This window comes from Lyngbya aestuarii BL J, from assembly GCF_000478195.2.
In the GTDB taxonomy this organism is placed as follows: Bacteria; Cyanobacteriota; Cyanobacteriia; order Cyanobacteriales; family Microcoleaceae; genus Capilliphycus; species Capilliphycus aestuarii.
The window spans coordinates 1-115343 of record NZ_AUZM01000001.1 but is presented as its reverse complement, the minus strand read 5'-3'; the positions used below and the strand labels follow the sequence as shown (position 1 = coordinate 115343).

Here is a 115343-nt window from a genome sequence, read left to right as displayed (position 1 = left end):
TCCATTTACCTGTGCTAGTTTCTACAACAAATTCAGGCGGATTCGTGAGGTCATTGGACTTATAAACTTTGACTTTAAAAGCTAGATTTGTCCCTAGCACAGTCCTAATTTTACCAACTTTTTGCGCTTGAATTAAGTAAATACCATCAGCTTCTGTTCCTTCAACTTTGTATTGCTTATCTTTAAACCAAAGTAAAAGATTTTTGTAGACAAATTCTAGAGAATCTTTATTGTTTTCTAAGTAATAGTTAATCGCCATTTATTTCTCCTTTAAGCTGATTGATTGAGAAGTAGAGAGATGAATATTTCCGAGAAATATAAGCTTGGTTGTGCCAGTGATAATCTCAAAGTTTCTATCTCTATCTTTAATGTTAAAGTTGTATTCTTAAATATGCCAGCGTAGAATCACTGAACTTTCAAATTTTGTATGTACTAAAAATCTCAGGGATCTCAGTAATTTTACGAGTTGATTGATTCAGCAAGTCTGTACCCCTTTCAAATACACCTCACCAGTTTCGTAGGGGCAGGTAGGTTCCACCTAGCTAGATCGAGGGAGCGAGGTCTCTAACAAATAACCTCAGCAAACCCCCCCCACTAAATTGTCTATCAGATACCTAAATCTCTCGGAGGCGTAGCCGTACCCAGTTTTTTTCTTATCCCTGTTCCCTCTCTTCGTCAGCATTGTAAGCGCCCCTTTGGAGAGAAGGTTTGAGCGATCCGATCCGCTATTGGCTGTCCCCTGTTCTCTGTAAGGGCGTAACGCCCTGACTTCGAGGACTATGCCACTCCTAAAATTGGCTACTGACGGAGAATATCTTTCCTGAGTTAACAAGCGTTTAAACAACCACTCAGAGCATGATGATTAGAATGAATAACATCAAAAAGTCATCACCTTCTGCATGACACCTGAAAGAGTGGCTCAGGAACGCATATAACCGTTAGATAAGTTGATTAAAATAAAGGTAATGTATCTATACTAAAATGATCAACTTGGGGAAAGATCTCATGGAGAACTTAACTGTTAATCATCCTGTGAGTGAGTGGGCTAAATTTTATATTTTAAATGAAAATAAAACCCTCAAAGAACTTGAAGATTCTGATCTAACTTCCGGGCGTCCTACTTATGTGATTACTCATGGCTTTCGCGATAATCCCGGAATACCTAATGAGGTTGAATCAGATAATTGGATGCGAAAAATAGCAACCGAAATCTCTAAACAAGAAGAAGATGCTAACGTTATTTTAGTCAGTTGGGATGCAGGTCAAAAAGTCACAGATTTTTTCAACTATCCTCAACAGGCTCAAAAGACAGAATTTGTCGGAAAAGCGGTTCAAGAAATGCTTTATCGATATGTTAGTTCTGATGTTATTCAACCCGAAACAATTACATTAATTGGTCATAGTTTAGGCGCTCAAGTTGCTGGATTTGCTGGACAATATTCACCGGATGATCAGAAGATTGGAACAATTATTGGTTTAGATCCCGCCGGGCCAGGGTTTGAAAATGCAAATTTTAATCAGAAAACATTAGCAACTTTTCAATCTATTCCAGAACGCTTGGATAAAGGAGATGCAACGCGAGTCATTGCAATTCATACAACGAGTAATCTCGGATATGAAAATCCTCTACCTGTACTGAATTTTGATAATGAAAATACCCTCGATCTTTATCTTAATCAAGGTGAGGCATGGAATCAACCCGATTCTAATCGATTTAATGACTGGTTTGGAGCAAAAGCACATGGTTATGCTCATCGTTTTTTTACTCAATTACTTGCAGGTGAAGGGTTTAATTTACCCTCTGATCCATCTGTTAGTGGTTCCAAAAATTTAGACCAACTTGATAATCCCTTCGTTGAAAATAAATCTGAATTGACTTATCCTTTAATTTCTCTCAATACCCTCAGACAAGGAATTGTAACCGAAGATGAACGTGCTAATCGAGGGATTGTTGATCTCAATACTAAAGATAAAAAACAGGGAGTTTTCTTTAATACAGACTTAAGTTTTCAAGGAACAAATAACAGAGATAATCTTGCTGGAACCAATCAAGGAGATGAATTAATCGGATATGCAGAAGATGACTTAATAAGCGGTTTATCGGGGAATGATGTAATCTGGGGAGGTGAGGGAAATGACACGAGTTATGGAGGGATTGGTGATGATTTGATTAACGGAGATGCAGGTCGTGATATCTTGATTGGCGGTTCAGAAAATGATCAGTTATTTGGGGGTTTTGATGATGATATCTTAAGAGGAGGTACGGGTTTTGATACTTTACAGGGAGGTCAAGGAATAGATGTTTTTATTTTAGAAATGAATGAAGATACTGATCAAATTAAAGATTTTGAAATCGGTATTGATTTTATTGGTTTAACAGATAATCTAACGTTTGAACAGTTAAGCATCGAACCTATATTGCAAGGGACTCAAATTAGTTTTGGCGAACAGATACTTGCTGTTTTTAATCCCGTTGTATTGACACAAGAGGTTTTTATTGTAGTCTAGATTAACTCTTTTTAAATAACTTCAAGGATACAAAAGCGTAGATTAAATAACTCCTCTACGCTTCAATTCTTCCTTTAAACGATCTGTTGAAACTTTATCCCAATCAATCAAATCTTCATAGGATAAACGGTTTTCATTCACAATTTCAGCAATAGGATCACGTACTGATAAAGCCCAAGAGCGGTTCCAATTTCGGTTAGCGGTTTTTCCACTCCAAGTAAATCTTTCTTCTAAAGGAGATTCGAGATCGGCTCGAACTTGATATAAGCAAACGTGAGGATACCAACGTTTTATAGAACCTATTTCATCGTAGGTGAGTAAAAAATTACCAATTTCTAATTCAATTAATTGATCTGCTTCTACTCGATATCCTTGAAAAGCATATCCGTTTGTCTGATTGAGATCGACAAAATCAATTACGCGCCGCCAATATTTTTTTCGTTGACCTGCTTTAGAGGGAACATGAATAATCATTCTAAATTTTTTAGTCTAGATTATTCTCTTACTATTATAACATGAACTCACATTTCTTTAAACAGACTTCAGAGTGGAGATCTGTTTTCTTCAGATTTTAATTTTTGAGTCGAGATCCCAAAAAAAAGTAAACTAGCCCAACAAGAAAACAACCAATCATAATGACTGTAAATCTTTCAGTATTAGCAATTAACTTGATGAACATCCAGAGTAACCCTACAATGAAGAAGATAGAAGATGCTAAATAATAAGTTTTTTTCTGCATTTTATTTAAGGTTTATTTAGAGCATATTCAGCCATTTTCAAAGATTTAGAATTAAGTGTGATTTCAGAATTTTCGTCAGCCTAATACTCACACTCAATGTATTTTAATGCGGTTTATCTAACTTTATTCTCAAGTCAATCCATTAGCTATTAGGTGCTGTTTCTACTCCCGTTGCACCCTCTACTCCTTTTGCAATTTGCTCTGCTTTTGCTAAAACCTCCTTCGCGTCTTCATTATATTTCAAGACAACAGTGCTACCTTTTTGCGCGACCCAAAGACCCACATTATCTGAAATATTTGCATCATCTAATGCTTGAGCAACACGTTTGGCTAAACCACTTTCATCAAAGTTACCATCAATCCCTACTTTTTCGGGTGCAATAGATTTTTCGGTTGCTGCTTTTGAAACGGCTACTTTGGGTGTTGAGGCAGCTTTCTCCTCTTCTTTTTTCCCAAATAGTTTTCCTAAAAAGCCCATAAATTTATCTCCTATTTTCTGTGTTTTTCTTAACAAAAATAAACACAATACAGTGTCTAACACTGCAATTATAAATGTATCTCTCTAGAATGATCTAAATTTATGAAAAATTTAATATTTTTCACAGGGGCCACCACAGAGATCACCGATACTTAATGGATTCTAAACATTTTGGAGAAAAATGCGATCCACCCCCCGGAATCGATCCAGAACAATTTTCCTCATTTCTCTTTACCCATAAATACAGGTTATTGGTAAAGGGACAATATTGAACTCAAATAAAGTTCGGACTCCTTGGGCCAGGAAGGTGTGATCCGTTTTAAGAAAAATTAAGATTATTTCCCTGAAGTTTTTGGTGGAATTAAACTACTGAGAACTGTAACTTTGCTGTTTTCGGGGAGACGCAGTTTGTAATACTGAATGAATCTCAACTTCGTGAGGTAGAATCTCATAGTCACAAGCTAAAGAGGATTTAAGTTTTTCTGGAGAAAGATAATTTTTAGAGAGAATAGTAACGGTTTGAGGACGGCTATTGATAGCAAACAGCGAGAATTGGATTTGAAATTGGTAGATCATAATGCACTCCTAAAGATGGCAGTTTTGTACACTTAGACTCTAAACTGCTATTTGGTGAAAAAAGAGTCTCTAGCATAGCAAACCCACATCAGAAGTGACAAGTTTTGAGCAATTCCGCTCCTTTGCTAAATGAGTAAAGTTGTAACAATCGTTAATATTTAACGTTTAAATTATAAGATTAAGTGACAAAAAAACAAGTTTTAGAGACGCTCAAAGAGAACGTCTCTGTGCTGATTTTAAGGAAATCAAGTGAGTTAAAGTTCACCTGTTGCTAACATTTGAATGAGTCGCGGCGTTCCTGGATCAAATCCTGCAATATCCCAAGAATTTCCATCTTCTGGATCAACTAATGTGATATTGTAGGGTGCAAGCGAAACATAAACCGCCTTGATGTTTGGATTGATTTTTTGACGGTATTCTGCTAACGCTCGACTCGTGTGTTTAATCCCCGCCCAAGTTTCGTTATCCGTCCAAAAACAAATCATATCCGCTTTGAATTTATGACGAATCATCCAATTATAAGCCACGCTTGCATCCGTCCCTCCAAAGTTACTATTATTTGCTTTTGTCATTGCCGTTTTTAAGGAATCTTTTGCTGTAATTCCTAAATCGATGAACTCGGTAGAAAATCCGCGAATCACATAGTTTTTTTCCGCTTTTGCGGTCACTAAAGCCATAACTGTGGCAATTTCACAGCAGGTTAAACCGATGGAATAAACGGTATTCCAAGACATCGAACCGGAGATATCAACGGCGTGTAAAAACACTTTATTTGTGGGTTCAATCACATCAAATGATAACTCAACAGCCTTTTCCAAAATATGAACAATTTGAGGAACAACCGTCCATGTTTTTTGGCTTTTTCCTAAACTTCCCCCAGATTGATAAGTTTTTAGAGCTTTTAACACATCTATCGGGTGAATTCGTCCTTTTTTCAAGTGTTCACGGTTATTTAAAACTTGAGCAACTCGTTTGATATTTTTACGTTCCTTAGAGGTTAAAATTCTTAATTCTGTTAAAGAACCCAAGTTTCTCAACATTGCCCCTATCGGCATTTCATAGAATAGTAACTGCCAAGCTCGTTTATCCATTTTTCCCACAGGAGCAGCCATTTCATGGGTTAAATGACCTTGAGAAATTGCTTTGTGAGTTTGATCGGGATGACGTTTTAACCACTCATACCACCAAATTTGTTTTAACGCTTCAGACGGAATTTGTGAAGGCAATTCATCCCAACCATTGATCACCCAATTAAACAGCAAATTATGGTCTTCTGTGGTTGGTTTTACATGAAATAAACGCAACGCATCACGGTGAGAAAATCCTTGACGTTGTTGATACTTTAACAGTTGATATGCGAGTCCTTTTACATCCTCATTAGTCAGCCAAGCTTTCCCCGCTTCTCGGACAATTTTTCCAAATCCTCGCAGGGCTTTCGTATAGCTTAACCATTCGTAGAAATGGCTTCCAGTACGCACAACTTGCGGAAATATTTCTGTAAAGGCAAGTTTTGCTTCAGGGGTTTCTCCTATTGATAACAAAACCAACGCTAAAATCGGAGCGCTATTATTAATAGAACGTCCATCAGAAGCATAAAGAATTTCATCGGCAACTCGACGAGGATCGGCTTCAATTGCAAGTTGAATTGTATCCACAAATTCTTGAGTTAATTCATGTTTTCCGGCATAATAAGCACCATTGGCAGTTCCAATTAATAAGCAACGCCGTAAGATTTGCCAGATATCCGCTTTGAACATCCATCCGCCCGAACGTCCTTGAGTCATTTCGGCTTTACGACCCGGAAGCGGTTGATTTTGAGGGGTTTTGTTTTGAGAGACAAAAAAGTTATATTTCATGGTTTTCTTTCCTTGCTTTTTGAAAAATTATTCGTTATAATTACACTCATAAAAACGCGAACCACCATCATTAAAAACCGGAGGCTGACGTTTAGATAAATGAGATTGACGATGATTGACAGAAGCCCAGACTTGATCGAGATTAAGAGTGAAGGCGATCAAGCTGACTTCAAATATTATTCGCCAAAAAATAGTATGATTAAACATTTTTTCCTCCGGCCCCTAAAGGCAAATTGGTTTGAAAAAACTTCTGTTTTGGGATGAATCCCAATTGGCAGGGCGGGATTTGTTGGCGAAGCCTTCTCGCAGAGTACCCACATCTCTCGCGGGAAAGCGATAACCCTCATTCTTCGGTCTTTTCAGACAAGGAGTGAATAAGGAATTGTTAGTGTTCTACCGTTAAACTACCTGCCAAAAATTGTTGAAATTTTGATTTTAATTTCCGAATTTTATTTGGTGTAGCGGAGCGGGATTTGAACCCGCATCACTCGTCCATCAGACGATAACCCTCAATTCTTCGGCCTTTTCAGACAAGGAATGAACAAGGAATTGTTAGTGCTTTTTCCTTTTAAGCTACCCGCCACATGAATTATCAGAAATTAAGCTTGATTTTCGGACAGAAACTATTGAACTTTATTTGGTGTAGCGGAGCGGGATTTGAACCCGCATCTCGGCGATTAAGGGGGGATTCGTAGTATAGACGATAACCCTCAATCTGCGTCCCAAAGGGCAAAATTGCGCTTTACCAATTAAGCGACCCGCCACATAAATGACTAGCAATTAATCGGATGAAAACCTGCATTATTTCTAACTTTTGGTTTGCTTCCCGTTTGCTATGTTTATAAGATAAAGTGACAACATTCCCCTAATCGAATTTTGATCTTGACACCGCAAAGCTAGATGTAGACTACACTTGAGAGATAGGGGAAGTTGTTGAGATGGGGGATTCCCCCAACTTTGTGGAAAAAATGCCGCGAATCAGTTATGGCCCACAAGCCAAAAACCGTACTAAACAGTTACTTACCGCTTTGTTGGACTATGCAAACGACGAGTTAGATTGTGATGAAATCGCTTTAGAACGCTTGCAACGAGAGATTAAAACCGATTGGAAGGATGAACGGCAATTAATCGTACAAACAAAGCTGCGGTTTCTAGAAGCGTTGATCAAACTGACTGGAAATGCGCTAACAGTTCCTCAAATTAAAGAAGCGTTAAACCGTCTTACAGATTTTTTGGAAATTTTAGAAGATCATCGTCCCGTACGGCGAGGATCAGAAACATGGCATTTTACGTTAAAGTTTTGGCATAAACGAAGGGATCGCACAGCGATTTTACACCAGTTTAATCAGGAATGGGAACAACGCCGTCCGCAAAAATCTAAACAAGTTGCTGGCGATCAAAAACTTTTTAAAAAGCTCGAAAATTCTCAGGATTATTGTGTTCAAGAAGATGTTAATAATGAAGACTGTAATTCTTGGTTAAAATATTGTCGAGAGAGTTTACAGACCCAACAAATTGAACGTTTAACTACAAATCCTTTAACAGTAAGTGATGGTGTGAAGTTTGAACTTCAGGAAGTTTATATTCCTTTGGGTTTGGTCAAATGGCGATCGCAAAATAAACTACAAAGTGATCAAAGTTGTGAATTTAATGATGCTGAGGATATTGAAACTCAAGATATTATCAATCCTGAGTTATTTCTACAACAGCTACTTACCTCTAAAGACCCTCAACGCCTTGCCATTATCGGAGAACCTGGATCTGGAAAAACGACAGTATTACAACGAATTGCTAATGAATTACTCGAACATAATTTTTTTCCAATTTGGATTTCTTTAGCGGATTTACAGGGAGAGACACTCGAACAGTATTTACTCAAAGATTGGTTAAAAGCTGCCACGCGCAAAGTCATTATTTCACCTGAAAGGCAACAGGAATTTGCCGAATTATTTCAACAAAAACGGGTTTGGTTGCTGTTAGATGCTATTGATGAAATGGGGATTGAATCCAGTGTAGCGTTAAGTTCAGTTGCGCGTCAACTGCGGGGGTGGATAGCAGATGCAAATATAATTCTTACCTGTCGAATTAACCTTTGGGAAATGGGTAAAAATCCCTTAGAAGATTTTGTTACCTATCGTAATTTAAGTTTTTGTGATCATGATTCTAAGTCCTTAAATCAAATTGAACAGTTTATTAAAAAATGGTTTCAACATCAGCCACAACTCGGTGCTCATCTTTTTACTGAACTTGAAAAACCCGAACGTCAGCGAATTCAAGATACTGTTAAAAATCCTCTCTGTTTAGCCCTTCTCTGTCGGATTTGGACAGTCATGCAAGGAAGCTTTCCGAGTACAAAAACCGCCCTTTATAATCAATTTGTTAAAACGCTCTACGAATGGAAACAAGATAGATTTCCGACCACTTTAGCCCAGCGACAACGACTAAATCAAGTTCTCGGAAAGTTAGCCTTAAATGCTTTTTCTCAAGTCGAGATGAAGTTTCGTTTTAGTCAATCTTTTATTGAAACCGTTCTTGATACTGATGAAATTAACTTATTTTCTTTCGCTTTACAACTGGGTTGGCTGCATCCTGTGGGAATTTCAGCGACAACTGGTGAGCGAATTTATGGCTTTTATCACTCAACTTTTCAAGAATATTTTGCAGCACAAGCGATTACAAACTGGAAATTTTTTCTCGATAAAGTAGATTCTCATTATCACATTTTTGCAAATCAATGGCAAGAAATTATTTTACTCTGGTTAGGTCGGCTTGATCTAGAAAATTCAGAGAAAGAAGAATTTATTCAAGCTTTAGTCAATTTTGACGATGATTGTGGTCAATTTTATCAATATCAAGCTTATTGTTTAGCCGCTTCTGGACTATCAGAATTTTCAGAATTTAGTCAAGCCGATCAAATAATTGGTCAATTAATTCATTGGTGTTATGGTGAATTTAATCCGACTCAGCAAAAATGGTTAACTTTTCCAGCACCTATTTTAGAACGAGCGAGAATTGCTTTATTTTCTACTGATCGACCGCGAGTGATTAAACAGCTTGAAAAGCATATACAATCCTTAAATCATTCCCGAATTTGTTGGCTTATTGCCTATAGTTTAGGAAAAAACTTTGCTCGGGGGAACAAAGTTGCTGAAAACACGTTAATAAAATTATTAGAAACGGCACCTGATGAAATTACTAAAATGGAGATTGCTTGCAGTTTAGGACAAGTGAGTATCAGTCATCCTCTTGCGATCAAGACTTTAACAGAAATTCTGCACTCGGCTTCCCAAGATAGCCTTCGCCGTAAAGCCGCCTATCGACTGGGAAAAATAGATCCCGAAAATACAACTGCAATTAACACTTTAGTTTATCTGATTCAATCACCTTCAACTCCTCAAAAAATTAGATCAAGAGTGATTAAAGATTTGTCACAAATTGAGCCTGAACATTCTCTCTTTAAAACACAGTTTATTCTTAATCCTGGGCAAACTAAATCTACTCACCTTCAGACTCAAAAACCGCAGAAAAATCCAGATAAAGCACTGATTATTTTAAAGCAGAAACTGGCGACAACCCCTAAAATTAAATCTCAACGTAAATATGCAATTTCTTTACTTAAACTACAACCTGGGTATCCAAAAGCAATCTCTGTTTTAATTAAGAGTTTACAGATTCCTGAACAAACTCAGAGAACCTATAGAACCACAATAGAAGCTTTGAAGTTAGGATTGCTTGAAGAACAGCTTCCGTTCATTGTCACGAGTTTAAAAGAGTATGCAATTGCTGTAAATCAAGGTAATCGCTCTCCTCAAGCTCTAGAAATTTATAAGTTGTTGTGGTATGCTGCTCAACAGATGTCTTATGCAGATTTTTATGCTGCTTGGCATCAGGTTTAAACTTAATTTGATCTCTCCTCTAATTAACTTTAAACTAAAAAAATAGAAACTTTACTCATTTACAGAGAATAAAAAATGGCAACTTATCTCGTGACAGGAGCAAATCGAGGAATTGGGTTAGAATATTGTCGCCAACTTCAACGTCGAGGAGATGATGTAATTGCGGTTTGTCGTTCAGCTTCCGATGAACTCAAAAATTTAAACGTGCAAATTGAAACCGATGTAGATATCACGTCTGAAACGTCTATTTCTGAGCTACTTAAACGTTTAAGTGATCGCCCCATTGATGTATTAATTAACAATGCCGGAATCGTCGAAAGAATTAGCCTAGATAATCTTGATTTTGAAAGTATTCGTAAACAATTTGAAGTAAATGCAATCGGGCCTTTGCGCTTCACTCATGCACTTCTTCCAAACTTAAAACCGGGTTCAAAAGTCATTATAATGACCAGTAGAATGGGTTCAATTGAAGATAATACCTCCGGAGGTTCTTACGGTTATCGGATGTCAAAGGTAGCCTTGTCAATGGCGGGAAAATCCTTATCCCTTGATTTGAAACCTCGTCAAATTGCAGTTGCTATCCTGCATCCCGGATTAGTAAAAACTCGGATGACTAACTTTACTGACTCGGGAATTACCCCGGAAGAATCAGTCAAGGGATTATTAGCGCGAATTGATGAATTAAACCTAGAAAATACTGGGAATTTTTGGCATTCTAATGGCGAAGTGTTACCTTGGTAGTTCGTTTTTCATTAATGTTGTAAATTTTAATATTAGGATGGATTATGAGGAGAATAATCAATAAATTCCCAATTAAGGGATTGGGTGAGTTGAGTCTCTAAGCAGTATTTTAGGGTAAAATTCCAGTAGCGTTTTGTTCCTCCTGTTTCCTGAGTTGGATCATCGAGTTCCCACAATATTTCAGGTTCACCTGTGAGTTGTAAAACGCGATTACTCTGAAAATCTAAAAATATTAATCCCGCCCGAGGGTTAACAGCAAAATTTCCGAATGTGTTAAACATACTATTACCCAAATAGTCAGGAATTCGTAAAGTTTTTTCATTTAAAACACGCACAAACCCCGGATTTCCTCCTCGATGAGAGGTGTCAACACCTCGACTCGGATAAGCACTCACGACAAAGAATGTATCTGCTGAACTAATTAATATTTGTTGATCGGGTTCTAATTGATTACCTTGACGTTTGAGCGGAGAATACTTTGAGGGTTTAATCTCCACTAAATGTCGTCGTTGAATATATTTTGAACAGTTAGGATAGGATTCTTCTACCGCAATCTGTAAGTGTTCATTTCCCCGATCAATAATACGTCCATTAATTCGCATTCGGCGACGGTTTTCTAACTCAATAAACAACAAACCTACCTGATAATGATGCTGAATATTAGTCCAAAATGGATCATCAAAATTGGGAAATGTGCGAGTTAAATCAAGTTTAACCGTTTGTGAATTAACGACTTCTGCAAAGCCGGGATCACCCAACAATACCGACGCCCACAAATTTTGTTGATCGTCAATACTCCCAAGTATCACCATTGGTTGTTGTTTAATAAATTGGATGACATTTTGAGCCATTGAATTGGTAATAATTCGACCATTCTTTTGCGCTGACTGGGTTTCCCTAGCCCGTTGTTGTACGTGTAGTTCACCCTCGTGAAATGGAGACTCTGGATTCATCTGTTACCTGTGGTTGGAGTAGCTGAGTATAAATTAGCCTAATCTCAATTCAAAGCTGCTTTCATTGAGAATACACGTTGAATCTGAATAAAGGCTGATAATTTTTTGAATGTCATTCTGAGCAAAATCAAGCATCTCACCGATATGTGCGTTACACTGAAAATCACAAAGAATAATCTATCTTAAGATAGAAGTAAAATTTTACTTAATAATTTATCTTGTTCATATTAATTATTGAACTTTGATTTAACTTCAACTTTAATCAAAATTATCTAAATGAAATATTTTAAGTTATTTTTACTTCAAAAACTTAAGCTTCCCTTTATTCTTTTTATTAGTATAACGATATTTGTTCTCATTACACCCCTGAGTATTGCTCAAACTGAAGATGTTATCGTTCCTACTCCGCAGCAATCTTCAGCGAGTCCAGTCAATCAAAGTCAAGATGGCTTATATTTTTCAGATGTTTTAGTGCGAGGAAGACCAATTTTTCAGATTGGAAGTTTGGCTGAAGTGAGTGCTAGCGATCGCGCTAAAATTATTAACCGTAGAATTGCTAGTTTACTCTCTCAATCGGACTCAATTCCCCCTGTTTCAGTTAATATCAACTCTAATCAAAATATTGCCACATTACAGGTAAAAAACCGTGTTTTAATGACCGTAACTCAGCAAGATGCTCAAGATTTTGGTTTAGAATTAGAAGTCCTGGCGCAAAGGTGGAAAGAGCAACTCAATATAGCCTTTGATAAACGTCCTTTAGCGATTGATGTTGGACAGCGCTTATATGAAACCATTCGCCAATTTTTTAGAGATACGATTAGCAATTTACCTGCATTTATTGGTGCATTAATCGTTGTTTTTTTTACTTGGGGAGTCGCGAGCGCTGTTCGTTATGCAGCATTCAAATGGGCGCAAAAAACAGAAGGCGATTCTAACACCGAAGTCTTAATTGGGCGGTTGAGTTATGGGGGTATTTGGGTATTGGGAAGTGTAGTTGCGTTAGGTGTTTTAGGCTTAGATTTTGCGGCACTTTTGGGTGCTTTTGGACTAACCAGTGTCGCAATTGGTTTTAGTCTCAAAGATGTTTTAAGTAACTATATTTCTGGAGTAATTTTACTCGCGGCTCGTCCATTTAGAATTAACGATCAGGTAGTGATTGAAGATTTTGAAGGCACGATTACTCAAATTCAACTGCGAGGAACAACACTCAGAACTTATGACGGACGTTTGGTTTATATCCCTAATCAAGAAGTCTTCCAAGCCAGCATTATTAATAATACAGCTTCTCCTCGTCGTCGTAGTTCAGTCATTGTAGGAATTGATTATGGTGAGGATCTCAGTACAGCGCAAAAAGTTATTTTAAATGCTCTCCATAATATGCCCGAGGTGGAAACAAATCCGGCTGCTGATATTTTAGTTAAAGAACTAGCGCCCAGTACCGTTAACTTAGAAGTACGGTTTTGGGTAGATTCTCGACGAGCGGGCTATTTAGCCACAACTTCTCACGTCACTCAAGCCATTAAAGAAGCATTAGAACAGGCAAATATTGATATGCCAACGGATATTTATACCTTGGTTTTTCGCAATCTACCCAATCAAGTCAATGGCAATGTTACCGCTCAATTAAATCAAGAATAAAAGATGGGTTACACTACGTTAACCCACCCTACAAATTATGCTGCGGTTAATTCTGTGAGTTCGGTTTCGTTGTTTGTCTCAGAAGGTGCTGCATCTTGAACCAACGATCGCATTTGGCCTTGACGTTCGACAAAGTTACTCACCATCGCTAACAACGCATCGACTTTGCGAGAGCGCCACTCATCGATAATGTTGGCAACCTCAGCAGGAGTCAAACGACGATGTAAGGCTTCTAACAGGTAAGCCGCGTGACGGGTTTCATCTTGGGCGACACTCAGAATACCTTTTTTGGTGCTAGCCGTCACCAGATCATCATCCGGTAAAACGTTCGCCATGCGTACAAAGTCCTTGCTGGCGTCAAGTTCGAGGATATAGGTACTCCCCATAAACACGATCCAGTCGATGTTTTCCGCTTTGAGTTGTTCAGCGCTATAGTCTTTAAAGTACGCATCAAAAAACGGACTGCGCTGACGTTCTTTTTTGTCTTGTTTGTCTTGTTGTTGGGCTTGTTGCTTGAAGTCGATCACTTGTTTATCGTGACGTTTGAGGGCCTGGGCAAAAATTTGACCATGACGTTTTTCGTCGTTGGCATGACGTCCCAACTGTTCAGCAAGCCAAGTGTCTCCTTCAGCGAAGGCGCGATCGCGAAGTTTCTCCAAAAACGGAACTGAACCTGACTCCGCTAGTTGAAAGCCAGCCAGTAAGTTCGGGCGAGTTTGAGTATCCCGCAGGTTACGAGCGGTAATGTAGGCACTCGCGCCACTCCCAACAATGTGAAGAACTTGAGTCAAAAGGTTCATATCAAATCAACTTAATTTGTATTAGCACAACTTATCTTTAAGTATGACAAGTTTTACGAAAATTGGTACAAGAATATACTGCAAAAATTTAGGACTTGTACTAAGATATAGGCAAAATTCTAATACTTAGATAACCATGACTCAGTTTAAATTCTTAATCACCGCTCTTTCAACGGTTTCCATCGCGGGAAGCCTCATTTTGGGTTCCACTTCTGCGGAAGCTTGTTTATACAATAAGTTAAAATCCGGCTCTAGCAGCTTCAACTCAACCGATAAAATTTCTGTCAATTGGAAGAACTTATTGACTTCTCAAGATATCGCTAAAGCAGCCGGAATTGCTGCGGCTACTGGAACTGCGGGTTTTCTCGGACTCGGTTTATTTTATTACCGTCGGCGTCAGGCTGAATTAGCAGCGATGTCTTTTGAGAGTGTTGATGAAGTCAATGATGTGGCGAAAGTGCATCCAGAAGCCCCAGGCGGCGAACTAGAGATGCAAGAGAATACCGCAACTTCAAAAGAAGAATCTGTTCAAAAAGAAGTTGTTTTTAGCAAATAACTCCAAGAATTAAATTCTCTTATTTGTCCAATATCTTTTCGTTAACTTAACGGTAGATCATCAGCTTGAATGTCCTTTTTTACTGTTAAGTTAACTTTATCCTTGATGTAAGTATTTCCCATTTTTTGAAGCTTGATTTTGCCATTAGCTATCTGTTAAGGTAAAGACCTTAACTCCTGATTAAGGGTTTGATGAGTGAATGCTACTCAGGATGAGGGGTGTAGAATTTTTCATAATCATACACCCCTTCTTCTTTTTATTGTTCTTCTGAAGCATCAATCACTTTAACCCGAATATACTTCAAGCCATTAACACCCGGTAGAGGTGCAACAGAACCCATTTCCACGTGAGATTCTACCCAGTTTTCACGGGTTAAATACCGTAAATATTGTTGATATTCATCTGATTCTTCTTCAGTGGAATAGACAATCGTTAATTTTCCCGGTTGGGTAATTCGTTCTTGAGTTTCTAAGTCAACCCCTTTATCAATCCGCTTTTTAACAATTTCATAGCGAATATCTCGAGTTCCTCTAACATCAAACACTCGTTCTGTATTCTCATCGTGAAAAATGTCAATCGTCGTATGCTGAACTAATATTAGATGCGCCAACTCTAAACTAATCTTCCCTTCTGCTTTCAATTTCAACGCCGTTCTCGCACAATCACAAACCGCTCTTAACTGTTCATAACGCAAACTTTTGAGATGAAAAAAACTAAACCGAGTATCAATTGACTTCCCGACATACAGCATATGATCCATTCCATCACTGCACTCAACATCACAGTAATGAGGAATAATCTTTTGCATCTCCTCTTGCCATTTATTCCAGCTTTTTTGCAGACTAACTGTAATTAAATTCAGCATCTCATCATAGCGCGAGCGCTCAGTATAAACACATCGATGCTTATTATCACAAGCCTCACGATAAGCATAAACTGCGGCTTCTACCTCCGCAGAACATTCACAGAAATAGTCAAAATAAATTTCTAAATGAGTCATTAAATAATCAGTCGCTCGCACTTCACCATCAACCGTTATTTTTTCTTCAATCTGAGTAATATATTCAATCAGATCTTGACGCAATTGTTCACCGAGAGCCGTCTGTTGAGCCTGACAAACCGCCTCAATCACCGCTAACCCTAAATGAAACTGGGTGAGTAAATCAGCCTGAATTGCGTGATTTCGTTCCTCCGACGAACCCCGAATATCAGAAATTCCGTAGAGAGGATTAACCTGTTCAAAAACAATGGGTTGAGGTGAAAGTCCCCAACTCCGACGTTCAGCTTCTTGTAAAAACCGCCATTCAACAGAAGGATGAAGATTGCGAATATTACTCAATCGTTGCTGAGTTGAGAAGTGAAAAGCTGTAATTAAAGCTGGAATTAGTTCTTGAGCGAGTTTAATATCATTGGGATGAAAATGATCGCTCTGATGACTTCCCAGTCCAATAATTCCTAAAATTTGTTCCTCTGGAGAAGAACTAAAATGAGATTGAATCACCAACGGAATCAGTAACAAAGAGCGAATATCTTGATTGTAGAGTAGACGTTCACATTCAGTCGGAAAATCCCGTTGCAATTCAGGAATAATCATCACTTGATTACCATGAGCCGCCTCAAATAAATAAGAGTCTTTTAAAGTTTCTAAGTTATAAACAGTCGGAGCTGCGGCGTTAGTATCTAAACTAAAAGATAGCTTGGCTTTGTTTCCTTTAAACCGGAGAAGAATACCATAATTTGCTTGAAACAGCGATCGCAAACTTTGTTCGATTTGTTCCCAACCTTGACGCTGACGAATTAAATTGCGATTAAGCAGTTGATCAATTAATAGACGCTTTTGTTCACTCAAGGTAACATCTACGCCTTCAAGAACGATCATTCCTTCAATGCGGTAGTTATCTAGTTGTAATTGTTGAGCGATCGCAGCGAGTTTACCGGGTTGTTTGAGTTGAGAAAGTTCTAGTTGTTCGCGGATTTGAGCAAACTCATCAAGATTGGGATCAATACGATTAATTTCACAACTTTGGGAGTTTAACCAAAAACGAATAAAACAGTTATTTTTTTTAGGGGAAAAATGAGGAGAAACGAGAACAGATTGATCGATAATCTGTAAAAATTCGAGATTTATATGATAATATTTAGATAAAATTTGTTGCAGGAGATGATAGCGATAAAGTTGTTCTAAGCTAATTTCAGTAACAGATTTAAATTGATTAAAAATGTTCAGTTGATGATCCTCTGAACACAGGTAAGCACTGTCAATTTCGAGTAACTGACAAAAAGAACGATTCCCATAGTGGAGCCTAAAGCTATCCGGTTCTACAACAGCCAGTAGAGTGCGACTACAATGCTGAAGATTAAATGGAAGTTGCCAGGCTTGCAGTTCGGTTTTGGGTTCGGGTTCGGGAGTAATTGGGGATAAGGAAGACAATTCAGTAGACGACTGAGTATTCAAACGCTTAGATTTTTTCGGAGTCAGAGTCGTTTTTTCTAATGGGGATTGGTAGTGTTCAGAATTAGACACAGAGACGCACATGAGCGAGTTTCCCACAGCAATAGCGGATTCAGTTAAAGGGTGGATAACATCAAGGATGTCACTCCCTAATTGTCGCGATCGTAGCACAATTTTTGACTGACCCGTTACCATCAACCACCAGATAGATGCCAGAATGCACCTTTAGAGTTATTTGTGAGTTCGCCAAAAGAAATAACTTCTAGTTGAAGTTTGTCAAAATGCAACCCAAGCGAACCAATTATGAGACAATATTTAACGAGATCGTCTTAAATTTGTCAGTCATCTCTTAAAAAGACTTGACAAGTTGGCATTTTTCTCAATTGCTACGTCTAGCTAAGTTGTAATGCAAATTTCAAACCCATCAACTTCCGCTCAAAGTGATCGCTCGTTACTCGAAAAACGGCTGTGGATCGAACATCTCGTTAGTGAAGCGGCTTCTCTGGAGTCGGAGATTGCTCAAGCAACCGATGTCATTCACGGGTTAACTCAAGCACCTAAAACCCTCTCGCCTAAGTATCTATACGATGATCGCGGTTCGGTGTTGTTTGAGCAAATCTGTGAGGTTCCGGAATATTATCCGACTCGCACAGAAACGACCATCCTCCAAAACTGTACCTCAGAAATTGCTCGTTTAACAGGGCCTTGTGAACTGGTTGAGTTGGGAAGTGGGAGTTCGACAAAAACTCGAATTCTGCTGGATGCTTACCAAAGTTTAGATCATCCTCTACGCTATTTACCGATTGATATTAGCGGGGGAATCTTAGAAAAAAGTGCTTATGAATTGTTAGAAGATTATCCTTCTCTCCAAGTTCACGGTTTGGTGAGTACCTATGAACAAGCACTCGCCCAACTCAATCCTTCTCCTTTACCGACACGGATGATTAGTTTTCTCGGGAGTACCTTGGGAAATCTTTCTCCTGTGGAGTCGGATCAATTTTTTGCTGACATTACCACCGCATTACAACCCGGAGAATATTTTCTTTTGGGGATAGATTTACAAAAACCTCCTCAGATTTTAGAAGCGGCTTATAACGATGCTCAAGGAGTGACTGCGGCGTTTAATTTGAATCTGCTGCAACATCTCAATCGCCGTTTTCAAGGGAATTTCAATTTACAGCAGTTTGAACATTGGGCATTTTACAATCAACAAGAGCATCGGATTGAAATGCACCTACGAAGTCTGCGATCGCAAACGGTTCAGTTACGCAGTCTGGACTTAACGGTTGAGTTTGCAGCCGGAGAAACCCTTCGCACTGAAATTTCTCGGAAGTTTAACTTAGACCAAATGCAGGCTTACCTGAAGTCTCAGGGGTTGACAACCTTAAAAGTTTGGACTGATTCTCATCCCTGGTTTGCGGTGTTACTGTGTCAGGTTGAAGCGAACAGTTAACGGGGTGTCAGGTCAATCAAATTGCCTAATCTTTTCCTGAGCCGGACAGGTCGCAGTCTGTTTAATCGGCCTGATTGTGTGTCGGTGCATTAAGTGATCTCATTTTTCCTTTGACCGGATTGAGAGTAGTTCATTTGATGCACCCTACTTTTAATGATATAAGATTAATAAAAGTCTATCTGTTAAATTGATTACATATTGGAGTTAACTGTGCAAATTCTGTTGCAGATTTCTCGACTGATTGACCAATTTAATGAATTTATTGGTCGGATTGTTTATTGGCTTGCCTTATTAATGATTGGTGTAGGAACTTGGAATGTTGTGGGTCGTTATATTGGGCGATCATTCGGTCAAAACCTCAGTTCTAATGCCCTGATTGAAACGCAATGGTATATTTTTGATGTGATCTTTTTGTTAGGTGCTGCTTATACTTTAAAACATAATGAACACGTTCGGGTTGATGTTATTCAAAGTCGCCTCAATACCAAATACAAAGCCTTAGTTGATTTTTGGGGAAGTGTATTATTTCTGATTCCATTTTCGGTGATGGTCATTATTTATTCTTGGGGAACCATTAGCAATTCCTGGAAAATTTTAGAGACTTCACCCGATCCCGGCGGTTTACCTCGTTATCCGATTAAAAGCTTAATTATTGTTTGTTTTGTGTTATTAATTATTCAAGGCATTTCTGAGGCGATTAAAAACTTCGCAATCTTCAAAGGGATTCTCTCACCGGAAACAGAAGATCCAAGTCGCCGATCCTTAGAATAGAGCATACAATCGAGTTGATCTAGAAATTCTATCACAAAAATTTGCCAACTTAGCCAAAAATTCCTCAAGTTTTTTAACTGAAATCAGATTAAACGTTATCGCATTCTATGAACCCGGATCTATTAAGTCTTGTGATGTTTGGGGCGGTATTAGTCTTCCTAGCCATTGGTTATCCTGTCGCCTTTTCTCTAGGAGGAGTCGCCCTCATTTTCACCTTTGTGGGGATGGCATTAGGAATATTTGACCCAATTTTGTGGTCAGCAATGCCCCAACAAATCTTCGGGACAATGAATAATTTCACCCTACTTGCCATTCCCTATTTTATCTTTTTGGGGTCAATGTTAGAAAAATCTGGCATTGCCGAAGATCTCTTAGAAACCATGGGGATTTTATTCGGACGAGTACGGGGAGGATTAGCCGTTGCGGTGATAATTGTCGGGGCCTTACTTGCTGCTACCACAGGGGTTGTTGCGGCTACAGTGATTGCGATGGGATTAATTTCTTTGCCCACAATGCTGCGATATAGCTACAACAAAAAACTCGCAACCGGAGTAATTGTCGCATCAGGAACCCTCGGACAAATTATTCCGCCCAGTGTGGTTTTAGTCGTCTTAGGCGATCAACTTGGGGTTTCAGTTGGCGACTTATTTATGGGGTCTTTAATTCCAGGTTTGCTAATGACGGGAGTGTTTTTAGTTCATGTTTTAATTGTTGCCTTTTTACGCCCAGATGTTGCCCCCGCTTTACCTCAAGAAGTCTTAGATGCACCTGGACTTGGAGGCCGAATTGTTAAAGTTTTAATTCCGCCAATTTTACTGATTACCTTGATTTTAGGAAGTATCTTTTTTGGGATTGCAACTCCCACAGAAGCAGGTGCCGTAGGTTGTGTTGGGGCGATGATTTTAGCCGCAGCCAATCGCCGACTCAGTTGGGAAAATCTCAGTCAAGTTTGTGATGCCACCTTGCGAACAACCTGCATGGTGATGTTTATTTTAATCGGTTCCAAAGCCTTTAGTTTAGTGTTTCGTGGACTGGGCGGCGAACAATTAGTCCGAGACTCCCTTTCTAATACACCAGGAGGAGAAATCGGATTTTTATTGATTACGATGTTATTGATTTTTATTCTGGGATTTTTTATCGACTTTTTTGAAATTGTTTTTATTGTCGTGCCGTTACTCGTTCCCATCGCCCAAAATTTTGGGATGGATTTAGTTTGGTTTGGAGTCGTCATCGGCGCCAATATTCAAACCTCGTTTCTCACCCCACCGTTTGGATTTGCCCTATTTTACTTGCGAGGCGTTGCACCACCCGAAGTCAAAACCGAAGACATTTATCAAGGGGCAATTCCGTTTATTATCCTGCAATTAATTGTGTTAGCACTGATTGTTTTCTTTCCCCAAATTGTCAGCTTTTTACCCTCGCTGGCAGCAAGTTAAGGGTTGATTTTCACTTGACAGGAAATCAGTAATGTCTAAGTTGTAGCTATAATAAAAGTATAAACAACAGGCAATAAACTATGACCAAAGCAAAACCCTACAAAGTGGCTGAACATCCATTGAAATGTTTAGTTTGTAGTCATGACTTATTCCAAGAAAGATCGGTAAAGTTCCAGAGAGATTTAACGACTCCACCATTTAACATCGATTGGATAGAAGATTCCTCGTTAGCTCTCTGTCTAATCTGTGAGCGGTGCGGATACATTCATTGGTTTTTACGTTAACTAACCTTGATCGACAGAATTGTTTCGCTGATGAACACAATCAACTCAGATTTCCTTAATAAAAATTGAACATACCGAATCTCTCACCCTAGAATCCTATAATAATATCAATCGTTCAGTTAACGTTTTGAGCCAGTGACCACAACACCCATTCGCCCGGATTCTCAACCCACCTCCACCCAACGCCCCGACCACCTCGGACGCTTCGGCCAGTTTGGGGGCAAATACGTTCCCGAAACTTTAATGCCCGCTTTGGCCGAACTGGAAACCGCCTTCAAACAATATCGCAACGACCCCGAATTTCAGCAACAATTACAACAACTGTTGCGGGATTATGTTGGGCGTCCGAGTCCGTTGTACTTTGCCGAACGTTTAACCCAATATTACGCCAAACCCGATGGCAGCGGAGCGCAAATTTACCTCAAACGGGAAGACCTCAACCACACCGGCGCCCATAAGATTAATAATGCCTTGGCTCAAGCGTTATTGGCTGTCAAAATGGGGAAACAGCGGATTATCGCTGAAACCGGGGCAGGTCAACACGGTGTCGCCACAGCTACAGTTTGTGCGCGGTTTGGCTTGAAATGTGTGATTTATATGGGCGTTCACGACATGGACAGACAAGCCCTGAACGTGTTTAGAATGCGGTTGTTGGGCGCGGAAGTTAAACCCGTCGAGGCGGGGACTGGCACCCTCAAAGATGCCACCTCAGAGGCGATTAGAGACTGGGTAACGAACGTAGAAACAACACACTACATCCTGGGTTCCGTTGCCGGGCCTCATCCCTATCCAATGATGGTGCGAGACTTTCATGGAGTGATAGGCGTTGAAACCCGCATCCAATGTCTGGAAAAATGGGACGGTTTACCCGATATTTTAATGGCTTGTGTGGGCGGGGGTTCAAACGCGATGGGACTGTTTCACGAGTTTGTCAACGAACCCTCAGTGCGGTTAATTGGCGTTGAAGCCGCAGGTTCAGGGATTGAAACCGGAAAACACGCTGCTACCTTGACAAAAGGACAAGTTGGGGTGTTGCATGGGGCGATGAGTTATCTGTTGCAGGATGATGACGGACAAGTGATCGAACCCCATTCTATTAGTGCGGGTTTGGACTATCCGGGAGTTGGGCCAGAACATAGCTTTTTAAAAGACAGCCAACGGGCAGAATATTATAGTGTCACCGACCAACAAGCCTTAGATGCGTTTCAACGGTTATCCCAGTTAGAAGGGATCATTCCAGCGCTAGAAACCGCCCATGCGATCGCTTATTTGGAAACCCTTTGTCCGCAGTTAGAAGGCAGTCCCCGGATTATTTTAAACTGTTCAGGACGGGGTGATAAAGATGTTCAAACGGTTGCGAAGTTCCTCAATTCTAAAGATTAAACCCAAAGCCAAAGATTAAAACCCCAATCACCTCCTCCTAAAAGGAGGGCCGTGCGCGTTCTAACCCTAAAACTTGATTTGTGGGGAGGTAGGGAGTTGGGGGGAATTTTGACATCTATTTTTTGAATCGGTTAATGATTGCAACAGTTTAGTTTTTATGCAAAAACTTGATAAACCGCTAGACTTTTTTCTTTACCCTTCAGCTTTACTTTCCCAATAAGTTGTGTAGAAAATTGATGATAAACATATTGATAAGTTTCTTCAGAAATAAGGATGCGACAGATTCCATCTTGCATCGACTTCTCATAACTTTCTAACCGGGCGGCGAGGTTTACAGTATCTCCAATTGTTGTATAATTTTGTCGGCGCAGACCTCCCAAACTCCCTGCTACAACTAAACCTGTTGCAATACCGACTCGCATCGCAACTGTGGGCAGTCCTTTTTGATGCCAATGTTGATTTAGGGTTGCTAGCTGTGTACCCATCTCTAAAGCACAACGAACCGCCGCAGTTGCATCTTGACTAATATCTTCTGATGTGGTTCTCGGAATGGGAATTCCAAAGACTGCCATCACTGCATCACCGATAAATTTATCGACAACGCCATCATGATCAAGTACAATTTGTGAGTCAAGAGGTTCAGGAGGATGCCAGCGAAAAAACAGATCCAGCGCCATCCATTCTAATCCCTGCAATTGTCCTAAGCTGCGGAGGAGTAAAACCAGTCCAACGACTGTCGAAAAGATGACAGCAATATTTCGTCCTTTCCAAAGCGACTGTTTTAGTTTTTTCCGAGTAATGTTAAATTTCAACTGCCTACTGTGGATGTAAAATCCCCATTTAATTGTTCGCCTTGAGTGTGCCACATTCAATCAAGGGTTGAGTCGCAATTAAATCAAGGATAGGTTCAGACTGCAACAGTTGTGTCCAAGTTGCTAGGCTTTGGTTATTTGGGTTAGAGCATTGGAGTGTTGCTAAAGTCGCCACCGCATCATGCCAAATCCCATATTCAGCATACAATTCAGCCCGTTTTAACGGTTCGGCTTGGTCAAGTTGGCTTTTTTGGGTGGGGGAAAGTTCTGTCAGTTTAATAGTTCCCACATCAACAATATCTCGATCTCGACTGTCTGCGTCGCAAATAATCGCAAACATCCACTCATAATCTTTACCCACGTCTAACGGGGTTTGAGAGTCAGGGAGTTCAACTTTGATAATACCGCCAGTTTTCGGTAAGGTATAACGGGCGCGGTATTCATAGTCTCCGTTGGGATCTCTGAGCAAAAATTCTGCTTCTGTAGCTGAGGTGGACGGTACATACACAAAAAATTGAGGACGAGCTGCGATCGTTAGCCCCGACTTATCCCCAGGAAGTAACAAAGTTAAGGGGAGGTTTGGGTTGTTCTTGATCGAGAAAACAGGTGGTTCGAGTTCCTCCTCCAACGGTTGCTTTTGGTTTTCCCTGTCCGGCGGGGGGTCGGTATCGAATCGCTATTTTTTGACTCTCTCGACGGGATGTCGCAGAAGAGGGCTGCGCTTCTACTTTAACAGACAAGTTGCTCAGAAGAAAAACCGCACAGCTAACAGCGAAGATTCCTGTAAAACCGTGTAGAAGGTGTTGACTTGACATCTGAAAATTGCTCCTATTAGATGCAACAAAACATAAGATTGAATGAATTAAGAGCAAATACACCCTAAGTTTGATCAAAACCAGTTACCCACTAAAATAAAGGGCGCCCAGTAAAAGGGCTTTCGATATCCACGTTCTAGAAGGTCAAGTTGAGCCAGACGCAAAGCTTCTGCTTTACTAATATTAGGCTGGGTCAGCTTTTGATAAAACGTTTCCATCAATTGAGCAGTTGATTGATCGTTGACTGACCAGAGAGTAGCTAAGGTACTGCGAGCGCCAGAACGGACTGCGACTCCTGCCAATCCTAGTGTAGCTCGATTATCACCTGATGCAGTCTGACAAGCACTTAGAACTAAGAGTTCAATGGGGTTAATTCCGTTTTCTTCTCGAGTTTTCAGTAAACTTTCAAAATCATTAATCTTAATTTTATCGTTGGCTGTGAGAATAAAGGTATCTTCTCGGTTTGAACTAAACTGACCGTGAGTGGCGAGGTGAATAATGGGTGCATTAAGCCGATTGATTTGGTTTTGTAGGTTCGGTGTTGTAAACTCATCGTTGAGTAGCACTTTTGAGGAGGGAAACTGCTGAGAGATCTTTTCTATTTCCTCTTGAACAGCAGGGAGAGGGGGAAAGTTTTGACTGGCTTCACTGAGTCCACCGATGAGCAGTTTTAAGGCTTTGGAATTGAAGGCGTTAGGGTTACGCAATTTTAATCCTGGTAAGGCGATCGCAATGTTATAGTTTTCGATCAAATACTGTTTACCATCCTGTAAAAATGCCATTGGAATATTTCGCAAAACTCCATCGAGAACAAAAACTAATGTTGTGATGTTACTGTTTTTAAGTTCGGTTCCAATAGGACGAATTAACCAGTTATAGAGGTTTTGAGTCTGAGGTAAAATGTCTTTTTCGTTGAATAATAGTCCTAACTTTCTACGGATTTCGAGATTAATCTGTCTAACTTCATCGGCAGAAACAGGGGTTGAGTAATGACGCAAGGGTTGTCCGGGTAGGGCAATAATAACTTCTAAACGATTTGATAAAATGATTGGATAAAATACCGCAGCAGTCGGATCGGCTTCGTCTATTTGAGTCGCTTCTTCATCGATACAAGCAATTTTAAAAAAGTTGTTCAGTTCCTCAATTTGTAAGGATTCAATTAAATTAATCGATTCTCTCAAATCAGATTGGGTTTCATCCGCACGTTGTAAGCGCAAGTCAATTAAGTCTCGATAAACGGGTTCAACATTTTCTTGAAAGTTAAACCGACTGTCTAAGTCAGTCGCCACAATATCCTGGCGAAGACCTTTGAGTAAATCAACCGCTTGGGTATAATTAGAAATCGCTAGTTCTGTTTTTTCGGTGGCTTTGCGAATGCGTCCGAGTTGCCAGAGAAATTGATAGGCAATATCGGGTTGATTTTGATAGCTATCTAGGGTATTTAGGGCTTGAATTGTTGAGTTTTCTGCGGCGTCGAAATCTTGCTTGAATTCATAGAGTTTTCCCTGTAAACCCCAACTATAAGCCAACCCTCGTTTAGAGTTTATTTGTTGAGATTCTTCGGTAACGCGGGTTAAAATTCCTTGGATGTCGGCTTTTATTTGTTGAAATTGTATAACTTTTTGTTCATTTTCTCCAGGTTTGTAAGCTAATAAATCTAGAAGAATTTAAATTAAACGAATTTGAGTATTAATTCCCGACTGACTCAGAGGAACATCAGTAACTTCTGCGGTTATTTCTGAGATTAAAGACTGTAGATTAGTCCATTGTTGGGTCTGAACTAATAAGTTGACTGTTTCGATTTTAGCTTGAGTTTGTAGTAGGGGTTGAGTCGCACTCTCTATCGCTTGGGTATAAGATTTTAATGCTACATTAAAATCTTGTGCAGCCCTTTCTTGATTGAAAAAATTACTGTTTCCTTGGGCTTGGTTGGTTTTCCCTAAACTTAGATAAACTGCGCCGATTTGTTCAGTCTTCTGCAATACTTTTGCCTGTTCTAATGCAGTTAATAACACTTGAGATGAAGCTGGAAAATCACCCAACACTCTAAACACTTCACCCAGTTGTCTGAACGCTAAAATATTCTGAATATTAACAGGTTTTGCTTCAATTTTTTTCTGAGACTCTGAAGACCATTCACAGGTTGTATTACTGAGTTCTAAAGCATTCATTAAGGCTTGACAAGCTTTTGGATAAAACCCTAACTCTTGCATGGCTTGTGCTTGGTTAATTTGGCTATTAGTTCGGCTATGATGATCACCAATTTTAGTATAATATTCAGTGGCTTCTGTCCAAGTTGAAAGGGCTTTTTCTGGTTGTCCAGTTTCCAGGTAAAAATTACCCTGTATGCTCAAAATTTGAGCCAAAAGACGAAGTTGAGTAGGTGATGAAAATTCGGGATCAACTCCTAAGCGGTTTAGACTTTGAACAATAGCTTCTTCGGCTTGTTTCCATTGTCCTAATTTTTGATAACTCAAAGACAGATTACTCAACGCCATTGCTTGATTTAAAGGCTGATTCTGGGCTGTGAATTCAGCAACAGCTTTTTGCCACATTTCAACCGCTTTCTGATAATCTCCAGCTAAATAAAACGCTCTGGCTTGTTCAACAAAATTGGGTTTAGTTTGTTGAATTTGTTGCTGCTGAACTTCCATTGCGCTTGAATGTCTAATTTCAGCGAGTTCTGGAAATATCACCATTGAGAGGAAAAACAACAGCCCAAAAACTAGAATTCGCCATCGAGTTTTTCTCATTTTTCACGTTCCCCTAAAAGGGAATAATCACAGGTTTTAGACTGTTAATTTGAACGTTGAACCTGAGTGCCAGTCGGATCATAACCGACTAAAATAACATCGCCATTTTCAGTCCGTATCCATCCCCGTGCAGGAACAATATCTAAACTTGAAATCGGTTGTTCTGCTGTTTTTCTTGAAGATTGTTGGCGTTGAATTGGATTAATAGATGTCTGTTCCGTTTCAGGAATTTGCTCGCTTAATCCCACACTCACCGCCGGATTAATTGTTTCTTGAGTCGGGTTAGGGGGTAAACCGCCTCGTCCAGTGATAATAAACTGACTCTCTTGATTTGGACGACAGGGATTTTGAGCTATTATTGCTTCTGGATCTATGACATCTTGAGTAAATTCAACAGCAAATCCCGACGAATCAAACTCACTATTAAAATCAATCGTTCCACTAAACTGAGTTCCCAGTTGAGAGGACGCTGTAATATCACTGGCTGCGGTGGGTTGAGTACGAATTCGAGTTCCTAAAACGGCATCGGCATTAATCGAAATCTTCCGATCTCAAACGCTTGTTCTGCATTCGCCGTAATATCACTATTTTCTATCGCAATTAAACGGTCTGTATCAATCGTAATACTTCCCCCCGTTGCTTCTCCGGTTGCGTTTGTGGTAATGCGACTGTTGCGGCGCAGTAGAATTTCTTCAGAATTGAGGGTAATATTTCCCGAATCTCCTGCGGAAGTTTCCGCGCTGAGGGTGGCTTGGTTATCGAGGAGAATCACCGGAGAACGAATTTCTAAGTTTCCTGCGGCGCCTTTCCCATCGCTATTGACGGTGATTTGAGCTTGATCTCGAACGGTTAACTGTTCAGTGGTGATTTGAACCGTTCCTCCTGCACCACTCCCAGAGGTGGAAGCCGAAATTTGCCCTTGATTTTCGACGGTTAACGCTCCAGTTTTTAGGGTTAAATTTCCCGCCGAACCCGTTGAGTTGGTGCTGGTAGAGGTTAAGATACCGCTAGCTGCTAAATTATTGGGAGAGCGGAGAATCACTTGGGCGGCGTTTAGGGTTAAATTTCCTGCATTCCCAGACCCATCGGCATCTGTCGCAATTCCCGCCCCATCTTCGAGTATCACCCGACCGGTGGGTGCATTGACTGTTAGTTCTCCTCCATCGCCCGAAGCACTACTTCCGGAGAGCAAGCCTGCAAAACCCCGCAATTCTAAAGATTCGCTAACGTTAACGGTTAAATCTCCCGCATTTCCCTGGCTGGTGGTGGTGTTGCTCGAAGAGATAGAAACACCATCCTCAACGATAAATTGTCGGGTATTAATTTGTAAATTTCCTCCTTGTCCGATTGCGGTTGTTCCGGTGGTAATCCCCGTTGTAACCAACTGATCGCTGGGTATGTTATCGACGGGAGTGAGAGGGCTAAATACTGTTCTCAGTTGAAAGGGTACTGAACGATTGGTTTGATTGCCGATCACTTCTATAAAATTCGTTGCGTTGATGGTTAAATTCCCTCCATTCCCTCTACTGGTGGGTAGGGTTGATGTTGTAATTCCGGTAATATTTTGACTCTGATTGCGAATCGTTAATGTGTTGGTTGTAATCGTAACATTTCCGCCGTTACCTGTACCGAGTGTACTGCTTGCTAATCCAGTTAAAGGAAACTCTGAGAAAATAATATTAAGGATCTGGTTATTTAGTTCTGAAATACTGCTTAATTTTCCTTGATTTGAGATGGCGACGGTATCAACTGCATCCAAGTTCAGATTTCCTCCTTGTCCTGAAGCGATTGTCAAGTTTAATACTACGCCAAAATCTCTGACAGAAATTGATTGCCCTGAGAGTTCGATATCGCCTCCGATGCCGTCTCCTGCGGTTACACTGATGAGAAATCCATCATTAATTAAAACATCACTTTGACTATTGAGAATAATATTTCCCCCTGAAACTCCCAAAGATTCAATCGTTGAACCGGGGTTGAGAGTAATATTGCCTTGAGCAAGTAAAGTCACATCGCCACCATTGCCCAAAAAGTTAAAAGCAGGCAGAAGTTGAGGTACAAGTTCTAGATTAATATCATCAAGGTTAGATAGATCGTCAATTCCCGGAGGAAGGGCGGATAAATCAATTGAAAAAGGTGCGGAGGTATTGACTGTATTTGTTAGTGAAATTGCACCCCGAGCGTCAACAATTAATGAACCGCCATTGGCATTATTAGAATCGTTACTTTGGTTCAAAAGTAGGGCGGGGCTGGTCGTAATCGTACCCACATTAACTTCGCCGGAAACGGAGGAATTGGGTTGATATTGATTGCTCAGAAAAATGAGTCCGTTGGGTTGATTTAAGGTAATGCTTCCAATATTAATATTTGCTCCCGTTGAGGGATTTTGACTCGGAATTAAATTTCCCGGATGAGTCACTGTTGTTCCCGCGCGAATATCGACGGTGGGTTGAGCGCTACCATTAATCGTAACCGGGGTTATTCCATTTGACAGAATAACGGTTTCTGGGATGGATTCTGAACTTGCGGTTCTGGTAATATTAATTTGATTGATGTTAACGTTTCCTCCGGCTAAAATACGCAGTGAACTTCCGTTATAACGGTCAAAATTGACATCGCCTCCCGAGTTTATTTTTGTCCCGTTTGGACTGGATAAACGTCCGAGATTTCCATCCAATTCTTCAATCTGAAAGTTTCCCCCACTCCAGAATTGAGTATTGCCTCGCACGGCTGCGGGAGAACGCAACAGCATATTTCCCCCAGAAAAAAAGCCACTGTTGGGATGATTTTGGGCAGAGATTTCAACTGAATTTCCTTGTAAGACTAATTGCCCTCCGGCTTCGGCAATAAAAGGATTGTCTACACTATCACTAACCTGCACTGTTTCTTGAGCTTCTAGAGTTAAATTTCGACCTGCTTGGAGTTGACCTTGTAAGTCTAGATTCCCTCCAATTAAAGTTAAATCCTCCCCCGTTAACAAGTTTCCCTGATTGGTAATGGTTGGATTGGGTTGTTCGGGGCGAAGGTTCAATCCAATGGGAATATTAATGGTTAATAATGGTGGTGCTTGGGGATTACTTGCAGAAAATTCAAAGCCATTTTCAAATAAGATTCCATCGGCTGTTGTAGCAAAAAATGAACCTCCAACATCTAACCGTGCGTTTGGCCCGAAGACAATCCCGTTGGGATTGATTCAAAATAAATTTGCATTTCCTAAAACACCTAATACCCCCAAAATATTGGAGGGATTTTCACCTGTTACCCGACTAAGAATATTTTGTATTCCTTCGGGATTGGAAAAATAAGCACCTCGCCCTTCATCAATATTGAATTCTTGAAAGCTATGAAATAGATTGTTTCCTCGAACTGCACCCCCGTCAATGCGTTCGCTTCGTATCCCTCGAATGGTTTGGTTCGGAACAACTGTAGAATTCTCAGTTCCTAGAGTATTATCGGGTAAAATCTGGGCGTTAACTTGCGCGACTTGAACAGTATAAACAACACCGATGAAAACTGCTCTAGTCGTCCTGGATAATGAGGAAAAGTACATGAGAGCAAAACTTTACAATGATTGTGAGGGGTTGATCATACGGATGCTCCCTGGAGAAAAAAAATTAATATCAGTAGAAGTCTAACTTGTCTTCAGGCTTAGTATAGCCTATATTGCCGACTTTTTTGAGATATTGGTTGCGACATCACCGAATACTACTGCGATTCACTGACGAAGGGTAACGTTCGCAAGCCCCGCTTTGTACTGAAAGATCAGCATCGGGACGGGGCATATAAAGACTTGGAGTTTTCCCGATTAATTCGGCTCATTTACATCGTTTGCAACAATTCCCGTGATTCTTGCTTTACTAAACCATCAACGGCTGCATTTTGAAGTTGAATAAAAGCTTCAAAATCTTCTTGACTATATTTAGTCGTTTGTAGCAGTTTCCTTAACTGTTTTTCAGTCTCTAAAGTTAGATATCCTGTATCGAGCGTTTTTTCGACAAGCTCGTGTATAACACCCATTTTGTATCCGATCTCCTGTATGAAAAAGCTTATACCTTGCTCAAGTTTACTTATTAGTATAACTGAATTGTAACAAAGCTTTATCACAAACCATATAACCATTGTTTAGAATATTGGCAACTATACAGAAACTTTACAATATGAACTTAATCTATTAAAAATAAAATTTGTTTTGAAAGCAAGATCAAAAATAAATTAAGGCTTTTGCCAAATTTTTACCTGACCATCCCAGCCCCCACTGACGATTGTTTGTCCATCAGGGCTAATATCAACAGTATTTACATAGCTAGAATGACCTGTTAAATTTCCTTTTAATTCTCCTGTTTGCAGATCCCAAAGTTTAACCGTTCTATCCCAACTTCCACTCACTAAAGTGCGATTATCTGCACTAATTACCACTGACCAAACACCATCCGTATGACCACTCATTCGACGAATAGGTTGAGCGGTTTGCAGATCCCAAAGTGCAATTGTACTATCTGCACTTCCACTGGCTAATACTTTACCATCTGGACTAATTGCTAAAGATAAAATCGGGAGAGTATGACCTGTTAACGTATGAATCAATTCTCCAGTTTCTAGATTCCAAATTTTAATCGTATTATCTTTACTACCACTGGCTAATATTGTACCATCTGGACTGATTGCAATCGCACTGACCATTTGAGAATGTCCGATCAGGGTATTTAATAATTCTCCGGTTTGGGTATCCCAAATCATAATCATATTATCCCAACTTCCACTGGCAAGTTTGCGACCATCGGGACTAAATTCGACGGATAAAACAGCGTTTGAATGTTCTTTTAAAGTGTGTAATAATGGTAATGTATCGGTATTAATTGCTGTTGTTAAATCCCAAAGTTTAATACTACCATCATCACTCGCTGTTGCTAAAATCTGACCGTTTGGACTCACCGCGATCGCATTAATTGAACTGTCATGACCTTTCCACGTTTTTCGGAGTCCACCTGTGGCTAAATTCCAAACGGAAATACTGCCATTACTATTGCCAGTAATCGCATAAGGAGGTACAATTTCTATTGATAGAATCTCTCCTGAACTTTCCTCTAAACTGGTTGCTAAAGCATAAGTTTGATTGCCAGTTACAATGCTACGATTGGCTGGAGTAGCTGGAGGTAAATTGGATGTCATTTGAGGGGGAGAAGAAGACGATTGAGCCGCTAAACGTTCCGGAACGATGGGTAAAGTTGTGGCTTGTCTCCAGGCTAAAAACTGATTAATTTCGATTCCGGCGGAAACAATTTGATCTGGATTAACGCCGAGTTGAACAATACCATTAATTCCGATTACATCTCCGACTTCATTTAAGACGGGGCCGCCACTCATGCCACTTCTAACTAAATTGTTGTAAACTAAAGTGTATCCTTGGCGGGGTTTTTGCCGATATTCTACCGTTCCTTTTGTACTCAAAAATAATCGATGTCCCAAGGTACTGGCTGAACGAGGCCATCCGGCAACATAGACCACACTTCCTTCATCAACACTGTCTGAATTTGTTAATTTAGCGAGGGGATAACGTGATCGAGTTTTAAACGGAACAACGGCGAGATCCAGTCCGGGAATTTGACGAATTAAGCTATAATAAACTGAATGACGTTGACCATCTGGTGTGACGATTTCATAATCCCCAACTTGACTAACCACGTGCCAATTGGTGAGGATATAGTAGGTATTTTCTTGCTTTTCAATAATCACTCCTGATCCGCCTTTTGGCCCCTCAATTCGCACAGTAATATCACTGGCAATTTTGTTAATATCTGTGGGGGTTAATGCAAGCTGTTGGGGAAGATGGGGGAGGTCAGAAAATCGATGATCAGCTTCTTGACTCCAGACGGGAAAACTGAGAACAAGGGTAAAAGTGAGTCCCGTCAAACTCAGGCTTTGAGAGACTATTTGAAACAGGTTTGGGCTTCTCATTTTGAAATCCAATTTTGAAATTCAAAGGTTCAAAAAAATTGCTGTTTTCAGGGAAGCGAACAAATGAAATCTAGGGATTTCTGATCACGGATGAACGTTTCCCTTTGGCATAATCGCCCCCTGAAGTTCTGTTTTACTCAAGTCTACAGAGTTGAGAGTTGCACCTTCTAAGTTCGCATTTTGTAGATTTGCTCCTCTCAGGTTAGCATAACTCAAGTCTACTTTTTCTAAGTTGGCTTGTCTCAAGTCCGCGCCTCGAAAATTTGCCCCTCTAGCATCGGCTTGATAAAGATTGGCTTTACTGAGGTTACTAAATCGAAAATCCGCCCGTATTAAATTAGCTTCGATGAGATTAGCATGAAATAAATAAGCCCCGTTTAAATGAGCATCCATCAAATTTGTTTTGTACAAGTTAGCTCGATAAAGGTAAGCAGCAATTAACTCCGCTTGATGGAGGTTTGCATGATTCAAATTAGCATGACAAACGGTGGCTTGATGTAAACAGGCTTGTCTTAAGTTAGCCCGTTTCAATTGAGCATTACTCAAATCGACTTGTTTGAGGTTGGTATGGCTGAGATTGGTACTAATGAGATTTCCTTGACTCAAATCTGCTTGTTGTAAATCACTGTAGCTTAAGTTTGAACTCATTAAGTTTGCTTCACTGAGATTAACACCAATTAAATTGGCATAGCTGAGATTGGTTCCAGTAAGATTTGCATGGTGAAGATTTGCATTTTGCAGTTGGGCTTGATACAAGTTGGCATGACTGAGATTAGCTTGAGATAAACAAGCATCAATCAGTTGAATTTGAGAGAGATTAGCACCTTTGAGATGAGCGAATTTAAAGTTAATTCCTTTGAGGTTAACCCCTCTGAGGTTGGCTTCGTCTAACTCCGGTTCGATTTCGGGGTGAGTGGTTCTCCAAGCAGTCCAAAGATTTTCACCTCGTTTTAATAGGGCAAGATGTTCGATATTAACCATACATAGCTATTACAATTGACAATCAAAAAAGGAAAATTGTTTCTCAGAGTTGAGAATACTTATTCATTTTTATTAGCGTTATCACGAGAACGACCCGAAACATTTTCTAAGGCGGTTAAAGCGGCTTGAGAACCCGCGAAAATATCTTGTTCTTCTCCTCCGAGATAAAGCCGTCCAAAACTCCCAACGGCTTGAACTTGAAGGATATTAATTAAAGCTGCTTTTTCGGCTTCATTGGCAGCTAAAGCGGCATAGGCTGCGGGTTCAACTTCGAGAACATAAAGGGTTTGACTCGAAAGCAAAAGTTGTCCACGACGATTTCGGTTAATCAGTTGGGCTTGATGGGGATCAATATTACGAATAATTTGACTGGAGATCACTCGAGGTTTGAGACGATCCCGTTCTTCTACCCCTAAAGCCTCTAAAATTGCTCGTCCTGCGGTGACAGTATCGCCTTGACGACTGGAGTGAATTTCTAATAGTCCATAGAGACGTTCAACAAATAGAACACCTGGACGAACGGAGGTTGATTTGAGTGCAACATCGGTAATGCGATTAATTTCAATTCCCGGTGAAATTTCAATCCATAAAGAAGCGTCCCCAGGTAGGGGCAAAAATCCTAGCGCCACTGTTCCGATATAGGCGGCGTGTTGAGATTGTAAATTGTCTAGATAGACATAACTGCGTAATTCTACACCCAAGACTGAACTCTCCGTTTAGGGGGCTGTTAATGATCAAATCACTATAAACTCATTATGCCAGACTAGAAAACGATAATCTACACTCTCAAGAATAAATTGTTTTTTGGTTTTATGTCTGGCCTGTATGGGGAAATAAATTTCCCCGAGAGATCGAAAAATAGATCACAGATTAACACAATTTTTCAGCCTTATAGGTGTGAGGTTAAGACGGTTTCTACTGGGGAAAGTTCGACATCTGTTTTCTCCTCTATTTGGGTATCAAGTTTGGCACTTCTCAGGGCGATATATTCGGCGAGTTGGGCTTCTATTTGTTCTCGAACAGCCTGACGATATTCTAGGAAATGTTCGTTGTGGGCGCAAATGGTGAGATAATGTTCCCAGACACCGGGATTGTGTTTGAGAATGCCGAATAAATGATGCCAAAATTTCCATCGGGTCTGACGTTTAAAGCCCTGTCGCCAAAAGACAATAGCGATGGCTTTTAAATCGGATAATTCGGGAGTTTTAAAAGGGGCTTTGCAAGGAGAAGGAGCGAGTTTCAAGAAACAGCGATAAACCCGATCTAAGTAGCGTTCAGGTTCGTAGAGTGTCCAAAATGTTGTGATAAATTCTTGAGCAATTTCTTCAATGGGACGAGTCGGAATAAAGTTGATTAATGTCGTTTGATTGATATCTTGTTTGGAGTCAATCAGTAAACGATTTTCGGTTTCTAAACGATTCCATAATGCGGTATTGGGTAACGCTTGTAGCATCCCAAACATAGCAGTGGGAATTGCAGCTTGTTCAACAAACTGAATTACGCGCTCACCTGCGCCTTGTTTCTCGCCATCAAACCCGATAATAAATCCAGCCATCGGTCGCAATCCTACCCGCATGACTTTATCGATAGAATCGCTGAGAGAACTGCGAGTATTTTGAAACTTTTTCGTGAGTTTTAAGCTGTCTTCGTCGGGGGTTTCAATTCCCAAAAATACGGCATCAAAGTTACATTGAAGCATCAAATCCATTAATTCTTCATCTGCGGCTAAATCAATAGATGCTTCGGTATTAAATCGGAATGGATATCTATGCTCTGCTTGCCAAACTTTGAGTTCTTTTAACAACAATTTTACATTGCGTTTGTTGCCAATAAAATTATCATCAACCATAAATATTCCCCGACGCCAACCGAGTTTGTAGAGGCAATCTAATTCTTGTAAAAGTTGACTGGGTAATTTGGTTCGGGGTTTACGACCGTAGAGAGTAATAATGTCACAAAACTCACATTGAAACGGACATCCTCGCGAAAACTGCACTGACATCGAATCATAAGCACTGAGGTCTAATAAGTCATAACGAGGAATGGGGGTTAACGTAATATTGGGTTTTTCTTCGGATCGAAATACTCCCGAAGTTTCGCCTCGTTGTAAAGCCTCTAAAAATAGAGGAAGCGTCATTTCTCCCTCATCTAAAATGAGAAAATCAGCCCCAGCATCTAAAGCATCTTGAGGAACAGAGGTGGGATAAGGGCCGCCAACAGCAACTAATTTACCCCGTTGTTTTGCCGCTTTGACTTGATAGATTAAATCACTTTTATGAACGATCATTGCTGAGATAATGACCAGATCTGCGCTTTCCCATTCAGCCTCAGTCACTTCTCGAACATTGCGATCAACCAACGTAAAATTCCAATCTTGAGGTAAGATTGCGGCAACTGTAATCAGTCCCAGAGGAGGCAATAAAACCTTGCGGTTCACTAACTCCAGAATTTTGTCATAAGACCAAAATGTTTTTGGAAATACGGGATAAATTAGTAAAACTTTCATTGATCTTGAAGCCTCCCACAATCCACACTAATATGGAATGATAATCTTAACGTTTGATGATCCAAAAAGGGTTGGGGTCAAACCAGAAATCGAAGTCAATTTAATAAAAACAGGACAGAATATATTCCCTGTCCTGAAATTTAATCAAATTAGGAATTGGGTTAAAATTGAGATTTTAAAGCTCAATAATCATTGGAGTAGCGACCCCGTTGACGATTTCCCCCCCCAAAAGAACCCTTATTTTCTCGGGGTTTGGCTTTATTGACCTTCAGGTCGCGGCCCATCCATTCAGCCCCATCTAAAGCTTCGATAGCAGCATCTTCTTCGGACTCTGCTCCCATTTCCACGAATGCAAAACCCCGAGGGCGTCCTGTTTCCCGGTCAGTAGGAATGCTCACGCGCTGTACAGCACCATATTCGGCAAATACTGATTTCAAGTCTTCCTCTGTAACCTCATAAGCGAGATTACCAACGTAAATAGACATACATGAGCTCCAAAGTCATACTGAAAATGTAGAGAGATTTCGGATGTCAAGCTCTGTTTAATCAAACAGAACAACAGATTTGCACTGAAAGCAGAAGCGAGAACCTATGCCTAATCTCGAAAGCTATTGTAACACGGGCAGTTCAGCGATGGGATAACGGGCAAGTTTGGACAAGATCAGTTTCATCCCAAATTTTGAGGATCAAAATGGATAAAAGAAAGATTAAGATATCACTTCAGTACCCCTATCATCGTGCAGGTCTATGAATTTAACTCAAAAACTACCTCGTTGGTTTTACCTGGCTTTAGCTTTTCCGTTGTTATTTATCAATGCTTGGTTTATTTTACTGTTGTTTAACTATCTACAGCCTGTTCCCAGCATTTTATTAACTGCAAGTCTGATTGCCTTTTTACTCGAATATCCAATTGTTTTTTTAGAACAGCGAGGCGTACCGCGAGGATTTGCAATTACAGGAGTGATTCTGCTGGCTCTTGTATTTTTGGGATTTTTAGTCTTTGTTTTAAGTCCTTTGGTATTTCAACAATTGATTGAATTTGTGAATCGTTTACCCGCTTGGATAGAAGAAGGACGAAAACAGTTGGATACTCTTGATGAACAGACGGTACTTCAATATTTACCGATGGATCTGAGTGATTTGACTGCTCAGATTAGTAGTCAACTTTCTCGAACTTTAAAATCTCTGACGGCTGAAATTATTGACTTAACCTTAAACACGATTAATAGTGCTTTGAATTTGATTGTTACGGTTGTACTCACAATTCTTTTAGTTCTCAATGGTGAGAAACTCTGGGATGGACTAATAAGCTGGCTACCGAGAGAGTGGGGCAATCAAATACAGCTTATAATTCAACAAAGTTTTCGCGGTTATTACTCTGGACAAGCGATTTTAGCGTTGATTCTTAGTATTGCGTTATCCTTCGCGTTCTTGATTTTTAAAATTCCCTTCTGGTTACTATTTGGCTTTGGAATTGGTTCATTAAGTTTAATTCCTTTTGGGGGAACTTTTGCTGTTTTAGTCATTAGTACCTTATTGTCATTACATAATGTTTTTTTGGGGCTGAAGGTTTTAGCCATTGCTTTGATTATTGGTCAAATTAATGAGAATGTGATCGCCCCTCGGTTAATTGGCGGAATTACGGGACTCAATCCGGCTTTAGTGATTGTTTCTCTATTAACCGGTGTCAAAGTTGCCGGGGTTTTGGGTTTACTATTAGCGGTTCCTACTGCGAGTTTAGTGAAGAAAATTGCAGATAATATTCGGGGTTTAGAAGAAATTGAACAATCAAGTTCAGTAGAAAAGGCTGAATCGTTTTAGCCTATTTTTGGGAAATCAAGAATAACTTTACCTTCTTATAGTCGGATCAGAAATGGATCAAATGCTCGAGCTAAATTCTAGTAAAAATCAATGATGTAGAGAAGTTAATCTCTCTAAAGTATAGGAATGAAGTTCACTTTAAACGCGGTTTTATGGCGGGATAACGACTCAAATCGTTGAGATTATCACTGGCAAAAATGGGCGAAAATCAAGGGTAATAGAGATTTTCAGGTTCAACTTGAAGGGGGATCTTGAAGATTATTTGGGTCTGGGATCATTTTTCCCTCAATTTTCTGGGGTGACTCAACCAGTGAACTCGGAGGTGAGTGGGTTGTCAAAACCTTCTCAGCAAGTTGAAAATGCCCATTCAAAAAAGAGAGAATTGACGATAGGATATTCATAATATCTCAATCTTCTTGTCGCCAGATCGGGAGGATGCACTAAGTTGTCGCAAAACGTTGAATCTTTCTACCGTCTGCTAGATAGAGATTGAGATGATGAGTTAGTGCAGTGATCAATTTCCGAAAAGGGCTGATCGGTTCATCACTCACCGGATGACTCAGAGCGGTATAGCGCAGAGGTGTTTCCAAACTGCATCAGCTTCAAAGGCTGACATCTAGAGATTAAATACAGTCTAGAAACCGAGAGGAGGTCAGTGAAGCTCAAAATTTGAACTCGCTTTGTAATTCTTTTGTTGCAGGAAACCTTAAGTTATGCCTGATTTTCAAGGTCGGGGTGTTATAGCATCTTATTCACACCAGAACCGCCAAACATCTACCTCAATGAGTTTAAATAGAAATGCTGTGTTTATGGGTGTCTTGTCGAGATATTGGAAGATGTTCCGAATTCATCCAGCTAGTGAAAAGGTTGGATATCAAACTGATGGGATTACATTAGCACATGAATTTTTGGAACAACTACTGCTCAAATCCGATCATTCACCTTCGTGTAAAGAGTCTTTTGAAACCCTACTTTTGAGTTATTTAAAAGCTCAAAATGCACAAATAGACTTGCAAACTCGTGCTTTAGCTGGGCTTTGCCTACGTTGTGCCGTTTCTGAACCGATTTTGAGAGCTTGTCAAAGAATTGAGCGTTTATTTGGAGGAGGACACAGTTTTAAGTACCGAGATTTATTACCTTTTGTTCTCAATGATGATGGTCAGCATTTGATTATCCTTGATGACAATCAAAAAACTCAATTTATTTTTCAAGAGGATGGGAGTCTTAAGCCTAATACTTTTCCATTTTTTTCGGTGGAAATCTTACAAAGTTTTCAGGCCGATCACCCCACCAAAATGAGTTTGAAAAATTGGGTTTATTTTAAAACGAAACAACATCCAGATATTAAGAAGTTTTTATCTGATTATGGATTTAAAAAAATTAGTGATTGGGCGTTGTTAAATCGAACTCGTTCTAAACAACTTGAACCCCTTTCAACTCGCGATCGCCTGTTAGTAGAAGCTTTTCATCAGGTTTATCGTCGCGATCGCCGTCAACAATCAAAAGGAGCCAAAAAATGTCCTGATCCATCTTCTGAGCAACTGCAAGAAATATTAAGTAGACTCCAAAAACATGAGGTAATAATTAGTAGTGAAGAACAACTGTTTAAAGATCTCAAGCAAGTTGCAAAACAACTCAGACAATATGAAGTTTGGAGTAACCGAGAATGTTTAGAGGTCTATAACAAAGACAAAAATCAGTATGAAATTCGCTCTGATCTTCAACAAGAGTATAAACCCAAAATTGAAATTGAACACCAAGAAATTGTGGAGTTTTTACATCAAAAACTGAGGGCAATTTTAAGCCAAGCTATTCAAAAAGAAGTTCAGCACAAGATTCAACAACTCAAAAAAAGTCGAAAATATGCTGAGAAAGCTTCTCAATTTATTCCGGGCTTACAACTGTATTATAATCAAGGAATGTCCCTTAAAGAAATTGCTCCTGTATTGGGAATGACAAGTTGGGATCAAACCCGAAGAATTTTAAATCCGGGTGAACTTTTAAGTAAAATTCGCACGATGACAGTTCAAAATCTTTTGGAAGAAGTCTTAAAAAAAGCTCAAGAAATGGGTTTGACTTCAATTCCGCCAAAACCGGATTATTTAAACACAATCATACAAGCAATTGAAGCTTTTGCAGATCAGGAGGTTTTTCAGAATGCTTCTGAAGAAATGAGAACTGGAAAAAACCGTTCTTTCAAGAGTATTTACGCTGAATATTTACGTGCTTATCTTAGTCAACTTATCTAGCTAATTGGAGTTTGTCATGTTTACAAATCAAAACCCCACAAAAGATTTAAAATTCACTGTCTCAGAAGTTATCACGCTAGAATGTGAGGATTTTGAACAGGCGATGGTTTTAAGTAATCCGATCATTGAGGAAGAAAAGCAATGGCAAACTTACTTAAATGCTTTAGCATTATTAGGTTTAGAACGATGGTTTACAGAACGCTTGTCTCCTGGAAAAATTCATCATAATCTTGATTCTAGCCAAGAAGAAATTGGTCATTTTCAGTTTGGAAAATTCAAGATTGGTATTATTGCTGTTGAACACGTACTCAATGAATTTATTTCTTTCCCTCAAGAGATTTTTTTGAAACCCAAACACTTGGCTGATTTTTATATTGTTGCTGAAGTGATGGAAGAAGAAGAAGAAATGCTGTTTAGAGGTTCAATTTCTCAGGAAAAACTTTTAAGATTTACTGATAATTATCGCTTCAAATCATCAGAAATAGATTATTTAATTCCGTTAGATGAATTTGATATTGAACCGAATCATTTGTTGTTTTACTGTAACTTTCTACAGCCCAATATCCAGCCTAATATTTTACGGAATAATTGTGCCAAAATTTCTGATTGGTTTCAGAATATTTTTGAGTCGGCTTGGCAACCCCTCGAAGCTTTAGTTTCTCCTGAACTAAATTTGGCTTTGGGAACTCGTTGTGTCTCTGAAGAAATTAGTTGTGTCTCCGAAGAAATTAAACGGGGAAAGCTGATTAACTTGGGGATGCAGTTAAATAGTCGCCGCTTTATAATGTTAGTAACAGTCACTCCAGAACCAGATGAAAAACGACGGATTTTGGTGCAACTTCACCCGACTGGAAAAGATGAATATTTGCCACCTTCTGTGCAATTGACTTTGCAATCAAAAGCAGGTAAAATCTTTCAAGAAGTAACTTCCCGCAGCCACGACAACTATATCCAACTATATCCTTTTAAAGGAAAATCTGGAAAAAAATTTACTATTGAGGTCAGTTGGAATGATACCCGAATTAGAGAAGAATTTGAAATCTGAACTCAGCCAAGTGGTTGTGTTGTCGTTGGGGATGGGTAGTTTACACGTCGGTTTTCCAAGTATTTGTGTACAAATTCGCAATCAAACATCTTCTGTTTTAGCACAATTTGTCGCCAGTTTACCGCCAGAACCCGCCTTAATTGAACTCTATCAAAGCTGGAAAATTGTTTATCAAAGTCTGTGCCAGCGTCATGCTTTACTTTCTCTAAGCGATGAAGAAGACGATGATGATGATGATTTTGAAATTGAACTTGGAGGGGTGACAAATGTTTCCCAAGTCAGTTTTGAAGACTTAAATCATCAATTTCAAGTCCAACTCAATTCTTGGCTGAAATCCGAATCTTTTTCTCACCTCGAAAAACAGCTTCGTTCTCATCTAGACTCTACTCAAGAAATTCGAGTCATTCTTGAAACACCAGACGAAATTTTACGACGCCTTCCGTGGCAAAATTGGGAATTTTTTCAGGATTATCCCCTCGCAGAACTCGCCCTGAGTCAACCGGAATATCGCATTCCTGCATCTTCTCAAGCTAACTCTACAAAAACTGCCGTTAGAATCTTAGCTGTTTTTGGAAATAGTCGAGGAATTGACTTAACAACTGAGCGGAAAATGTTGCAAAATTTAAGCGATGCAGAACCGCAGTTTTTAATCAATCCCACTCGTCAAGAATTTGAAACACATCTCGCAGATAGTCAGGGTTGGGATATTCTATTTTTTGCAGGTCATAGTCAAACCAAAAGCCACAGATTACTCCGCCGTACAACGACGGAGCCTGCTGTGACCGTTGGCCAAACCGGGCGCATTTATCTCAACGACCATCCTACAGATAATAACCTCACTTTAGAAGAACTTTCAACTACTCTCCAGCAAGCCATTTTTAATGGATTAAAACTAGCAATTTTCAATTCCTGCGACGGTTTAGGACTCGCTAAAGCGTTGGAACATTTGCATATTCCGACTGTAATTGTCATGCGCGAACCCGTACCCAATTATGTCGCCCAGGAATTTTTAAGGCATTTTTTAGAAACCTTTGCCATTCAACGACTCTCTTTTTATCGTTCAGTTCAACAAGCCCGTTTTCAACTCCAAACTCTCGAAAATGAATTTCCCGGCGCCTCGGGTTTACCGATTATTTGTCAAAATCCCTCCGTTGAAGCTCCGACTTGGTTACAATTAGGGGGAAGTCCACCTTGTCCTTATCGGGGTTTGTTTGCCTTTAGTGAAGAAGATGCAGACTTATTTTTTGGGCGAGAAACCTTTACTGAAACCTTAGTTTCTGCGGTTAAAAATAATCCTTTAGTTGCTGTAATTGGGGCGAGTGGAAGTGGAAAATCAAGCGTAGTATTTGCAGGATTAGTGCCTCAACTTCGTCAAGATATCACTCAACAATGGCAAATTATTTCTATCCGTCCGGGTCAAAATCCAATTGAAGCTTTAGCCGTTGCATTAGTTCAGGCAATTCACTGGAAACCCCAAGAAAATACAACTCAAAATCAACCCTATCATCATCGTTTACTCGAACTCGAATTAGCCGTTGAACTCAAGCAAGATAAACACGCTTTAGCAGAAATTATCTATCGCTATCTTCAAAACTTTCTGCATCGAAGAATTGCCTTAATTATTGATCAATTTGAAGAACTTTATACGCAAACCAGCGACGCGGAACGTCAAGCTTTTTTAGACGCAATCTTAACCGCCATCAGTCTCGTTCCTCGCTTCTCGCTGATTTTAACATTACGAGCTGATTTTTATAGTTATGCTTTATCTTATCGGCCTTTGAGTGATGCTTTGCAAGGTTCAGTTTATAACCTCGGCCCAATGAGTCGGGAAGAATTACAAACCGTTATCGAAAAGCCTGCTGATAAAATGCAGGTTAAACTCGAAACAGGACTCACCGAAAAACTAATTGCAGCAACCTTAGAACCCGGACGTTTACCCTTATTAGAATTTGCTTTAACAGAACTGTGGCCGAAGCAACAACAAGGCTGGCTAACCCATCAAGCCTATGAAGAAATTGGAGGCGTAGAAAAAGCCCTCGCTCGACACGCAGAAGAAGTCTATAATCAACTCAATTTCAGCGATAAACTCAGAACACAACGAGTCTTTTTACAGTTAGTTCAACCCGGAGAAGGAACCGATTTTAGTCGTCGAATTGCTACGGGTGATGAAATTAATCCCGAAAACTGGGATATTGTTACTCATCTCGCTTCTGCCCGTTTAGTAGTAACAAACCGCAATGAAATTACCGCAGAAGAAACTATCGAAATTGTTCACGAAGCGCTGATTAAAAATTGGAAACGACTGGAACAATGGATAAAATTGGATGGAGACTTTCGCTCCTGGCAAGAACAGTTACGCACCTTATTTCATCAATGGGAAAAAAGCGATTATGATGCAGGTGCTTTGTTACGGGGAAGACTACTAGCCGAGGCTGAACATTGGCAACAGCAACGTCCTCAAGAATTAAGTTCAAGCGATCAATATTTTATTGAAAAAAGTATCGCTTTGCGGAATACGGAAACTCAGCAAAAAAAGCGACGCCGACAATTCACCCTTTCTGGACTGAGTGGAGGTTTGTTTTTAGCGGTGAGTTTAGCAACAGTTGCAGTCGGACAATGGCAAAATTCACTGACGAATGAAATCAGAGCAATTACTCAATATTCTCAATCCTTATTTACTTCAAATCATCAGTTAGATGCGTTAGTTGAAGCCCTACGCGCCCAGCAAAAATTACAACAAGTCACGGGAAAAAATCCCACTCTAAAAAATAGAGTAAAACAAGTTCTAAATCAATCCCTTTATGGTGTAGTAGAATCTAACCGTTTAGTCGGACATCAAGATTGGGTTTGGCAAGTTGCCATCAGTCCAGATGGTCAAACTATTACGTCAGCGAGTTCCGATAAAACGGTGAATTTGTGGAATATTGACGGGAGTTTACACACCACTTTAAAAGATCATCAACTCGAAGTTTATGCGGTTGCTTTTAGCCCCGATGGTCAAACTATTGCTTCAGCCAGTCGAGACAAAACCGTTAAATTGTGGAATATTGATGGCAGTTTACGAACCACAATAAACGCCCATGATGCAGAAGTTTATGCGGTTGCTTTTAGCCCCGATGGTCAAATTATTGCTTCAGCCAGTCGAGACAAAACCGTTAAATTGTGGAATATTGACGGCAGCTTAATTAGTGTTTTAAAAGGTCATCAAGGCCCCGTTCGAGGGGTTGCTTTCAGTCCCGATGGTCAAACTTTAGCATCCGCCAGTGAAGATAACAGCCTCAAACTTTGGACGATTAAGACACTCAAAAACCCAATTTTACAAACGACTCTCAACAGCCATCGGGCGGGAGTCTGTGGAGTTGCCTTCAGCCCCGACGGTCAAACTATTGCCTCCGCGAGTTTTGATGGTACTGTCAAACTCTGGAACCGCGATGGCAGCTTGCAAAATACCCTGATAGGGCATAATGATCAAGTGTATGCCGTGGCGTTCAGTCCCGATGGTCAGACCTTAGCTTCAACCAGTGGCGACCAAACGATTAAACTCTGGAACCGCGACGGCAGCTTGCAAAAAACCCTGATAGGGCATGACAATGAAGTTTGGAAAGTAGCGTTTAGTCCCGATGGTCACACTCTGGTTTCGGCCAGTGGCGACAAAACCGTGAGACTCTGGAGACTTCACAACAGCCTGCTAACGCGGTGGAACGTTTCTGATGATGAGGTTTGGGGCGTTACCTGGAGTCAGGATAGCCGGACAATTGCCACCGCCAGTCGTGACAAAACAGTGAAACTCTGGAACCCAGACGGCAGCTTACGTTCAACCTTGAAAGGTCATACTGCTGAGGTGAGTGGGGTCGCATTGAGTCCCGATGGTCAAACCCTGGCTTCGGCGAGTTGGGATAGAACGATTAAACTCTGGAATGCTGACGGAACGCTACGCACGACTTTAACAGACCATCAAGACTTGGTTTACGCGGTTGCCTTCAGTCCCGATAGTCAAATGATGGTTTCCGCGAGTTCCGATAAAACGGTGAAATTGTGGAAACTGTCCCCAAAGAATCCCCCGATTGTCTTAAAAACTCTCAACGGTTTTGACACAGAGGTTTGGGATGTCGTTTTGAGTCCCGATGGTCAAACGATAGCAGCCTCAAGTCGGGGGGGAATCGTTAAACTTTGGGATGTTAACGGTGTTTTGTTAGCCACGTTGGAGGCCCATCAAGGGGGAATGAAGACTGTGGCGTTTAGTCCCGATGGTCAAATGTTAGCAACAGGGAGTGAAGACCACACGGTTAAACTTTGGACATTGCAGGCCAATCAACCCCCGATGCTAATTCACACCTTGAATAGCCACGATGGTGAAGTTTTGGGTATCGCGTTTAGTCCCGATGGTCAAACCCTAGCGTCCGCGAGTCAAGATGGAACCGTGAAACTTTGGGACAATCAAGGGGTCTTGCTTTCCACTCTCAACGGTCACAATGGCCCGGTTCGGAAAGTGGCGTTTAGTCCTGATGGTCAAACGTTGGCGACCGCCAGTGAAGATCAAAGTGTGATTCTGTGGAATATCCCCCAAGTTTTGGATCAAGATCAACTGTTACATCAAGGATGTACTTGGGTACAAAATTATTTGCAACATTATCCTCAGATGAGTGAAAGCGATCGCTCTATTTGTGATGCTTTTAATTTGACAACCGATTAAGATTTAGACACCAGAACTCGAATTAAAGATTGTTATCACCAGGGGGAAATTTTATTTAAGCAACTTTATCCCAGAGATTGGTTATATGAAATCCGGTTAATCAGTGACTAAGCGTTGAGGTCAAAATAATCATCAAAAATTTTCTTTGGCATAATCATAAAGTTTTAAATCATATTCACAAATGTTTTCTATTTTTTTGATGACTGACGCTTCAATTTCAGGTTGGGAAACTGGATTTTTATTCATGTGCGGAATCTTAACAGTTAAATTGAATTTATCTTGTAAATCATTTCTGAACCGATCTAAATCATCTAAAAAAGAAATCAAAGATAATTTTGATAAGTTTTCTTTAGCCGCCTCTAATCTTGTTGACAAATCAGTGCTATCGTCTCGGGAAAAATTGCCAAAGTAGTTAATATAATTTTGTCCTCTAAACTTTCCCCTTTCGGTGTCAATAAAATCCTCTAAACTCTCGCTAACCCGGGCGTGATCTTCCGGTTTGTACGCATCATAAAAATACTGAGAGATCTATCGTTTTACCGGATTTCTTAAAATAGTAATCCAAGCATATTGATCGCGATAAGCTTCCCAAATATCTTCGTTAAAATGAAAATGACCGGAAATATATTTTGTTCCTTTAGCCATCTCGTAAATCAAAAGGGATTCTCGGAGTTGAAATTTATCAATTTTACCGTGAATTTTCCCGTTTTGAGTCACAGCTTTAACCGCATTACTGGTTAGTATGGGGTGAACTTGGTAACTATTTTTTTTTCCATAAACCATTCTCAGAGAGCGATCAACTGATGTCCCTCCTGTTTTAGGAACGTGCATAAAAATAATCTTGGGCTTGGGAGAACTAAAAATATTTTGGACTTGAACTTTTAAACTTTCAACTCTCATAAATCCATACCTTTTTAGAGATCAAACTGATTAGAGATGGTCGCTTTGTTGGCTTGCGGTATTGACTAAAGTTGTCGGGAAGTCACTGGCTGAAGCTACTTCAGTCTTATGCTTGCTCGGGGAATGAGACTTTGTTATCTCAAGCAAATGTTGACCAAGACGACGGGCGAGAGCTAAAATAGTAAAAGTAGGTGAATAGGAAGGCCCCGTTGGGAAGACGGCAGAACTCGCGACATACAGATTATCCGTGCCAAACACCCGACAATTAACATCAACCACTCCCTCTTCAGGACAGCTACCCATGCGCGTTGTTCCCATTTGGTGGGCGGCGTCGGTCATATTATCGATACAGGGCGAATCATCCCCAAACTCAAAGGTGCCAATACCAACCTCAGCAAAACGTTGGGTCAACAATTCCAAGGTTTTCTTCATGGAACGATGATCATGCTCAGTAAAGCACCAGTCAACCTCTAATTTTCGTTGACCAAGGGCATCCAGTTCAGTACCGAGCTTAAGACGGCTATCTTTTTGGGGAAGTTGCTCCGTCACAAACTTGACTTGATATGCAGCCACCACTCCGTTATTATCCTTGCAAATCGGCCGACGTTGAATGATTCGTTTGAGTCGGTCTGTTAGTTTTTCATAGATTGGCTTAATATATAAAACGTGTTCGAGAAGCTTGTGTTGACGCTGAGTCTCATCATCTAAAGCAAAACAGATACAAAACCGAGGTTTAGGGGCATATTGCAACTCAGGGGCATATTGTCGAGTTAGATGACCAGGCAAGAGGAAGCCAGTATGATGTTTCGGGTGATCGGTGTAGAAACGACCCACAAGATCATGAGCATTACCGATACCATTGGGGATTTGACGGTCAGATGCCAATAACAGACGTGCTGCTTCAAACGCCCCAGTCGCCAGAACAATGGTATCACCCTCAACCAAGATTTCTCGACCTTCGAGAGAGCGACAAACCACCGCAGTCACTCGCTGGCCTGAAGGATCGAGTTTTAACTCCGTTGCTGTCGCACCTTGAATCACTTGTAGATTCGGCGATCGACGCATTTCTTCCCCAAAACGGATTGCTGTGCGGGTGGGGGTTTTCTCCCAATAAAAACTGCTCATTTTCAAGCCATAGGCCGCAATTTTGGCTCGAAGTTCCAAGATTTCAGGGCGTACCGCTTCGGCTTCTAAATCACCAAATCCATAATCTTTGGCAGCAGAACGATAATGTTCTAGGAGATCGGTAAAGTCTATCGGCCAATCACTGTTGGGTATCCAATCTCTTCCGTCGAAGTCAGAAGGCTGTAGATATTTCCATTTCCCGGTCCAGACGTTACTGGTTCCCCCAAACTGACGTACCCGACTGACTCCCCGTAGCTCAGGAGGTAAGTATCGATGATAATATGTATTCGGATTTAACTCGCGGTGGCGTTTCCCCAGAAAGATTACATCGTTTAAGGCTTGAATCTCGGGATCAAAGCGATCGCGTCCACTTTCGAGTAATATTACATCCCGGCCATGACGGGCGAGATGGGTTGACACTTCAGCCCCCGCAATGCCGGAGCCAAGAACAATTACTTGACCTTTTAATGTCGTTTGCTCATCAATTTCTAAAATGTCGCGAATCATGTAAGCTCCTATATAAATATTGTTGACTTGGACAAAAGATAATTAAGAAGAAGTTGAAGCCGTTAAAAATAGCCCTTCTACCTTCTTGATAGTTGAGAAAAAGCAGACCAAGCGCTCATAAAAAAGGTGTGAGCGGGATGAAGTTTCAAAGCCCAGAGGTAATGAGTAAAAGCGGCTTTATTCTGCCCCATTTCAGAGGAGGTGACGGCGTGTTTGTAGACAAACTCAGCAAACATTTTAGGATGCTTTCTAAAGACATCCTGATGTTTTTTAATCAAACGATAAAAGCTTTCTTGTCGTAGCTGTTGATTGCCTGAGACTCGCTCTGTGCTATGAGAGAGGAGATGATAAGTTACGCTCGGTAAACCTATTAGAGTACATTGGGGATTTAGTCGTAAAAAGAATTCCGAATGAACACGGGAGCGAAAGGTTTCATCCCATCCCCCAATTTTCAATACCAGATCCCGCTCCACAACTAGGGTTTGTTTGGTGTGAAAAGAACGCCCGGGTTCTGGGGTTTCTAAAAAGAAATGGCTTCCTTTCGGAGAAAGAGCGGGGGGAATGCGCGTGGCGATCGCTTTACCCGTCTCATCTACTTTTTGAAGTCCTGAAATGACTGCAACAGGGGGATTGGCGGTTGTTTTTTCCAATATTGACAGAGAAATTTCTACCATGTTAGGTAGTAAATAATCATCGTCATCTAAGTAAGTCACCCAGCGTCCTAAAGCGGCTTTAGTTCCCACATTTCGCGCCCCCGCTCCGCCCACGTTCTTTTCTAAAAAAATAACTCGCAATCTGGGATCGTCTGGGAGATATGCACGTTCTTGTGAAGCATCATCGACCACAATCACTTCTAAATTTTGGTAGGTTTGATTCAGCGCACTCTGAACCGCTCTCGGTAATAAATGAGGTCGATTATGGGTTGGAATAATAATACTGATTGGGGGATGACTCATAACTTTACCTCCCATAAATTCGTTGTTAAGCGCATAGTTTTAATGGATTGGCTTTGTATGATTTACCTTGATTTTATAACCCTTTTATTTTATCACCAAAAAACTTTCAATGCAAAGAGATTTGAACTCTGTTCAGACAAAATCAATTGTTTTCAACGGGAAGCGGAGAAGGATGAACTTTTGATTTGGAATTTATGCGTTCCCAGAAAAAACCCAAAACATTGGCAACTTGGGAGACAAAAAACAGCATAGAAAGGATTAATCTCGGTTGATGATGTCCGGGTTGGAAAAAGGGATAACTCAGCAATTTAAAGTAGAAGGATAAGGGTTCAACTTTGATTTCTCCCACCCCTCTTTTAGCCCGTAATTGATGAAAGTGAAAAGCCCCTCGACCGTAGTTAAAATGTTGTCGCCAAAAGCTTTTTAATGTTAAATTGTGAGCATGATAAATTTCGGCATCGGGGACGGCTGCCATTGAATAACCTTGATACAACCAGCGATCGCAAAATTCCCGATCTTCCCCGGCAGCGAGGGGGAATGTTGTATCAAACCGCCCGACTTGATGAAAACTATCTGTAGAAAGGGCAAAGTTATTAGACGCAAAAAAGCTGGCTTGTTCGCGGTCAGCGTTGTAATATTCGTACAGATAATCTATCAGTAATTGACTGGCGGTTGAATACAAATTATCCGTTCCGATCTGTTGAGGGTTTTGCCTCCTAATAAGCTTTTGGGAGTCCGGGTAAATTGAGTTTCTAAACTGTTTAACCAATTGGGTTTCGGTTGACAGTCATCATCGGTAAAAACAATGAATTTTCCTCGGGCTTTAGCCGCCCCCGTATTGCGTGCAGAAGCCGGCCCTGCATTGGCTTGAGTGATGAAAGTGATCTCAATTTGTTGATGAAAAGGAGTGACAATGGGTTCTAAAGACATCGAACTTCCATCATCAATAATAATCACTTCAAAGCGATCGCGGGGATAGTCGAGGTTGCTGATAGATTGAAGACAATTTTTCAGTCTATCCGGGCGGTTATAGGTCGGAATAACAATGGAGAAAAAAGGCTGATTCATCATTTTTACCTGAGTTTTTTTGTTCTGGATTTTAGTTGTCTAAAGGGGTTTCAATTTCTCTGGCGGTGTAGATGTAGAACACATTTTCATAGGGTTCTATGGTTGGTTCAACAAAACGCTTCAATTCAGTAATTTTAATGTCGTCCGGGAAAACCGAATCTGATTCCAGTTCATAAGTTAAAACCAGTAAAGTTTCATTGGGATTATCCCGAATGAATCCTTCTATTGTTTTGATTTTTTCCATCTTAGTTTCGCTCGTCCAAAAACTACCAAATTCACCCAGATCTGGATAATAAATGGGTTGCTTGAGATAGCCGGATAAAACGGCCGCTTGTCTGTATCGTTGACCGACTATGGTTAACTGGTCGAGATTGTTATCTTGAATATATTGAGCCGTTTCTCGACCGACAGAAAAAGGATAAAACAAATCTACAGTGTAAGCATGAAAACCTCCGAGTAAATGAACCGAAAGAATTACCGTTAAAAATTGACTTCTGAATTGACTTGGTGCTTGCTGTTTTGAAGTTAATTTTCGCCGATTCAATAACTCTTTTTCAAGCAGCCACAGACAGGCTATTAACAATATAAACAGATGGCCTCTGTGCCGCATAACCCCTTGAAAAATTAGGTAGTTAAACGCAAAAATACTACCCGTTCCAAATAGATAAATTGTCAGCAGTAGCCGTTTTTGATATAATATTTTGATACTAATTGCTAGAAGAATTAAAGAAGCTAATCCGGCAATAATTGCACCCAATGGTATACCCGCAACCGAGGGAAAATTTGTATTGTGAACCAGTATGTTAGTATTCCAAAACTCATTGTCGAGGTGAAAGGGAATCGGTACATAACTTCTCCAAATATCTGTAACAGCCGTACCCAAACGCTCAATTTCTTGCAATAAACTCGGGCTAGATTGAATCTGTTCGGCCGAAGATTGGATAGGACGAATTACTTTTTCTTGGGAAATTAAAGGGCGGATAATTTGTAAAAAGGAAATCGCCCAACCCGAAGTTAAAATCAAGAAACTAATTAAGAGTTTTTTTCGGTTGAGTTGATTGGCTTTTAACTTAAAATAAAACTCGTCAATTAAAGTTAATGAGAATGCAAAACTGAGAATGAAAGCAAAAGCATTGGCATTAGCCATCAGTGCTAATAACGTCGCCAGTAATATGGGTTTAACCTTTGATTTTGAATAGATGACGCAAAATAGAATAATAAATAAAACACCTAAATTGTAGTTTCTGCTGATAATTGTATATTCATAAAAAAAGTAATATCCAAAACTGAGTAAAAATTTCTGTAAAGGAGAAAAAGGAGAAAATTTGACAATTAAACTAACAATTACAACGGATACAGATAAATGAAAAATCTGCATGATTAAAGGATTTTGGGTGATTCGGCTTAACCCATATAAACAGAGATGCCATAAACCCGGATGTCCTTCAGACCGCATATTGTGAAAAAGTTCCATTAGGGATGCACTATCTCTAGCCAATAACCAAGCTTGAAATTCATCCCGCCAAATTTCGTGGTGAAGGATACCCACCAAGCCGAAAAAAATAAAAGCAACGATTATGCTATTTTCGATTAAAGCTTGGTTTTTAGAGAAGCTGAAGTCTATTTTGAACGGTAAATTTAGTTGTGACATAAGCGGTAATTTTTAGGATTAAATTCAAGCTATGATTTTATACTTAACGATTTGAAAACTTTTTTTTGGAAGATTTTAGCATTTCTAAAATTTGAAGTAAATCTTCAAAAATCGGAGGGTATAAGAATTTAATAGACAATCCATATATTATTATACCGATTGCCGTACCGATTAGGATTAATAGCTTTTCATCAAGTAAATCGATTAGAAAATATTTATAAATTAAAATTCCTACGACCATAATAACCGAACAAATAATCGGACTGATAAATTGCTGTAAATACTTCCTTGCGGGAACATGAATTAATTTGCCAATTGTCCATTGACTAACCGGAAAAGCCAAATAGCTACTCACAACATAAGCGAGAGCGACTGCAACAATTCCCCATTGTACCGCCAACAAACAAGCGATTAGATTGAGTACCGCATTGAGCAAACTTAATCGCAGTTTCCACGAAGGTTTACCCATCGCCATAAATACAGAACCATTAAAGTAAGAAATCGCATTTAGAATTCCCGCAAAAGCCAGAATTTGCATGATGGGAACTGAAGGTAGCCATTGCTCTCCAAATAGTGTAAAAACCAATTCTCGGGTGAAAATAATCATTCCTAAAAAGGTGGGAAAAGCAATTAAACTGGTGAATAGGGTAACTTTATAAAATGCTTGTCGGAAGCGTTCAGGTTCGGTTTGTAATCGAGAAAACGTGGGTAAGGCGACCTGCTTTGTTGTGCTGACGAGGAGTTGACTCATCACCTCTAAAACCCGAAAAGCTATCAGATAATATCCTAAAGCCACCTCTCCTAAAAAGTAACCAATGAGTAAATTATCCGTGCGTTTGTTGCAAAAAGCTAGGAACTTTAAAGCCAGGATATTCAAGCCAAAATTTAAAAAACCTTGCAAATGTTGGAAAGAAAATCTGAGTTTGGGTCGCCAGTCAATTGCACCCCAAATGATAAAGACTTCTACCGCTTCATAAATAAATTGCTGACTAACCAGACTCCAAACCCCAAACCCAGATAAAGCCATGACAATCCCTGCAATTCCGCCGATAATAATACCGATAATTGTCCGAAGCGCCATGACTTGAAACGCAAACGTTCGGGTTAAAATAGCTTTATGAACATGACTCAGAGACTTAATGAAAAACAAAAACGAGAAGCATTGAATGATGGGGATAAGCTTGGGTTGATCAAATATTTCTGCAACCAACCCAGAGCATAAAAAACTAATAATTGTCAGCAACAACCCACTCAATACATGAGTCCAAAAAGCTGTGTCTAGTTCTTCTGGCTCAATTTCCTCGCGTTGAATTAAGGCTTGGGAAAATCCTTGCTCCAGAAAGATTTGCATGAACGCAAAAAAAACATTAGCTAGACCAATTAAACCGAAGGCTTCTGGAGTCAGCAAGCGAGCTAGTATTAAGAATACAACCAGCGAACCTGCCTGACTGCCCCAGTTTTGGATGACAGACCAAACAACACCTTGAATTGCCTTCTGTTTGATGCTCATGGCTAAGTTTTAGGATCTTCCATCCCAATAATACCTTAATCGGTTTAAGGGTTCGTTGACATTGATTGATGAAGTTTACGTTGCTGATGTGCATGGCGGCTCGTCAAGAAGCGATTAATAAATACATGGTCAATTTTACCGATAATTCTGGCTAAAAGATCACTGCCCATACCCCAAGTTAAACGCAAAGCTAAGGGAACAATAATAGTGCCGTATCGACGCCACCCTACCTTTTTATATTTGCTTTTGAAATATTCATCCTCTGCCAAATTCCACTTATCTCTTAAACGGTGCAAACTTGCTAATTGCCAAGCATCACTCCACCGCAACATATAGTAATGTAAATCACTCCACTCTAAAGGAGGGCCTGGTACATAAGTTACTATACAATTGGGTTCAAAATAGACTTTTCCTCTGGCTTGACGAACCAACATACAAAAGTCTAAATGTTCTTTTGTATTGAGCATGGCTTCGTCTAGAAAACCAATTTCATCAAAGATTGAACGACGAACTAAAACACAATGAAACTCAGCTAATTCGGTTTCTTGGCGTTGTAAGCGATCGCGAACTTTACTCACTTTTTGACCTTGCAAACACATTTTTTCCCGAAACCGTCGCCGACCCGTTTTATCAACCCAAATATGAGAGTCTCCGCCAGCACAGTGAACAATTTCATGCAAGGGTCTTTCTTGGCACATGAGAGGGCCGACAACTGTCGCATCTGTTTCTTCGGCGCATTCTATTAACTGAGTTAACCAACCGGGTGTGACAACAACATCGTTATCAATGAAGACTAAATATTTTGTATGAACTTCAGCTAAACCTATATTTCTTGCTTGGTTGGGAGATAGATAATAATCGGTTCGTAGGATTTTAAAGCCTTTCGCTTCAGCTTTTTCTTGCAAGTAAGCTCGAATATGTTTGGGAGAATTTCCATCAATATAGACTAATTTAAACGGTATCTTTGTGTGTTCATAGATGCTGTCTAAGGACTCACGCGCACAGCTAAACCGTTCGCGAGGAACAGCAATGATTGTAACTTGGGGTTCAGTTTTTGTTGATAAGTTTTCCATTTTGATAACCTCTGTAAAATGATTAAAGTGATGATTGAGTTATACTCTTAACTGACGGTGGAATCTGAACATTTAAGTTCTTATTCTGCCAACCCGATGTAAAACTTTTTCGGTATAGTTCGACTAAAATATCATTCAGTTTGTTGAGATCGTAGTGTTCTTCAACATAGGTTCGTCCAGCTTTTCCCATCTCTAGCCATAATTGCGAATTCTTCACCAGAATACCGAGTTTTTCAGCTAGAGTATCTACATCTCGTTCAGGAACTAAGAAACCTGTAACTCCATCTTCTACTAACTCTGGAATTCCTCCATGATAGGTACTAATTACAGGTAAACCCATCGCCATCGCTTCTTTTAAAACATTGACGGGAGCATCTTGATTTCCATCGGATGCGGTCACGCTGGGAGCCATAAAAATATGGGATTGATTGAGGACTTCGATAATTTCATCTTCATTTTTCCAACCCAACAAATGAATAAATTTGCTGGCGTTTAATTCGTCAATTAATTTTTGTAGGCTTTCCCTTAAAAGGCCATCCCCGATAATATTATACTCTAAATTTGGGTTGACTAAAGCTTGTTTGGCTACGGCTCGAATACTGTATTCAATTCCTTTTTTTTCTACTAACCGACCTGTGGTAACAATCCGAATTTTTCCATCGACAGGATAGGAACGAGGAGTAAAAGGAAATCGACGACAATCTAGACCGGAACGATGTACAAATACTTTACTTTCATCACACCCTAGCTCTACAACTCGACGTTTAAAGAATTCGCAATTCGCTAAAAATAAGTTACCTGTCTTGAATAATTTCTGATAAATATTTTTGCCTTTTTCTTGGACAAATCGACTAATATCATCTCCTCGAAAGGTCGTGATTAATTGAGCATTCGGAGCGTTAATTGTCCGAAAGGACATTCCTCGATAACTTTGAGTTCCAAATTGACAGTGAATGATGTCATAGTGGCGATCAAATTTAGGAATAATCGTGAAAAGCAACCACAGAGAAAGGGCTTGCTGACCGTATTTGAAAAAATTTAAAGCATCGAGAAAACGCCCAGGCTCTTGATAGCCTTGAGTGAGTAGTAATCCGATTCCTTTCCAAATTCTCAGGAGAATATTGTCGGGAACTTGAGGAAAATAATAAGTGCGATCCAAGAGATGGTATTTAGCGATCGCCGGATGAACTTTGCTCGTATCACCGGGAGAACTGGCGTAAATATCAACCTGATGACCTCGTTCAATTAAACCCGTAATTTGATTGAGAATAAAGGTTTCTGACAATTGGGGAAAATGACCAACAATAAATGCAATTTTCATCGTTATTAACCGTTCACTACTCTCGGGCAGATAATCCACCAAATCTCAGTCTGAGAACTTCCCAAGCGCTAACATATCGGACAAAAAACATCACTAGAGAAACCTGACATTTATGTTTTAGACTTGTCAAGCGCTCATCTAAAAATGTACTAACTACAAAGTTCAAAGGGGGAACTAAATTTTTCAGCAAGAGGGAAAGAAAAACGAGATCTTTTGGGAAGTTTCTAGTGTTTTTCTTTTGCTGTAAATCATAGATTCCTCCCATGAGCCGAATTGTTCTTTTATACAATTCTCGCCAAGACGTTCTAGCAGGATGTTGAACACAACTTTCCTCCGCATAAACTTGCAGATAACCGCTCTCAAAAATTCGCCGACACCATTCGACATCTCCACTGGACTTTAATGTTGCATCAAAAACACCGACCTTTTCTAAGACTTTTTTCCAAGTAAATAAATTACCTCCGGCGCCATATTGATATTTTTCTAAAAGTTCTTTTTGGGGAAAAGCTGTAATACTTTCATAGAGTTCTACTGGTGTGATTTTATCAGAATTTTGAAAGAAAATCTCTATTTTTCCTACAACTAATCCACAATTTAGAACCTTTTGCAAATTCGTTACACCCTGTTCGAGCCAATCTAAAGCCGGAAGACAATCAGCATCAGTGAAAGCAATAATTTCCCCTTTGGCAACCGATATTCCGTGATTTCGAGCAGCGTAGGAACCTGGAGTGCTTTCATTGATACAAAACGCTTGATTAAACAAAGCTACAACACGGTCTACTTTTTCAGCCGGATCAGAACCATTATCCACTACAATCACTTCATAACAGCTTTGAGGATAGGTCTGCTGATCCAGTGCTTTTAAACAGTGTTTTAAGCGTTCCGTATCATTATAAACAGGAACAATTACGGACACGAAAGGTCTAGATGAATGTTCCATTTCCAGGAAATTTTAGCTAAGGCTTTTACCAGAGAAAGCAAACAGATAAAGAGTTAATGGGAATTATCGAAATATTAACCCCATCAACTCATTAATTTTATTTCATTACTAATTCAGGTTTTTCACGACCTTTCCATTCTTCTTTAGTAAATTCTTCGTGATAGGAACGCTCTGTGTTAACATTCCAAAGATCGTGATCGTCACCGAGTAAATTTTGTGCGGCTAACAGTCCAGTTAGCATCGAATGGTCTTGGTTATTATAACGGTGCATTCCGTTACGACCAATGGTTTGTAAGTTATCAAACTGGGATAAATAATCTTGAATAACTTGTAAATGACGGCGATAGTCTCGGTCATAAACGGGGTAAGCTTTGGGTTGACGGAGAATTGTTCCATCCTCTACTTGACTAGCTTTTGCTAAACCTAGCTTTTCGATTTCCCGAGTGGCTAAATCTAAAAGTTCGGTGTCTGACAACTTCCAAATTTCATCGCCTTCTGTACAGAAATATTCTAAACCCAAACAGGTTTTTGTTTGATCCGGAACCATCGCCGGACTCCAGTTTTTAAAGTTTTGGATTCGACCCACTTTAACTTCTGGACTATGAATATAAATCCAGTTATCTGGAAATAGTTTAGCCTCATCAATAATCAAAGCAACAATCAAAAAGTCTCGATAAGACAGAGATTTTGCAGCGTGTAGAACTTCATCAGGAGGTAAAGGATCAAGTCGATTAACCAATGCAGTGACAGGCATACTGGAAATAAAATTCTCGCCTGTGATTGTCATTTCTTGACCGTCTTGATCAGCTGTGATTTCGGTAATATGATAACCTTCTCGCTTAACACTCATCACCCGAGTATTAAGGGAAATTTGACCGCCTTTTTCATCCACTTTTTGTTGGAAACGTTCCCACATCATTCCCGGGCCATAAATTGGATAGTCAAATTTTTTGATTAAAGTTTTGGTATCATTGCTGCCAAATAAAGCATTGATTACGGCTTTTTTCAGAGATAAACCTTTAATCCGTTGAGCTGCCCATTCGGCTTCAATTTTGTTGCAAGGAATTCCCCAAACTTTCTCAGTGTAGGTTTTAAAGAATGTTCGATAAAGCCGACTTCCAAAGCTATCTGTAACCCATTCTTCAAAGGTTTCCGCTTCTAGATCGGGTTGTAACTTGGCTTTGACTTTTGCTTTTAAATAGCTCATCAAAATTAACGAGCTTTCAATTACACCTAGATTTAAGAGTGTATTGTAAATCGACAGCGGATAATCATAAAATTTGTTCTGGTAATAGATGCGAGACAGTCGAGGAACTTGAATAAACTCGTCTCCCAGAACTTCTTGCCACAATTGATTGACAACATCTACTTTAGTAAAAAAGCGATGACCACCAATATCAAAGCGATATCCTTTATAGATCTCAGTTCTAGAAATTCCTCCTACTTGACTTGCTGCTTCTAAGACATGAGGATGCACTCCTCGCTTTGTGAGTTCATAAGCCGCAGTTAAACCAGCAGGGCCAGCTCCAATGATGACAACGGGGTGATGTAGCATTTGTAACCTCTGATGACGTAGTTTTTGCTGAACTTGAGATAGGAAAGATGTGTCTGCCGAAAATCCTGAACTTCTGAGCAGTTTAGACGTTGCTAGGCGCAGTAGAGTTCAAAATTTAACAGATGGTATTTTCAGGAGTCTTAGGAGAACACTGTAATTTTATAGGATGCTGAGTACAGAATTTCGCACACATACAAAAAAAATTAAGAGAAATGGCTTCAAAAAATTGCGATGATTCGCTTACCTCATCAACCCAAAGCAAACCTTACCAATGGCCAAGGCTAACCCCCCTCAACAATAATCATTCAAACTAAATTCAAGACATGACATCGGAAGGATCGAAAGCTTTAATGGAGTGATATTGTCTTGGGCAAGTTTTAAAAGCTGCTGAGTTGATCCTAAAAAAAGGTCGTATTTCACGACTTTATGCTTTGCGATAAGTGAGTTGTACTTGAAACCAATGACGAACGAAACCAATCCCAAACGCTAACCCACTATAAAAATAGTACAGCCAGTGCCAAGGCAAAGCTCGAAGGGTAAAAAACAAACCTCGTTTGTTATGAAAAAATTGGTAAACTGGTGCATTCAAAATGACAAACGCTAAAGCAAAGATACAGGCAATGATCGAAGTTTGAGATAACCAAGGTGTTGCCAGTAATGCACCGATCTTAGCATAAACTAAGACAACACTCATCCGATTTGAGTATTGTAGGTTTAAGTCATTATTTAACTGGCGATCGCGTAGAATCAAAGCAGTCCAAGGCAATGCTCGACAGAAAAAGTCTGCTTTTACCATGGAAATCGGTCGCCATTCTTTCAGATGCTTAACTAGAATACCTTTCCGCAAGCCAATACTGTAACCTGCTTTTTTAAGTCGATAGCCGAGTTCAATATCTTCAATGCAAGGAAGACGATATTTTTCGTCAAAACCTCCAACGTGCAAGAAAACCTCTTTACGAACGGCACCACAAGCTCCCCAAAATGTAGATGCTTCTTCTTGACTGATTTGGTGAGTATAGTGATGAAATAAATTTCGGTATTGGGAGAGAAAATTCTCTGCTCCCGGTGTATCATCGTAGGAACCAATTAGAGCTGATAAATCTGGCTCATTTGTAAACACATTGACGACTTTTTCAATCGTATCCGGATAGATTTCTACATCTGCATCTATAAAGAACAGAATATCACCTTTTGCAGCCTCCGCTCCTAAATTACGCGCTCTAGCAGGGCCTCCTGCTTTGGGGAGTCGAATCACTTTTGCGCCAAAGTTCTCAGCGAGCAACCAAGAACCATCTGTATCTCCATCAGCTACTACAATCACTTCATCTGCATTAAGAGAAGTTTTTGCCAAACTTTGAAGACATCGCTGAAATTTTTCGCCGCCATTATAGACAGGAATAATAACTGATATCGTTGGCTTAGGATCTGAACAGTTGTTGATCATACTTCCTTTGATGGTGATCTTTTGTTTCTTTTTCTCTTCTATCATCTTAAACAAAATAGTGAAAAAAATCACCATAAAGATAGAGAAGCGTGTAAAGCTTTTGTAAAAAAAAAAAAAAAATGATAAAGCTTTTGTAAAGCCAGGGTTTTTATCCAATTGAGCCTTATAATTCTTGACAATTTTGCCAATAGGGAGAGAGTTCGTTCTAATAAAAATTGATGTGATCCGTGACTAATATCCGTTTACTAATTCGTTAGCTTGAGTGATGTTTCGATTTGATTTGTTCTCAACTCAGAGTATGCTCAAACGGTTGACCTGAGTGAATGACAACACTATCTCCGGAGGTAAGATTTTGAGCAGGTTCTCGGGTTAAATTGACTTTCTATCACATGATACCGGATGAGAAAGAAAAAAAACTATATTGACTTAGCCTTAAAATTACAGAAGATTTGTGTGATCGTCTCACGCACTCAGGGGATTTTCAACCCAGCTTGATTAATTTGGCTGTTATGACGATTAATGCTTGCTGATAACCTAGCCCTGATATGAAATTGAAAAAAAGAATACTACAACTCACCATTCCGGCGGGTTGGAAGCCCACACCATAATCTTTGATTTGGTGTGAGGAGGAAAACCCGCACAGCGATTTTCGGTATGGTAATATATCATTATGTGAGTTTTGAGTTGCCGTGAAACAAGTCAATCACGCTAGTTGTACGCCTTCAACCCACCCCAGAGCAGTCTCAATTAATCGAGAAAACTGCGGTGGCGTTTGCTGATGCCTGCAACTGGATCAACGGCAACGTTAATTCAAATCTGACCAACAGAAACTCCATCCAAGCAATCTGCTACAGCGATGTTAAGTCCCAATTTGGATTGACAGCCAATCATGTAGTTAGGGCGTGCGCGAGGGTCGCAGCAAATCGATTAACTGCCAAACGGAAACGGAGAAAAGTCAGGGAATTTAAACCGACAAGTTTTGACTGCGATGCCCGAACCTTTCGGATTATTGAAGAAGGGTATTTGGTCAGCCTCAGCACGACAGAAAAACGGATTAAAGTTCCGATGAGGGTTAGCAATTACCACATCGGAAAACTTCAAGGACGCCCATCCACTTCCGCTCAGGTCTGCAAGCATCGAGATGGCAACTTTTATATCCATATCCAACTAAAATCCGATGCGCCCAAGCTGAAAAAATCCAAAAATGTAATTGGGGTGGATTTTGGCAGGCGAGATATTGCCGTTACCTCGACGGGTAATTCTTGGTCGGGAAAAGATATCAGCAGCATCCGAGACAAGTATTTCAGGACTCGGACATCATTACAGAAAAAAGCGTCTCAAGGCACAAGATCTACACGCCGTCGGGCGAGAGAGATTTTGAAACGGCTATCGGGAGGGGAAAAAAGGTATCAATCGTGGTTAAACCACAACATTTCCAGTTCAATCATTCGAGAAGCTATTGCCACTGACTCAATTGTTGCCGTGGAAGATTTGACGGGAATTCGAGAGAGAACCAACCAAAAACCCAGAAACAAAACAGAACGCAGGCGTTCCAACTCCTGGGCTTTTTATCAATTGAGAGCCTTCCTCGAATACAAAGGGATTAAAGAAGGGGTGAAAGTGATAGCTATCCCCCCGTCTTATACTTCTCAAACCTGTCAGAAGTGTCTGCACATCGGAACCCGAAACAATAAGTCTTTTAAGTGCGAAAACTGCGGCAATAATTGTGATGCTGACTACAACGGCGCGAAGATGATTGAACTGTGGGGCTGTTCTGTAAACCAGCCCAGAGGCTCAGAGCTATTGTCTTGCGACATTAACTCTAGGGCTACTGAAAGCCTACACTTACCCTACCGGAAGTGTAGGTAGTTTACTCTCCCTCTCTCCTGACTCCTGACACCTGTTTACAGGTACTCGCTCTCACGGATCACGGTCTCCGAACCTCACCCATCAAATTTTAGTCTGACGAGCGCGCATAGCGATACTCAGAACTCGCTGACTTGAATACACCTTATATATATAGTGCAACTAAACTCAGTGAGAACAACAGTTCTCCTTCCTGACTCGGTTCGGGTTGGAAAATATGTCCTCAGCCAAGCTCATAGCACTCTATATAAGATACAAGGCACGCAAATGCTGGATCATCATCTGACTCGATTAAAAGCAGAATGTTTAAATTTTTATATTTTGTAACTTTAATTACAGAAATTTACTGATTGTTTTCTTTTTTTTGAGCTATTTATCTAATAAAAAGAGAAACGTTAATGATGAATAATTTTTATTTTTTCTTTGATTAAATAATTAAAACAATGATAAAATAGCTTAACTTCTTTTTTAGAGCGATAGAGTGTAAATCCTCTCCTCAAAAGATATAAAATCACTCTATATTGGGTTTGTATCCTAATTATCTAATCTATCTATAACCTTTTCATATTCGTTACTCTAGAGAGAGAAAAATCCTAATAATCGACTGAACAGAGACGCTAGATAATTCCTCTCATCAAATTTTAAATAATATTTTTTGCCTTTATTCAAAAAGTACAAATAGGAGTAAAATTACTTATATAACCCTAAAGAGAGAAAGAAGTAGCCTTGAGATTGTAAGAAGAAATACAACACTCTCAAATCTCACTTACTTTTCGATCACTTTTGGCTAACTTTCAGCTAACACACCCACCCAAAAAACTTCTAGAACACATTACTTTGTTCTTACTGACAGGGCTATAGGATTGTTTTAATCTTAGAACATACCGAACAAAACAACCTCTCTTTAAAGCACCTGGAGGGTCTAACTCATGAAAAGCACAATCAAAGCATTCGTCACCACTGCTATCGTCACTGCTGGTTTAGTCGTTGGTATTTCCCAAGCCAAAGCTCAACCGGATACTTTTACTCAAGAACGGGTTGTCTTTCAAACTGTTGAAATCGACGCCGAAAACAATCAATATGGTACGGTTCCCATGATTGTACGGGAAACCTACGACACTCGTTATCCTGGTCTTCTCGGTGGAAATTCTTTACTGAAACGGGAAGTCGTCCAGGTTGCATCTGAACCTTTAGTAATTTGGCAAGTTACTCTTTCTTCTAGTGATCCTCAAGGATCTTACACTCCTGACCGTCGCGCTGCGGCAGTTAGCACTCGTTTAACAAACTTGGCTGACTCTTTAGGCGTGACCAGTTTAGAAGAAATGTACCAAGCCGGAGTCGTTAACTACGAAGGCGTAATCTTCGCCTCAGAAGAACCCGGTGACGCTAACTTCCAAAATGTAGTGTTCACTTTATCTCCAGGAAATCGGGATCAAGGCGATGTGTTCGTTGAACACCTCCAAGACTTTGGAGATGCAACTGCGAGTGGTGAGCCGCTTTACAACTAATTGAGCTTACCCCAGAATTTCAGGAGTTGTCAAAAACCTCTCAATAGATACAGACGTTATTCTGCAACTCCTGTCTTTCTCCAAAGCTAAACGCTGCTCAACTCATTGATCGCCTTGATTGAAGAATCGTCAACCTTTAGAACTTCACGAGGGCTAACCATGAAAGCAATACAACTCACTACCGCACTGCTTCTATTGTCTAGCTTTGCCAATCCCTCCGCCGCTCAAGAAGAAATCTCCGCAGTGACAACAACTTCTTATTCTAGAGTGCAAGAGGTTCACGAGACTAACAATCAAGTTATTGATCAAGATCTCAACAATAATCAGTTGAGCGTCAGTTTAGATCAATTAGAAGTTCAGTCTCAACCTGGGCTATCGCGCAACAATCTCAATCAAGTGAGTGAAAATATTAACTCACAGATGGATAAAAATCATCAGAGATGGGAAGTAGAAGTTGACTGGGAGAATAACAAACTCAAACGTTACTTCTAGTTTCTATGAACTCGGTCAAGAAAGCATCTATTCCACAGAGGATTGAAAGCTCAAACCTAACCATCACAGAAGCCTGCATTATGGCGATCGCCATGATTACCGCTCTCAGTCTTCAGGCTCATGCTAAGTCACAAAACCGTCAACTGGCAGCGAACCTCGAATCAGACTTTGAATCTTTAACAGAGTGTAAGACTTCTGAGATGAAAATCTCCAATCAAGTTGGACAATGAAGCTTTCTGACATCTAGAAAAAGTCCATCACCTCAGTGCTATTCACCCTGCAATTATCTCAATTCAACTATCTCAACCCGATCAACAGGAGAATCTATCATGTTTGGCAGATCCATCAAACCCAACAACCAAAGCCTGAATAACCCCTTCAAAGTTTCTGCTGCTCTTGCTTTAGTCACGATTGGAATGATCGGCGTGATCTCTGAAACTCCGAGAACACCTTCGGCTCGATACCACAGTGAAGATCATACCGAAGAAATCAATCGGATTAGACAAGGTGGAGTCACTATCTATCGCTACGAAGTGACAGACCCCACTACAGGTTCAGAGATTTCTGTCTCCAAAATTCAAAACCAGTAATCTTGGAAATGAGAATTTCTCAGGTAAGCAGGTACAAGAAGTAGAGTGACAACAATTGAGAGATATCGGTTGATTGACGAATCATCGACCAACTCACCACAACCACAGGCGGGTTAAAAATCGTTGATAAAGCAATTAAGACAGTCCTTGTAACGACAGATAAGAAACCGGAATTGCCCAACTCAGTGTTTTCATTTGTTGAACTTGTTCTGGAGAAGGGCTAGAGCCATCACTATAACGATAGACCTTATCTGCGGAGAGGGCAAACTTAGAACGACCGTTAATCCCAATCAGTTCACCGCGTTGGTTAAATACCGGGCCACCACTCATTCCACTACGAATGTCGTTGGTATAACCCAGTTGATACCCTTCAACTAAGCTTCGGTTCGGTACCATTCCCACTTGACCTTGAGTGAGTTGAAACGGCCGATTTCCCCACTCCCGAGTGTCTTGCATCCGTCCTGGACTATTCAACCAATTCGGAAATCCCGCAGCAACGACTGTTTCTCCGACTGCAACCCGACTGCTATCTCCCCGCTTTGCCACTTGATAGGAGCCACTACTATTAAACTGTAGTACCGCAACATCAAGATTTCGAGATGAGGAAACCAGGCGGCCTCCGTGCATTTGGCCATCTGTGGTCAAAATCATAAAATTGCCGGAGTTATTTTCAACAACATGAGCATTTGTGACAACTGTGTATCCTTGTCCAGAACGATTGATAATCACGCCCGATCCCACACTTCGGTTAGCAAAAATTCTTACTGTTACCTTTTGGGCCATTTCAGAGATCGAAGCCGGGACGTTTTCAGAAGGAGAAGGGGAAGACATCGTGTAACCCACAGAATAGGAAGGAGTTTGGCTCTCTGCCGCCGGGAGATTAGCCCCCAGGAACAATAACGATGCGCCAATGACCTGAGTTCCCAATAATACAGTTTTTAAAAATGAACGAGAAGCTTGAGAAACGGCAGCAAAACGGTTTTTATTTGATTTGTATTGTACAGAAAGCATAATATTCAGTGTTTTTGTTGTAAATCGTGTTTTTTTGAAAAAAATATTGAGATTGCAAGAGCGCGATCGGTGTTGATCAGCTTCAGTCAATCCTTTCTAAAATCAGGATGCCCAAGTTTAAAAAGATAAAATTCAGATCACCGTCTTAGTCAGCTAGCCTAGCAGTTAGAGTCACAAACGGCAAGATCAAATTCAGGATCAAACAAGCCGAGCCGCAAACTGCTGATGATTGGCCGAGTTCCTAAAAATGCAAACGTTGATTCTGATTCAAAATCTATCCAGAGAAAAAGATCTCAAATCAATCATATAGGAGAATGACTCCAAATGTATCCGACTTGAGGAGAGTTTGAAAAAAACCCAAAATCGCGCATCCGCTAGAACACATCGCTAAAATAAAGGTTGACTTTCAGCACCATGTATAGTGTTGTCACGGGAAACTTACCCATCAGGGACTCGGGTTGATTTTTCAGAGGGACTAATGGAATATATCAGGCGACCGAATCGCAATACCAGCAAGCCCAGGCTTCGCGATCACAATAATTTTCAATCATCAGGTGCAGCGTCCTTTCTATCTTGTCAACTTCCCGATGGACAGACTCTGAGTGAACCTTTCTTTCGACAACAGAAAACTTTTGGCCCCAACTTTTCGACAACGCTTGATCTCGATTGGCTACTCGCTGCTTATCAAAGCCTCTCTCAAGAACTCGAACTTGACAACCTTCTGCTGACCCTGATCAATCTTATCCTCGAAACCGAAGTGGTCAGTAAGGCGTGGTTGATTTTAGAAAAATCCGGTGATTGGGTCATCGAAGCTTCTGGAAGTCTTGAGTCTCATTCTGTACAAATCTTAAAATCCCTACCGTTAGAAACAGCCGAAAGTTCGCTCTTGATGCCGATTGTCAGTCGTGTCCTTCACCTTCAAACTCCTCTGGTGTTGAATGATATTTCTCAAGAGGTTGATCTGAGTCCAAGTTGTCTGGTTAAGCCCCAATCTTTATTCTGTTTTCCCCTCCGATGTCAGGATAAACTCATTGGGGTTTTGTATTTAGAAAACTATTTTATTACAAACGCTTTTACACCTGTTTTTAAAGAACTCCTCAACCGCTTGTCTCCTCAAATAGCAATTGCATTAAACAATGCTTACCGCTACAATAATCTTCATCAAAAAGTAGCTGAACAGACTCAAGCACGAGAACGGGTAACTGGCGAATTAAAACAAACACAAAAAAAACTTGTACAATCCGAGAAAATGGTCGCTCTTGGACAGCTAATTACTGGCATTGCTCACGAAATTAATACTCCTTTAGGGGCAATTTATGCTTCTGTTCAAAACCTATCTAACGCCCTAGAACATACGTTAGAAAAACTGCCACTTCTCCTCAAAGAACTTTCGACAACTCAGCAAGAAGATTTTCTGACTCTACTCGCCGCAACTCGCCCCAGTAATCTCCCCCTCTCTTTTCGAGAAGAACGTCAGTTAAAACGAACATTAGAAAAAGAGTTAACTAATCACAAGATCGAACAAGCTGAAACTCTCGCTTCAATGTTAGTCGAAATGGGAATCACAGATGTAGAACCTCCTCTATTACGCCTTTTACAAGCGTCTAACTCGATGATGATTTTAGAAACCGCTTATTATCTGGTGTTGCAATATAGAAATAGTGAAAATATTAAATTAGCCGTTGATAAAGCTTCAACGATTGTTACGGCACTGAAACAGTATGTGCATTCAGATCGCTGTAGTTGCATGATTACCGCCCAAATTTCTGAGGAGATTGATACTGTTTTAGTCCTTTATCAACATCAGTTTAAACAAGGTATTCAAGTCAGTACCAACTATGGAAATCTACCCGGAATTCGGTGTTATCCTGAACAACTCAATCAAGTTTGGGCTAATCTCATTCAGAATGCAATTCAGGCGATGGGAAGTCAAGGGAAACTAGAGATTACTGGAACTCGCCATCAGAATTTTATCCGGGTGCAAATTACCGATTCTGGTTGTGGGATACCCATCGAGATTCAAGACCAAATTTTTGACCCATTCTTCACCACCAAAGCAGTAGGAGTTGGAACAGGTTTAGGATTAGATATTTCTCGCCAGATTGTCGAGCAACACCAGGGACATATTGAAGTGGAGAGTCAACCGGGACGGACAAGTTTTACAGTATGGATACCTATTGACAATACTGCTAAATCTTAGATGGAAATTTGTTCAGATTGAACTGATCAGGTGGAAATTTTAGCTTATCCTCTGATCAAGGTGGGAAAATAGTCTGTCTTTAAATCGGCCATTTGCGCTCGGGTTAATCGCATCATTCATCCGTTGACTCGCTCATCCGAGGGGGTAAATTTAGTCAGGAATTAATTCTATACTCTGTAAAAATTATGATCAGGATTAAGATTTCCTTGATTAATTTCAATCCGTCCACATCATGAACTATAATATGCACTTTAACTGATCTTTTGTAAATCTAGACCTGAAAAATAAAATCAAAGTTAAAAATCTCTATAAAAGTTTCTAAATATCCCGGCGAAAAGATTAGAAAGACCTCAACTCTCGAGGGGAAAGTGATGGGAAAACCTACTATTATTTGTGTAGATGATGAACGAGTTGTGCTGATTAGTCTCCGAGATCAGCTCTTACCCTATTTGGGAGAAAAATACAACATTGAACTGGCAGAAAGCGGAGAAGAAGCATTAGAAATTATCGAAGAACTACAACTCGATCAGGTTGAAATTCCCCTGGTTATTTCTGATCTAATCATGCCCAAAATGACAGGGGACGAACTTCTCAAGCAGATTCACGAATGCTCTAGTAAAACCTTAAAAATCCTGCTCACCGGACAAGCAAGTACCGTCGCAATTGGCAAGGCTGTCAATTCTGCGAGTCTGTATCGCTATATTGCTAAACCTTGGAGTGAAACTGATCTTTGTTTAACGGTAACAGCCGCTTTACGAAGCTATCAACGAGACAAACAACTCTCGGAACAAAACGCCGCCCTCCATAAAATTAATCAAGAATTAGAACAACTCAATGTCTCTCTTGAACAAAAAGTCGCTGAACGAACTTGGGAACTCGAAGAAAAAAATCGCCTGCTTAAACGTGAAGAAGAACAACTGAGAAAAAGTGAAGAACGCTGGCAACTCGCCCTACGAGGAAGCAATGATGGGATTTGGGACTGGAATGTTCAAACCAATGAAAGCTTCTATTCAACTCGTTGGAAAGAAATGTTAGGGTATGAAGATCATGAAATCGGAAACACCCTGGATGAATGGTCAGATCGAGTTCATCCTGAAGATTTACCTCCAACTTTAGCTGCAATTGAAGACCATATTAAGCGCAAAACTACTTACTTTACATTTGAGTTTAGAATGCGCTGTAAAAATGGTGACTATAAATGGATTTTATCTCGTGGACAAGCCTTATTTGATGAAAATGAAGAAGCCGTTCGATTTGCCGGATCTCATGCCGATATTAGCGATCGCAAACGAGCCGAAGAAGCACTCGAATATCGCGCCCAAAAAGATAACCTGCTCAGTCGGATTTCCGAACAGTTTCTCAACCAAGATACTGATACAGCAATTCATCTCACCTTGCAAGCCACAGGTGAATTTATAGGTTGTGATCGGGTTTATGTTTTTCGCTATACCGATAATCATACGAAGCTCACCCAAACTCATGAATGGTGCGCCCCCAATGTTCCGTCTTTCATTCAAGATTATCAAGGCGTTCCGATTGAAGTTTTTCCTTGGTTTGTGCAAACGATTCTGAAAGGGAAACCTTTTCAAGTCTCTAGTATCGCTCAGTTGCCTGATGAAGCCGAAGCCGAAAAAGCTGAACTCAAGCGTCTGACGACTCAATCTTTATTAATTCTTCCCATGCAATTAACCGGGGCAGATGTTAATCAAAATGTGGGATTTATTGGTCTTGATAATGTGCGATCGCCCAGAGTTTGGAATCAAGAGGATATTAACTTAGTGCGACGAGTCGGAGCGTTAATTGCGATTGCTCAAGCTAAAAATGAAGCTGAACGGGCTTTACGAGACTCAGAAGCCCGATTTGCCGGAATTTTAGATAATGCAGATGAAGCGATTATTTCCATTGATGAAACTCAACATATCACTTTATTTAATCAAGGTGCAGAAAAGATTTTTGGCTATTCTCAAGCCGAAGTTCTCGGGCAAGCCCTGGATATTTTACTCCCATTACGATATGTTGACGCTCATCATCAACATATCAAAGATTTCACTCAAGCCCCATTATCGGCTCGCAAAATGAGCGAACGAAATACGGTATTTGGACGGCGACGCGATGGTGAAGAATTTCCGATTGAAGCTTCAATTTCTAAGTTAGAACTCGGAAATAAACGAATTTATACTGCATTTGTTCGGGATATTACCAAACGTAAACGAGCTGAAGAAGAACTCAAACGGGCTAAAGCGGCAGCTGATAGTGCGAGTCGGGCAAAAAGTGAATTTTTAGCCAATATGAGCCATGAATTAAGAACACCTTTAAATGGAATCTTAGGATATGCTCAAATTTTACAACGGGATAAAAACATTACCCCACAACAACGAAAAGGCTTAGGAGTGATTAAACAATGTGGTTCTCATTTGTTGACGTTAATTAATGATATCCTCGATCTCTCTAAAATTGAAGCTCAAAAACTTGAACTTCATCCGACAGATTTTGATTTTTTAACCTTTCTTTGCGGTGTCTCAGAAATTTGTCGAGTTCGGGCTGAACAGAAGAATATTTCTTTTACTTATCAAACCAGTCAACATCTCCCTAAAAGTCTTCATGCGGATGAAAAACGAGTCCGTCAGGTGTTAATTAATTTGATTAGTAATGCCATTAAGTTTACCGATACAGGGGGTGTGATTTTTTCGGCTGAACTGATCGAAAATGGCATGGCAACGGTTTGTGATGTCGGACATCCAGATCAATGTTTTACGCCACCTCAATGTGCAACTCACAAAATTAGATTTTTAGTTCAAGATACGGGAATTGGTATTCCTTCTGAACAAATAGAGAAGATTTTTATTCCGTTTGAACAAGTCGGCGATCGCTTTCGTAAAGCTGAAGGCACGGGATTAGGATTAGCAATTACCCAAAAAATTGTCTCGATGATGGATAGTACATTAAATGTGGAAAGTGTTGTCGGAAAAGGGAGTAAATTTTGGGTTGATTTAGATCTACATGAATCTTCAGAATGGGTGGATGCAAGTTTGCTCATGCCTGCAATTATTAGAGGGTATAAAGGTAAAAAATACACAATATTAGTGGTTGATGATCGCTGGGATAATCGCTCAATTCTGATTAATATGTTAGAACCACTTGGTTTTCAACTGGTGGAAGCAACTCACGGTGAGGAAGGTGTTGAAAAAGCAATTATCTGTCAACCTGATATTATTATTACAGATTTAGTCATGCCGCAAATGGATGGATTTGAAATGACTCGAAAACTCCGCCAAATTCCCGAATTCAAACACACTAACATTATTGCGACTTCTGCAAGTGTTTTTAGTTTGGATCGTCAAAAAAGCCAAGAGTCAGGTTGTGATGCTTTTTTACCTAAACCGTTACAGCTTGAAGATTTGTTAGAAACTTTACAAAGTTTACTGAAAATCTCTTGGATCTATGAAGATAATGAAATCCCAATAGGCATGAGTTATTCTGCAAAATATGATAAAAATGTAGATGTCTTACTTCCTTATCGTTCAGAGTTGATCACTGTAAAAGAAGCCTTAGAAATTGGTGATTTTGAAACAATTGAGCAAGAAGCTGAAAGACTTAAATCTCTAGATCAAAGTTATGTTGGCTTTGCTGTTAAACTTTTGGAAATGGCACAAGAATTTGATGAAGAAGGTATTATCAATCTGATCAAATAAAGTTACTTTAGAGGAGTTAGTTATCATGGAAAACAGGCAACAAGAACTCATTTTGATTGTTGATGACAATCCCACAAATATTAAAGTATTATCTGATTTTCTAAAAGATTTTGGATTTAAAGTTTTAATTGCAAAAGATGGTGAAAGCTGTCTCCACAAACTCGAAAAAATTAAGCCCGATTTAATTTTGTTAGATGTGATGATGCCTGGAGTTGATGGGTTTGAAACCTGTCGCCGCATTAAAGCTTTAGACGCAACAAAAGATATTCCCGTAATTTTTATGACAGCTTTAACTGATCCCGTAGATAAACTTAAAGGGTTTACTTTGGGTGCGGTTGACTATATTACAAAACCTCTACAACACGAAGAAGCGATCGCCCGAGTTAATGTTCACCTAAAATTACGCAGTCTCACCAAACAACTCGAACAACAAAATCACCTACTTGAAGAAAAAAATCAGCTTTTACAAGAAGAAATTCGCTATCGAAAACTCGCAGAATCCGCTTTTAGACTCTCTGAAGAAAAGTTTTCTAAAGCCTTTCGCTGTAGTCCACATCCTCTGACGATCAGCACCCTCGCAGAAGGACGCTATATCGAAGTGAATGAAAGCTTTTGTCGTTTAACGGGTTATAGTTTTGATGAAATCATGGGAAAAACAGCCGATGACTTAGACTTTTGGGTGAACCCAGATGATCGACAACGAGTGGTTCAACAATTACAATCAGAAGGAACAATTCGCAATCAAGAATTTAATTATAGAACTAAATTAGGAACAATTAGAACCATACTCTTATCAGCAGAAATCTTGGAATATGACGGACAAGATTATCTACTCACTATTCCCAATGATATCACCGATCGCAAACAAGCTAAAGCTGTTGTTCAACGCGCAACTGAGGAGTTAGAACGGATTACAACGATTGATGATTTAACCCAAATTGCCAACCGTCGGCGCTTTGAAGAATATCTAGGTCAACAATGGGGAAAACTCGGACGTGAACAAGCTCCTTTATCCTTTATCTTATGCGATGTTGACTACTTTAAACACTACAATGATACTTACGGTTACGAAGCTGGAAATGACTGTTTAAAAGTCATTGCTCAAGCCCTTTTACAAACCACTCGTAGCCCGGCGGATCTTGTTGCTCGATATGGGGGTGAAGAATTTGCAGTCGTTCTTCCCTATACAAATTCCTCAGAAGCTTCACAAGTCGCTGAAACAATTTGTTCTTTCATTCAACAACTCCAAATTCCTCATAGTCAATCCAATGTTAGTGAATTTATTACCTTAAGTTTAGGGGTTTCTAGTATTGTTCCCAGTTCAGAATCTTGTCCCGCAGAAGCCTTAATGAGTGCTGCAATTAGAGCTTTATCTCAAGCGAAACAACGCGGACGAGATACCTATTCTTTACACCCAGAACCTCAATTAGCTTGAGAGCGAAAATGCTCTACATTCAGGCGTCTATACTCAACTTTCATCCAGCGATCTATAATCAGATTTAAACCAGAATTATCGGCAATTTCAGTTACGGTTTTATCAATAACTCCCAATTGTCCCCAAACCGTTTTTGCTGGAACTGCGATCGCTTCTGAGACTATTTCAGATCAAAATCAATCTTTAATTTATCTCTATTGATTGCCATTTGCGGAACAACTAGATTATCTTAGGATTGGCTAATGTTTACATTTCTTAACTCCCGTGTCAGATTTTGCCTATTCCAGTCCGTCTGATTCTCGTTCTCGCTATGATGGTTGGTCTTTAGATGAACGCGATCCCGATTATATTAACGCTTTAATGCCCTTTTGGGAATGGTTTTATCGCTACTATTTTCGAGTTCAAACCGATGGTTGGCATCATATCCCCTCTGAAGGAAAAATTTTGCTCGTCGGTTCTCACAATGGCGGTTTAGCCTCACCCGATACACATATGTGTCTGTATGACTGGTTTCGGCGGTTTGGCAGCGATCGCTTACTTTATGGGTTGATGCACCCGAATATGTGGAAAGTCGCCCCTTCAGTGGCGAGTCAGGCGATCAAATGTGGTGCTGTGGTTGCCCATCCACGAATGGCGATCGCCGCTTTTAAACGCAATGCAGCAGTGGCGGTTTATCCAGGGGGGGGCGAAGATGTTTTTCGTCCCCATTCTATGCGAAATCAAATTTATTTTGCTGGACGTAAAGGCTTTATCAAACTGGCTTTACGAGAGGAAGTTCCAATTGTTCCTGTAATTTCTTGGGGCGCTCACGATACTTTAATTGTTTTAACAGATTGTTACAAAATTGTCAAACAATTGCATGATTGGGGAATGCCTTGGTTAATGGATATTGACCCTGAAGTTTTTCCGATTTATCTGGGTCTTCCTTGGGGAATTAGCATCGGGCCGTTGCCGAATTTTCCTCTACCTGCTCAAATTTATACCCGGGTTTGTGCGCCCATTCACTTTGAACGCTATGGCCGGGAAGCCTCTCTAGATCACGATTATGTTGATGTTTGTTATCAACAGGTTAAAACGCAAATGCAGCAAGAACTTGACGCTTTAGTGGCATCAGTTGAGGCACAAAACCGCTAATGATATTAAATTAATCTTGGTAGCGCTTTTTGTGTGATTTGTTAAACTTTTTTTAAGTATTTTTGAGAAGGAGCTTTAAACTATCTTCATAAAAATATTTGCTTTTTTTTAGAGAAAACTGTGATAAGATGCTCTATTAAATCAGTAAAATATACAGAATTTATCGTAGGGGATCAATGAAATATGCCGAAAGAAGGATTTGTAGGGGATGTCGTAGATGAGAAGCTATATGGATAAGTAGAAAAAGATTTATCCTGCTTTTCTATGACTCTAGAATTGTCGGAATGATAGAGATTCCTATCGGTTTACATCCCCACAGTCTAAATTCGGGAATAAATTGAACCTCACTTTAAAACCTTTACTCAATTACACAATCGGTGTTTAAAATGACGACTACAACACAAAAATCCATTCAAACGGTAACAAAACAAGCAGTTCACTGTCCTAATTGTGGTGCATTAGCCGAACGTTGGCACTACAGCGATCGCACTCAAACTGAATGCGGAGTCTGTGACTATTTGATGGTAACTTGTCCGCAAACGGGAAATGTGATCGAAGCGCAAGCACCCGGTCTTTATGCCAGTAATTTACAGTCTGTTAAATCTGTTGTTTTTGATGTGAAGTAGCCTTTAGAAGCTAAAATAAGGAGGGGTTAACTCTCCTTTAACTTCATCTCAATACTAAGGTTTTCAACAAGAGAAAAATATCCTTAGAAAAGAGTCAAAGTGTTTGCTAATTTTGAGAAGCATTGACTTGAGAAGCCCGTAACTGTCCACAAGCTGCATCCGCTTCTAAACCGCGAGAATACCGCACACTTACCGCAATATGTCGCTCTTTTAACGCTTTCATAAAGGTATTAATTTGTGGTGAAGTCGGACGCTGATAATCCACTTCAGAAATAGGATTATAAGGAATTAAGTTCACATGGCTTTGAAAGCCGCGTAGATGAGTTGCTAGTTCAATCGCGTGTTCCGGTTTATCATTAAAACCCGCCAGAAGAATATATTCAAAACTGACTCGTCTTCCGGTTTTATTGACATATTCTCGACAATCTGCAATCAGTTTTTCGAGGGGATAATGGTCAGCACTAGGAATTAACTTTTCTCGTAGCTTTTGGTTAGAAGCGTGTAAACTGACTGCCAGAGTAACTTGAAGTTGATAGCCCGCAAAATCACGAATTTGTTGGGGAATTCCTACAGTTGAAACCGTGATCATTCGCTGTCCGATACCTACATCTTGATTAAGAGATTTAATCGCAGCAACGACATTTTTTGTATTCAGCAGGGGTTCTCCCATTCCCATAAATACAATATGGCTAACTCGTCGCCCAAAATCTTCTTGAACCGTTAACACTTGATCGATAATTTCATGGGTTTCTAAATTGCGAACAAATCCCCCTTTTCCCGTCGCACAAAAATCACAGGCCATCGGACAACCCACTTGAGAGGAAACGCAAACGGTGAGGCGCTTTTCGGTGGGAATTCCAACGGTTTCAATGATATTATTATCCGCTAACTTTAACAGATATTTAACCGTTTTATCCGGTGCAACTGACCGATAATGAATTGTAGAACGACCAATAGAAACATTAGCCACAGTTTCTCGCCATTGTTTCGGAAAAACTGTAATTTCGCCTAGAGATTTACTTCCCTTCTGATAAATCCATTGATAGAGTTGTTTACCGCGATAGGAGGGTTGTCCTCGTTCTTGAACCCAAGTGGTTAATTCGTCTAAAGATAATCCCAATAAAGGGGCTTGAGAGGATTCAATTGTTAACATAGAAAGTGATTATAAAAATCAAATTTATAGAAATAATAACACAAAATAACAACCCCACTGTCGGGGCGGGCTGTCTAACAAATTTTGAGACGAACAGATCACCTCAATAAACCCGCTAAATAAACCCGCCCAACTCAGTATTCAAGATGCAGGCGAATTAGTCACAACCTTTTTTTGATGACTCAAAAAATCTTTTAATCGCACTAAATTAATCGTTTGACCTAAATTCAACGGAATCACAGAAATTCCTTCAAGTCGGGACTGAATCCAACCCTCACCCCAATACCATTCGTGAAAACCATCTATTCCCTGACTCAACAGAAAACGAAGACAGTTCGACTCTGCCACATCCACATAATGCTGAATGGTAACAGGCCCGATAGAACTGGTAAACCTCATCCCCGTTTGAAACTGTTCCGGAAGTCCGGGTGAAAACTGTTGAGGCCATAACCATTTTTGAAGCTGACTTGGACGCAATAAACTCTCGCGAATCGCCACTTCTGACGCTTCGACTTCAATACGAAGATTGCTTTGTTGAAAAGTACCCAGCATAGTCTTTTAAAGTTGTTAGTCAGAAGTTCAGGAGTGTAGTCACAGATTACTCCGCCCTTCGGGTTCACCAGTTGCTCCACGCAGGCGTAACCGCGCTTACCGCACTGGTTCACCGTAAAACGACGGAGACGGCACGGACCGTTGGTCAGGATAATTGAGGAATTACCCGTACAGGAGTTCAAATGGGATTGATAGCTTTTTACTGAAAACACTAAATCACTGCCTTATATGTTGACTTCTCCCCTTGCTAAAGCAACGCTTCGCTAGGGGATTCTAATAAGGTTGTTTCAGGACTGGCTGAAGCCGAGTCCTTCCACGTTTTTATCTTATTAGCTGACCACAGTTTTATCCTGTGGGGACGAGTCAAAACGCCCCTAGACAGTCGGCTAAGGTCAAGCCCTAGCATTCTGCTTACTTTTCTGAGTATATTTGCAGCACCATTGCAGTCTGCGTTGATATACCACCACTTGCTACATACTCGGTACAAGCCACGCTTCGTTCTTTTTCCTGACGGTTTCCAATCTTCGGGTTTCTCACCGTATTTAGGCAGATAGTCGCCATCTAAAAACGAAGCTTTGCTAGTATAACTTTCTTCAGTTTCAATAAACTGAATTCCGCACTCTAAACAAAGTTGTTCGATTCTGTCTTTTAATCTCGCTGTAGGTATCGGAACAAATTCAGAGTTATTTTTCTGGCCGATTTCTATCTCTTTTTTGTGACCTTTGTTCCAGCCAAAAACTATTGTACCGATTTGATTTTTCAGGCAGTAATTAATAACAAGACGAGCAGCTTTATTAATTCCGTCTCTTACTTGTCTGTTGCGTTTTTCGGTGATAAATGCTAGTTTATTATTCCAAAAACCTGGCGACTTTCCTTCTTTAATTGTCGAAACTTGCTTGTTATACCAGCGATTCATTGACTTAATATGTTTGCCGTCGATGATGAAACTAATCCCAACATTAGAAACGCAAGTTAGCCAATTATTTAATCCGGGGTCGATACCTAGTACATTTTGTTTGTCTACTTCTGAAGCCTGTATTTCTTTTTTGTAGACAAATTCCGCATAAAAACATTTATTTCTTGGCAATATTCTAAGTTCTTTAACATTAGCTAAATTCATGTTGCTTGGCATAGGTAGATAGAAACTATCTAGTCCAAACCAACACTTAACTTGCTTGCCTAACGGTATTCGGATCTGCCCATCTCTTAATTTTAAAGCTTGACCAGGATATGATACTAACGCCAGACCTCCAAACTTGCGGTATTTAGGGAGTCTCGGCTTATTTTCTAACCCACCTTCTCGATAGGCTTTGACTAACTTCTTGTAGGAAACAAAAGACTCATATACAGATCGTAGTATTTGTTGTGCTGCTTGGGAATGGAAAACTTTGTAGTGGAGATTATTCTTGTACAGCTTTTCTAAGTCGTATTTTCCAACGTAGCGTTTAGCTTTAAGGTAGAGTTGACGTGCATAGTAGATGCCCATGTTGGTCAAACTATGTGCTTGTCGGCAAAGAAACTCTAAAATAGCGGATAGTTCTTTATCTGGTTTGAGAAGCACTTGCTGGCATCCGTACATTCGGCTCACCTCCTTGTTGGGTGCATTATACTATGGACTGGCTACTTAAAAGTAGCCGACTCGCACTCTCGCTTGCTCGGTTTCATCCCCTGCGTGAACGACAGGGGCTTTCATCATCGCTGTTCGGTAAGCGATTGACGCGCGCTGCGTCACAGGCGGAGCCAATCGCACTCGACCTCAGCCAAGACCTCAGAAAAAACTACAATAGTGAAGAATAGGCAGTGTAAAGAAATGTAAGCATGGCTGATCAACTGATTCGCGCTACGGCGGCGTCCGATGGAATTCGTGCGGTGGGAGTCATTACTACCCGCTTAACCGAAGAGGCCAGACAACGCCACCAACTTTCCCCTGTTGCGACAGCCGCGCTAGGTCGCACAATGGCAGCAGGATTATTATTCGCTTCGAGTATGAAGCAACCGGAATCGAGAGTCAACATTCAAATCAAAGGAGACGGCCCCCTCGGTCGAATCTTCGTTGATGCCGGGTTAGATGGTACTGTCCGAGGGTATGTCGAAAATCCTGATGTCGAACCTCGATTCAAGGCAAAAGGAAAACTTGATGTTGGGGACGCTGTTGGTCACAATGGGTTTGTTCATGTGGTGCGCGATGAAGGCTATGGCTACCCTTATTCGAGTACCGTGGAATTAATTTCCGGTGAAATCGGCGACGATTTAACTTACTATATTCTCAACTCCGATCAAACCCCTTCTGCTTTAGTCTTGGGGGTGTTTGTCGATAGTGATGGCGTCCAAGCCGCAGGAGGAATATTACTACAAGTCCTGCCCAAAGCCGCAACCGATGAAGAATTAGTAAAGACCCTAGAATCTCGTGTAGAAAAATTATCAGGGTTTACTCCCTTACTACGTCAGCGTCATACTCTACCCGACATTTTCCAACATTTGTTAGGAGACATGGGCTTAAAGATTCTACCGACCGCGCAAATTGTCCGTTTTGATTGTAGCTGTTCCTTTGAACGGCTCTTGGGGGCTTTAAAAATCTTTGGAGAGGCGGAACTGCAAGACATGATCGAAAAAGACAACGGCGCCAAGGCTACGTGTGAATTTTGCGGGGAAGTCTATCAAGCCAATTGTGATCATCTCTCTCAATTGATTGAGGAGTTGCGATCGCGAACCGATTCACCTAAGATTCGGAAAAGATCGATCCTATTTTGATGGCAGCTTGATAAAGTTGCATATTGTGATCGGATCGAGATTAAACTTAAAACCCTGGTCATGCCAAACCAGGATGGGGGAGTCAGAGAGCATCGGAATTATCGAGTTAGAGCGGTTGTCTACCAATGGCCGCTATACTCTGAGCTTGAACCTCTCTCCCCCTTCATCTTACGGTAGATGATCGCCCCGACTTCTACTGTTGGGTCGGGAGTCAGGCGTGTGTGTGGTGAGAGCTGTTTTGGGTTAGCGTACCTATGAGTGAAAAGCACAACAAACAAAGCCGTTGGATAGAACGATTATCCGCGCAACCAGAAAAAGATCCTCAATTATCCGCACAACACTCGTCGCTGCGGAAAAGTCGCGCTGAACGACTTAAGGAGTTGCGGGCGTTGTTGGAGTCGGGGGTTGAGGAAAAATCAACTCAAACGCCAAAACCAGACCCCGAACCAGACCCCGAACCGCAAAAAGTGATTCCGCAAAAAGTGATTCCGCCAACTTTGACGATTCCTCCGGCTGAACCCATTCCGACACCGCCACCCCCGACACCCAAACCGTCTAAGGGAAAGTTGTTACTCAAGCTAACGCCTTTGTGGTTGGTGTTGATGATTGTCACGCCAGGAGGAGTCGGATATTTTGCCAGTTCAATGCTATTGCGATCGCCGTCGTTACCCAATTGTCCGAAAATCTTCTGGCCAATTGCTTCGGCTTCCTTGCGTCTTTACTGTGCAGAAACCGCCGCCAAAAAAGAAACGGTGGCGGATTTGTTGGTAGCGATTGAATTGATCGATAGTTTGTCGAAAACTCACCCCTTGCGTCCAGAAATTAACCGTCGGATTGAACAATGGTCGATGGATATTTTAGACGTGAGTGAAAACTTGTATCAAGCAGGTGAACTCAAAAAAGCGATCAACAGCGCTCGCCAAGTTCCTAAAGATACTCCCGCATTAGCGAAAGTAGAAGAACGGATTAAAGAATGGAATTTGACCTGGAAAGACGCTGAAGAAATTTATCGCAAAGCTGAAGATCATTTGCGCCAAGAACAGACGAATTTAGCTTTTCGGGAAGCCAGTCGTTTACTGAATATCGGAAATCAATATTGGGAAACGACAAAATATCAAGAACTCACCGATTTTGTGCAAATTGTTCGAGAAGAAAGCAAAAAATTGGCAGCCGCCCGTCGAACGGCAGAAGAAGGAGGGTTTGATAATATCCTGACAGCGATCAAAGAAGTGGAAGTCATTGGCTCAGAAAGCTATCTGTATGATCGCGCCACCAAAGATATTACAGAATACAGCAAAATCGCTCTGAAACTCGCAGAAGATAATTTAAAATCAGGAGATTGGCAACGTTCGATTAGTATGGCGCAGCAAATCCCTAAACGAGCAAAATTGGATCGAGAGATCGAAGATTTTATCGTCTTGTCTCGCGCTCATATTCCCGCGTCTTTGGATACGGCTGAAGGCTTGAAAGATGCGATCGCTCAAGCTCGACAAATCAGCCGAGGTCGTCCTTTTCATAATAAAGCTCAACAATATATTCGCAACTGGCAACAAGCAATTATTGATGTTGCGACTTTAGAAAAAGCTCGGAAATTAGCCCGTTCAGGCGCCGTCAAAGACTTAAAAGCTGCGGTTGCTGAACTCAGAAGTATTCCGACCTCTAATCCTCGGGGCGAAGATGCACAGGTTCAGATGGTTCGGTGGACTCAGAAAATTGAAGAAATTGAAGATCGTCCTTTATTAGAAAATGCTGATCAACTCGCCAGTTTTGGAGATGTAAAATCTCTCAAAGAAGCCATATCTCAAGCCAAACAAATTGGCCAAGGACGGGCGCTTTATGATGAAGCTCAAGATCGGATTTCTGAGTGGACAGAACGAAGCCAACGTTTAGAATATCAACCTATTTTAGATCGAGCCGTTCAAATTGCTTCCGATGGAGATTTAGCCCGAGCGATTTCTGTTGCTGAACAAATTAAACCCGGAATTGTGCTTTATCCTGAAGCCAAAATGAAGGTTGATGAATGGAAAGCTGAACTTCAAGATACTAAAAATGTTCAAAATGCAGAAAATATCGCCGCCAGTGGTACTGTCGAAAGCTATGTAAAAGCAATTCAATTAGCCTCTCAAGTGTCTCCTTCGAGTTCTTGGCGAGGACGGGCGGATAATTTAATTGGTCAATGGAGTCAGGAAATATTAGAAATTGGTTTGGATGAGTCGGTTTATGATTTACCTGCGGCGATCGCCACGTTGAAGAAAATTCCTTACGGTACCAATGCCTACAATGCTGCTCAACCTCAAATTCAAACTTGGGAAGAATGGCTAAACCCACCTCCAAGCGAACCTGAACCTCCTCGTTCTAGTGGTTACAACGACTATGGGAATTATAATGATGGGTACGATAATTATGATAGTGATCAAGATTACAATAGCCAACCCTATCAACCCGAACCCCAACCTCCAGTCCTTCAACCTCAAACCCCTTCTCAACCCTATAATGATTCTGTAGAGTTGAATAAACCGATTACCGTTAACAAAGTCTCAGATATTCGATAAACTCAGAATGAGAGTATTTTGTTAACAGATATCCTATGAATCTCCGTAGCCTTCGTCAATTTCATCGCCAACTCGCACCGATTATTATTCTGCCGTTTTTGATTACTGCAACGACAGGTGTAGCTTATCGTTTAGGAAAAAGTTGGTTCGGTTTGTCGAGAGATCAAGTTCACTTTTTAATGGTGATTCACGAGGGAGAATATCTCGGAAAGCAACTCGAACCGATTTATGTTCTTTTAAATGGGTTGGGGTTGCTATTTATGTTGATTACAGGAATTGTGATTTGGGGAAATAGTCTCAGTAAAGCGAGTTGGTTTCGAGCATTATTTTCCCGTCCTCAAAAAGAAACCAGTGAATAAAAAGTTACTGATGTTCTTCCAAGAGAATGTCTTGATCTTTCGGTTCACTAAACCAGCTAATCAGCATTCCAGCGATGGGAATTGAGAGAAATATTCCTAAAATACCTGCAATTTTTTCGCCGACAAATAAAGCAAAAAAAAGAAACACTGGGTTAATATTTAAGTTGTCTTTCATCAATTTAGGAGAGATCAGGTTATCTTGAATTTGCTGTACAATTGTTGCGGCAATTAATACTTTAATCGCCATCCAAACTCCTTCAGAGAGAAAGACTAATAAACTCACAATAATGACACATAATGTTCCACCAACGCCTGGAATCACATCAATTAAGCCTAAAATAATACTGAGAAATAAAGCATATTGAACTCCGAGAATTTTAAAAGCAATAAACCCAGAAGTTGATAAAAATAGCACTAATAAAAACTGAGCGCGAAAAAAACCAATAAAACTTTTTTGAACCGTTAAAGAAAAGCGATATCGAATTTGAATTGGTACTATTTTTAAGCAAGCTGACCAAATCTTAATCCCATCAATCAGCATATAAACACAAATTACAATAATAAAAATTAAACTCAAAAAGTTAGAAAAAGCACCTTGAACAAAACCCAAACCCGTTAAAAGTCCGGCTTGTAAGGCTTGAATCATCTTTTCAATATTAATAGAATCTAAAAAATTTTCGACTGGATTAACATCAGAATCTTGAACAAAATCAAGTAAACTGGTCACAAATCCTTGTCCTTGATTAATAACCTCTATTCCTAAAACGGCAATTAAACCTATTAATAATCCAAAAGCTGTTGTACAGACAATTGCGATTGCAAAACCTCGGTGAATATAACGAGAAACCTTTTGAACTGGATAATTGAGTAAAGCTGCCAACGTCCCCGAAATTGTAAAAATTACAATCACAGAATAAAAGTAATTAATCAACTGAATGATTGCCCAACCGCAAATAAATAGTAATAAAAAACGCAGAAGCGTTGATGTATTAAGCTGTCGCCACATTGACTGAGGATGTTTAGACATTAATCTAACAAAATTAACTAAAAATTGCTCTAGTTTATTTAAGCATAAATTTATAGCTATGGCACTTTGACTGAATCTGAAAATAGTAGTCTTTCCTCTGGCTGGTTAGGTTATTTTCTCAGATTAATAATTTTTCCCAACTCATTTAATAAAACGATACCCGTCCTAAATATTGAATCAATCCTCCCAAAAACAAATCAAAATCATCTCCCCCTCTATTCCCCTCCTATAACTCTATGTTATGGGTTTCAGGAACCGGAGAAGAAAGAACTAACTCTCGATCCATATTCATATTTATATCAGTTATATAAAAAGTTTGTAAAATCCCAGACTGATTCTACCCAATCAAAATAATCAATGTTATACCTGAAATTGTAGAACAGTTTTTTTTGATAGAAGAAGTATCCATTCTTCCTGATGTGCCAGGCTTGTCAGTGGAACCTGATACCCAAACGTTCTACAAGCTTCAAAAACCAGGATGCACTATTTCATTAAAAAACTTGTTATGAAAATCGAATGTCCAATCATTTTCCCCTAGTTTCCGTTGTTATCCCGTCCTACAACGCGCAAGCGTTTATTAGTCGAACTCTAGAGTCCGTCCTCTGTCAAACCTACACAAATCTCGAAGTCATCGTCGTTGATGATGGTTCCCAAGACCAAACGGCAGAAATTGTACAAAGATTTGCTCAACAAGACAAACGAGTTACGCTACTTCAACAGCTCAATTTAGGCGTTGCAGCCGCTCGAAATTTAGGAATTGAACAATCAAAGGGAGAATTTATTGCGCCCATTGATGCAGATGATATTTGGTATCCTCAAAATATTGAAAAGCAAGTCCAGTGTTTTCTTACGTCTAAACCCTCTGTAGGATTAGTTTATTCCTGGACAGTTGATATTGATGAAAACGATGTATTAACAGGCGGATTTCGAGCAGCAAGAATTGAGGAAGATGTCTATGTTACCTTACTGTGTCACGATTTTGTTGCGAATGCAAGTTGTGTTCTTATCCGTCGTTCTTGCTTAGAGAAAACGGGAAGCTACAATACTAAACTCCGAGAACAAAATGGTCAAGGGGGAGAAGATTGGGATCTTTACTTGCGGATGGCTGAACACTATCAATTTAGAGTTGTTCCTGAATTTCTAGTCGCCTATCGTAAACATTCTCATAGTATGTCTTGCGATTGCGTTTCTATGGCAAAATCTCGGGAATTAATTTGGGAATCTATCAGCCAAAAATATCCCCAGATGCCTGCTATTATTCAGCAGTTATCAAATAGTAGTTTTTATATGTATCTCGCCAGTGCTAGCAGTCGTACTGGTCAACATCAGAGTACGCTATTTTGGGTGTACAAAGCCTTAAAAACCGATTGCATTACACCTTTTTTGCGGTTAGGTTTGTATATTCTTCCCCTGAAAAGTATTTTGATGATACTGACTCAGCCTATCCTCTCTAAAATCGCGAACAAAAATCAATTTTTAATCAAACTAAAACCTAGTTATCCTAAGTCCAATCGTCCTGTCAAAACAATTGAAGAGATGACTCAGCAACAAGTCAATACTAATATCAAAGTAATTGCTGAGAAAATTTTACATCACATTCTTCCTCTCTTATTAGGAACCCCTCAAACCTGGCAAACTCTAAATTTTAACAGACATGAACAGATCTCAAATATCTCCTAACCAACCTCTCGTATCAGTGATTATTCCGGCTTATAATGCAGAGCCTTTTATCGCTAAAACTTTAACCTCTGTTCTTGCTCAAACCTACAAAAATATTGAAGTTTTAGTTGTTGATGACGGTTCCCAAGATCAAACCGCTAAAATTGTCCAATTATTTGCAGAAAAAGACAAACGAGTGACACTCTTTCAACAACCTAATTCTGGGGTAGCCGCAGCGCGAAACTTAGCAATTGAAAAGTCTAAAGGTGAATTTATTGCCCCCCTTGATGCAGATGATATTTGGTCTGCTCAGAATATCGAAAAGCAACTACAATGTATTCAGATAGAGGCTTCAATTGGTTTAGTTTATGCGTGGTCAGTCGAAATTGATGAAAATGACACTTTCATCGGTGGATTTCATGGATTTGAATATGAAGGAGATATATATAAAGAACTCCTTTATCGCAACTTTATTGGGAATGCAAGTGCAGTTTTAATCCGTCGTAGCTGTTTAGAAAAAGTAGGAACTTATGATCCTCAACTCAGAGTTCAAAACGCACAAGGTTGTGAAGATTGGGATCTTTATTTGCGGATAGCAGAATGTTATCAGGTACGAGTCGTTAAAGATTTTTTAATTGGCTATCGTCAAGTCACGAACAGTATGTCTAGAAATTACAACGCTATGGCCAAATCTCATCAATTGGTTTTAGAAACGATTCAAAGAAAATATCCAGAAATTCCGGATACTATGTATCAGTGGTCTCAGGGTAATTTTTATGTTTATTTAGCGCATCAAAGTAGCCGAAACCAGAATCCTAAAGGTGCTTTTTTCTGGCTTTATCAGTCTTTAAACTTTGATTCAAAGATGATTCTACTACGCTATGACCTCTATACACTGACTTTGAAAAATTTTGTAAAAATCATTATTTATCAAATTCTAGGCTTGAATCATACGCGATTTGATGATGATCATAAAAAATCAAACACAACCCAAAAATTAAAATTTAAACACATTACGAAAGATTCTCTGAATTATCGGATGAAAATTCGTCAGTTGCTTCCTTCAAATATCTATGAGAGAATACGATTTAAGGGATTAACATTTAACCTTAATAGTACAAGATTTATCTAAATAGGAATACAGAGAAAGCAGGGAAAGCAATATAACAAGTATATAAGTGTCTATTCCCTGTTTCATCAGGCGTAATCTGTAGCCTTATTATTTTGGTTTTATACGACTCTAATTCATTCAGACTAATTTAAAAAAGTGTTCAAAAAAATAGCCAAACTAATAAAGTTTTATCCTTGGGCAATTCCCATTATTATAACTTTAGGAATTCTATCTTCCCTGTTAGAAGGATTTGGGATTAGCCTATTTATTCCCTTTTTACAAAGTTTATCCCCATCTTCTGAACAGGCAATCAGTGGAAATCATTTAATTGATTTTTTGAATCAACTTTTAACTTCTTTTCACTCCAGCCAACGCATTACGATTATTCCTGTTATTATCTTTATTAGTATTCTTTTTAAAAATGCTCTTGCCTATGCTAATTCTGCTTTTCTAGCTTGGCTGAACTCTCGTTTAAATCATCGATTACGATCTCAAATTTATAGTCAACTACTTCGTCTGAGTTATAGCTACTTAGAGACTCAAGATTCCGGTAAACTCCTGAATACATTAGCCAAAGAAACTTGGCAAACAATTGAAGCATTAGGAGTATTTGTTAACCTAATTGTTAGTAGCTGTACCACATTTGTTTATGTGACTTTATTGCTATTATTGTCCTGGCAATTAACATTATTAGTAGGTGTCATTGTTATCTTAATTTCCCTGATCATCCAGTTTGTCACTCGCAAAGCCAAAGCACTCGGACAACAAGCGGTACAAGTCAATGGAAATTTGGGATCGCGGATGTATGAAGGGTTAGCTGGAATGAGGACAATTAGGGCGTTTGGGCGAGAACTCTACGAACAACAACAATTTGATCACGCTTCTCAGCAAGTCCGTGATATTTTTATGAGACTTGATCTAATTTCCTGGTCTGTTGGCCCTCTCTATGAAGTGCTGTCGGCTTTACTCGTCTTGAGTATTATGGTCGTTGCATTGTTGCGAGATCAGACGACTTTACCTGCTTTGTTAACCTTTCTCTTAATCCTCTACCGACTCCAACCTCAAGTTCAAATCTTACAGGGGAGTCGCGTCAAATTGCTAATGTTAAGTAGTTCCGTTGATGATGTGATGTACTTTTTAGATCCTTCTGACAAACCCTACATTCACTCCGGTTCTGTTTCCTTTCCTGGTTTACAGCAAGCTATTTCTTTAGACTCTGTGAGTTTTCACTACAATTGTCAAGATAAAGCGGCTTTAAACAATATTTCTCTTTCGATTCCTAGTGGAAAAACAACTGCATTTGTAGGGCCTTCTGGGGCTGGAAAATCGACTTTAATTAACCTAATTTGTCGTTTTTATGATGTCACAGAAGGAGAAATTTTCATTGATCATCTCCCCTTACGAGAATTAGATTTAGTCTCCTGGCGTAGTCGGATGGCAATTGTTAGTCAAGATGTTTATATTTTTAGTAATACCGTTAGAGACAATATCGCTTATGGTCGGTTAGATGCTACTGAAGACGAAATTATTGCAGCCGCCATACAGGCAAATGCCCATGAGTTCATCCTAGAACTGCCTGAGTGTTATGATACCAAACTTGGCGATCGCGGTGTTCGACTCTCTGGCGGTCAGCGACAACGAATTGCCTTAGCCCGTGCTATTATTCGCAACCCAGAAATTCTGATTCTTGATGAAGCCACCAACGCCCTCGACACGATTTCCGAACATCTCATCCAAGAAGCATTGGAGACTTTCAGTCATAACCGCACTGTGATTGTGATTGCTCATCGTTTGTCTACGATTGAAAAAGCAGACCAAATCATTGTACTCGATCAAGGGCAAGTTGTTGAACAAGGCAATCTCCAGCATCTTTTACAGCTTAACGGACTTTTTGCCAAACTTCATCGACTGCAATATCATCATTCCCCCAGCTAAAAACTTACCCCCAATTATCCCGATCAATGATTCAACCAAAACCCCATTTTTTCGATCAAACTAAAGCCAAGAATAGAAGTTTTTTCCTTGATACCTAACTTCACCATTAACTTTAAATTGAGTTCAAGGACTTATGAACGAGTTTGACTCTCTTGGAGTTGTTGCTGCATTTCCTCAAAAGTTAGAGCGGGTTTTTTACATTTTAACCCTTGACAAACTAACCCAGTAAACCCTTCTGGAAGATTAGAATCCACTCTGAAAATCGTCACCGGGTAGTGTTGAGAACTCAAGGTTTTAATCTGTTCTGAACTGCTACGAACTAGAGTATTATTCCGATACCAATCTAACGCCACAAACAAACTCGGACAAGCTTGGGGAGACTTTTCCATAATACTACTAAAGGCTTGAATTCCTTGTTCAGCTTTGTCGAGATAGTCTAACTGTTCAGTCAGTAAAAATAACCGCACTAAATTCGCCATCGCCACTCCATTCGCCGCCGGGGTAGCATTGTCAGTATAACTCCGTTCTCGCATTAATAATTCCTGACCTGTATCCGTTCCAATATTGTAATACCCGCCTAACTCAACACTCCAGAGAAACTGATCAAATTCCTGTTGAACTTCAACTGCTTTTTCAAACCAATATTCAGACGGTTTAAAACGAACTTCGATTAAACTGGCTTGATGCAAATCAATTAACGCTTTAATCAACAACGCATAGTCTTCAGACTGGGCTAAAACATCAGGATTTCCATCATAATTCACCCGATGTAGTCGTCCATCCACCCATTGATTCTCTAAAATAAATTGTGCGGCTGTTGTAGCAATTTTTAGATATTCAGGCTGTTTGAAAACCGTTGCAGCCCGTGCTAAACCAGATATCATCAAACTATTCCACGCCACAATCATTTTCGTATCAGTGACCGGAGGAATCCGACCTGACCAATTTTTCGACTTTGCTTCTTGATTATTAGTAGCAGGAGGAAACGTTTCTAAATCTTGAGGTTTGGAACCATAACGAACAGCAAATAATTTGGCGAGTGCTGATTCAATTTGTTCACTCAGTTGATCACAATTCCAGCGTTGTAAAACATTTTTGCCTTCAAAATTTCCTGACTTTGTCATGCTAAACTGGGCTTGAAGTTCCCCGAATTCTTCCGGTGAAACAATCTCCTCTAACTCTTGCCAACTCCACACATAAAACGCCCCTTCTTCCGGTTCAACCTCGTCAGGAGTCGTAAAATTATCGGCATCTTGAGACGCATAAAAATATCCCGTTGGTGCCGTCATTTCTCGTTTTAACCAACTCACTGTTCCTGAAATTGACCGTTCAAAAGCAGGTTGTGTGACTCCAGCACTCCATAAATTGGCTAAATATTCGACGATTTGCCCATTATCATAGAGCATTTTTTCAAAGTGCGGTACTGTCCAAGTGGGGTCAACCGTATATCGATGAAAACCTCCGGCTACATGGTCATAAATTCCCCCAGAAGCCAGGTCTGTTCCCCGTTGAGTACAGGCTTGTTGACTATCGTAAGGTGATTCCAAATCAAAGCGAATATCATGTAAAGCCGTATCCGCATAAGGAATCATCGGAAAACGCGGCCCACCGAAATCATTACGAGTAATAACTGCTGTATTTGTGGTTAAACCTTGTTGTAATAAACCTTGACTGAGTTGAGATGCAGGTAATATTGTAGACTGAACTAAAGCATTTCTAACTTCTTGTTTAAGATTTTGCAATCGAGTTTTTTCGGTATTATAAAATCCGCGAACTCGTCGTAAAACTTCTAAAAATCCCGGTTGTCCGTAGCGAGGTTGAACCGGAAAATAAGTACCACCGACAAAAGGAACCAAGTCATCAGGGGAGAGGAAAATATTCAGCGGCCAACCCCCTTGACCTGTCATCATTTGCAGCGCTTGCATATAGATACTATCAATTTCGGGTCGTTCTTCACGATCAACTTTGATAGAAATAAAATGCTCATTCATGTATTGAGCAACTGCCTCATCCGAAAACGCTTCACCCTCCATCACTGTACACCAGTGACAACTCGAATAGCCAATAGAGAGGAAAATGGGTTTATCCTGACTCTTGGCTTGTTCCAGGGCTTCATCACACCAGGGCCACCAGTCGATGGGATTTTCCGCGTGTTTGCGAAGATAGAGACTTTTGGACTGGGCAAGACGGTTAGTCATAAAAACACCTACTCATATTGAGTCCGCTTATTAGTCTTCTAGTTTACCGTAAACCTCCCCAAAACTCTAGGAAACTGATATTTTCAGGACTTACGCATCAACCCGCTTTCTCAATTAAGAACTTTCAGATTTATGTCGTTGCACACCCATGATAAACTTAGTTTCTCAGCACATAAGTCCCTCAATCGTTATTTTTTACCCCTTAGAACAATTTATGGTTTAATGAGGATTGCTTTTAAAATTGACCGATTGACTGTATGAACCTATCGAGACGACAGTTCCATAAATATTCTACTCAGTTTTTAATGAGTGCCTTGTTCCCTGCGGCTTTTTTTAACCTTTTTAACCGTAAGTTAACCGAACAAGAAGTTAGCGATCATTTCAATAAAGTTATTAGTTATTTGACATCAGGAACAGACTTGTTAGTTCCCACTTTTTTAGGAAATAGTCAGAGGCGGTTTTATGGTCGGGGTATTCCTGAAGGTTTAAATATTATTCATCAGTTTCCATTAGGAACAGGAGTCACTTATGTGGGTAGTACCCGGAAAGTTTGGAGTGGGGCAGGTTGGACAGGACAACCCACGATTACACGGGATCAAGGTAAAATATATTTGGTCATTGGAAGTTATGATCATTATCTCAGGAAAATTGATTTTGAAACCAATGAAGAAGTTTGGCGATATAAATTTGATGATGTTATTAAAGGTTCTTCAAGTATTTATCTTGATGAAACGGCAACAGAATAAAATCAAATTGTAATTTTACAAGGCAGTCGTACAGGTAGACCAAAAAACGGAATTGCACCCAGTTTTCGAGCGATTTCTTTTAGAACAGGTCAAGAACTCTGGAAATTGGATATTCGGAAAACTGCTTCTTATAGCCGAGATAATGATAGTTCTGCTTTAGATTTAGGCAATGGCATTATTTTTAATGCGGGAGAAAATGGAATCGGTTATTTTCTAGATGCCAGCACTAAAAATTATCAGAAAAAATCGGGTTTTTTGCAACCTAAAATTTTCTCAGAAGTTCAACTATACACTTCCTCTGATTCTAAACGACAAGGCGGAAATTTGGTTAGTGAAGCCTCTCCTTCTCGACTCAATCAGAATATTTTCTTGGCTTCAGGATCTGGACATATTTATGGAATTAGTATCGACGAACGTAAAATAAACTGGGATTTTTATACAGGTTCAGATTTAGATGGAACGGTGGTGATTTCTAAAGAGAATAAACTCTTTTGTGCTATTGAAAAACAATATATTCCGGGTAAAGGGGGCGTGATTAAACTTAATCCTGAAAAATCTCCTCAAGACAGCGTGGAATGGTTTTTACCGACAGGAAACACAAATCTCAAAAGTTGGAAAGGTGGAATTATTGGTTCAGTGGCTTTGAATGATGAATACAACCCCGATAATTTTCCGGCGATATTTGCCACAAATACCTTAGATGGTTATCTTTATATTGGTTCTCAGGATAAGGTTACAACTCAAAAAGTAAAAGGCTCGTTACTGAAACGAACTTATGATACACCGATTATTGTCTTTAAACAAAGAATTGGGGCTTCAATTTCTACACCTATTTTTACCGATGGTTATAAATTAGTAACGGCTGGATATAGTGGCGTTTATCTGTTTAATTTATATTGGGAAGAAGCCAAACCCGATGACTCCAACGCCCTCGAAAATACGAGAGGAGAATATTATCGCCTGAAAGTCGAACAAGCGGGGCGGTTTAAACCCGGAATTTCCTTTGAGTCTACGCCTGTTGTCTGGGATAATAAAATTATCATCTGTGGGCGAGATGGTTGGTTGTACACTCTGGGAAGTTAAACCTCTGTTAACCCAGATGAGATGAATAATATCCGCCCTTGACAGTCTAGAAATCCTCACTCTATCTATCCCACAGTTCTCAAAAGGATTTGGTAGGATTAAAATGAGGAGAAGTAAGCCTATGGAAAACTCACTATGGAAACATCCGAAAATTCGATTACCCAAACTTATATTCAACAAGACGCCCAGGAAATTCTCAAGATTGCTTTTGCTAAAAAAGATGAAAACGGAGAACTGACTCGCCCTCAATTGATGGAAATTGCAATAGAGTTGGGTATTTCTCCGAGTGAATTAGAATTAGCTGAACAAGAATGGTGTCTTCTCAAGCAAGACTCTCAGGAAAAACTGGTTTTTAACGTTCAGCGTCGCCAGAAGTTGAGACAGGATTTGATGAAGTTTGGAATTGTCGGTTCATTCTTGATTTTACTCAATTTGGTTACAACACATGGAATTAGTTTTGCGTTATCAATTCTATTGGTTTGGGGTGTATTCCTGGCGTTAAGTGCTTGGAGAACTTATCAAACTGAAGGGGAAGAATACGAGAAAGCCTTTAGTCGATGGAAATTGAAAAAGCAACTGGGACAATCATTTAGTACCATTGCTGAGAAAGTTTTGAAAGGATGGCAATCATAACAGTGAACAGTTATCAGTTATCAGTTATCAGCTTTTTTCCCGGTCTCTAGTCATCTCTTTACTGTTAACGGGTAGGGGTAATTTATGAATTGCCTCTACACTGGTCACTGTTCAGTCTCTCCTAAACTCCTATTTATAATACACAGTTTTGTCAACCCATATTTTCAAGTATTTTTTTTATTTCATCTTGATTAATCGGGTTTATTTCAATCACAACATCCAGTTGATACTCTTGTAAAAACTCTGAAAATACAATTTTTTTCCGGTGTATAAAACATATATTTCTTGTTGACGAGGATTAATATCAACAATATATTCAATAAGATTTTGCATTTTTAGGAAGTTTAAAAATGTTACTTTTTTTTCAAGGTTTCCAGTTGATTTTTCCAAAAGTCTATGAGACTCAGCATAGCGTTCGCAATAATAGTCCTGAATAAATTTAACTTTATCTTGAGTGTGTTGATGTTCAGCGAACAGAATATAACTGAGATCAAAACCAATTCCGTGATTGTTTCCGAGTTCAGAGAGTAAGATTAAAAACTTTCCTTTTCCACTCCCGATTTCTAGAATAGTTTTGTGTTGGAGATGATGTTATTCAATTAAACGCATTGCCAAAGACTTTGCATCGTCTTGAAAACGAGGTGAAAAATCTAAAGCATTTTCATAAGATTGGGTATACTCTAAACGGTCTGGAACAAAAGCAACATAATTAATCAAACCGCAGTGAGAACAAAATGCTAAATCTAGATTTCCCCGATTACAATTTTGCGCCTCTTGCTAATTATTCCACACAAGATTACAACAAATAAGAACATCCTTGATCTCGAACAAGACCTTCCATTGCGAAGAACCACACACAGAACAGCTAGATTGAGATATAGTATTCATAAGCTAGGCTCCTCTAGGATCAATCAATATTGCCAAATAGATTGGATAGGAAATCTGCTGATCCGAATTCATCTCTCAACATTCACCAATAAGCTTTAATTGAAGAATAAGACGATCAGTGATCCTACTGATCTAGCCTAAAGTTGTCAGAGATTCGGTAAAATTATATTCGTATCTAGCATAACAACACCTGAGTATAAATAATGGTAGAGCCATAGAGGGGTAGTATGTGGTGTAAAAAATTTAACCCTAAGTCTGTCTGTATTCAAAACGGGATAGACTAACACTGGAATCACTCGATTAAGCAACAATCACGAACGGACAAACTGTGACTCAAACCTTAACTCAATCACTTTCAAGCCAGAACATCCATCGTATCGTTCTAGACAATGGTATTGTAGTATTGGTCAAAGAAAATCCAACCGCAGACATTGTATCAACTCGGCTCTTTTTGCGAACGGGAAGTTGCTGGGAAGCTCGCTCTCAAGCTGGATTGTCTCATCTATTAGCCGCAACGCTAACCAAAGGAACCGAAAATCTCTCCTCTTTAGAAATTGCTGAAAAAGTCGAATCAGTCGGCGCCCGCTTAAGCGCTGATACCTCAACAGACTATTTTTTGATGAGTCTAAAGACAGTTTCGGCTGACTTTGAGGAGATTTTAACATTAGCCAGTCAACTCTTGCGAAGTCCTTCTTTTCCCTTAGAAGAAGTTGAGTTAGAACGAAAAATTACCATTCAAGGCATTCGATCTCAGCAAGAACAACCGTTTTCTGTGGCGTTTGATCAACTCCGTCAGATCATGTATCCGGATCATCCCTATGCTTTTTCCACCTTGGGTACTGAAGAAACCATTTCTCAAGTGAGTCGTGCTGATCTTGAAGCCTTTCATCACACCTATTTTCGCCCGGATCGTTTGATTATTTCTATCGTCGGTCATATTACCATTGAACAAGCCACAACATTAGTCAATCAGGTGTTTGGAAATTGGCAAGTTGACCAAACTTCAGCACCTCCATTGGTATTACCGACTATCACCTCAACCCCTAAAACGTCAGTCATTTCTCAAGAAACTCAACAGTCTGTGATCATGTTAGGTTATCTGACTTGTGCTGTTCATCATCAAGATTATGCGATTTTAAAACTGATCAATACCTATTTGGGAAATGGTTTATCGAGTCGTCTATTTGTGGAATTACGGGAAAAACGGGGTTTAGCCTACGATGTTTCTGCTTTTTATCCGACTCGTTTGGATCGTTCCCAGTTTGTCGCTTACATGGGAACAGCGCCGGAAAATACAGCGATCGCCGTAGAGGGTTTACGTTCAGAAGTCGAACGCTTGGCAAAAGTTCCTCTCACTGAAGCCGAGTTACAAGTTTCCAAAAATAAACTTTTGGGTCAATATGCTCTCGGGAAACAAACCAATGCTCAACTGGCTCAAATTTATGGCTGGTATGAAACACTGGGGTTAGGGATTGAATTTGATACCCAGTTTCAAGCAGATATTACCCAGGTGACAGCAGACGATATTTATACCGTTGCCAACCGCTATTTTAGTGAACCCTATTTGTCTCTCGTTGGGCCAGAAGCCTCTGTACAAGCCTTTAACTGACGTCCTGAACTTGAAATTTTCGCTTAAGGCTTCTTGAGATCGAGTATTATCTGTTTTGGTGTAGAGAAACAGGGCTATGAAGTTAGCGCAAAGATCGATTTGGGTTGTCTTGAGTAGTCTGTTAACCGTTGGCACATTGGGGGGAGTCATCACAACTGTTTTTCCGGTGATGGCTCAAACCAACCTGACTCGACCCACTCTCCAAACCGGGAGCCAAGGTACAGAAGTGTTTGAGTTACAAGCTGCTCTGAAATTACTCGGTTACTACACTGGAGAGGTTGATGGGGTTTATGCCGAAAGTACCGCCGAAGCAGTCTCTCAATTTCAGGAGGCGGCAAATTTGCCCGTTACAGGCGTGACCAACCCTGCCACTTGGGATCGATTATTTCCGCCGTCGGAGACTTCCTCAACGTCAACCTCGACGGCTAACACCTGTGTTTGTACTTCTCCCACTGCGAGTACATCGGAGAATTCTTCACCTGTAAAAGCGAGTTTTCCGGTGTTGCGGTTGGGAATGCGGGGAGAAGCGGTTGTCGGACTACAAGAACGTCTGCGAGCGAAGGGATTTCTCAGAGGTCAAGCCGATGGCGTTTTTGGATCACAAACCCAGGCAGCCGTCAAAGCCGCTCAAGAACAGTATCAACTGAAACCCGATGGTGTTGTTGGTTCTCAAACTTGGATGTTGATCTTGCGTTGAATCGTCTTAATGTCTCAAGATGTTAAGCAATATCAACTTTCTTAGAGAAGGGGTTATGCTCTCGAAAAAGCTATGCTAACTTATTAAATTAATAGGACACATTGAAAGCGGCGCAGCTATTCAAAACCCTCAGATTAAAGTTGTGTCCCTCTGCTTTAATCAACTGCTGTACAATCTTTTAGATTGACATTATTAGCCTTAATCTTGTTAACACTGTAGAGGGTAAATTCCCCCCCTGAAATATCTCTAAGCTAAATCGGTTCTGAGTGGAGTTTGGGGTCAGTGTTATAATCAAGGTCTGTATCGACTTAAAATAAGGCCAGTTAGCTGAGATGATTGTCAGTTGTGTACACCCTAGTTGTTTTTCAACTAATTTACCTCGATTAAACTTCCTGAAAATCTGCTTGAGTCAACTTAGTACAATTGGATTTAGGGTCTAGTAGCCTTCTACTAGACCTTAAATTTTGGCTAAAATCAAAATCAACTAAAAGACTCAATAGGTATGATAGAAAAGCAAAGCAACTATTTAACTTGAGGGTTTTATCATGGCACAAGGTTCTTTTGCAACCATGCAAGCCGAGCCAACCGCGACACAGCTTACCTTTTATTATGAAAATGGTCAAGCCGAAACATTGAGCGTTCCAATCATGGCAAATGAGTTGGGACCTATATTACAAAAAATGTTAAACCAGCCTTGGTTAACCTTTAACCTCCCTGAACAAACGGTGATGATTTCTACTCAGAAAGTGATTAAAGTTGAAATTAAGCCAGCACTGACTCAACTGCAAGGAGAAGGCATTTTTTCTAATACTCAGCGCGTCACAGCCCTTCAACGCGGCGCTGCGGGTCGTTTAGGAATTTAATTCGGAAATAGACAGCCTGGGAGATGCTTCCAAATCCTGCGGACTCCAGGCTCAGAACACTAAAATCAATATTTTAAATGCGTCACCATTGAGAACGGGTTTATTGATTGATAGAAGGGGCTTGACAGCCGATCACAATCTCTTGAGTTCGGGGATAACGACGCAACAACTGCAAAAATAACTGTTGGTCAAAACGACGGGGATCAGACCTTTCTCCCGAACGATCTACTGCTTGATGAGTTGTAATTCGATCTTCGGGTACACCAGTTTGAGCCACTAACCAAGCCAAAGATTGATACTGCGCTGTTGTATAACCACTGTGAGATGCGCCGTTACGCAAACCGTCGGGGGGCGTTTCTAAAGAAACATGATAAGCAAAATTATTCACTGAAGGGGGAAACTTGGCATCGGTTTGTACCGCTTCTCCCTGAAACACAGAATTTCCAGCCCCGTATGCTCTCAAGTCAGGAGGAACAATATAAACAACGTCGCCATTAAGGGTAATTAAAGTATGATAGCTCGCTTGATCATCTTCGTCTGTATGATAGGTTTGAAAAAAGTTAATCGTACTTTGAGCCGTTGCCGCCGTTTCATGCAATACGACAATCGGAGTATTGGTAACAGGCCTGCCATTGAAATCATAGAGATATCGTTGTCCGTAGTTGGTTCGGTTGGCAATCGCTTGATATTCTCGGGGCGCACCGACAGAACTTGGTTGAGCATAATTGCCTGTCGCGGCTGAATTTTGCCAGTTTACCGGACGTCGAAACCGATACAAAGCAGCCGGAACTTCTACAACTGGGCCTAATTCGGGATTCCCGGTGCGTCCAGCCTGGGGCCGAATTCCGCAGGTTTGCAGTAAACCAATATTTTGATTGGCGATTTCAATAGAAGGACGATCAAATTCTTGGGCAATCACCCGATGAGTTTGAGTGACTGCAATTGTCACCAGTAGAGTGACCAAACCCAAAAATAAAAAAATAATCGGCGTTCGTTGGAGTTTCATAGAGAGTCAGAGCAGCTATCGGTTGAATTTTCTTCAAAATCAGTCTAGCCCAAACTCTATTGGTTGTTAACGGTTTTAGGGGTGAAGAATTGCTGAGACTCTTTTTAGATTAAGGTCACTCTAGCGTTGTGTTTCCCCAAAACGAAAATTTCCCCCGAATGGGAGAATATTTATCGGCTATGGGTTGGTAGTTTAAATCGCTAAAATATCTTGATGTGCTTTTTTCCCTTTAGAGAAACGCAAAGACGGTAAAAACAACGAGAAAGAAAGCTAATATTCCGCCTTTTGCACCATCCTCTTCTTTATAGTCTTCATCTATAGATTGAGAAAAATCTCGTTCAAAATCACAGTTTACACATTGATATAAGTCACTTTGACGCTGAATCTGGGTATGTTTACTGCATTTAGGACATTCCATCGGTTCACTGAGCATGGTTTTCCTCCCTGGTGTGACAATCAACCCTTTCTGGGGGTTCATTGATACATACATCTCGGTTTTTGTTACTTATGCAGTTGCAGACCGTGATCTGAGTTTGGTTATTTTCAACATTTATACAGAATTGTTTAATGTTCTGAAGGCCAATGGTTTGAATTTGTTTTTGATTACACCAGACCTAAAATTTACCTTGTCGGAAATTAAGATAGGTGCTAACGTGTATGCGTGTGGCCCTATGCACTGCCAAATCACTGACCGTAAGCCCAAGACAGAACGATTAATTGTTTTTAGTTCTGTTAGCCTGATTCATCTATTCATCTCGCTTAATGAGGGGTGATGATCAGACAACGGTTTAGTCCCTGATCAGTTTTTCTGTCTCTTAGAAGTGAGTCAATGGAACGATCAGGACAAGGCAGATAGCCAAACGTGTAACTTCAAGGAAAAAACAATGCTCAAATCACTTCTGTTGAGAAGCCTAGCTGGATCTTTTGTTCTTTTGGCAATTGGTAGTTTTCCGGCTTACAGCCAAACTATATCTTCTATTTCTCCGTCTTTTTTAGCACAAGCGGCTTCTTCATCGGCAGTTACTCCAGAAGAACTGCAAAAATTTGCAGAAGCATTTAAGGAGTTTCGTGTCATTGAGATGGACGCGGAACAAAAAATGGCTCAGGCGGTTCAAGCAGAAGGGTTGACTCCGGAAAGATTTGTGGAAATTGGCCAAAGCCAACAGGGTGAAGCACCAGCCTCTGCTGCTCAAGTTTCCGCAGAAGAACAGCAGAAGTTTGATAAAGCACTGGTGAAAGTTAGAGAAATTTTACAAAATACTGAAGACCGAAAATATCAGGCGGTACAGAGTCAAGGACTAGAAATCGAAAGATTTAAAGAAATTATCGCCGCAGTTCAAGAAAATCCCCAATTAAAACAACAAGTTCAGCAAATGCTGCAAAATTAATCATCAAGTGAAAAGTCTAAAAAGTGAATCTAGATTTTTGATCGGATTTAACTTAATTTCATTCGACAAATCAATGCAAATTCTCACCAAGAAAAGTAGGGAGTGATAAAGCTTTCTGCTTTTTTTATGGAATTTTTAAAACTTTAATTGATGGTACATCCGTAGATGAAATGTTAGCAATTTTAATGGGTTTGAATCCGGCTAATTTAATGGCTAATGATCCCTTGACCGCCAAGTTATAGGATGTTAAAAGCTCGGTTTCTCAGAGAAAGCAGGTTTTTTGGTGCTATTATTTATTAAATAGTGGAGTCGCTAGATTTTCAAAGCTTTCTATATTTTGCAATATATGGGGAGGAACTGAGGGAAAAAAGCGATTGCGTCCTTGTTGTTTGGCTCGATATAATGCCACGTCTGCAATACTAATTAGATCTTCGGGTGTATATTTAGTATCGGGGATTAAACTCGCTACTCCTAAACTTAAAGTTACATATTGACTGACTTGAGATTGGGCATGAGGAATCCCCAGTTGATGAATTTTTGCTTGAATGTCTTGGGCAAAATTAATCGCATCCCGAAAGCTGGTATTGGGTAAAATAATTACAAATTCTTCTCCTCCATAACGGGCAATTAAATCGGTTGGACGTTGAATCGCAAGTTTCATAGCCCGAGTCACTTTAATTAAACAATCATCTCCGACTGGATGTCCATAATGATCGTTATACCGTTTAAAATAATCCACATCACACAAAATTAATGATAAAGGTTGTTTTTCTCGCGTGAGTCGTTTCCATTCTTGTTCTAAATAATGTTTAAAATAACGACGGTTGGCGACTTGAGTGAGACTATCTAAAGTTGCTAAACGTTCTAACTTGAGGTTGGCATTTTTTAGGGCTTCTTCCATTTTTTTGCGTTCGGTAATATCTCTGCCTTCGGGAATTAATAATATTATTTCTCCCTGACTATTGCGAATTGGACGAATTGAAAAATCAATCGTTGCAATTGTATCTTTTCCTAAAACATCGACTTCATAGCGAATAAATTCTCCTTTTGCGGCTTTAGCAATGGCTTCTTGGAGTTGCTGTTGGGTTTGAGGCGAAATCGTCCACCAATGGGCTTCCCAGAAGGGTTTGTTTAAAATATCCTCAAGTTTTATATCTGCAAAATTTAGGGCGGTTTGATTGGCTTCGAGTAAAGTTCCGTCCGGTTTCATTAACCCAATAAACTGAAACACTTGATTAAAAATTGCTCGAAATTTTTCTTCACTTTGACACAGGGCTTCTGTACGTTCAGCGACTTTGGCTTCTAAAATTCGATTATAATCTGCTAAAATTTGTTCAGCTTGTTGACGTTCGGTAATATCAAAAGAAACGCCAATCATTCCCATAAGGTTTCCTTGCTCGTCATAAAAAGCATTGCCTAAAGCTTCAAAAACTCTACCGTTAATATCAACTTGAACGTGATAAGAAATACCTGTAGTTAAAGTGTGGTGGATTCCTATAATGATATTGGGGAAGTCCGCATAAATTTCATAAGCTGATTTTCCGACAACATCCCCAGCTTGTAAACCTAACCCTTCTAAACCTTTTCCTTCTGATAGGGTAAAAATACCCTGATTATCCGTCGCCCACAAAATTACCGGAACATTATTAACCACCATTCGCAGGTAAGCTTCTCGTTCTTTTAAGGCTTCTTCTGCTTTTTTGCGGCTGCTAATATCGATAATAAATCCATCCCAAATCACATCTCCATTGGGTTGTTTTTCAGGGATAGAAAAGCCTTCCATCCACCGAATTTCACCGTTGGGTTTCATAATCCGATATTGCTCAGACCAAGGTTGTAGGGTTTGGCCGGAAACTACAGCAGAAAATTTAATTTTATCTGTTTCTTCTGGTAAAACAATATTCCATGAATTGGCAGAGTCTTCGATGATTCTTTCCGCATCAATTCCGTATATTTCTTTAATCCGAGGACTCACATAGGTAAATTCGTCTTTGCCATCTGGATGCAAAACATACCGATAAATTACACCCGGAATATTTTCGGCTAATCGTCTATATTTGGATTCACTTTGTTGTAACGCTAGTTCAATTTGTTTGCTTGCTGTAATGTCTGTTATCGTTCCTACATAACCCACTACATTACGATTAATATCCGTTTCGGCGACGGCTTGTCCGTACACCCAAATAATACTACCATCGGGACGCAAAAAACGATATTCACAGTTAAAAGGAACACCGTTTAATGCGAAAGCATACCACTTTTTTTGCACGTCCTCAACGTCATCTGGATGTAGAGTTTTTGTCCATCCTTCGCCCATTGATTCCTCTTGAGATAAGCCGATCATCTCAAAACTGATATCATTACCGTATAAACATTTACCTTGAGTATCTGTTCTAAAAATTCCGACTGGGGCGGCTTTTGCTAAGGTTGCAAACCGATGTTGACTCTCCCAAAGAGCATTTTCGGCTTTCAAACGTTCGGCTTCTATACGTTTGTGTTCGCTAATATCTTCAAAGGTAGCAACTACATAAATCACTTTTCCTTGTTCGTCTAAAATAGGCGTTGCTTCTACTTCTAGGGAAATAATTTTTGTTTTAGTCCGAATTTCTAAATCTTCTACTTTAACGTTTTTACCCTTTAATGCTTGTACGATGGGTAATTCTTGATAAGGATAGCGTTCCTCCGTTCCTAAGCGATAAATAGGGTAAGTTTTTAAGAGTTCCTGTAGAGATAATTTTGTGTTCGCTTCCTGTTCAACTAATGCTCGTCCTTTTCGGTTAAGATAAGTGAGACCACTTTCTCGATAAATCACTGCTACCCCAATGGGTAATATCTCTAGAATTTGACTCAGTTGTTCTTCACTAAGAGCAATCGCTGGATTAATATTTTTCATTTTTTCTATATTAGATTAGCTGTTCTAATATTGGCTTTTAACAAGTCCGGTTATTTTATATTTTAAGCTCAAAAATTGTAACCTATCCCAAAAAGTTATATTCTTTTACTCAACCTAAACTTTTCAATCTGTTGCTCTACTTGGCATCGCCTTTAATTAACTAAACTTTTATAATTAAACGGTGATGACTTGTTTATAGAAGTTTTCCAACCCTTGAATGCCGTTTTTATCTTCATATAAGACTGATTTATTTTGCTGAATTTTGTGACAAACTTCTTCTCTGAAAAATCGATTTAATCCAAGTTTAACGGCTATTTTAATATATTCTTTTTCATTCTGTACAATTGTTTCTGTTACTCCGATTCGTTTGAGAATTCCCGCCGTTTGACGACTTCGCATCAACTCACCTTCACAGGTAACAATTGGAAGATTGCAAGCAATACTATCCAGTGTGGTTAAAAACCCTGTAAATTGAATTGTATCTAAACCAATATCAGCGATTAAGTTTAATTGTAAATAATCCGATTTTTCCAGTCGGGGTAAAATTGTACAGTAGTCTTCACTGTTTAAACTAAAGTCAGCAAAAGCTCGTTTTAATCGCTGTCTAAACTTTTCAGTAATTACCGAATTCCAGTGAGACACAAACACAAATTCAGCTAGAGGAACTTGTTTAGCGATTTCCACTAATATTTTATCATATTGAGGTAAATATTTAAACAAAGACTGACAAGAAAGATAAATTACTGTATCATTTTTGAGTCCAAAATTTGAACGAGTTTTTTCTAACTCTGGAATCTCGGGTTTTTCATAATAAATTCCTAAATTGGGTAAACGAATTAATGTTTCAGAATAATGTGTTTGTGCATTTTGGGGTTCGAGTAAATCTGGAGATATAAAATAATCAATTGTCGGTAAACCTGTTGTGACTGGATGTCCCCAAGCTGCACATTGAATAGAAGCCAGACGTAAACTCGCAATTTGTGTGGTCAGAGGACACATTCCCAAATCTAAAAAGACTAAAATATCGAGTTTATCTGCATATATTGTCTCAGCAATATCAATCAAATTTTCCTGGAATTCATAAAAATAATCACTATAATAACGATATAAATCTGTCAGTTCATCTGCTTCATTTACCGTATAATAACAATACAGTTCAAAGTCTTGAAAATTGCATTTTTTTAACCATCCTAAGAATACAATTCCCACTGTATGCCATTGAAAAAATGATGAAATATAACCAATTTTAATTTTATCATTCGGCTGATAAGATCGGCGATTTATGGGTTTTATCCATTGTGGAAAGCTTGTTTTTATGATTTGATGTAAAAATTTTCCATATTGTTTTTGTAGTTCTAAATCATTGTATCCTTGATATTGTAAATAAAAATTTGTATGAGTTGAAATTGCTGCTAATAAACGCTCTGAGTTGTTCGGTGAAGTTAAATCGGTTTCTGTAATTAATTGTGTGAGTAAATCAGAAAAACGCTGACGATATTGTTCAATTTCTGAAGTATTGTTATATAAAATCGGAAGTATTCGTTGATAAGTGAGTTTTAAGGAAAAATCATTAGGAAATGTTTCTAAAGCATTTTTCGCTATATTAATTGCTGCTTCGGTTTCTCCAATTTCTTGTAAAAGATTTATCCAAGCAAGATAAATTTCAATTAAACCTTCTGTTGAGTCTGATCTCTGTTCAACCGCTTGTTGATAGGTATGAATTGCTTGCGGATATTGTTCGATTTTTTGATAACAATCTGCTAACTTCAAATAAACGTCAATATCTTGAGTTTGAACTTTTAGAGACTCTTGATAAGATTGAATAGCCTCTGTATATTGGGCTTGATAATAGGCTGAATCTCCAAAATAAAATGCAGCTTGAGATGAGTTTTTAATAGCGGTAAAAGCAATCCCCAATTGATAGAGAATATGAGGATTTTGTGAATCCAACTTAAGTGCTTTTTTATAGATAATAATTGCATCCCCAATCTGCTGTTTTGCGATTAAAATATTACCTAAATCTAAATAAAAATCTGAATTGTTTGAATTGAGATCAATGGCTTTTATGTAGTAAGTTTCCGCTTGTTCAAATTCTCCAAGTTCTAGGTAAACTCTCCCTAACTGATGATAAGCATCACTCCAGTTTAGATCAAGAAAAATCGCTTGCTCGTAGGCAGAAATTGCTGCGGTAAAATCTTCTGTTGCTGCTAATCCTAAACCTAAATAATAATATTGAATTGCTGTGGATGAATCCAGTTCTAAAGCAGAATAAAAGGCATCGAGGGCTTCTGGATATCGTTCTTGACAATAATAAATCATCCCTAACTCTCGCCAAGCATCAGTGTGAGTATTTTCTAAGGCTAATATCTGTTGATATTTGTCCTCAGCCTCAGACCAATATCCAGCATCAGAGAAGGCATTAGCCTCAGTGTAGAGACGATCTAACATGGAGTTTTTGGCAGTGAGGGTAATTATAGTCTATCCGCGAAAACCATTTGGACGAGGGACTGGACGAGTCGTGGGGCGAGGGGCTGGACGGTTCCCACCGGGAGCAGGGCGAGTGGTTGGACGGTTCCCACCGGGAGCAGGGCGAGTTGTAGGGCGAGGGTTAGGACGATTAGCTTGAGCGTGGAGAGAACCAGAGGACGGCTTTTTAAGGGTTTCAGCCGTATTTTGACGAATTGTGCGATCGCTATTTTGCAAGGCTTCTGTGACGCTAGGAACCGCTTCTGCATTGATTTTTCCCAGAGCAAAAGCAGCTTTAGCCCGAACTTGCATTTGTTCATCATTCAAGGCTGCTGTTAAAGCCGGAACCGCAGCCTGTCCAATACGTTTAAGCGCGATCGCGGCTGAAATCTGCACCTCTTCGTTACTATCTTTGAGCGTCGTAATCAACTCAGGAACCGCAGAAGCGGCTTCTGGGCCAAGTATTCCCAAGCCAAACGCCGCACCCTGACGAACTTGAGGACTTTCATCGTTCAACGCTTGAGTTAAGTCAGCGATCGCAAATTTGAGAACCTCCCGAGATGTTGGCCCAATCTGTCGCAGCGCCACCGCCACATCCATCCGAACACTCTGATCTGCATCTTTCAAGGCTGAAAGTAAAGCTGGAACTGCTTCTGTAGCGTCGCCACCCATTGAACCCAAGGCGAAAGCTGCATTTTTACGAATGTTCACATCGGGATCATTCAAGGCTTCTACCAAAATGGGAATTGCCGGAGAGCCTATTTTTTTGAGGGTTTTGACGGCTAAAAGTCGGTTCTGTCGATTTTTGCTCAGTTGTTCAATTTGAGTCATGACTTCTGCGGTTGTCGTCGCTTGAGTTGCAACTTTTCCGATCAACAAAAAACCAACAGATAGACACAGCAAAGCCAATTTGGGCGAAGTCAATGATTTTTTAAAACTGTTCCAATCCATACCCGTTCGCCTCCTGATAGCGTGAGTTTTCTATCCTCATTTCAATTGTACTCGAAGATAGAGAGTTGATCTTCAATTATGCAACTCTATCAGGCAAATTGTGTGAGATAGACTGATGCGTTACTGTGTCGTTTTTTCTATCCGCTTCTCCGGCTATAGATTAAAATCGAAGCTATCATCGAAGATAAAATCAAGATCTAGAACTAGGCGATCAGGTAATGTTCCATCATCAATTAGCACTCCAAGAAAACGACCATCAGAAAGCTGTATTGCAATATCAAGATTATTGTCTCCGTTTGCATCAAAGTTTCGCTCTAGTGTCAAGGGATCAATTTCATTAAAAAGTCTACTAGGAACCGCGATTTTATCTCCGACCAAACGGTTATTTCCGCCTATAAATCCGTTAAAAATTGCATCAACATTCTGAAAATCTCGACTTGATTCTCCCGGATCAAAGATAAAGATATCATCTCCTTCACCGTTAATTAAATCATCAACTCCCCCATCACCATCGAGTATATCATTACCGCGATCGCCAAACAGGGTATCATTTCCTTCATCACCAAAGAGTTCATCATCATCTTGACCCCCATATATAGCATCTCCATCAAAGCCACCTTCAAGAATATCATCCCCTAAATTCCCAAAGATTTCATCTTGTCCAGAATTGGCAAAGATTCTATCTTCATCGGTTCCTCCAAAGAGAGTATCTCGGTTGACTCCTCCGCTCATTGTATCATTCCCTCGGTTGCCATTAGCCAGGACTGGATCATTAATATTTGGAGCTTGTAAACTATCGTTTCCTGCTAATAATAAAATTTCTGTATTTGAGGCTTGACCTGGAGAGAGAAAAATCGTATCTGCATCATCCGTTCCTCCTAAAATCGGAAATCCAAAAAAACCAACAAAACCGAGCGGGACTAATGTAAACGCCATTACTAATAATTCTCCAAATGATGTTGACTGATTGTAGTTAAAGCACAAAAATCGAGTTTAACACATCGTTCTCAAGGTTGATCAAGCTTAAGATGAAGTTATTTTACCTTTATTTTGATCTGAACTTATTGTTTTAGAACCAGATTGAAATCCCCTATTTTTATCCAATCTATCAAATTTTCGTATAATCCTTTGGGTATGGATATTAGATCGGAGGTTAATGAGAATTGAGTTGAATTGGGATACAACATTAGTGCTAAAATTACTCCAGTTCTTTGATAATTAGCAGATGAATTTGTTATTGTGTTAATCAGACTTTGAACAAATATTTGCTCAGATTCGGTTAGGGGTTCCGCTCTCAAGCTTTTATTTCTCAGTAAGATACGATAGACTATTTTAAAATAGCTTGAGGGTTTTGTCTGAAATTCTTCTGGAAGAAGTTGTTTGAGCCAGTATTCAGCAACTTCTCGTCTTAATTGACGTAAATTTTCTAAGAAAGTTCCCGAACTATAATCGGAGAAATATAGATAAAAATGATTTAAGTTAATCGTATAAATACACAAAGCGCGATCCCGAACGGATGAGGGTAAAAAATGATAAACTGGATGAGAATAAACTTTCTGATAAAATTTTAGATCTGTTGAAAGGTTTTCAGAAATGTTTTGATAGGTTTTTTGGTGGGTATGAAGTCGGAAATAGGACAGAACTTGATTAACAAATCCGACTTTATAGTTTCCCATGATTCGTAGCCAGAGATCCAGATCAACTAATTGATTGAGTTTAGGATCAAATCCTCCTATTTTTTCAAAGAATTCTCGACGAATTAAAACTGTACTCGGTTCTCCAATTTTGTTAATTGGATGTTTGAAAAGATGGGGATCTTTTAATAATTCTTCACCGCGTTGAATCGGTTTTAAACTTGACCAAGCTTGATGAATATTTTGAAACTCTTGATAAATCGAGATCAGATCGGAATCAGTTTCAGCAACTTCATCTACAAAACAGATCTCACGCGGAGAAAATACCAACCCAATTTCATTATCTTTTTCCGCTATTTTTACCAGTTCTGTGATACAATTAGGAGAGAGTAGGTCATCTTGAAATAAAAATTTAATATATTTTCCCTGAGCTTTAGAAAGAGCAAAATTACAGTTTTGAGCGAGTCCTAAAGGTTGGTGAGAAAAGAGCGAAATATCAATTGATGTTTTGTCTTGAAATGTCTTAATAATTGCAACAGTTTGGTCAGTCGAACCGTCGTCAGCAACAATAATTTCTAAGGTTGGATAAGTCTGAGATAAAATACTAGAAATGGCTTCAGCAATAAACCGATCACCGTTAAAAGTAGGAATACAAACACTAACTAAAGGATGTTTTTGAATCTCTTGTTTGTTTTGATTTTTAGGAACTCCTTGATCTAAAATAATTCTTTGATACAATAAAACTTTAGGAAAGTGAAAAAAATCCCAATTATTTTCAACTGCACTCAACCAAAACTTCCATTCAAATTCAGTCTGAGTCTGGATATTAACATCAAACCCCCCGCAGTCTTCCCAAACTTGTTTTCTAAAAAGTGAACTCAGATTAATAAAATTTTGACGGAGAAGCTGAACCTCTGAAAAATCAGGTAAAACTTGAATTTTATTGTTTTCTCCAAATAACTCAATATCTCCATAAATAACGCCAATATTAGGTTTATTCTCTAAAATGTCTACAGCATCACTGAGATAATTAGAGTTAATTTTGTTTTTAGCTAATAAAGGAAAAATATACTTTCCCAGGGCTTTTTTAATCGATAAATTTAGAACATTAGCCCGACTCAAATTATCATCAAATTGACAAATAATATAACCTTTACCACTAAAATAGCTTAAAAATTCTTCATCATCATAACTGAGAAAATGAGAAGTCGCAATTAGAACTTCATCAACAATATCGAGACAATCTTCTACCGTTGCGATTGTATCAAAGAGAAATTCCCATTGATCTTTTTCGCAAACAATAATTACAGATAGGTGAATTTCCGTTTGATCTAAATTCATTTTGACTTCTCAAAAATATTTACCTAAAAAGCTTTGATTTAATGAAAGATTTTGATCATCTTCTACCAATTAAACTACCAGGGAGAAACTCTTTTTGTATAAGGGCCTTTCCGTAAAGCATTTCCCAAAGCATTATTATTTTCTCGTAATCCTTCATAGAAGAAAAATACCTCTCCTTGTACCCCTCGATAACGATTATAATCAATCGCTTTTAAAAGTTCAGTTTCAGTCATCGTATAGGAGCCAATTTTGAGTAAAACTCCCGGAGATAATTTTGGAATTTGCCAATTTTTAAACTGAGTATCAACCAACTGATCCACCAAACCTTTATAACTCCAGAAGTTGCGACGATAAAGTTGAGGATGAATCATATCAACCAAATTTTGATCAATCCAGGCGATATAATCTTGCAAATATTCATTCAATCCCCATCGATAAGGACTCGGTGCCATCGATACCATAATATGAGGCTTAATCGCTTTCACTTCCTGATAAAGACGAGCTAAAAATCCCGTTAAAATATCAGCTCTCCACTGAAGCCATTGCTCATCTTTATGGTAAAGTGGAGGTCTACGACCATATTGTTGAATATAGCGTTCAACCGTTTTCAGATCATATCCTCCCTCAGAAGGCATCGCAGGCATTCGATCATCCCCTTGAATTCCATCAACGTCATAATTTCTGACGACCTCTAGAATTAAATTAAGGATGAAGTTTTGAACATCAAGATCAAAACCATTCATCCACTCAAAACCATTTTTTACCAAAAGATTTCCCTGAGCATCTATCGCTGCCCAATGAGGGTTTTTGCTCAAAATTCGCCCCCCTTTTTGTTGATAAGAACTGGCAAAACCATATTCAAACCAGGGAATCACTTTCAGACCCACTTGATGGGCTTCTTCAATCAATTCTCGTAACGGATCGCGTCCTTGTCCACGACTCACATAAAAATCAATTTCTACTCCAAACAATTGGCTCATCATTTGAGAGCGGTAAAGTGTGACTCCCTTATTCCAAACCACAGGAAACACCACGTTAAATCCTGTTTCCGCCAAAAACTGCATTGCCTCGGCGATAGTTTGTCGAGAATAAAGGACTTTACTATCAGTGTTTGTAATCCAGATCCCGCGAACTTCCATGTGACCTCCTGTGTGTCAACTGAACTTTATCTCTATTTTCCTTGATGATCCGGTAATGAATCCGACAAAATGATCAGAATGACTCATCAAGGGCGATTTTCTGATAACAAGCTCGTCCCTGCCCAGTTGATTTTTCAGTTATTATCTTTAACTAAGGGGCAATAATTTAAAAAGTGTATTGAGGTCAGCACTGTCCCAACTGAGAAAAGCTGACCCTGATTGGCAATCATCACCCCTGTCATCAGGGAAGATTCGTGACTGGGGTAACAGGATGCAGATTTTATGGGAGACCCAAACCACTCTAGGTTCGACCACACTCATCGAGAGATAGCACAACAGCGCTACTGTTTTGTGCTTAAGAAAATTCTGCCCGTTCAACCTCATTTCACTGGGACTAAACCCATTCCAACTTTTTCTAAAAATCAGAGTTTGATTCGCCTCACTATATTCGGTTTGCAACGGGTTTCATTGCTGCTGATTCATTCACAATCTTCACTGGAACTACCCAATTGGATTTCTTGGCAACAGTACATTCTTGTTGCTGGCGATACTAGCTGAACTCCCTGTGCTTGATAAATTGCAGGGATTAGACAGACGGCCAATCCCCCAGAATTAAACAGTCTTAGGTCAGTGAAATTTAATCTTGACCGACAGCGTTTAGTATCGTCGTCCTCCGTCCGATAGCTTGATTAAACTGTGAACTCAATGTTCACCCCCAATCCTAATTAATAAGTTCTCAATTGCGTTAATTGAGAATTTATCAGCGAACGATAGATTACAGTAAATTATTCATTTTGTATGAAGGCTAGTGAAATTTTCAGTGCGAATAAACTCTTAAGACGATATGCCAAAGGGGAACGTAGCTTTAGCGAAATCAACCTGATGGCAGCTCAATTAAATGCAGCAAATCTCAATCGAGTTAATCTCAGTTATGCGAATCTGACCGGAGCAAACTTAAGTAAAACTCGACTAATTTGTGCCAATTTGAGTGGAGCAGACCTGAGTCATGCGGACTTGAGTCAAGCCATTTTGATTGAAGCCAATTTAAGTGGAGCAAGTTTCACCCAAACTCTACTGGTTCAAGCTAACATGAGTGGCGCGCTTCTCAGTGGGAGTGTTCTGTCTCAAGCAGATCTGAGTGGGGCAAACTTAACAGGAGCCAGTTTAATCGGAACTTCTCTACTTAATGGCTCTAAACTGATAGAAGCAACTCTGATTGGGGCGACTCTCTCACGGGCGACTTTGAGCGCGATTGATCTCAGTGGAGTAAACCTTACCAGAGCGATTTTAAGTGAAAGCGAACTGGGTGGCGCGAACTTGAGTTCAGCTTGTCTGATTCGAGCTTATTTGAATCGCAGTAACCTCAGTGGTGCAAATCTGATGGGAGCCGATTTGAGTGAAGCGAGTTTACGCAATGCTAACTTATGTGTGGCAAACTTAACCCGAGCTAATTTACAAGGTGCTGATTTAGAAGGAGCCAATCTCAATGGAGCGCAATTGAGTGGAGCAAATTTAAAGAGTACCAATTTGAAAAATGCTAATCTGAATGGCTTGATTTTACATGAAGCTGACTTGAGACTAGCAGATTTGAGTCAAGCCAATCTACGAGGGGCAAACTTAACCGGAGCAAATTTGGCAGGTGCGAGTTTGCTAGAAGCGGACTTACGAGGAGCGAACTTGAGTCACGCTAATCTCAAAGGAGCGGGATTGCTCTTGACTTCTCTCAAAGGCGCGAATCTTAAAGGGGCAAATTTGTGTCAAGCGAATTTGATTGGTGCCAGTTTGAATCAAACCAGTTTAGATGAAGTGTTCCTAGAAGGGGCGATTTTGCCCAATGGTGCAACTTATGCTTAATAAAAAAAGAGATTAAGACGTTTTCATCAACTTCTATTCAGTTTTAAACTCACAGAGCCGCTGTTGGTTAGAGCTACTGACAGCGGTTTCAGTCGTCTTAACAATTTCTCTAAGAATTCCCTATTTCCTCGTGATCATTGATCTCAAATTTTTTGTGATACAGTAGTGAAGTTTAAGGTTTTGAACCCGATAGGATGGAGGTAAAACCGCGCAGAATGAAAAAATTGGGAACCCATCTGGTTATTGATGCTTGGCAGTGTCCCGCTGACTTACTGAACGATCCAGAACGCATTCGTCGAGCTGTACTCGATGCAATTACAGCCGGAGGAGCAACTTTGATAGATTTTTGTGTTCATCAGTTTAGTCCTCATGGTGTGACAGCAACCGCCACATTAGCCGAGTCTCATATTGCCATTCATACTTGGCCTGAATATGGTTACTTTGCTGCTGATGTCTTCTTCTGTGGAAGTGGAAATCCCCAACTTGCTCTGGAGTGTTTAGAAGTTGCTCTGCAAGCCAAACAGATTAAGCAACGAGAATTTCAACGCGGGTTTGAGCCAGAAATGAGTATCCCAGAAGATTCTCAAAGTAGGGAATCACTAGAGAGTTATTGGACTGAAACGACTGTTTGACAAGGGCAATATTATATTACGGCGAACTTCACGTCTAAACTCTTGTTCGCAAAAATTAGCCCGCTTCCTCAGAACCCAGTTATTGGGAAGTTGCTGAAAATTGATTCAAGTCATTTGAGAGCAAAAGATAGTCACCAATTCTCCCTCTATTAGAATATAGGGGGAGAATTCTCAAGTCTAACGTTGCTGTTGTTGCAAAAGTGGACGAAAAATCCAATATCCGGCTCCAAAAGCAACGATAATAATTAAGGCAATTGAGACGATCAACCAAAATCCATTCAACTCGACTCGTTGAGATTCTGAAGTTGGACTTCTGCGACCCTCTGGTTCTTCAGTAAACAGTTGATCCGGTATTTCTCGCTGAAAAGGAGGATTGTCCGGTAAATCAGAAGCAGGAGATTGAGGTGCGATTGGCGGATGATTGGTTTGGGTGTTGTTGTTCTTGTTCTGGGGTGAACTCCGAGTGACCGCCTTTGTCATCATCGGAAGTTCTACAAAGCTTGTAGGATTAGAAGAAGTCGTATTCTGCTGGCTGCTAAAGTGAGAAGTCTCTAGAGACGCATGACTCTGCTGTTTCTGTTGAGAGAGTTCAGGTTGGTTCGCCTTTTGAGCAGTATTGATTGCTTGCTGAAGTTGGATGGCTGCTTGCGTTAAATTTTCGAGTTCTCGACGCAGTTGCTGATTTTGTTGCACAAGCTGCTGATTTTGGGTTCTCAAAGAGTTGATAGAGGCTTTGGAGGTCTGTAACTCGGCTGTTACTTCTCGGTAGAGAGAAATTGGGACAGAGGGAGAATAGGCATTTGTTGTTTCTGATGAGTTCTGGCCAGAAACGTTAACATTTTGCATAGGACTTGAAGTTGAGTAAGAATGTTTAGGGTCTGACTCATGATCACCATCAACCAGAGCCAAGTTCACTTGCTATATTTTAGGGTAATTGTCATTAGAACAATCAGAAGATATTTCGTCAAGAAAGTTTAAGCCACAGCTTAGGTAAAATTTATTTAGTTTTTAGATTCACGACTTTAATCGTTATGAGTAACTTACCTGCCGAACAAGAACAAAATATTTTTCCGTCCTCCGAGCCAGAGAAACTGATGTATGGCGAACGCGAGATCCAGGAGGGACACTTAATTACTTTTCCGAACCCGCGCGTTGGACGTCGTTATGAGGTGAGTATTTCTTTACCTGAGTTTACCTGTAAGTGTCCTTTCTCGGGTTATCCCGATTTTGCCACGCTTCACCTGGCCTATGTCCCGAATCAGCGAGTCGTGGAGTTAAAGTCCTTGAAGCTCTACATCAATAGTTATCGCGATCGTTATATTTCTCACGAAGAGTCGATCAATCAAATCTTAGATGATTTTGTCGGAGCTTGTGATCCTTTAGAGGTGAAATTGGTAGGAGATTTTAACCCTCGGGGTAATGTTCATACTTGTATAGAAGTTCAACATCAACGTAGCGACTCATCATCCCAATAGCTTGAAATTTGGTCTTTTCTAACTAATTAGGCAGCTACGTCTAAATAGGCGGTAGAACATGATACAATTATAGACTGTGTTGAAATTAGACAAAATTCATGCCTAAACTGAAAACTCGTAAGTCAGCCGCTAGACGTTTTCGAGTCACTGGTAGCGGTAAGTTAGTGCGCCGTAAAGCCTACAAGAGTCACCTCTTACAGCATAAAAAATCATCTCGTAAAAGTCGTTTATCGAAAACCACAGAGGTTCACGAGCGGGATGCTGAAAATGTACGTTTGATGATGCCCTATCTCTAGGGAGTTTGAAGATATTTAATCAGTTAAGGGAAATGAACTATGACAAGGGTTAAGCGCGGTAACGTTGCCCGCAAGCGACGCAAAAAAATTCTCAAGCTTGCTAAAGGATTTCGGGGATGTCAGTCTACCAATTTTCGGATAGCAAATCAGCGGGTCATGCAAGCTTTGCGGAATTCCTATCGAGATCGTCGCAAGCGTAAGCGGGATTTCCGGAGATTGTGGATCACTCGTATTAATGCAGCCGCACGTCTACATGGGGTTAGCTATAGTCAACTCATCGGGAGTTTGAAAAAGGCGAATATCCAAATTAATCGTAAAATGCTGGCTCAGTTGGCTGTGATTGATCCGCAGGCTTTTAGCCAAGTGGTACAGCAAGCTGATCAAGTTCAAGCTTAATGAGTTGTGGTATAGCCTGGTAAATTGAGTAGAAGTACAACGAGAATTTAAGATGGGGAATGCAAGTTGAAGCGAAATCTTCAGCAGCACTCCTTTTCTGAGATTCTCATAATTACTCAAAGTGATGGATAGTCGTTTACCAGTTGTCTACCTGCTATTGTTAGTGGCTCTACTCTTTGGGGTAGGGTTTTTTGTGTTGCGTCAGATTTTTAAAACCCGCCGAGTTGAAGATCAACTGTCTCGATTGCAAAAAAAATTGAGCCAAGAGAAGGGTACGGCTCAGGAATATTATGAGTTAGGCTGCATCTATAACGATAAAAAGTTATACTCGCAGGCGATCGTAGTATTTCAAAAGGCTTTAAAGATATCAGATCAAGATCAGGAATCTCAAAATCTTGCTCTGGTCTACAATGCTTTGGGTTATGCCTACTTTGCCCAAGAACAATATGACATTGCGATTCGACAATACAAGGAAGCTTTGAAACTTGCTCCTGAGTACGTGACTGCCTACAACAATTTAGGTTATGCCTATGAGCGTAAAAAATTAACGGCTCAGGCATTGGAGGCTTATGAGCAAGCTTTACAGGGTGATCCTAAAAACGTGATTGCTAGGCAAAGAGCAGAGTCATTGCGTAAACGTTTGGGAATTCCTTCATCATCATCGGAATAGACTATTCTTGAATGAGGCTCGGGGACTGATGATCGGCTTGAGGATATCCCAGAAGGTTGCTCGGCTATGACTCAGGGAAATAACTGCCATACTCAATGACCAGATACCCGATTCCAGATCGGAGGGTGATTGTCAGAGTGTGGCTTATTTTTTTGATTAAACGACTCGGTTATGCGATTTAAAGTGTTCTATCAAGATCGGGACAACTCTAAAAAGTCGGTTGAAAGAGGATCAACTTAGTTATGCCCGACTTACAAAGTCTGTAACCCTCATTACACAAAGGGTTCAAAGATGATTGAAAAAAAGTTTAGAAAAAAGGTTGACAATCCCAGAACAGTCAGCTACATTAGTAAATGCGCTCGAGAAACAGACAACTGCTTCCAACGCGCCCGAACCTAGATAACAAAAGAGTTTGAAAGCCTAAGCACAGTTCCTTGAACATATTCTTTTGAGGACTTTTAGGAAACTAAGAGTCATCTAATTTACACAAAAAAGAAACTAGCCAGAGAGAAAAAGCGACTCATTATTAATATAGAGATATAGCAATAATGAGCAAGCTAACTCAACTCAAGTGGTGAAATCAACACGGAGAGTTTGATCCTGGCTCAGGATGAACGCTGGCGGTCTGCTTA

94 protein-coding genes, 3 tRNA genes and 1 pseudogene (1 of these 98 running past the window's edge) are annotated in these 115343 nt (G+C 39.9%); 42 read left to right on the top strand and 56 right to left on the bottom strand.

All coding sequences use genetic code 11. The annotated features are described in order from the left end of the window. Positions 1-259, bottom strand: partial view of an SHOCT domain-containing protein gene (locus M595_RS00450; RefSeq protein WP_023063910.1) — the beginning only. 611 nt of this gene lie to the left of the window's left edge; only the first 259 of its 870 coding nucleotides appear in the window; its start codon is at positions 257-259; the stop codon falls past the left edge of the window. A 746-nt stretch (positions 260-1005) separates the two neighbouring features. On the opposite strand from M595_RS00450, the gene M595_RS00445 reads away from it, so the two are divergent. Further along, positions 1006-2508, top strand: a complete 1503-nt coding sequence (locus tag M595_RS00445; RefSeq protein WP_023063932.1) for an alpha/beta hydrolase family protein — start codon at positions 1006-1008, stop codon at positions 2506-2508. A gap of 42 nt (positions 2509-2550) precedes the next feature. Here the strand turns inward: M595_RS00445 and M595_RS00440 are convergent, their stop codons facing one another. The 8 genes from M595_RS00440 to M595_RS30395 form a co-directional block, all read right to left on the bottom strand. Continuing rightward, a complete protein-coding gene (locus M595_RS00440) occupies positions 2551-2982 on the bottom strand; it encodes a hypothetical protein (protein WP_023064014.1) in 432 nt (143 codons plus the stop codon). 407 nt (positions 2983-3389) lie between these two features. Then, positions 3390-3788: a hypothetical protein gene (locus M595_RS00435; protein ID WP_238986995.1), complete on the bottom strand. Its 399-nt coding sequence runs from the start codon at positions 3786-3788 to the stop codon at positions 3390-3392. 303 nt (positions 3789-4091) lie between these two features. Further along, positions 4092-4301: a hypothetical protein gene (locus tag M595_RS00430; RefSeq protein WP_023063894.1), complete on the bottom strand. Its 210-nt coding sequence runs from the start codon at positions 4299-4301 to the stop codon at positions 4092-4094. Positions 4302-4555: 254 nt separating this feature from the next. Further along, entirely contained in the window at positions 4556-6157 is a 1602-nt protein-coding gene (locus M595_RS00425) for a TROVE domain-containing protein (protein ID WP_023063937.1), read from the bottom strand. Between the two features lie 27 nt (positions 6158-6184). Further along, positions 6185-6364 carry a hypothetical protein gene (locus M595_RS00420; protein ID WP_023063834.1) on the bottom strand — a complete coding sequence of 60 codons (180 nt, stop codon included), beginning with the start codon at positions 6362-6364 and terminating at the stop codon, positions 6185-6187. Positions 6365-6428: 64 nt separating this feature from the next. Then, positions 6429-6571, bottom strand: a tRNA-OTHER gene (locus tag M595_RS30405). Between the two features lie 40 nt (positions 6572-6611). Continuing rightward, positions 6612-6741: transfer RNA gene (locus M595_RS30400), tRNA-OTHER, on the bottom strand. Positions 6742-6795: 54 nt separating this feature from the next. Further along, a tRNA-OTHER gene (locus M595_RS30395) sits at positions 6796-6922 on the bottom strand. A 173-nt stretch (positions 6923-7095) separates the two neighbouring features. Between M595_RS30395 and M595_RS00415 the strand changes: the two genes are divergently transcribed. Both M595_RS00415 and M595_RS00410 read left to right on the top strand, forming a co-directional pair. After that, positions 7096-10053, top strand: a complete 2958-nt coding sequence (locus M595_RS00415; protein WP_023063968.1) for an NACHT domain-containing protein — start codon at positions 7096-7098, stop codon at positions 10051-10053. 75 nt (positions 10054-10128) lie between these two features. Beyond that, on the top strand, positions 10129-10794 hold the full coding sequence (locus M595_RS00410; protein ID WP_023063964.1) for an SDR family oxidoreductase: 666 nt from the start codon (positions 10129-10131) through the stop codon (positions 10792-10794). 32 nt (positions 10795-10826) lie between these two features. On the opposite strand, the gene M595_RS00405 is transcribed toward M595_RS00410, so the two are convergent. Then, the gene (locus M595_RS00405) at positions 10827-11747 is read right to left on the bottom strand and encodes a PNPOx family protein (RefSeq protein ID WP_023064064.1); all 921 of its coding nucleotides are present in this window, start codon (positions 11745-11747) and stop codon (positions 10827-10829) included. A gap of 276 nt (positions 11748-12023) precedes the next feature. On the opposite strand from M595_RS00405, the gene M595_RS00400 reads away from it, so the two are divergent. Further along, the gene (locus M595_RS00400) at positions 12024-13385 is read left to right on the top strand and encodes a mechanosensitive ion channel family protein (protein ID WP_023063947.1); all 1362 of its coding nucleotides are present in this window, start codon (positions 12024-12026) and stop codon (positions 13383-13385) included. Positions 13386-13420: 35 nt separating this feature from the next. Here the strand turns inward: M595_RS00400 and M595_RS00395 are convergent, their stop codons facing one another. Continuing rightward, entirely contained in the window at positions 13421-14185 is a 765-nt protein-coding gene (locus M595_RS00395; protein WP_023063930.1) for a hypothetical protein, read from the bottom strand. Between the two features lie 136 nt (positions 14186-14321). Between M595_RS00395 and M595_RS00390 the strand changes: the two genes are divergently transcribed. Further along, the gene (locus M595_RS00390; protein WP_040483357.1) at positions 14322-14741 is read left to right on the top strand and encodes a hypothetical protein; all 420 of its coding nucleotides are present in this window, start codon (positions 14322-14324) and stop codon (positions 14739-14741) included. A gap of 256 nt (positions 14742-14997) precedes the next feature. Here the strand turns inward: M595_RS00390 and M595_RS00385 are convergent, their stop codons facing one another. After that, positions 14998-17277 (bottom strand): GAF domain-containing protein, encoded by a 2280-nt coding sequence (locus M595_RS00385; RefSeq protein WP_023063946.1) that lies wholly within the window; start codon positions 17275-17277, stop codon positions 14998-15000. A gap of 322 nt (positions 17278-17599) precedes the next feature. Here M595_RS00385 and egtD point away from each other — a divergent pair, with 322 nt between their 5' ends. The 4 genes from egtD to trpB all read left to right on the top strand — a co-directional run bounded on the left by egtD (position 17600) and on the right by trpB (position 22520). After that, positions 17600-18646 carry an L-histidine N(alpha)-methyltransferase gene (egtD, locus tag M595_RS00380; RefSeq protein WP_023064046.1) on the top strand — a complete coding sequence of 349 codons (1047 nt, stop codon included), beginning with the start codon at positions 17600-17602 and terminating at the stop codon, positions 18644-18646. A 210-nt stretch (positions 18647-18856) separates the two neighbouring features. Then, the gene (locus tag M595_RS00375; protein WP_023064016.1) at positions 18857-19417 is read left to right on the top strand and encodes a TRAP transporter small permease subunit; all 561 of its coding nucleotides are present in this window, start codon (positions 18857-18859) and stop codon (positions 19415-19417) included. A 107-nt stretch (positions 19418-19524) separates the two neighbouring features. Then, on the top strand, positions 19525-20853 hold the full coding sequence (locus M595_RS00370) for a TRAP transporter large permease (protein ID WP_040483356.1): 1329 nt from the start codon (positions 19525-19527) through the stop codon (positions 20851-20853). Positions 20854-21272: 419 nt separating this feature from the next. After that, on the top strand, positions 21273-22520 hold the full coding sequence (gene trpB / locus M595_RS00365; RefSeq protein WP_023063861.1) for a tryptophan synthase subunit beta: 1248 nt from the start codon (positions 21273-21275) through the stop codon (positions 22518-22520). A gap of 155 nt (positions 22521-22675) precedes the next feature. Here the strand turns inward: trpB and M595_RS00360 are convergent, their stop codons facing one another. The 13 genes and pseudogenes from M595_RS00360 to rbp form a co-directional block, all read right to left on the bottom strand. Next, positions 22676-23332, bottom strand: coding sequence for an adenylate/guanylate cyclase domain-containing protein (locus tag M595_RS00360; protein WP_023063969.1), 657 nt, complete (start codon positions 23330-23332; stop codon positions 22676-22678). 28 nt (positions 23333-23360) lie between these two features. Further along, positions 23361-23897, bottom strand: a complete 537-nt coding sequence (locus M595_RS00355) for a DUF928 domain-containing protein (protein WP_052001672.1) — start codon at positions 23895-23897, stop codon at positions 23361-23363. Next, positions 23878-24147 (bottom strand): hypothetical protein, encoded by a 270-nt coding sequence (locus tag M595_RS30390; protein WP_052001671.1) that lies wholly within the window; start codon positions 24145-24147, stop codon positions 23878-23880. Before M595_RS30390 ends, M595_RS00355 begins: the two co-directional genes overlap by 20 nt. Positions 24148-24221: 74 nt before the next feature. Beyond that, a complete protein-coding gene (locus M595_RS29965; protein ID WP_023063859.1) occupies positions 24222-25676 on the bottom strand; it encodes a CHAT domain-containing protein in 1455 nt (484 codons plus the stop codon). A gap of 138 nt (positions 25677-25814) precedes the next feature. After that, on the bottom strand, positions 25815-26900 hold the full coding sequence (locus tag M595_RS29960; RefSeq protein ID WP_023064004.1) for a tetratricopeptide repeat protein: 1086 nt from the start codon (positions 26898-26900) through the stop codon (positions 25815-25817). A gap of 44 nt (positions 26901-26944) precedes the next feature. Further along, positions 26945-27154, bottom strand: a complete 210-nt coding sequence (locus M595_RS00335; protein ID WP_023063883.1) for a hypothetical protein — start codon at positions 27152-27154, stop codon at positions 26945-26947. A gap of 260 nt (positions 27155-27414) precedes the next feature. Continuing rightward, positions 27415-30450 (bottom strand): annotated as a pseudogene (locus M595_RS00330) (two-partner secretion domain-containing protein). 269 nt (positions 30451-30719) lie between these two features. Then, a complete protein-coding gene (locus M595_RS00320; RefSeq protein ID WP_023064019.1) occupies positions 30720-30917 on the bottom strand; it encodes a hypothetical protein in 198 nt (65 codons plus the stop codon). Between the two features lie 195 nt (positions 30918-31112). Further along, on the bottom strand, positions 31113-32855 hold the full coding sequence (locus tag M595_RS00315) for a WD40 domain-containing protein (RefSeq protein WP_040483354.1): 1743 nt from the start codon (positions 32853-32855) through the stop codon (positions 31113-31115). 84 nt (positions 32856-32939) lie between these two features. Further along, positions 32940-33836, bottom strand: coding sequence for a pentapeptide repeat-containing protein (locus M595_RS00310; protein WP_023064006.1), 897 nt, complete (start codon positions 33834-33836; stop codon positions 32940-32942). Positions 33837-33895: 59 nt separating this feature from the next. Next, positions 33896-34537: a beta-carboxysome protein CcmP gene (ccmP, locus tag M595_RS00305; protein WP_023063987.1), complete on the bottom strand. Its 642-nt coding sequence runs from the start codon at positions 34535-34537 to the stop codon at positions 33896-33898. 188 nt (positions 34538-34725) lie between these two features. Continuing rightward, entirely contained in the window at positions 34726-36342 is a 1617-nt protein-coding gene (locus M595_RS00300; protein WP_023063876.1) for a B12-binding domain-containing radical SAM protein, read from the bottom strand. A 182-nt stretch (positions 36343-36524) separates the two neighbouring features. After that, complete coding sequence (gene rbp / locus M595_RS00295) at positions 36525-36827, bottom strand: RNA-binding regulator (RefSeq protein ID WP_009784900.1); 303 nt, start codon at positions 36825-36827, stop codon at positions 36525-36527. Positions 36828-37089: 262 nt separating this feature from the next. Between rbp and M595_RS00290 the strand changes: the two genes are divergently transcribed. Further along, the gene (locus M595_RS00290) at positions 37090-38163 is read left to right on the top strand and encodes an AI-2E family transporter (protein ID WP_023063901.1); all 1074 of its coding nucleotides are present in this window, start codon (positions 37090-37092) and stop codon (positions 38161-38163) included. Positions 38164-38603: 440 nt separating this feature from the next. On the opposite strand, the gene M595_RS30915 is transcribed toward M595_RS00290, so the two are convergent. Then, positions 38604-38753 (bottom strand): hypothetical protein, encoded by a 150-nt coding sequence (locus M595_RS30915; RefSeq protein WP_023063938.1) that lies wholly within the window; start codon positions 38751-38753, stop codon positions 38604-38606. 123 nt (positions 38754-38876) lie between these two features. Here M595_RS30915 and M595_RS00285 point away from each other — a divergent pair, with 123 nt between their 5' ends. Genes M595_RS00285 through M595_RS00275 form a run of 3 tightly spaced genes read left to right on the top strand, consistent with a single transcriptional unit; the run spans position 38877 to position 46150 of the window. Further along, positions 38877-40412 carry a hypothetical protein gene (locus M595_RS00285; RefSeq protein ID WP_083492747.1) on the top strand — a complete coding sequence of 512 codons (1536 nt, stop codon included), beginning with the start codon at positions 38877-38879 and terminating at the stop codon, positions 40410-40412. A 16-nt stretch (positions 40413-40428) separates the two neighbouring features. After that, the gene (locus M595_RS00280; RefSeq protein WP_023064003.1) at positions 40429-41457 is read left to right on the top strand and encodes a DUF1822 family protein; all 1029 of its coding nucleotides are present in this window, start codon (positions 40429-40431) and stop codon (positions 41455-41457) included. After that, positions 41423-46150 carry an nSTAND1 domain-containing NTPase gene (locus tag M595_RS00275; RefSeq protein ID WP_023064013.1) on the top strand — a complete coding sequence of 1576 codons (4728 nt, stop codon included), beginning with the start codon at positions 41423-41425 and terminating at the stop codon, positions 46148-46150. The genes M595_RS00280 and M595_RS00275 overlap by 35 nt, the downstream gene beginning before the upstream one ends. Positions 46151-46282: 132 nt before the next feature. Here the strand turns inward: M595_RS00275 and M595_RS29955 are convergent, their stop codons facing one another. From M595_RS29955 to M595_RS00215, 13 genes are all read right to left on the bottom strand, one after another. Beyond that, the gene (locus tag M595_RS29955; RefSeq protein WP_052001670.1) at positions 46283-46525 is read right to left on the bottom strand and encodes a hypothetical protein; all 243 of its coding nucleotides are present in this window, start codon (positions 46523-46525) and stop codon (positions 46283-46285) included. 153 nt (positions 46526-46678) lie between these two features. Further along, positions 46679-47050 (bottom strand): sulfotransferase family 2 domain-containing protein, encoded by a 372-nt coding sequence (locus M595_RS29950; RefSeq protein ID WP_023064049.1) that lies wholly within the window; start codon positions 47048-47050, stop codon positions 46679-46681. A gap of 30 nt (positions 47051-47080) precedes the next feature. Beyond that, positions 47081-48682, bottom strand: coding sequence for a GMC oxidoreductase (locus M595_RS00260; RefSeq protein WP_023063921.1), 1602 nt, complete (start codon positions 48680-48682; stop codon positions 47081-47083). Positions 48683-48759: 77 nt separating this feature from the next. Beyond that, complete coding sequence (locus M595_RS00255; RefSeq protein WP_023063870.1) at positions 48760-49638, bottom strand: glycosyltransferase family 2 protein; 879 nt, start codon at positions 49636-49638, stop codon at positions 48760-48762. 142 nt (positions 49639-49780) lie between these two features. Next, a complete protein-coding gene (locus M595_RS32015; protein WP_023063986.1) occupies positions 49781-50320 on the bottom strand; it encodes a glycosyltransferase family 2 protein in 540 nt (179 codons plus the stop codon). After that, positions 50293-50709, bottom strand: coding sequence for a glycosyltransferase family 2 protein (locus M595_RS32010; protein ID WP_238986994.1), 417 nt, complete (start codon positions 50707-50709; stop codon positions 50293-50295). The genes M595_RS32015 and M595_RS32010 overlap by 28 nt, the downstream gene beginning before the upstream one ends. A gap of 28 nt (positions 50710-50737) precedes the next feature. After that, a complete protein-coding gene (locus M595_RS00245; RefSeq protein ID WP_023063935.1) occupies positions 50738-52357 on the bottom strand; it encodes a hypothetical protein in 1620 nt (539 codons plus the stop codon). Between the two features lie 43 nt (positions 52358-52400). Beyond that, on the bottom strand, positions 52401-53867 hold the full coding sequence (locus tag M595_RS00240; protein ID WP_023064022.1) for a lipopolysaccharide biosynthesis protein: 1467 nt from the start codon (positions 53865-53867) through the stop codon (positions 52401-52403). A gap of 44 nt (positions 53868-53911) precedes the next feature. Further along, positions 53912-54940 (bottom strand): glycosyltransferase family 2 protein, encoded by a 1029-nt coding sequence (locus M595_RS00235; protein WP_023063900.1) that lies wholly within the window; start codon positions 54938-54940, stop codon positions 53912-53914. A gap of 22 nt (positions 54941-54962) precedes the next feature. Beyond that, positions 54963-56261: a glycosyltransferase gene (locus M595_RS00230; protein WP_023064039.1), complete on the bottom strand. Its 1299-nt coding sequence runs from the start codon at positions 56259-56261 to the stop codon at positions 54963-54965. A 16-nt stretch (positions 56262-56277) separates the two neighbouring features. Then, a complete protein-coding gene (locus M595_RS00225) occupies positions 56278-57201 on the bottom strand; it encodes a glycosyltransferase family 2 protein (RefSeq protein WP_052001669.1) in 924 nt (307 codons plus the stop codon). 97 nt (positions 57202-57298) lie between these two features. After that, positions 57299-58756 (bottom strand): NAD(P)/FAD-dependent oxidoreductase, encoded by a 1458-nt coding sequence (locus tag M595_RS00220; RefSeq protein WP_023063965.1) that lies wholly within the window; start codon positions 58754-58756, stop codon positions 57299-57301. 424 nt (positions 58757-59180) lie between these two features. Then, complete coding sequence (locus M595_RS00215) at positions 59181-60275, bottom strand: glycosyltransferase family 2 protein (RefSeq protein WP_510984653.1); 1095 nt, start codon at positions 60273-60275, stop codon at positions 59181-59183. 627 nt (positions 60276-60902) lie between these two features. Between M595_RS00215 and M595_RS00210 the strand changes: the two genes are divergently transcribed. From M595_RS00210 to M595_RS00195, 5 genes are all read left to right on the top strand, one after another. Further along, positions 60903-62069, top strand: a complete 1167-nt coding sequence (locus M595_RS00210) for an RNA-guided endonuclease TnpB family protein (RefSeq protein WP_040483352.1) — start codon at positions 60903-60905, stop codon at positions 62067-62069. Positions 62070-62995: 926 nt separating this feature from the next. Then, positions 62996-63574, top strand: coding sequence for a COP23 domain-containing protein (locus M595_RS00205; protein WP_009784920.1), 579 nt, complete (start codon positions 62996-62998; stop codon positions 63572-63574). Positions 63575-63733: 159 nt separating this feature from the next. Next, entirely contained in the window at positions 63734-64066 is a 333-nt protein-coding gene (locus M595_RS00200; RefSeq protein ID WP_023063842.1) for a hypothetical protein, read from the top strand. Positions 64067-64071: 5 nt separating this feature from the next. Further along, positions 64072-64296 carry a hypothetical protein gene (locus M595_RS30385; protein ID WP_152983518.1) on the top strand — a complete coding sequence of 75 codons (225 nt, stop codon included), beginning with the start codon at positions 64072-64074 and terminating at the stop codon, positions 64294-64296. 99 nt (positions 64297-64395) lie between these two features. Continuing rightward, positions 64396-64656: a hypothetical protein gene (locus M595_RS00195; RefSeq protein ID WP_023064061.1), complete on the top strand. Its 261-nt coding sequence runs from the start codon at positions 64396-64398 to the stop codon at positions 64654-64656. 135 nt (positions 64657-64791) lie between these two features. Here M595_RS00195 and M595_RS00190 read toward each other — a convergent pair whose 3' ends face one another. Further along, on the bottom strand, positions 64792-65667 hold the full coding sequence (locus tag M595_RS00190) for a S1C family serine protease (protein WP_023063852.1): 876 nt from the start codon (positions 65665-65667) through the stop codon (positions 64792-64794). Between the two features lie 478 nt (positions 65668-66145). On the opposite strand from M595_RS00190, the gene M595_RS00185 reads away from it, so the two are divergent. From M595_RS00185 to M595_RS00175, 3 genes are all read left to right on the top strand, one after another. Next, the gene (locus tag M595_RS00185) at positions 66146-67867 is read left to right on the top strand and encodes a GAF domain-containing sensor histidine kinase (protein ID WP_023063855.1); all 1722 of its coding nucleotides are present in this window, start codon (positions 66146-66148) and stop codon (positions 67865-67867) included. Positions 67868-68238: 371 nt separating this feature from the next. After that, entirely contained in the window at positions 68239-71559 is a 3321-nt protein-coding gene (locus M595_RS31645) for a PAS domain S-box protein (RefSeq protein WP_023064020.1), read from the top strand. Positions 71560-71584: 25 nt separating this feature from the next. Next, positions 71585-72994, top strand: coding sequence for a diguanylate cyclase domain-containing protein (locus M595_RS00175; protein WP_023063989.1), 1410 nt, complete (start codon positions 71585-71587; stop codon positions 72992-72994). Here M595_RS00175 and M595_RS32950 read toward each other — a convergent pair. Beyond that, positions 72982-73158: a CoA-binding protein gene (locus tag M595_RS32950; protein ID WP_083492746.1), complete on the bottom strand. Its 177-nt coding sequence runs from the start codon at positions 73156-73158 to the stop codon at positions 72982-72984. The two genes, M595_RS00175 and M595_RS32950, sit on opposite strands and share 13 nt — an antisense overlap. A gap of 100 nt (positions 73159-73258) precedes the next feature. Between M595_RS32950 and M595_RS00170 the strand changes: the two genes are divergently transcribed. Then, positions 73259-74128, top strand: a complete 870-nt coding sequence (locus tag M595_RS00170) for a lysophospholipid acyltransferase family protein (RefSeq protein WP_023064018.1) — start codon at positions 73259-73261, stop codon at positions 74126-74128. A gap of 386 nt (positions 74129-74514) precedes the next feature. Continuing rightward, positions 74515-74754 carry a hypothetical protein gene (locus M595_RS00165; protein WP_052001667.1) on the top strand — a complete coding sequence of 80 codons (240 nt, stop codon included), beginning with the start codon at positions 74515-74517 and terminating at the stop codon, positions 74752-74754. A 106-nt stretch (positions 74755-74860) separates the two neighbouring features. Here M595_RS00165 and rlmN read toward each other — a convergent pair whose 3' ends face one another. The 3 genes from rlmN to M595_RS00150 all read right to left on the bottom strand — a co-directional run bounded on the left by rlmN (position 74861) and on the right by M595_RS00150 (position 78038). After that, complete coding sequence (gene rlmN / locus M595_RS00160; protein WP_023063908.1) at positions 74861-75907, bottom strand: dual-specificity RNA methyltransferase RlmN; 1047 nt, start codon at positions 75905-75907, stop codon at positions 74861-74863. Between the two features lie 141 nt (positions 75908-76048). Further along, positions 76049-76459 (bottom strand): hypothetical protein, encoded by a 411-nt coding sequence (locus tag M595_RS00155; protein WP_023063973.1) that lies wholly within the window; start codon positions 76457-76459, stop codon positions 76049-76051. 247 nt (positions 76460-76706) lie between these two features. Next, on the bottom strand, positions 76707-78038 hold the full coding sequence (locus M595_RS00150; protein WP_023063885.1) for an RNA-guided endonuclease InsQ/TnpB family protein: 1332 nt from the start codon (positions 78036-78038) through the stop codon (positions 76707-76709). A gap of 239 nt (positions 78039-78277) precedes the next feature. Between M595_RS00150 and hslO the strand changes: the two genes are divergently transcribed. The 3 genes from hslO (at position 78278) to M595_RS00135 (ending at position 82121) form a co-directional block, all read left to right on the top strand. Beyond that, positions 78278-79210 (top strand): Hsp33 family molecular chaperone HslO, encoded by a 933-nt coding sequence (gene hslO / locus M595_RS00145; protein WP_023064041.1) that lies wholly within the window; start codon positions 78278-78280, stop codon positions 79208-79210. 254 nt (positions 79211-79464) lie between these two features. Continuing rightward, a complete protein-coding gene (locus M595_RS00140; RefSeq protein WP_023063974.1) occupies positions 79465-81762 on the top strand; it encodes a hypothetical protein in 2298 nt (765 codons plus the stop codon). A 35-nt stretch (positions 81763-81797) separates the two neighbouring features. Further along, positions 81798-82121: a hypothetical protein gene (locus M595_RS00135; protein WP_023063983.1), complete on the top strand. Its 324-nt coding sequence runs from the start codon at positions 81798-81800 to the stop codon at positions 82119-82121. A 4-nt stretch (positions 82122-82125) separates the two neighbouring features. Here M595_RS00135 and M595_RS00130 read toward each other — a convergent pair whose 3' ends face one another. After that, entirely contained in the window at positions 82126-83148 is a 1023-nt protein-coding gene (locus M595_RS00130) for an AI-2E family transporter (protein ID WP_023063966.1), read from the bottom strand. 516 nt (positions 83149-83664) lie between these two features. Between M595_RS00130 and M595_RS00125 the strand changes: the two genes are divergently transcribed. From M595_RS00125 to M595_RS00115, 3 genes are all read left to right on the top strand, one after another. Further along, entirely contained in the window at positions 83665-84828 is a 1164-nt protein-coding gene (locus M595_RS00125; RefSeq protein ID WP_023064021.1) for a glycosyltransferase family 2 protein, read from the top strand. Beyond that, positions 84803-85939 carry a glycosyltransferase family 2 protein gene (locus tag M595_RS00120; protein WP_040483351.1) on the top strand — a complete coding sequence of 379 codons (1137 nt, stop codon included), beginning with the start codon at positions 84803-84805 and terminating at the stop codon, positions 85937-85939. The genes M595_RS00125 and M595_RS00120 overlap by 26 nt, the downstream gene beginning before the upstream one ends. Before the next feature lie 135 nt (positions 85940-86074). Further along, the gene (locus M595_RS00115) at positions 86075-87853 is read left to right on the top strand and encodes an ABC transporter ATP-binding protein (protein WP_023063890.1); all 1779 of its coding nucleotides are present in this window, start codon (positions 86075-86077) and stop codon (positions 87851-87853) included. A gap of 131 nt (positions 87854-87984) precedes the next feature. Here M595_RS00115 and M595_RS00110 read toward each other — a convergent pair whose 3' ends face one another. Then, the gene (locus tag M595_RS00110; RefSeq protein WP_023063972.1) at positions 87985-90051 is read right to left on the bottom strand and encodes a thioredoxin domain-containing protein; all 2067 of its coding nucleotides are present in this window, start codon (positions 90049-90051) and stop codon (positions 87985-87987) included. 305 nt (positions 90052-90356) lie between these two features. On the opposite strand from M595_RS00110, the gene M595_RS32005 reads away from it, so the two are divergent. From M595_RS32005 to M595_RS00100, 3 genes are all read left to right on the top strand, one after another. Continuing rightward, positions 90357-90797: a PQQ-binding-like beta-propeller repeat protein gene (locus M595_RS32005; RefSeq protein WP_023063992.1), complete on the top strand. Its 441-nt coding sequence runs from the start codon at positions 90357-90359 to the stop codon at positions 90795-90797. A gap of 105 nt (positions 90798-90902) precedes the next feature. Next, positions 90903-91880 (top strand): hypothetical protein, encoded by a 978-nt coding sequence (locus M595_RS32000; protein WP_023064065.1) that lies wholly within the window; start codon positions 90903-90905, stop codon positions 91878-91880. 135 nt (positions 91881-92015) lie between these two features. Further along, on the top strand, positions 92016-92513 hold the full coding sequence (locus M595_RS00100; RefSeq protein WP_023063849.1) for a 2TM domain-containing protein: 498 nt from the start codon (positions 92016-92018) through the stop codon (positions 92511-92513). 591 nt (positions 92514-93104) lie between these two features. Here the strand turns inward: M595_RS00100 and M595_RS32620 are convergent. Then, entirely contained in the window at positions 93105-93230 is a 126-nt protein-coding gene (locus M595_RS32620; RefSeq protein WP_023063979.1) for a hypothetical protein, read from the bottom strand. A gap of 499 nt (positions 93231-93729) precedes the next feature. On the opposite strand from M595_RS32620, the gene M595_RS00095 reads away from it, so the two are divergent. The 3 genes from M595_RS00095 to M595_RS00085 all read left to right on the top strand — a co-directional run bounded on the left by M595_RS00095 (position 93730) and on the right by M595_RS00085 (position 96570). Further along, positions 93730-95010 (top strand): M16 family metallopeptidase, encoded by a 1281-nt coding sequence (locus M595_RS00095; protein WP_040483350.1) that lies wholly within the window; start codon positions 93730-93732, stop codon positions 95008-95010. Between the two features lie 76 nt (positions 95011-95086). Continuing rightward, positions 95087-95707 (top strand): peptidoglycan-binding domain-containing protein, encoded by a 621-nt coding sequence (locus tag M595_RS00090; protein ID WP_023063949.1) that lies wholly within the window; start codon positions 95087-95089, stop codon positions 95705-95707. A 545-nt stretch (positions 95708-96252) separates the two neighbouring features. Continuing rightward, entirely contained in the window at positions 96253-96570 is a 318-nt protein-coding gene (locus tag M595_RS00085; RefSeq protein WP_023063871.1) for a hypothetical protein, read from the top strand. A 100-nt stretch (positions 96571-96670) separates the two neighbouring features. Here the strand turns inward: M595_RS00085 and M595_RS00080 are convergent, their stop codons facing one another. Then, the gene (locus M595_RS00080; RefSeq protein WP_023063915.1) at positions 96671-97576 is read right to left on the bottom strand and encodes a peptidoglycan recognition protein family protein; all 906 of its coding nucleotides are present in this window, start codon (positions 97574-97576) and stop codon (positions 96671-96673) included. A 229-nt stretch (positions 97577-97805) separates the two neighbouring features. Further along, positions 97806-98009, bottom strand: a complete 204-nt coding sequence (locus M595_RS00075; protein ID WP_023063945.1) for a hypothetical protein — start codon at positions 98007-98009, stop codon at positions 97806-97808. Positions 98010-98460: 451 nt separating this feature from the next. On the opposite strand from M595_RS00075, the gene M595_RS00065 reads away from it, so the two are divergent. Then, positions 98461-98964 (top strand): DUF4168 domain-containing protein, encoded by a 504-nt coding sequence (locus M595_RS00065; protein ID WP_023063985.1) that lies wholly within the window; start codon positions 98461-98463, stop codon positions 98962-98964. Between the two features lie 289 nt (positions 98965-99253). Here the strand turns inward: M595_RS00065 and M595_RS00060 are convergent, their stop codons facing one another. From M595_RS00060 to M595_RS00035, 6 genes are all read right to left on the bottom strand, one after another. Beyond that, positions 99254-101857, bottom strand: coding sequence for a GGDEF domain-containing protein (locus tag M595_RS00060; RefSeq protein WP_023063893.1), 2604 nt, complete (start codon positions 101855-101857; stop codon positions 99254-99256). A gap of 174 nt (positions 101858-102031) precedes the next feature. Beyond that, a complete protein-coding gene (locus M595_RS00055; RefSeq protein WP_023063931.1) occupies positions 102032-104305 on the bottom strand; it encodes a tetratricopeptide repeat protein in 2274 nt (757 codons plus the stop codon). 30 nt (positions 104306-104335) lie between these two features. Next, positions 104336-105274, bottom strand: a complete 939-nt coding sequence (locus M595_RS00050) for a HEAT repeat domain-containing protein (protein ID WP_023064011.1) — start codon at positions 105272-105274, stop codon at positions 104336-104338. Between the two features lie 153 nt (positions 105275-105427). Continuing rightward, complete coding sequence (locus M595_RS00045) at positions 105428-106210, bottom strand: calcium-binding protein (protein WP_023063835.1); 783 nt, start codon at positions 106208-106210, stop codon at positions 105428-105430. A gap of 125 nt (positions 106211-106335) precedes the next feature. Continuing rightward, positions 106336-108249: a glycosyltransferase gene (locus tag M595_RS28860; RefSeq protein ID WP_023064015.1), complete on the bottom strand. Its 1914-nt coding sequence runs from the start codon at positions 108247-108249 to the stop codon at positions 106336-106338. Positions 108250-108323: 74 nt separating this feature from the next. Next, complete coding sequence (locus M595_RS00035; protein WP_023063925.1) at positions 108324-109388, bottom strand: glycoside hydrolase family 10-like protein; 1065 nt, start codon at positions 109386-109388, stop codon at positions 108324-108326. Between the two features lie 798 nt (positions 109389-110186). Between M595_RS00035 and M595_RS00030 the strand changes: the two genes are divergently transcribed. Together M595_RS00030 and speD are read left to right on the top strand one after the other, a co-directional pair. Further along, complete coding sequence (locus M595_RS00030) at positions 110187-111242, top strand: pentapeptide repeat-containing protein (RefSeq protein ID WP_023063898.1); 1056 nt, start codon at positions 110187-110189, stop codon at positions 111240-111242. A gap of 215 nt (positions 111243-111457) precedes the next feature. Further along, positions 111458-111874 (top strand): adenosylmethionine decarboxylase, encoded by a 417-nt coding sequence (gene speD, locus M595_RS00025; RefSeq protein ID WP_023063860.1) that lies wholly within the window; start codon positions 111458-111460, stop codon positions 111872-111874. 177 nt (positions 111875-112051) lie between these two features. On the opposite strand, the gene M595_RS00020 is transcribed toward speD, so the two are convergent. Next, positions 112052-112720, bottom strand: a complete 669-nt coding sequence (locus M595_RS00020; RefSeq protein ID WP_023064026.1) for a hypothetical protein — start codon at positions 112718-112720, stop codon at positions 112052-112054. Between the two features lie 185 nt (positions 112721-112905). Between M595_RS00020 and queF the strand changes: the two genes are divergently transcribed. The 4 genes from queF to M595_RS00005 all read left to right on the top strand — a co-directional run bounded on the left by queF (position 112906) and on the right by M595_RS00005 (position 114711). Further along, positions 112906-113349 (top strand): preQ(1) synthase, encoded by a 444-nt coding sequence (gene queF / locus M595_RS00015; RefSeq protein WP_040483348.1) that lies wholly within the window; start codon positions 112906-112908, stop codon positions 113347-113349. 98 nt (positions 113350-113447) lie between these two features. Further along, on the top strand, positions 113448-113645 hold the full coding sequence (rpmI, locus tag M595_RS28855) for a 50S ribosomal protein L35 (RefSeq protein ID WP_023063899.1): 198 nt from the start codon (positions 113448-113450) through the stop codon (positions 113643-113645). Between the two features lie 39 nt (positions 113646-113684). After that, entirely contained in the window at positions 113685-114041 is a 357-nt protein-coding gene (gene rplT, locus M595_RS00010; protein WP_023063923.1) for a 50S ribosomal protein L20, read from the top strand. A 124-nt stretch (positions 114042-114165) separates the two neighbouring features. Further along, positions 114166-114711 (top strand): tetratricopeptide repeat protein, encoded by a 546-nt coding sequence (locus M595_RS00005; RefSeq protein WP_023063950.1) that lies wholly within the window; start codon positions 114166-114168, stop codon positions 114709-114711. The last annotated feature ends 632 nt before the right edge of the window (positions 114712-115343 follow it).

Coding starts and splice junctions, on each gene's coding strand:
- M595_RS00290 (WP_023063901.1), top strand. CDS start 37,090: ATGAATTTAACTCAAAAACTACCTCGTTGGTTTTACCTGGCTTTAGCT.
- speD (WP_023063860.1), top strand. CDS start 111,458: ATGAAAAAATTGGGAACCCATCTGGTTATTGATGCTTGGCAGTGTCCC.
- M595_RS00075 (WP_023063945.1), bottom strand. CDS start 98,009: ATGCTCAGTGAACCGATGGAATGTCCTAAATGCAGTAAACATACCCAG.
- M595_RS00065 (WP_023063985.1), top strand. CDS start 98,461: ATGCTCAAATCACTTCTGTTGAGAAGCCTAGCTGGATCTTTTGTTCTT.
- M595_RS30390 (WP_052001671.1), bottom strand. CDS start 24,147: ATGTCAAGTCAACACCTTCTACACGGTTTTACAGGAATCTTCGCTGTT.
- M595_RS31645 (WP_023064020.1), top strand. CDS start 68,239: ATGGGAAAACCTACTATTATTTGTGTAGATGATGAACGAGTTGTGCTG.
- M595_RS00415 (WP_023063968.1), top strand. CDS start 7,096: ATGGGGGATTCCCCCAACTTTGTGGAAAAAATGCCGCGAATCAGTTAT.
- M595_RS00445 (WP_023063932.1), top strand. CDS start 1,006: ATGGAGAACTTAACTGTTAATCATCCTGTGAGTGAGTGGGCTAAATTT.
- M595_RS00320 (WP_023064019.1), bottom strand. CDS start 30,917: ATGGGTGTTATACACGAGCTTGTCGAAAAAACGCTCGATACAGGATAT.
- M595_RS00225 (WP_052001669.1), bottom strand. CDS start 57,201: ATGGAACATTCATCTAGACCTTTCGTGTCCGTAATTGTTCCTGTTTAT.
- M595_RS29960 (WP_023064004.1), bottom strand. CDS start 26,900: ATGAGAAAAACTCGATGGCGAATTCTAGTTTTTGGGCTGTTGTTTTTC.
- hslO (WP_023064041.1), top strand. CDS start 78,278: ATGGCTGATCAACTGATTCGCGCTACGGCGGCGTCCGATGGAATTCGT.
- M595_RS00310 (WP_023064006.1), bottom strand. CDS start 33,836: ATGGTTAATATCGAACATCTTGCCCTATTAAAACGAGGTGAAAATCTT.
- M595_RS00235 (WP_023063900.1), bottom strand. CDS start 54,940: ATGGAAAACTTATCAACAAAAACTGAACCCCAAGTTACAATCATTGCT.
- M595_RS00410 (WP_023063964.1), top strand. CDS start 10,129: ATGGCAACTTATCTCGTGACAGGAGCAAATCGAGGAATTGGGTTAGAA.
- M595_RS00315 (WP_040483354.1), bottom strand. CDS start 32,855: ATGAGAAGCCCAAACCTGTTTCAAATAGTCTCTCAAAGCCTGAGTTTG.
- M595_RS00110 (WP_023063972.1), bottom strand. CDS start 90,051: ATGACTAACCGTCTTGCCCAGTCCAAAAGTCTCTATCTTCGCAAACAC.
- M595_RS00090 (WP_023063949.1), top strand. CDS start 95,087: ATGAAGTTAGCGCAAAGATCGATTTGGGTTGTCTTGAGTAGTCTGTTA.
- M595_RS00055 (WP_023063931.1), bottom strand. CDS start 104,305: ATGTTAGATCGTCTCTACACTGAGGCTAATGCCTTCTCTGATGCTGGA.
- M595_RS00420 (WP_023063834.1), bottom strand. CDS start 6,364: ATGTTTAATCATACTATTTTTTGGCGAATAATATTTGAAGTCAGCTTG.
- queF (WP_040483348.1), top strand. CDS start 112,906: ATGAGTAACTTACCTGCCGAACAAGAACAAAATATTTTTCCGTCCTCC.
- M595_RS00100 (WP_023063849.1), top strand. CDS start 92,016: ATGGAAACATCCGAAAATTCGATTACCCAAACTTATATTCAACAAGAC.
- M595_RS00120 (WP_040483351.1), top strand. CDS start 84,803: ATGAACAGATCTCAAATATCTCCTAACCAACCTCTCGTATCAGTGATT.
- egtD (WP_023064046.1), top strand. CDS start 17,600: ATGCAAATTTCAAACCCATCAACTTCCGCTCAAAGTGATCGCTCGTTA.
- M595_RS00085 (WP_023063871.1), top strand. CDS start 96,253: ATGGCACAAGGTTCTTTTGCAACCATGCAAGCCGAGCCAACCGCGACA.
- rbp (WP_009784900.1), bottom strand. CDS start 36,827: ATGTCTATTTACGTTGGTAATCTCGCTTATGAGGTTACAGAGGAAGAC.
- M595_RS00185 (WP_023063855.1), top strand. CDS start 66,146: ATGGAATATATCAGGCGACCGAATCGCAATACCAGCAAGCCCAGGCTT.
- M595_RS29950 (WP_023064049.1), bottom strand. CDS start 47,050: ATGAGAGTTGAAAGTTTAAAAGTTCAAGTCCAAAATATTTTTAGTTCT.
- M595_RS00440 (WP_023064014.1), bottom strand. CDS start 2,982: ATGATTATTCATGTTCCCTCTAAAGCAGGTCAACGAAAAAAATATTGG.
- M595_RS00080 (WP_023063915.1), bottom strand. CDS start 97,576: ATGAAACTCCAACGAACGCCGATTATTTTTTTATTTTTGGGTTTGGTC.
- M595_RS00230 (WP_023064039.1), bottom strand. CDS start 56,261: ATGAAAATTGCATTTATTGTTGGTCATTTTCCCCAATTGTCAGAAACC.
- M595_RS00200 (WP_023063842.1), top strand. CDS start 63,734: ATGAAAGCAATACAACTCACTACCGCACTGCTTCTATTGTCTAGCTTT.
- M595_RS28860 (WP_023064015.1), bottom strand. CDS start 108,249: ATGAATTTAGATCAAACGGAAATTCACCTATCTGTAATTATTGTTTGC.
- M595_RS00060 (WP_023063893.1), bottom strand. CDS start 101,857: ATGAAAAATATTAATCCAGCGATTGCTCTTAGTGAAGAACAACTGAGT.
- M595_RS00255 (WP_023063870.1), bottom strand. CDS start 49,638: ATGAGTCATCCCCCAATCAGTATTATTATTCCAACCCATAATCGACCT.
- rlmN (WP_023063908.1), bottom strand. CDS start 75,907: ATGTTAACAATTGAATCCTCTCAAGCCCCTTTATTGGGATTATCTTTA.
- M595_RS00020 (WP_023064026.1), bottom strand. CDS start 112,720: ATGCAAAATGTTAACGTTTCTGGCCAGAACTCATCAGAAACAACAAAT.
- M595_RS00190 (WP_023063852.1), bottom strand. CDS start 65,667: ATGCTTTCTGTACAATACAAATCAAATAAAAACCGTTTTGCTGCCGTT.
- M595_RS00430 (WP_023063894.1), bottom strand. CDS start 4,301: ATGATCTACCAATTTCAAATCCAATTCTCGCTGTTTGCTATCAATAGC.
- M595_RS00390 (WP_040483357.1), top strand. CDS start 14,322: ATGACTCAGTTTAAATTCTTAATCACCGCTCTTTCAACGGTTTCCATC.
- M595_RS00425 (WP_023063937.1), bottom strand. CDS start 6,157: ATGAAATATAACTTTTTTGTCTCTCAAAACAAAACCCCTCAAAATCAA.
- M595_RS00005 (WP_023063950.1), top strand. CDS start 114,166: ATGGATAGTCGTTTACCAGTTGTCTACCTGCTATTGTTAGTGGCTCTA.
- rplT (WP_023063923.1), top strand. CDS start 113,685: ATGACAAGGGTTAAGCGCGGTAACGTTGCCCGCAAGCGACGCAAAAAA.
- M595_RS00245 (WP_023063935.1), bottom strand. CDS start 52,357: ATGTCACAACTAAATTTACCGTTCAAAATAGACTTCAGCTTCTCTAAA.
- M595_RS00395 (WP_023063930.1), bottom strand. CDS start 14,185: ATGAACCTTTTGACTCAAGTTCTTCACATTGTTGGGAGTGGCGCGAGT.
- M595_RS32005 (WP_023063992.1), top strand. CDS start 90,357: ATGAGTGCCTTGTTCCCTGCGGCTTTTTTTAACCTTTTTAACCGTAAG.
- M595_RS00205 (WP_009784920.1), top strand. CDS start 62,996: ATGAAAAGCACAATCAAAGCATTCGTCACCACTGCTATCGTCACTGCT.
- M595_RS00135 (WP_023063983.1), top strand. CDS start 81,798: ATGAATCTCCGTAGCCTTCGTCAATTTCATCGCCAACTCGCACCGATT.
- M595_RS00370 (WP_040483356.1), top strand. CDS start 19,525: ATGAACCCGGATCTATTAAGTCTTGTGATGTTTGGGGCGGTATTAGTC.
- M595_RS00260 (WP_023063921.1), bottom strand. CDS start 48,682: ATGATTCGCGACATTTTAGAAATTGATGAGCAAACGACATTAAAAGGT.
- M595_RS00150 (WP_023063885.1), bottom strand. CDS start 78,038: ATGTACGGATGCCAGCAAGTGCTTCTCAAACCAGATAAAGAACTATCC.
- M595_RS00050 (WP_023064011.1), bottom strand. CDS start 105,274: ATGGATTGGAACAGTTTTAAAAAATCATTGACTTCGCCCAAATTGGCT.
- M595_RS32010 (WP_238986994.1), bottom strand. CDS start 50,709: ATGATGAATCAGCCTTTTTTCTCCATTGTTATTCCGACCTATAACCGC.
- M595_RS00125 (WP_023064021.1), top strand. CDS start 83,665: ATGTCCAATCATTTTCCCCTAGTTTCCGTTGTTATCCCGTCCTACAAC.
- M595_RS00035 (WP_023063925.1), bottom strand. CDS start 109,388: ATGGAAGTTCGCGGGATCTGGATTACAAACACTGATAGTAAAGTCCTT.
- M595_RS00165 (WP_052001667.1), top strand. CDS start 74,515: ATGACGACTACAACACAAAAATCCATTCAAACGGTAACAAAACAAGCA.
- M595_RS00195 (WP_023064061.1), top strand. CDS start 64,396: ATGTTTGGCAGATCCATCAAACCCAACAACCAAAGCCTGAATAACCCC.
- M595_RS00045 (WP_023063835.1), bottom strand. CDS start 106,210: ATGGCGTTTACATTAGTCCCGCTCGGTTTTGTTGGTTTTTTTGGATTT.
- M595_RS00030 (WP_023063898.1), top strand. CDS start 110,187: ATGAAGGCTAGTGAAATTTTCAGTGCGAATAAACTCTTAAGACGATAT.
- M595_RS00385 (WP_023063946.1), bottom strand. CDS start 17,277: ATGTGCGTCTCTGTGTCTAATTCTGAACACTACCAATCCCCATTAGAA.
- M595_RS00280 (WP_023064003.1), top strand. CDS start 40,429: ATGTTTACAAATCAAAACCCCACAAAAGATTTAAAATTCACTGTCTCA.
- M595_RS00300 (WP_023063876.1), bottom strand. CDS start 36,342: ATGAAAGTTTTACTAATTTATCCCGTATTTCCAAAAACATTTTGGTCT.
- M595_RS00400 (WP_023063947.1), top strand. CDS start 12,024: ATGAAATATTTTAAGTTATTTTTACTTCAAAAACTTAAGCTTCCCTTT.
- M595_RS00220 (WP_023063965.1), bottom strand. CDS start 58,756: ATGCTACATCACCCCGTTGTCATCATTGGAGCTGGCCCTGCTGGTTTA.
- rpmI (WP_023063899.1), top strand. CDS start 113,448: ATGCCTAAACTGAAAACTCGTAAGTCAGCCGCTAGACGTTTTCGAGTC.
- M595_RS00175 (WP_023063989.1), top strand. CDS start 71,585: ATGGAAAACAGGCAACAAGAACTCATTTTGATTGTTGATGACAATCCC.
- M595_RS30385 (WP_152983518.1), top strand. CDS start 64,072: ATGAACTCGGTCAAGAAAGCATCTATTCCACAGAGGATTGAAAGCTCA.
- M595_RS00240 (WP_023064022.1), bottom strand. CDS start 53,867: ATGAGCATCAAACAGAAGGCAATTCAAGGTGTTGTTTGGTCTGTCATC.
- M595_RS00285 (WP_083492747.1), top strand. CDS start 38,877: ATGCCTGATTTTCAAGGTCGGGGTGTTATAGCATCTTATTCACACCAG.
- M595_RS00140 (WP_023063974.1), top strand. CDS start 79,465: ATGAGTGAAAAGCACAACAAACAAAGCCGTTGGATAGAACGATTATCC.
- M595_RS00155 (WP_023063973.1), bottom strand. CDS start 76,459: ATGCTGGGTACTTTTCAACAAAGCAATCTTCGTATTGAAGTCGAAGCG.
- M595_RS00130 (WP_023063966.1), bottom strand. CDS start 83,148: ATGTCTAAACATCCTCAGTCAATGTGGCGACAGCTTAATACATCAACG.
- M595_RS00405 (WP_023064064.1), bottom strand. CDS start 11,747: ATGAATCCAGAGTCTCCATTTCACGAGGGTGAACTACACGTACAACAA.
- M595_RS00275 (WP_023064013.1), top strand. CDS start 41,423: ATGATACCCGAATTAGAGAAGAATTTGAAATCTGAACTCAGCCAAGTG.
- M595_RS00215 (WP_510984653.1), bottom strand. CDS start 60,275: ATGGTGATTTTTTTCACTATTTTGTTTAAGATGATAGAAGAGAAAAAG.